Source organism: Acinetobacter sp. CIP 102529 (assembly GCF_000368325.1).
GTDB classification, from domain to species: Bacteria; Pseudomonadota; Gammaproteobacteria; order Pseudomonadales; family Moraxellaceae; genus Acinetobacter; species Acinetobacter parvus.
Window position 1 is genome coordinate 1,483,097 of the sequence record NZ_KB849355.1, and the last position, 92,189, is coordinate 1,575,285.

Annotated in this window: 83 protein-coding genes and 7 pseudogenes; 35 read left to right on the forward strand and 55 right to left on the reverse strand. The window is 42.2% G+C overall.

Annotation, left to right across the window (positions count from 1 at the left end):
- Positions 1 to 49: 49 nt before the first annotated feature.
- The 3 genes from F972_RS12475 to dxs form a co-directional block, all read right to left on the reverse strand.
- A complete protein-coding gene (locus F972_RS12475; protein ID WP_004769883.1) occupies positions 50 to 2,020 on the reverse strand; it encodes a DEAD/DEAH box helicase in 1,971 nt (656 codons plus the stop codon).
- Between the two features lie 453 nt (positions 2,021 to 2,473).
- Positions 2,474 to 3,304, reverse strand: a complete 831-nt coding sequence (locus tag F972_RS12480) for an inositol monophosphatase family protein (RefSeq protein WP_004678643.1) — start codon at positions 3,302 to 3,304, stop codon at positions 2,474 to 2,476.
- Between the two features lie 135 nt (positions 3,305 to 3,439).
- Complete coding sequence (dxs, locus tag F972_RS12485) at positions 3,440 to 5,335, reverse strand: 1-deoxy-D-xylulose-5-phosphate synthase (protein ID WP_004757071.1); 1,896 nt, start codon at positions 5,333 to 5,335, stop codon at positions 3,440 to 3,442.
- Positions 5,336 to 5,639: 304 nt separating this feature from the next.
- Between dxs and ribA the strand changes: the two genes are divergently transcribed.
- The 5 genes from ribA (at position 5,640) to aroE (ending at position 8,937) form a co-directional block, all read left to right on the forward strand.
- Positions 5,640 to 6,242, forward strand: a complete 603-nt coding sequence (gene ribA, locus F972_RS12490) for a GTP cyclohydrolase II (RefSeq protein WP_004769884.1) — start codon at positions 5,640 to 5,642, stop codon at positions 6,240 to 6,242.
- Positions 6,243 to 6,374: 132 nt separating this feature from the next.
- A complete protein-coding gene (gene hemF, locus F972_RS12495; RefSeq protein ID WP_004769885.1) occupies positions 6,375 to 7,316 on the forward strand; it encodes an oxygen-dependent coproporphyrinogen oxidase in 942 nt (313 codons plus the stop codon).
- 107 nt (positions 7,317 to 7,423) lie between these two features.
- Positions 7,424 to 7,675, forward strand: coding sequence for a DUF6364 family protein (locus F972_RS12500; RefSeq protein ID WP_004757067.1), 252 nt, complete (start codon positions 7,424 to 7,426; stop codon positions 7,673 to 7,675).
- Positions 7,672 to 8,085: a PIN domain-containing protein gene (locus tag F972_RS12505; RefSeq protein WP_004760606.1), complete on the forward strand. Its 414-nt coding sequence runs from the start codon at positions 7,672 to 7,674 to the stop codon at positions 8,083 to 8,085. Before F972_RS12500 ends, F972_RS12505 begins: the two co-directional genes overlap by 4 nt.
- 63 nt (positions 8,086 to 8,148) lie before the next feature.
- Positions 8,149 to 8,937, forward strand: a complete 789-nt coding sequence (aroE, locus tag F972_RS12510) for a shikimate dehydrogenase (RefSeq protein ID WP_004769886.1) — start codon at positions 8,149 to 8,151, stop codon at positions 8,935 to 8,937.
- Between the two features lie 213 nt (positions 8,938 to 9,150).
- Here the strand turns inward: aroE and F972_RS12515 are convergent.
- A pseudogene (locus F972_RS12515) lies at positions 9,151 to 9,523 on the reverse strand (hypothetical protein); the annotation flags it as partial.
- 239 nt (positions 9,524 to 9,762) lie between these two features.
- On the opposite strand from F972_RS12515, the gene F972_RS12520 reads away from it, so the two are divergent.
- Positions 9,763 to 11,586, forward strand: coding sequence for an acyl-CoA dehydrogenase C-terminal domain-containing protein (locus F972_RS12520; protein WP_004769888.1), 1,824 nt, complete (start codon positions 9,763 to 9,765; stop codon positions 11,584 to 11,586).
- Positions 11,587 to 11,639: 53 nt separating this feature from the next.
- Here F972_RS12520 and F972_RS12525 read toward each other — a convergent pair whose 3' ends face one another.
- Positions 11,640 to 12,284, reverse strand: coding sequence for a hypothetical protein (locus F972_RS12525; RefSeq protein WP_004683314.1), 645 nt, complete (start codon positions 12,282 to 12,284; stop codon positions 11,640 to 11,642).
- A 353-nt stretch (positions 12,285 to 12,637) separates the two neighbouring features.
- On the opposite strand from F972_RS12525, the gene F972_RS12530 reads away from it, so the two are divergent.
- A complete protein-coding gene (locus tag F972_RS12530) occupies positions 12,638 to 12,907 on the forward strand; it encodes a PspC domain-containing protein (RefSeq protein WP_004683315.1) in 270 nt (89 codons plus the stop codon).
- A gap of 80 nt (positions 12,908 to 12,987) precedes the next feature.
- Here the strand turns inward: F972_RS12530 and F972_RS12535 are convergent.
- The 4 genes and pseudogenes from F972_RS12535 to F972_RS12550 all read right to left on the reverse strand — a co-directional run bounded on the left by F972_RS12535 (position 12,988) and on the right by F972_RS12550 (position 16,724).
- A pseudogene (locus F972_RS12535) lies at positions 12,988 to 14,082 on the reverse strand (HPP family protein).
- Between the two features lie 111 nt (positions 14,083 to 14,193).
- A complete protein-coding gene (locus tag F972_RS12540) occupies positions 14,194 to 14,610 on the reverse strand; it encodes a lysozyme inhibitor LprI family protein (RefSeq protein ID WP_004683320.1) in 417 nt (138 codons plus the stop codon).
- 54 nt (positions 14,611 to 14,664) lie between these two features.
- Entirely contained in the window at positions 14,665 to 15,459 is a 795-nt protein-coding gene (locus F972_RS12545) for a TIGR03915 family putative DNA repair protein (RefSeq protein WP_004757057.1), read from the reverse strand.
- 2 nt (positions 15,460 to 15,461) lie between these two features.
- Complete coding sequence (locus F972_RS12550; protein WP_004757055.1) at positions 15,462 to 16,724, reverse strand: putative DNA modification/repair radical SAM protein; 1,263 nt, start codon at positions 16,722 to 16,724, stop codon at positions 15,462 to 15,464.
- Positions 16,725 to 17,025: 301 nt separating this feature from the next.
- Between F972_RS12550 and glyQ the strand changes: the two genes are divergently transcribed.
- The 7 genes from glyQ (at position 17,026) to F972_RS12585 (ending at position 23,287) form a co-directional block, all read left to right on the forward strand.
- Positions 17,026 to 18,015 carry a glycine--tRNA ligase subunit alpha gene (glyQ, locus tag F972_RS12555; protein WP_004641159.1) on the forward strand — a complete coding sequence of 330 codons (990 nt, stop codon included), beginning with the start codon at positions 17,026 to 17,028 and terminating at the stop codon, positions 18,013 to 18,015.
- A complete protein-coding gene (glyS, locus tag F972_RS12560; protein WP_004769890.1) occupies positions 18,015 to 20,129 on the forward strand; it encodes a glycine--tRNA ligase subunit beta in 2,115 nt (704 codons plus the stop codon). The genes glyQ and glyS overlap by 1 nt, the downstream gene beginning before the upstream one ends.
- 74 nt (positions 20,130 to 20,203) lie before the next feature.
- The gene (locus tag F972_RS12565) at positions 20,204 to 20,932 is read left to right on the forward strand and encodes a hypothetical protein (RefSeq protein WP_004757050.1); all 729 of its coding nucleotides are present in this window, start codon (positions 20,204 to 20,206) and stop codon (positions 20,930 to 20,932) included.
- The gene (locus F972_RS12570) at positions 20,925 to 21,515 is read left to right on the forward strand and encodes a hypothetical protein (protein ID WP_004757048.1); all 591 of its coding nucleotides are present in this window, start codon (positions 20,925 to 20,927) and stop codon (positions 21,513 to 21,515) included. The genes F972_RS12565 and F972_RS12570 overlap by 8 nt, the downstream gene beginning before the upstream one ends.
- Positions 21,516 to 21,653: 138 nt before the next feature.
- Positions 21,654 to 22,073, forward strand: a complete 420-nt coding sequence (locus F972_RS12575) for a hypothetical protein (RefSeq protein WP_004683335.1) — start codon at positions 21,654 to 21,656, stop codon at positions 22,071 to 22,073.
- A 36-nt stretch (positions 22,074 to 22,109) separates the two neighbouring features.
- Entirely contained in the window at positions 22,110 to 22,556 is a 447-nt protein-coding gene (locus F972_RS12580; RefSeq protein ID WP_004683337.1) for a hypothetical protein, read from the forward strand.
- A 155-nt stretch (positions 22,557 to 22,711) separates the two neighbouring features.
- The gene (locus F972_RS12585) at positions 22,712 to 23,287 is read left to right on the forward strand and encodes a hypothetical protein (RefSeq protein ID WP_004683338.1); all 576 of its coding nucleotides are present in this window, start codon (positions 22,712 to 22,714) and stop codon (positions 23,285 to 23,287) included.
- Between the two features lie 52 nt (positions 23,288 to 23,339).
- Here the strand turns inward: F972_RS12585 and F972_RS12590 are convergent, their stop codons facing one another.
- Positions 23,340 to 24,617, reverse strand: coding sequence for a hypothetical protein (locus F972_RS12590; protein WP_004683339.1), 1,278 nt, complete (start codon positions 24,615 to 24,617; stop codon positions 23,340 to 23,342).
- A gap of 121 nt (positions 24,618 to 24,738) precedes the next feature.
- Between F972_RS12590 and F972_RS12595 the strand changes: the two genes are divergently transcribed.
- Together F972_RS12595 and F972_RS12600 are read left to right on the forward strand one after the other, a co-directional pair.
- A complete protein-coding gene (locus F972_RS12595; RefSeq protein WP_004769893.1) occupies positions 24,739 to 25,524 on the forward strand; it encodes a class I SAM-dependent methyltransferase in 786 nt (261 codons plus the stop codon).
- Positions 25,525 to 25,536: 12 nt separating this feature from the next.
- Positions 25,537 to 26,106: a hypothetical protein gene (locus tag F972_RS12600; RefSeq protein ID WP_004683343.1), complete on the forward strand. Its 570-nt coding sequence runs from the start codon at positions 25,537 to 25,539 to the stop codon at positions 26,104 to 26,106.
- 57 nt (positions 26,107 to 26,163) lie between these two features.
- Here F972_RS12600 and F972_RS12605 read toward each other — a convergent pair whose 3' ends face one another.
- Positions 26,164 to 26,697 carry a hypothetical protein gene (locus F972_RS12605; protein WP_378251352.1) on the reverse strand — a complete coding sequence of 178 codons (534 nt, stop codon included), beginning with the start codon at positions 26,695 to 26,697 and terminating at the stop codon, positions 26,164 to 26,166.
- 194 nt (positions 26,698 to 26,891) lie between these two features.
- Here F972_RS12605 and F972_RS12610 point away from each other — a divergent pair, with 194 nt between their 5' ends.
- A complete protein-coding gene (locus tag F972_RS12610; RefSeq protein WP_004683347.1) occupies positions 26,892 to 27,533 on the forward strand; it encodes a class I SAM-dependent methyltransferase in 642 nt (213 codons plus the stop codon).
- Here F972_RS12610 and F972_RS12615 read toward each other — a convergent pair.
- Positions 27,530 to 27,997, reverse strand: coding sequence for a Holliday junction resolvase-like protein (locus F972_RS12615; protein WP_004678687.1), 468 nt, complete (start codon positions 27,995 to 27,997; stop codon positions 27,530 to 27,532). The two genes, F972_RS12610 and F972_RS12615, sit on opposite strands and share 4 nt — an antisense overlap.
- A gap of 99 nt (positions 27,998 to 28,096) precedes the next feature.
- On the opposite strand from F972_RS12615, the gene F972_RS12620 reads away from it, so the two are divergent.
- Entirely contained in the window at positions 28,097 to 28,741 is a 645-nt protein-coding gene (locus F972_RS12620; protein WP_004757042.1) for a ParA family protein, read from the forward strand.
- A gap of 75 nt (positions 28,742 to 28,816) precedes the next feature.
- Here the strand turns inward: F972_RS12620 and F972_RS12625 are convergent, their stop codons facing one another.
- Positions 28,817 to 29,221, reverse strand: a complete 405-nt coding sequence (locus F972_RS12625; protein WP_004757041.1) for a hypothetical protein — start codon at positions 29,219 to 29,221, stop codon at positions 28,817 to 28,819.
- A gap of 341 nt (positions 29,222 to 29,562) precedes the next feature.
- Between F972_RS12625 and F972_RS12635 the strand changes: the two genes are divergently transcribed.
- Both F972_RS12635 and sodC read left to right on the forward strand, forming a co-directional pair.
- Positions 29,563 to 30,657: an AI-2E family transporter gene (locus tag F972_RS12635; RefSeq protein ID WP_004683352.1), complete on the forward strand. Its 1,095-nt coding sequence runs from the start codon at positions 29,563 to 29,565 to the stop codon at positions 30,655 to 30,657.
- 105 nt (positions 30,658 to 30,762) lie between these two features.
- Entirely contained in the window at positions 30,763 to 31,344 is a 582-nt protein-coding gene (sodC, locus tag F972_RS12640; protein ID WP_004683354.1) for a superoxide dismutase family protein, read from the forward strand.
- 176 nt (positions 31,345 to 31,520) lie between these two features.
- On the opposite strand, the pseudogene F972_RS16590 reads toward sodC, so the two are convergent.
- Together F972_RS16590 and F972_RS12650 are read right to left on the reverse strand one after the other, a co-directional pair.
- Positions 31,521 to 31,631, reverse strand: a pseudogene (locus F972_RS16590) (multidrug transporter); the annotation flags it as partial.
- A 389-nt stretch (positions 31,632 to 32,020) separates the two neighbouring features.
- The gene (locus F972_RS12650) at positions 32,021 to 32,392 is read right to left on the reverse strand and encodes a hypothetical protein (protein WP_004683358.1); all 372 of its coding nucleotides are present in this window, start codon (positions 32,390 to 32,392) and stop codon (positions 32,021 to 32,023) included.
- Positions 32,393 to 32,572: 180 nt separating this feature from the next.
- Between F972_RS12650 and F972_RS12655 the strand changes: the two genes are divergently transcribed.
- From F972_RS12655 to F972_RS15540, 3 genes and pseudogenes are all read left to right on the forward strand, one after another.
- On the forward strand, positions 32,573 to 33,445 hold the full coding sequence (locus F972_RS12655; protein ID WP_004769895.1) for a DUF4349 domain-containing protein: 873 nt from the start codon (positions 32,573 to 32,575) through the stop codon (positions 33,443 to 33,445).
- Between the two features lie 105 nt (positions 33,446 to 33,550).
- Positions 33,551 to 33,763, forward strand: a pseudogene (locus F972_RS12660) (NAD(P)H-dependent oxidoreductase); the annotation flags it as partial.
- Positions 33,751 to 33,996 (forward strand): annotated as a pseudogene (locus F972_RS15540) (integrase core domain-containing protein); the annotation flags it as partial. The pseudogenes F972_RS12660 and F972_RS15540, both read left to right, overlap by 13 nt.
- 362 nt (positions 33,997 to 34,358) lie before the next feature.
- Here F972_RS15540 and F972_RS12665 read toward each other — a convergent pair.
- On the reverse strand, positions 34,359 to 35,768 hold the full coding sequence (locus F972_RS12665; RefSeq protein WP_004769896.1) for an FAD-binding oxidoreductase: 1,410 nt from the start codon (positions 35,766 to 35,768) through the stop codon (positions 34,359 to 34,361).
- Between the two features lie 354 nt (positions 35,769 to 36,122).
- On the opposite strand from F972_RS12665, the gene serA reads away from it, so the two are divergent.
- The 3 genes and pseudogenes from serA (at position 36,123) to F972_RS12680 (ending at position 38,998) form a co-directional block, all read left to right on the forward strand.
- Complete coding sequence (gene serA, locus F972_RS12670; RefSeq protein WP_004683364.1) at positions 36,123 to 37,355, forward strand: phosphoglycerate dehydrogenase; 1,233 nt, start codon at positions 36,123 to 36,125, stop codon at positions 37,353 to 37,355.
- Positions 37,356 to 37,400: 45 nt separating this feature from the next.
- Positions 37,401 to 38,138 (forward strand): annotated as a pseudogene (locus F972_RS12675) (EamA family transporter); the annotation flags it as partial.
- Entirely contained in the window at positions 38,135 to 38,998 is an 864-nt protein-coding gene (locus F972_RS12680; RefSeq protein ID WP_004683366.1) for an EamA family transporter, read from the forward strand. The pseudogene F972_RS12675 and the gene F972_RS12680, both read left to right, overlap by 4 nt.
- Before the next feature lie 26 nt (positions 38,999 to 39,024).
- Here F972_RS12680 and F972_RS12685 read toward each other — a convergent pair whose 3' ends face one another.
- Complete coding sequence (locus tag F972_RS12685; protein ID WP_004683367.1) at positions 39,025 to 39,477, reverse strand: hemerythrin domain-containing protein; 453 nt, start codon at positions 39,475 to 39,477, stop codon at positions 39,025 to 39,027.
- A gap of 197 nt (positions 39,478 to 39,674) precedes the next feature.
- Positions 39,675 to 40,568 (reverse strand): tRNA pseudouridine(55) synthase TruB, encoded by an 894-nt coding sequence (truB, locus tag F972_RS12690; RefSeq protein ID WP_004757032.1) that lies wholly within the window; start codon positions 40,566 to 40,568, stop codon positions 39,675 to 39,677.
- A 137-nt stretch (positions 40,569 to 40,705) separates the two neighbouring features.
- Between truB and F972_RS12695 the strand changes: the two genes are divergently transcribed.
- Complete coding sequence (locus tag F972_RS12695; protein ID WP_004769898.1) at positions 40,706 to 41,749, forward strand: lipase secretion chaperone; 1,044 nt, start codon at positions 40,706 to 40,708, stop codon at positions 41,747 to 41,749.
- A gap of 106 nt (positions 41,750 to 41,855) precedes the next feature.
- Positions 41,856 to 42,830 (forward strand): lipase family alpha/beta hydrolase, encoded by a 975-nt coding sequence (locus F972_RS12700; protein ID WP_004683372.1) that lies wholly within the window; start codon positions 41,856 to 41,858, stop codon positions 42,828 to 42,830.
- A gap of 58 nt (positions 42,831 to 42,888) precedes the next feature.
- Here the strand turns inward: F972_RS12700 and rplS are convergent, their stop codons facing one another.
- From rplS to ispH, 12 genes are all read right to left on the reverse strand, one after another.
- Complete coding sequence (gene rplS, locus F972_RS12705; protein WP_004660214.1) at positions 42,889 to 43,260, reverse strand: 50S ribosomal protein L19; 372 nt, start codon at positions 43,258 to 43,260, stop codon at positions 42,889 to 42,891.
- Positions 43,261 to 43,454: 194 nt separating this feature from the next.
- A complete protein-coding gene (gene trmD / locus F972_RS12710; protein ID WP_004678720.1) occupies positions 43,455 to 44,195 on the reverse strand; it encodes a tRNA (guanosine(37)-N1)-methyltransferase TrmD in 741 nt (246 codons plus the stop codon).
- 45 nt (positions 44,196 to 44,240) lie between these two features.
- Positions 44,241 to 44,789 carry a ribosome maturation factor RimM gene (gene rimM, locus F972_RS12715; protein ID WP_004757024.1) on the reverse strand — a complete coding sequence of 183 codons (549 nt, stop codon included), beginning with the start codon at positions 44,787 to 44,789 and terminating at the stop codon, positions 44,241 to 44,243.
- Positions 44,790 to 44,808: 19 nt separating this feature from the next.
- Positions 44,809 to 45,066, reverse strand: a complete 258-nt coding sequence (gene rpsP, locus F972_RS12720; RefSeq protein WP_004678724.1) for a 30S ribosomal protein S16 — start codon at positions 45,064 to 45,066, stop codon at positions 44,809 to 44,811.
- Positions 45,067 to 45,484: 418 nt separating this feature from the next.
- Entirely contained in the window at positions 45,485 to 45,985 is a 501-nt protein-coding gene (locus F972_RS12725; protein ID WP_004757023.1) for a type IV pilin protein, read from the reverse strand.
- A gap of 1 nt (position 45,986) precedes the next feature.
- Positions 45,987 to 46,547 carry a type IV pilin protein gene (locus F972_RS12730; protein ID WP_004757022.1) on the reverse strand — a complete coding sequence of 187 codons (561 nt, stop codon included), beginning with the start codon at positions 46,545 to 46,547 and terminating at the stop codon, positions 45,987 to 45,989.
- 15 nt (positions 46,548 to 46,562) lie between these two features.
- Positions 46,563 to 50,720, reverse strand: coding sequence for a pilus assembly protein (locus tag F972_RS12735; RefSeq protein ID WP_004757019.1), 4,158 nt, complete (start codon positions 50,718 to 50,720; stop codon positions 46,563 to 46,565).
- A gap of 18 nt (positions 50,721 to 50,738) precedes the next feature.
- Positions 50,739 to 51,563 carry a hypothetical protein gene (locus tag F972_RS12740; RefSeq protein ID WP_004769901.1) on the reverse strand — a complete coding sequence of 275 codons (825 nt, stop codon included), beginning with the start codon at positions 51,561 to 51,563 and terminating at the stop codon, positions 50,739 to 50,741.
- Positions 51,560 to 52,606 (reverse strand): PilW family protein, encoded by a 1,047-nt coding sequence (locus tag F972_RS12745; protein WP_004769904.1) that lies wholly within the window; start codon positions 52,604 to 52,606, stop codon positions 51,560 to 51,562. Before F972_RS12745 ends, F972_RS12740 begins: the two co-directional genes overlap by 4 nt.
- Positions 52,606 to 53,112 (reverse strand): type IV pilus modification protein PilV, encoded by a 507-nt coding sequence (gene pilV, locus F972_RS12750; RefSeq protein ID WP_228127129.1) that lies wholly within the window; start codon positions 53,110 to 53,112, stop codon positions 52,606 to 52,608. The genes F972_RS12745 and pilV overlap by 1 nt, the downstream gene beginning before the upstream one ends.
- Positions 53,112 to 53,576, reverse strand: a complete 465-nt coding sequence (locus F972_RS12755) for a GspH/FimT family pseudopilin (RefSeq protein WP_004757013.1) — start codon at positions 53,574 to 53,576, stop codon at positions 53,112 to 53,114. Before F972_RS12755 ends, pilV begins: the two co-directional genes overlap by 1 nt.
- A 140-nt stretch (positions 53,577 to 53,716) precedes the next feature.
- The gene (gene ispH / locus F972_RS12760; protein WP_004769907.1) at positions 53,717 to 54,667 is read right to left on the reverse strand and encodes a 4-hydroxy-3-methylbut-2-enyl diphosphate reductase; all 951 of its coding nucleotides are present in this window, start codon (positions 54,665 to 54,667) and stop codon (positions 53,717 to 53,719) included.
- A gap of 102 nt (positions 54,668 to 54,769) precedes the next feature.
- Here ispH and gmk point away from each other — a divergent pair, with 102 nt between their 5' ends.
- From gmk to bfr, 6 genes are all read left to right on the forward strand, one after another.
- Positions 54,770 to 55,393, forward strand: coding sequence for a guanylate kinase (gene gmk / locus F972_RS12765; protein WP_004683385.1), 624 nt, complete (start codon positions 54,770 to 54,772; stop codon positions 55,391 to 55,393).
- 86 nt (positions 55,394 to 55,479) lie between these two features.
- Positions 55,480 to 55,758, forward strand: coding sequence for a DNA-directed RNA polymerase subunit omega (rpoZ, locus tag F972_RS12770; protein ID WP_004678747.1), 279 nt, complete (start codon positions 55,480 to 55,482; stop codon positions 55,756 to 55,758).
- A 205-nt stretch (positions 55,759 to 55,963) separates the two neighbouring features.
- A complete protein-coding gene (locus tag F972_RS12775) occupies positions 55,964 to 58,072 on the forward strand; it encodes a RelA/SpoT family protein (RefSeq protein WP_004683387.1) in 2,109 nt (702 codons plus the stop codon).
- A gap of 163 nt (positions 58,073 to 58,235) precedes the next feature.
- Entirely contained in the window at positions 58,236 to 58,625 is a 390-nt protein-coding gene (locus F972_RS12780; protein ID WP_004678749.1) for a RidA family protein, read from the forward strand.
- Between the two features lie 172 nt (positions 58,626 to 58,797).
- Complete coding sequence (locus tag F972_RS12785) at positions 58,798 to 58,992, forward strand: bacterioferritin-associated ferredoxin (RefSeq protein WP_004678751.1); 195 nt, start codon at positions 58,798 to 58,800, stop codon at positions 58,990 to 58,992.
- 232 nt (positions 58,993 to 59,224) lie between these two features.
- Positions 59,225 to 59,689 carry a heteropolymeric bacterioferritin subunit Bfr gene (bfr, locus tag F972_RS12790; RefSeq protein ID WP_004757009.1) on the forward strand — a complete coding sequence of 155 codons (465 nt, stop codon included), beginning with the start codon at positions 59,225 to 59,227 and terminating at the stop codon, positions 59,687 to 59,689.
- Positions 59,690 to 59,759: 70 nt separating this feature from the next.
- Here bfr and F972_RS12795 read toward each other — a convergent pair whose 3' ends face one another.
- The 17 genes from F972_RS12795 to F972_RS12875 form a co-directional block, all read right to left on the reverse strand.
- Positions 59,760 to 61,400 (reverse strand): PglL family O-oligosaccharyltransferase, encoded by a 1,641-nt coding sequence (locus tag F972_RS12795; RefSeq protein ID WP_034428280.1) that lies wholly within the window; start codon positions 61,398 to 61,400, stop codon positions 59,760 to 59,762.
- A 77-nt stretch (positions 61,401 to 61,477) separates the two neighbouring features.
- Positions 61,478 to 62,212, reverse strand: coding sequence for a TfpX/TfpZ family type IV pilin accessory protein (gene tfpZ, locus F972_RS12800; protein WP_004769911.1), 735 nt, complete (start codon positions 62,210 to 62,212; stop codon positions 61,478 to 61,480).
- A 23-nt stretch (positions 62,213 to 62,235) separates the two neighbouring features.
- Positions 62,236 to 63,513: an O-antigen ligase family protein gene (locus F972_RS12805; RefSeq protein WP_004769912.1), complete on the reverse strand. Its 1,278-nt coding sequence runs from the start codon at positions 63,511 to 63,513 to the stop codon at positions 62,236 to 62,238.
- Positions 63,513 to 63,953, reverse strand: a complete 441-nt coding sequence (locus F972_RS12810) for a pilin (RefSeq protein ID WP_416201952.1) — start codon at positions 63,951 to 63,953, stop codon at positions 63,513 to 63,515. The genes F972_RS12805 and F972_RS12810 overlap by 1 nt, the downstream gene beginning before the upstream one ends.
- Positions 63,954 to 64,382: 429 nt before the next feature.
- Positions 64,383 to 64,943, reverse strand: coding sequence for a TPM domain-containing protein (locus F972_RS12815; protein WP_004769915.1), 561 nt, complete (start codon positions 64,941 to 64,943; stop codon positions 64,383 to 64,385).
- Complete coding sequence (locus tag F972_RS12820; protein ID WP_004769916.1) at positions 64,937 to 65,986, reverse strand: TPM domain-containing protein; 1,050 nt, start codon at positions 65,984 to 65,986, stop codon at positions 64,937 to 64,939. The genes F972_RS12815 and F972_RS12820 overlap by 7 nt, the downstream gene beginning before the upstream one ends.
- Positions 65,987 to 66,019: 33 nt before the next feature.
- Positions 66,020 to 66,610: a LemA family protein gene (locus F972_RS12825; RefSeq protein ID WP_004678771.1), complete on the reverse strand. Its 591-nt coding sequence runs from the start codon at positions 66,608 to 66,610 to the stop codon at positions 66,020 to 66,022.
- A 369-nt stretch (positions 66,611 to 66,979) separates the two neighbouring features.
- Positions 66,980 to 68,401 carry an FAD-dependent oxidoreductase gene (locus F972_RS12830; RefSeq protein ID WP_004678772.1) on the reverse strand — a complete coding sequence of 474 codons (1,422 nt, stop codon included), beginning with the start codon at positions 68,399 to 68,401 and terminating at the stop codon, positions 66,980 to 66,982.
- 71 nt (positions 68,402 to 68,472) lie between these two features.
- Complete coding sequence (gltB, locus tag F972_RS12835) at positions 68,473 to 72,951, reverse strand: glutamate synthase large subunit (RefSeq protein WP_171062627.1); 4,479 nt, start codon at positions 72,949 to 72,951, stop codon at positions 68,473 to 68,475.
- Between the two features lie 466 nt (positions 72,952 to 73,417).
- A complete protein-coding gene (locus F972_RS12840; RefSeq protein WP_004769918.1) occupies positions 73,418 to 74,296 on the reverse strand; it encodes a hypothetical protein in 879 nt (292 codons plus the stop codon).
- Between the two features lie 19 nt (positions 74,297 to 74,315).
- On the reverse strand, positions 74,316 to 75,398 hold the full coding sequence (gene aroB / locus F972_RS12845; protein ID WP_004769919.1) for a 3-dehydroquinate synthase: 1,083 nt from the start codon (positions 75,396 to 75,398) through the stop codon (positions 74,316 to 74,318).
- Positions 75,399 to 75,419: 21 nt separating this feature from the next.
- Complete coding sequence (gene aroK, locus F972_RS16350) at positions 75,420 to 75,980, reverse strand: shikimate kinase AroK (protein WP_004683407.1); 561 nt, start codon at positions 75,978 to 75,980, stop codon at positions 75,420 to 75,422.
- A gap of 19 nt (positions 75,981 to 75,999) precedes the next feature.
- Positions 76,000 to 78,126: a type IV pilus secretin PilQ gene (pilQ, locus tag F972_RS12855; protein ID WP_171062641.1), complete on the reverse strand. Its 2,127-nt coding sequence runs from the start codon at positions 78,124 to 78,126 to the stop codon at positions 76,000 to 76,002.
- Positions 78,127 to 78,186: 60 nt separating this feature from the next.
- Positions 78,187 to 78,714, reverse strand: a complete 528-nt coding sequence (locus F972_RS12860; RefSeq protein ID WP_004769921.1) for a pilus assembly protein PilP — start codon at positions 78,712 to 78,714, stop codon at positions 78,187 to 78,189.
- Positions 78,714 to 79,418, reverse strand: coding sequence for a type IV pilus inner membrane component PilO (locus tag F972_RS12865; RefSeq protein ID WP_004769922.1), 705 nt, complete (start codon positions 79,416 to 79,418; stop codon positions 78,714 to 78,716). The genes F972_RS12860 and F972_RS12865 overlap by 1 nt, the downstream gene beginning before the upstream one ends.
- Positions 79,415 to 80,038: a PilN domain-containing protein gene (locus F972_RS12870; RefSeq protein WP_004756989.1), complete on the reverse strand. Its 624-nt coding sequence runs from the start codon at positions 80,036 to 80,038 to the stop codon at positions 79,415 to 79,417. The genes F972_RS12865 and F972_RS12870 overlap by 4 nt, the downstream gene beginning before the upstream one ends.
- Positions 80,038 to 81,096: a pilus assembly protein PilM gene (locus F972_RS12875; protein ID WP_004769923.1), complete on the reverse strand. Its 1,059-nt coding sequence runs from the start codon at positions 81,094 to 81,096 to the stop codon at positions 80,038 to 80,040. Before F972_RS12875 ends, F972_RS12870 begins: the two co-directional genes overlap by 1 nt.
- Positions 81,097 to 81,258: 162 nt before the next feature.
- On the opposite strand from F972_RS12875, the gene ponA reads away from it, so the two are divergent.
- On the forward strand, positions 81,259 to 83,847 hold the full coding sequence (gene ponA, locus F972_RS12880) for a penicillin-binding protein PBP1a (RefSeq protein WP_081399048.1): 2,589 nt from the start codon (positions 81,259 to 81,261) through the stop codon (positions 83,845 to 83,847).
- 13 nt (positions 83,848 to 83,860) lie between these two features.
- Here the strand turns inward: ponA and F972_RS12885 are convergent, their stop codons facing one another.
- The 8 genes and pseudogenes from F972_RS12885 to F972_RS16595 form a co-directional block, all read right to left on the reverse strand.
- On the reverse strand, positions 83,861 to 84,679 hold the full coding sequence (locus F972_RS12885) for a putative RNA methyltransferase (protein ID WP_004756985.1): 819 nt from the start codon (positions 84,677 to 84,679) through the stop codon (positions 83,861 to 83,863).
- 59 nt (positions 84,680 to 84,738) lie between these two features.
- Positions 84,739 to 85,857 (reverse strand): phospho-N-acetylmuramoyl-pentapeptide-transferase, encoded by a 1,119-nt coding sequence (mraY, locus tag F972_RS12890; protein ID WP_004678787.1) that lies wholly within the window; start codon positions 85,855 to 85,857, stop codon positions 84,739 to 84,741.
- Positions 85,858 to 87,255, reverse strand: a complete 1,398-nt coding sequence (locus F972_RS12895) for a UDP-N-acetylmuramoyl-tripeptide--D-alanyl-D-alanine ligase (protein ID WP_004756983.1) — start codon at positions 87,253 to 87,255, stop codon at positions 85,858 to 85,860.
- Positions 87,256 to 87,277: 22 nt separating this feature from the next.
- Positions 87,278 to 88,777, reverse strand: a complete 1,500-nt coding sequence (locus F972_RS12900; RefSeq protein ID WP_004756981.1) for a UDP-N-acetylmuramoyl-L-alanyl-D-glutamate--2,6-diaminopimelate ligase — start codon at positions 88,775 to 88,777, stop codon at positions 87,278 to 87,280.
- Positions 88,778 to 88,780: 3 nt separating this feature from the next.
- Positions 88,781 to 90,613, reverse strand: coding sequence for a penicillin-binding protein PBP3 (gene ftsI, locus F972_RS12905; RefSeq protein ID WP_004756979.1), 1,833 nt, complete (start codon positions 90,611 to 90,613; stop codon positions 88,781 to 88,783).
- Between the two features lie 10 nt (positions 90,614 to 90,623).
- Entirely contained in the window at positions 90,624 to 90,962 is a 339-nt protein-coding gene (gene ftsL / locus F972_RS12910; RefSeq protein ID WP_004678792.1) for a cell division protein FtsL, read from the reverse strand.
- Positions 90,959 to 91,885: a 16S rRNA (cytosine(1402)-N(4))-methyltransferase RsmH gene (gene rsmH / locus F972_RS12915; RefSeq protein WP_004756977.1), complete on the reverse strand. Its 927-nt coding sequence runs from the start codon at positions 91,883 to 91,885 to the stop codon at positions 90,959 to 90,961. The genes ftsL and rsmH overlap by 4 nt, the downstream gene beginning before the upstream one ends.
- Before the next feature lie 226 nt (positions 91,886 to 92,111).
- A pseudogene (locus F972_RS16595) lies at positions 92,112 to 92,189 on the reverse strand (RNA-guided endonuclease TnpB family protein); the annotation flags it as partial.

Sequence of the window (92,189 nt, forward strand, 5' to 3'; positions counted from 1 at the left end):
AAAAAGCCAGTTTTACAACTGGCTTCTTCTTTTCATCGGTTTTTAACGATTAAAAATCGTTTTTGCGACGACGGTCACCACCGAAGCCACTTTCACGTGCTGGACGATCACCAAAATCACGCTTTGGACGGTCTTCACCACCGAAACTACGCTTTGGACGGTCTTCACCACCGAAACTACGTTTTGGGCGATCTTCACCACCGAAACTACGTTTTGGGCGATCTTCACCACCGAAACTACGTTTTGGACGGTCACTGAAACCACCCTCACGTTGTGGACGATCACCAAAATCGCGCTTTGGACGGTCGCCGAAGCCACCCTCGCGTTGTGGACGATCACCAAAATCACGTTTTGGACGGTCACCGAAACCACCCTCACGTTGTGGACGATCACCAAAATCACGTTTTGGACGGTCGCTAAAACCACCCTCACGGCGTGGTTTATAGTCTACGCGGTTGCCACGGTTGTCATCATTCGCGTCAAAACGTGGTTTATCGTTAAAACCACCCTCACGGCGTGGACGGTCAGAATTGAACTCGCGGCGTGGACGCTCTTCACCACCAAAGCTACGCTTTGGACGGTCTTCAAAACCGCCTTCACGGCGTGGGCGATCAGAATTAAACTCGCGACGTGGGCGGTCTTCACCAGCAAACGCTGGACGCTCACCACGAGGTTTGTCATCAAAGCTACGACGTGGACGATCATCACCGCCTTCACGACGCTTAAAGTTACTTTCACCTTCAAAACGACGACCACCACCAAAACCACCACGACCGCCGCCATCACGACCACCACGGCTACGACCACCGCCATCACGACCACCACCACCATCACGACCTGAACGTGCAGGAGGTGGAGATGGCTCTAAACCTTCGATTTCAGATACATTTAAACGTGCATCTAAATAATCTTCTAAAGCACGGATTTTGCCACGCTCACGGTAAGTTGCCAAAGTAACAGCTTGCCCGGTACGACCCGCACGACCTGTACGACCAATACGGTGTACATAGTCTTCATTTTTCATCGGTAAACCGAAGTTGATTACGTGTGAAATTGTTGGTACGTCTAAACCACGCGCTGCAACGTCAGTCGCCACCAGGATTTTTGCACGGCCTTCACGAATACTACGTAAACGACGGTTACGAACGGTTTGAGGCATTGCACCATGTAGCGCAACAACCGAGTGACCTGCTTCAGCCAATTCTTCAGCAAGCATATCTGTATCTTCTTGCGTGCTTGCGAATACAACAGCTTGATCTACTGATTCGTCAGATAACCAATGCGTAAGTAATTTTTTCTTGTGTTCGAAACCATCAGTCCAATGTAATGTTTGCGTTACATCAGTATTGGTGCTGTGACCAGTTTCGATTGCAATACGTTGTGGATCATTCATCATACGCTCAGCAAGACGAATAATACGATCTGCAAATGTTGCAGAGAACATCAATGTTTGTTTACGGTTTGCAGCTAATTCACCAATTGCTTCTAAGTCTTCAGAGAAACCTAGATCAAGCATACGGTCAGCTTCATCAACAATTAATGATTCAACTTTATCAAGTTTAATTTGACGACGGTTTACAAGGTCAAGTAAACGACCTGGAGTCGCGACAACAACCTGAGCGCCTTTAAGCTGTTGAATTTGCTTACCAAAAGGCATACCACCCATAATTACAGCAATACGAACACCTTTCATGTGACGTACAAATGCAATCGCATCTTGGCTAACTTGTTGAGCCAATTCACGTGTAGGAGAAATAACCAAAATAGTGGGTTGTGTTACGGCTTTCATACGGTCTTTAAACGAAACAAAAGCTTCTTCGCCAGCTAAAGCATTCAATGTAGGGAGTAAGAATGCAGCTGTTTTACCAGAACCAGTCTGGCTTGAAACTAATAAATCTTTACCTGCTAAAGCAGCGGGAATCGCTTGTTCTTGCACAGGAGTTGGTGTGGTAAAACCTAAACCTTCAAGCGCTTGTTGTAAGGTTTCGTGTAAAGAAAATTCGGCAAAAGTTTTGCTCATAGAGAGTTTCACCCTAATGGGTGCTCCATTTTAATAAATACAAAAAATAGACATCGGCAACAAGCGGCAAAGCGACTCAAGCTGAATATAAATACAATTCAGTGGCAATCCGAATAACGACGATGTGGACTAAACGCACGCTTGATTACTGCCTCAACCTGAAGAATCGCTAAGCGATTTGGGCGCAAGATGTGGTCCTCTCTATGGACAGCGAGCGCATAATATGAATAGAACTGAATGTTCAGGTAATGAACTGGAATTTAAGTGCGTGGGCGGATTATAGCAGAATAATTTTAAAAGTCACCTTTTTTAATAGGTTTTTCTATTGAATCACCTTTATTATTTGTATCTGAGCGATTACTAAAGAAATCATGACCAAGATAGCTCTTTAATTATTCTCAAGTCCTCATAAAAAACCCTCAAATATTGAGGGTCTTTTTAGTAATCTATAAATTATTTTGCAGCTTCGCCCCAAGCTGGAACAACCGCCTGCATCAACGGTTTTAACATCTTGAGTGAACAGGCAATCACCTGACCATTGTCAAATGAATCATTACCACCACGTGCATCAACGACTGCACCGCCCGCTTCCTTTACAATCAACTCACCCGCGGCAATATCCCACGGTTTTAAACCAAGTTCAAAGAAACCATCAAAACGACCTGCAGCGACATAAGCTAAATCTAAAGCAGCAGAGCCACCACGACGGATTTGCGCGCCTGATTTAGTTACAGCCAACAAAGAAGCGAAATGCTGTTCTGCATAAGATACGATTTCACCGTTGCGCTTCGCACGATAAGGATGACCTACCGCAAGGAAAGTATTTTCCAAGGAATCTTTTAGATTGACACGAATACGGCGCTGGTTCATGACTGCACCACGGCCACGGCTTGCAGAGAATAATTCATCACGCACTGGATCGTAGATCACACCGTGCTGAGTTACGCCTTTATGTTGTACAGCGATAGAAATACAGAAATGAGGAAAACCGTTGATAAAGTTTTGAGTACCATCTAAAGGATCAATCACCCAGCACCAATCTGCATCGTGACCTTTACCTTCTTGCATGCCAAACTCTTCACCAAGGAAGCTATGGTTTTTATAACTTTTACGAAGCGTATCAATTGTAAGTTGTTCGATATAACGGTCAACACGCGTTACTGGACCATCAATGCCTTTTTCTTCAACTTGTAAATCGAGTTTATGACGATTTTGATGTGCCTTTAAAAGCTCTTGACCAACTGTTTGAGCCGCACGCGCAGCCATAACCACCATAGGTTCCATTGAACACCCACTACAAATTTGAAGATTTTGACAAAGAATAATGCATAAAAGCCCCTATATTCTATCAAATATAAGGGCTTTTAGGTAAAAAATGTTTGCGAAAGATTATTTTGCAATTTACAAAGCGTTAAGGACCTATAACCGTGCTTGTTCTATTGAAAGTAAAATACCTTTGGCATCTAAGCCACAGTCAATGAGCATTTGCTGATGAGTTGCTTGATTTAAAAATGCATCTGGCAAACCTAGATTTAAAATTGGCTTAATGATTTTAGCGCATGCTAAAAATTCATTTACTGCACTTCCCGCACCAGCCATAACCGCATGTTCCTCTACAGTCACAAAAAATTTTGTGTCAGTAGCTAAGTCACGAAGCATCTGCTCATCTAATGGTTTTACAAACCGCATGTTGACCACACGCACACCAATTGCATGTTTATTCGCAAATTGTTGCGCTGCTTCGACTGAAGCTGCAACACGGCTACCAAAAGCAAGGATACTGATCTGCTGATCTGCGTCCTGATTAAATTGCGCAACGATTTCAGCTTTACCAATTTCTAAAGCAGTCATTTGTTGTTGAATTTCTACACCTGTACCGACACCACGTGGGTAACGAACTGCTGTTGGACCTTTATAATGATATGCAGTGTGTAGCATTTGACGACATTCATTTTCGTCTTTTGGCGCCATGATCACCATGTTAGGTACAGTACGCATATAGGCATAATCATATGCACCTGCATGGGTCGGACCATCTTCACCAACCAAACCAGCACGATCAATCCCAAAAGTGACATCCAGATTCTGTAACGCAACATCATGGATCAACTGGTCATAGCCACGCTGTAAAAAGGTCGAATAGATTGCTACAACAGGTTTTAAACCTTCACACGCCATACCCGCGGCTAAAGTCACTGCATGTTGTTCAGCAATCGCAACGTCAAAGAAACGTTCAGGGTATTGCTTTGCAAACTGAACCATCCCTGAACCTTCACACATCGCTGGAGTAATCGCCAGTAAACGATCATCTTGCGCTGCTTCATCACATAACCATTGTCCAAACACGTCTGAGTATTTAGGCGGTGATTTTTTTGCAGGAGCAGATGCTGTAGGTACAATTTTAGTAATAGCATGATAGGTAATCGGGTCTGCTTCAGCTGGCGCAAATCCTTTACCCTTTTTGGTATAAATATGCACTAAACGAGGGCCTTTACGTTTTTTTAGCGCATGGAAAACTTGTGTGAGTTGTTCAACATCATGCCCATCAAATGGCCCAAAATAATCAAAACCAATCGCTTTAAATAAGTTATCCGCTGCATCTGTTGCAGACTGATGTAACCTTGAGTTATAAGTCCACTTCGGATGTGGCTGAACATAGGCTTCACCCTGTTCATTGACATTGACCAACTGACCTGTTTCCCAAATCGCCGCCAAATGCTTGGCAAAGCCGCCTGTACTGCAGGAGATCGACATATCATTGTCATTCAGCACCACAATCAGGTCGGCATCATGGGCAACCGCATCATTCATGGCTTCAAAGGCCATACCTGCGGTCATTGCACCATCACCGACAATGGCAACCACATCGCATGGGTCTTTTTGGTAGCGACGTGCCAACGCCATACCAAGACCAGCAGAAATTGCTGTTGATGAATGGCCTACCCCAAAAGTATCAAACTCGGATTCTTCACGGGCAGGAAATGCAGCCAAACCATCTTTGGCACGGATCGTGGTAATTCTGTCACGGCGACCTGTCAACACCTTGTGTGGATAAGCCTGATGACCCACATCCCAAACCAGACGGTCCTGAGGTGTATTAAAACAATAATGCAACGCAACCGTTAATTCGATTACACCAAGATTTGCGCCAAAGTGGCCACCGCTTTGCCCTGCCGCATACAAAATATATTGACGCAACTCATCCGCCACTTGTGGGAGCAGGCCTTGTTCGAGCTGACGTAACTGTTGTGGATGATCAATTCCATCTAACAATGGCGTAACAGGACGTTGAGTTGGAATTTCGGTATACAACATAATGTGGCGAAGCCTTTTTAAGCCTGGCAAATCCGAAGCTGGGTTAAATGGGGGCAATCATACAATTAAATATGATCTACCTTCAATCAGCCACATGGGCAAATGATGTCGTGCTAAACATTCTCATGCCAGTCTCGGGGACTGGCTGGCAGATTATCCTGAATTATGTCACTGTTTATCAACCATTATTGTGTGCTTTGTATGAAAAAGAAAAACTTATGTGAAAAATCAGAAATTCCAATTCACGCAATCTTCACACATTCAGCTATACTTTGACTGTTTTTATTATCATAGTGAGCGTTCTGTGCCAATTGAATTTGTTGCAACATCAAGGCTACCAACCGCTTTTGGTGACTTCAATATTTCCGTGTTTCAAGACCCAGCAACGGGCGAAGAGCATGTGGCGCTTTCCAAAGGACTAGAAACTGCACCAAATCAGCCCGTACTCGTGCGTATCCATTCTGAATGTTTGACTGGTGATGCCTTTGCCTCATTGAAGTGCGACTGTGGACCTCAGTTACAAGCCACACAACGAATGATCAATGAAGCGGCTCAGGGTGTGATTTTATATTTGCGTCAGGAAGGTCGTGGGATTGGCTTGACCAATAAAATTCGTGCCTATGCCCTACAGGATCAGGGGCATGATACCGTTGATGCAAACTTATTGTTAAATCTACCTGCTGATGCGCGTCGTTATGATATGTGCAGCATTATGCTGGATCATCTGCAAGTGAAAGAAGTAAAATTGCTGACGAACAATCCACTCAAACTAAAAGCACTCACTGATCTTGGAATTAATGTGGTCGAGCGCGTTCCGCTCACTGTAGGTCGTAATCCATTCAATGAACATTATTTAAAGACCAAACGTGAGCGTATGGATCACCTATATAAAAAAGATGACTTCTGATTCATTTTTGCAAAATGTTTAAAAATAAGGCAATTAAGCGATTTTTATGGTAAAAGGCAAAAATCCCTTACTTTTTTTATGGATTTTATGTTTTGATATAAGCAATTCCTAGATCACTTTAAGAGGATCATCATGCAGCATCCAACTTCAGCTGATATTCACCGTGTTCGTGAGTTTTTACTCGACCTACAGACACGGATTTGTGCAGGATTAGAACAACAGGAACGTGCAGGCGGTGGAACCGCTGAGTTTATCATTGATGATTGGCAACGAACCGAAGGCGGTGGTGGTCGTTCCCGTGTTCTGCAAAATGGTGAAGTGATTGAAAAAGGTGGGGTCATGTTTTCCCACATTAATATCAGCAAGCTGCCTGCTTCCGCAACTGAACGCCATCCGCAGATTGCGGGCGCAAAGGCTCAGGCTTTGGGTGTGTCGCTGGTCATTCATCCAAAAAATCCAAATATTCCAACCTCCCATGCCAATGTCCGTTTATTTGTGGCTGAACCTGAGGGACAGGACCCAGTGTGGTGGTTTGGCGGTGGTTTTGACTTAACCCCGTTCTATCCAGATGATCAGGATATTTTAGACTGGCATCAAACTGCCTATGACTTATGTCAGCCATTTGGTGAAAATGTTTATGCCGAGCATAAACAATGGTGTGATGATTATTTCTATTTAAAACACCGTGATGAACAGCGTGGCGTGGGTGGTTTGTTCTTTGATGATCTCAATCAATGGGATTTTGAAACCTGTTTTCAATATATGCAGGCAGTTGGTAATGGTTATTTAGCAGCAATCCTGCCAATTTTTGAAAAGCATCGTGAGCAGCCATATACCGAAGCTCAGCGCGAGTTCCAGTTGTATCGTCGTGGTCGTTATGTTGAATACAATCTGGTTTATGATCGTGGCACCTTGTTTGGTTTACAAACAGGTGGACGAATTGAATCGATCTTGGTCAGTTTACCTAATCTTGCAGGCTGGTCGTATCGTCCTGAATGGGATGAAAACTCACCTGAAAAACGTCTCACTGATTATTATTTAAAACCAAGAGACTGGTTGGGTTTGCAAAAGTAAAATAGATCATCCCTGACATAAAGTCGGGGATTTTTTTGTAGCATAATTTGCATTCCAACCAAAATGACGTACAATTATTAAAAATAAGTACGCCAGTGGTGCAAATAATGAATACAAAGTTGACTTTAAGACTCAATGATGAATTGATAGAACATGCCAAGCAGTATGCCAAACTTCATCACACTTCTGTTTCTCAGTTAGTCGCAGAATATTTTTTACAACTTCAAAAAATACAACAGCAAGTTGAACATTCACCACTGCCTAGCATTACTCAACAACTCAGTGGAATTTTGAAAGAGCATGATGTAACAGATGTAAAAACAGAATATTACGATGCTTTAGAGAAAAAATATCAATGAAAGTACTATTTGATACCAATATTGTTTTGGATGTCCTATTAAAGCGTGAACCTTTTTATACATCGGCTAGCCAACTGATGAGCAAAGTTGAACAACAGGAAATAGAGGGATATTTATCTGCAACAACAATTACTACAGTATTTTACCTTTTGGCAAAATCATTGGATAAAAATGCAGCTCAACATTACCTAAAACTCATTTTACAACTCTTTCAAATTGCAGCAGTGAATCAAATAGTGATTGAACAAGCTGTTCTATCCAATTTTAGTGACTTTGAAGATGCGGTCTTATATCAGGCAGCAAAACAGGCACAATGTGAAATGATTATTACCCGAAATCTTAATGATTTTAAACTTGCGTCCATTCCTGTAATGACCGCAGAGCAGTTTTTAATTCATCATATGCAATAATCTTGCAGCAACATCCACATATTTATACACTCGTTCAATAGCTCTCTCATCTAAACATTTATCATGACCAAACAATTTGCTGTAATTGGAAATCCAATTGAACAATCCCGCTCACCAGAATTACATCATGCTTTTGCAGCCAAAACAGGTGTTGATTTAAACTATAAAAAAATTCTTGCCCCGCTGGATGGCTTTGAAAATACGGCAAAGGATTTTTTTGCGCAAGGCGGTGCTGGAATGAATGTGACTGTTCCCTTTAAAGAACAGGCATTTGCCTTATGTGATCAACTGACCGAACGCGCCAGAATTGCCAAAGCCGTGAATACCTTATGGATGCAGGATGGCAAACTTTTTGGCGATAATACCGATGGTCAGGGTTTAGTTGCAGCCATTCAGGCTTTGGGCTGGAATCTTGCCAACAGTCGCATTCTGATTTTAGGGGCTGGCGGTGCGACCCGTGGTGTGATCTATCCACTGATGCAGGCAGGTGCAAAACAGATTGTCATTGCCAATCGTACACTTGCTCGAGCTGAACAATTGGTCTCAGATTTAAAAGATGCTGTACCACAGGCAGAATTACAGGCGATAGGGCTGGATCAACTTTCTGGTGAGTTTGATGTTGTGATTAATGCAACGTCAGCCAGCTTAACAGGTGATACGTTACAACTGCCAGAAACCCTACTTTTCCATCATGCCTATGAAATGGCGTATGGCAAATCCTCCAGTTTTCTGGATCAGGCTCAAGCTCGTCAGGTTCCATCCACCGATGGCTTTGGCATGCTGGTTGGACAGGCAATTGAGGCCTTTTCAATCTGGAATGGATTAAAACCTGAACTTAAAGATTTTTTATAAGTGTTCAGTAAAATTCGGCAAAAAGAACCTGCCTATTGCGCAGGTTCTTTTTTTGGGGATTAAATTATTTGCTGCTCAGCATTTTCTGATAAACATCCTTAAAGACTTCATAATCAATAAACTCATTATGCTCAGCCTTTAAGTTCTTGATTGACTTCTCAGACAGCTGGTTTTTGCGTGCATCCACATAAACCTGTCCCAGAATATTGGCCTGACACGGGTAAACTTGTCCGCCTTGCTGCCGCCAAACTGATGTGGCTGTTGGGCAAGGGTTTCATATAAAGCCTGCTTCTGTGCGGTGTTCAGGTTGACTTTCTGGTCGCGCAGATATTGATCGACCTTTTGCTTTACATTGGCATCCAGAGCCGCCTTGTCATCTTTGCCTACGGTTTTATTTTGGTCCAGATCAACATGGACATTAAACTTTCCACGGTAGTCATAGCTGGGATATTCATACATCACATTGATGCTGTTAATGGCTTTCTGTTCAAGGTTTGCAGTAGCAGAATTGGTTTTAATGACATGCTGGGAACATGCAGAAAGACTAAACCCCAAATATACATAAAGTTAAATATTTTAAACGCATAGTTTTACCAAACCCCCTTATATCATTATATTTACAGCTGTAAATTTAATCATTTTTATATTTAAAATGAGTTTCAAACACCAGCGGAAAGTTGACTTTTTTACGCGCCTAACGCCTGATCAATTCGCTTTTCTGACATTTTTTTTCATAGTGTTTATCAATGTATTTTTATCACCATTGTGAATAATCAAAGTATCGAAACAGATAATCCAAAACGATTCAAATACAGGATTAAGATTATGCCAGCTTATAAAGCCCCGCTCCGTGATATTCGCTTCTTAATGAATGAAGTGTTTGATTATCCTGCACACTACCAAACTTTGGCAAGTGGCCAAAATGCAGATAAAGATACTGTTGACATGATTCTTGAAAGTGCGGCAGATTACTGCGAAAACGTACTTTCTCCAATCAATCAGTCTGGCGATGAAGAAGGTTGTACCTTTAACAACGGCGAAGTAACTACTCCTAAAGGCTTCAAAGAAGCGTATGACCAGTTCGTCATGGGTGGCTGGCAAGGTCTTTCCTACCCAGAAGAGTTTGGTGGTCAAGGCCTGCCAATGTCTTTAAACCTCGTCAAGTCTGAAATGATGGGTACTGCAAACTGGTCATTCACCATGTACCCAGGTTTAAGTACAGGTTGTATGAACACCATCATGCAATTCGGTACTGATGAGCAAAAAAATACCTATATGCCTAAACTGGTTGAAGGTACTTGGTCTGGCACAATGTGCTTAACTGAACCTCAATGTGGTACAGACTTGGGGCAGGTGAAAACCAAGGCAGAAGCTGCTGCTGATGGTACTTATAAAATCTCTGGTACTAAAATCTTCATCTCTGCAGGTGAACACGATTTAACAGACAATATCATTCATATCGTACTTGCGCGTCTTCCAGATGCACCTGCTGGTACCCGTGGTATCTCGTTATTCATCGTGCCTAAGCTCATCCCAACTGCTGACGGCGGTGTAGGTGAGCGTAATACCGTATCTTGTGGTTCAATCGAACACAAAATGGGTATCCGTGCATCAGCAACTGCGGTATTGAACTTTGATAACGCAACTGGTTACCTCATTGGTGAAATCAACAAAGGTTTGCATGCAATGTTTACTTTCATGAACACTGCACGTATTGGTACAGCGGTTCAAGGTATTGCACATGCTGAACTTTCTTTCCAAGGTGCGTTACCTTATGCGAAAGACCGTATGTCTATGCGCGCACTTTCTGGTAAAAAAGAGCCAGAGCGTGTTGCTGATGCAATCATTCACCACGCAGACGTTCGCCGCATGCTTTTAACTCAAAAAGCTGTAGCTGAAGGTGGTCGTGCAATGATTTATCATGCTGCCAAACTTGCAGATAAAATGGCTGATGCGCTGGCAAGTGGTGATCAGGCTGCTTATGAAGCTGCCGATGACAAACTTGGTTTCTATACTCCAATTCTTAAAGGTTTCTTGACTGAATTAGGTTTGGAAGCTGCAAACCATGGTATCCAAGTATACGGCGGTCATGGTTACATCAAAGAATGGGGCATGGAACAAATCGCACGTGATGCACGTATCTCAACATTGTATGAAGGTACAACGGGTGTCCAAGCACTTGACTTATTAGGTCGTAAAGTTCTTTTAAGCTCAAAAGGTAAAGTTGTTCGTGACTATACTGCTGAAATCCTGAAGTTCTGTGCAACTCACGCTCGTAACAAATACTTACGTCGCTTCGCTTGGGACTTAACGAAGCTTTGCGCTCAATGGAACACATTAACTGTTCGCATCATGCTTGCAGCACGTAAAGACCGTGACATCGTATCTTCTGCTTCTAATGATTTCTTGATGTTCTCTGGTTATGTGATGATGGCTTACTTCTGGGCTCAACAGGCAGTGGTTGCTTCTGAAAAACTGGAAGCAGGCAATGGTGCTGAAACTCCTGAATTCTATAAAGCAAAAATCAAGGTTGCTGAATTCTACTTTGACCGTTTGTTGCCACGTGCGCAAGGTCATGCAGAATCAATGGTTTCGACTTCTCGTACCTTGACTTCACTTGTACCAGAACACTTCAGCTTTGATTACTAATCTGCACTGACAAAAAAGAGCGCTCGATGCGCTCTTTTTTTATTCTCAATTTTTTATTCCGACTTTTCAAAAACATAGGCTTTCTTGGGAAATGGATATTCTTTAAAGAACTTGCGGTTGCGGCCCTGATCCCCATTCCAGATTTTATCCAGATCCATCACAAGATTCTGGTCCTGATTGATCTGGTAATATAAATTCACGTCAGCGGCAGCACAGCGCACCACAATCTCTTTTTCCACTGGCTCAACATGCCACTGCACCTGCTTACAGGTTTGCTCAATTTTGGCAACATTACGCGATAAATCTGAACCCAGACGACCGAAACTGGTATTGGTCCAGTAGACAGAGCCATCCTCCAGCAAGTTCATAATATATTCCGCTTCTTTCTCGTTATTGACACAACCCGCGAAAGCATCGGTACATGGAATACGCGCATGATAACGCCCCACATAGGCCAGTTCAGTTTCAGACAGTTTAGTCGGTGTATGCTTGTGTGTCACAGGACGAGGCAGGGTGGCCTGTCCAGCAACCTGGGTTAATGACATCCCCTGCTGCGGGTCTGATTCCATGATTTCATGACTCGGTTGCGTCTGGGCCTGTTGTTTAGCGGATTCAGGGTGATGGCTATCACAGGCGCTCAACCCAAAGCTCAAGAGAGCACCTACGCTAAACCACGATAAGAATAACCTGAACTGCATATCCATAAATCTCTAACATCGATATCGTGACCATTTCACCTCACCATTCCAATAAATAAACTTTTTGGAAAGATCAAAACGATTGAACCGTTTTGTTATATGCCTCCAAAAGTCCATTCGTGGAGTATTTTGATAAGAGCGAAATTTCGATTAACCCAAGCCATATGCTTTAAGTCGGTGCATTTTAGGCGATACTGTCGTTTTTTCCATCAGCCTTTTACACACCGTAACGATTCTCCCATCTGTTTAAACTTTAAAAAAACCAGTTCATCCCTATCTCATTATTAACAGCGATTTATCATGAATGAAGTCTCATTCCGTTGCTGTATCAAATATTTTTGGAGAAAAATTAAATGGCCAATTCTGGTTTATACCGCTCAAACCAACAAAGCATGATCGCTGGTGTAATGGGCGGTATTGCGGAACGTTTTGGTTGGAATGCGAATTTACTACGTTTAATCTTTGTGATTATTTCAATTATGAGCGCCGCTTTCCCAGGTATTTTGGTGTATTTAATCATGTGGTTAGTCATTCCAAAAAGACAGGCGAATCGGGTTGAGCATGTACAAGGCTATCATCCACCTGTTAAGACAGTTGATGAAGATCAACACATAAAACGCTAATCCCACTTTCCTCTGTTGGTCGCTACGGTTGATTTACCCCTAATACAACCGTAGCTTTTTTTTGCTCAAAATACTGAAGATTATTGTTTGATTTGCTGATGCAAGGCCGCAATCATATCAGCCCGACTAATAATTCCAATTAAACGTAGCTCTTCGACCACAGGAATATAATTAAAAGATTTTTCAACAAAATAAGGTACAAGATCTTGAATCGGTTGTAATGGATCAACTTTCACAACTCGACGACTCATGATCTGTTTCACATAATGTTGCCATGAATTTCGCGGATCAGTGGCACCCTTAAACCATTCCACCACCTCATATAAGGCCAGTGTTCCAACCAGTTTTTCCTCCGCATTGACGACAGGCAGACTCATGAGGTTGACTTCCTTGAACTTCTCTAAGGCCTGATGAATATCATCATCTTCATGTAGCTTGATGACATCCCGACTCATAATATCCTCACAGACAAAGTAACTATTCAGGCGTTCGCTTGCGTGTTCCTGTGCTTCTAAAATGATTTTCTCTAAATCGTATTGGCTGATATCCAATAGTTCAGTGTGTTGCTCTAAGGCATATTCGATATCTTTGGGTTGAATCGATACTTTTTGAGTAGGTGTTGGGTCTTTGGAACGCTCATTGACATGCGCGGTAATGGGATAATGCCGCCCAATTAAACGGTTAAAAAATACCGCAAATAGCAACAGTAAAATCGAGTTCAATAGCACGGGATACAGTACAAAATGAAATCCTAGACGATGGACTGCCTCACCACCCAAAACTGCGGTAATCGCCACTGCCCCACTCGGTGGATGCAAGGAGTCTGTAGTCATCATCATAAAAATAGCAAACCCAACCGCCACGCTAAATGCGCTGGTCAGATCAGGCAAATATTGAGTACAGGCCACCCCAATAATCCCTGCCAGCGTATTTCCAACAACCACATTCCAGGGTTATGCCAGTGGACTGTTGGGAACCGCGAATAGAAGCACTGACGATGCACCCATCGGTGCGATATACCATGCATTCATACCGCCCAATACATACCAACTAATTAAAGAGGATATTGCTAAACCACAAAGCGCGCCAAATCCAGAAAGTAAACGTTCTTTCAAAGGTAATATTTTGTAATTCGGTTTTAAGAAATTTAGCCAGTCTGATTGGGTAAAGCTCACAATGCACCTTGCTGGAATAGTGTTGTTTCATTGGTTGCAGCAGTATACGCCGACTCAGACTGAAGATGTATTTAAATTACAGTTTTAAATAATAACGAAAACTGATCAAGGTCAATTTAAATACTCCTCCAATTGCTCCAATCGCTCTGCATATTTTTGCATGGGACAAAACTCATACATCGGCGAACCGATATAAGCACCAGCATTACGGCACTCTTGATCGACAAAATTTTTCCAAAGCTGTTGTGATTTCATGATGTCCTGATAGCGTTCAGGCTGCTTGTATTCCTGACTCTGTTTTTTTATTTGATCCAATAACTGCACAATCTGCTTTGCATATACAGTTTTGGTTCTGGTGCTACAGATCTCCACCACAGCATTATTGATATTTCCCAGTTTTAGCTGTTGAATGGTGTCATCGATACATTGGCTATAAGGATCTATCGCTTTATCTTGCGTTTTGGCAAATACTAAAGTACTCAAACAAGCCATAATCAGTACCGCTGTTTTTAAGACTAATTTAGTCATGAATGTGCTCTTTTGTTATGTTGGTATTTTTAAAATAATAATCAAAAAAATGCCTTAAACATATTTTTCATTCAGATAACGCCAATAGCGTTTAGGTAAATATTGCACATGCAATTTCACATTCTGACGTTCTTTAATGTTGATACTATTAAAATAATCTTTCCAAAGCTGATCGTATAATTCTTCTTGTTCATCTAATTCTAATTGAAAGTTTTGACTGCCCCCATTTTCGATATTACGGTCAATCTGATTGGCTTCTAAAGAAACCTCGTGAATCTCTTTTAAATCATAATACAGACCATATTTGCGCTGTTCGTCATAAATCAACCAACGTTGATCTTGATAACGACGCTTAAAATGCGGCTGTATCAAAGGCAAGACATTAAAATCAGGTCGAACTAAACTTAAAAATAAACCATCTGTAGTTTTCTTAAACCGCACAAAAGCTTCCATACGATGCTTTTCGCGCCCGACCTTTTTCGTCCATTGCGAAATCGCTAAAACACTGGGATGAGAGTAATTTTTTTCGACTGAATGTTGATGCCGAAAAACATAGATACAGTAATTAAATAAATGCTGATAGGCATCCAAGGATTCAGATAAATAGGCAAAATAAAATTGTTTCAGAGATGAATGCGAAAGTTTCTGCTGTAAAGCTGACCAAACACGTGCTGCATGTTGCTCGTGATTTGGAATTTCAACTACAGTGGCAAATAAACCATGCTGTGCAACTTGGTTTAAACACAGTTGCACGTGAAACTCTTTGAATTGAAAAGCACGAAATACGCAGTTGAGTAAACCGACCATAGAGCCATCAAAGTAGTAATAAACCACCGCATCACTGAGCATGTTTAAAATCCTAAACTCAATTGCGGTGACAGTTGTTTAACGTATTTAGATGAACCCTGCGTTAATATTTGCTGACGAATATCAGTCGTAGAAAGTTCCTTTTGAAACCGTGGACTGTCTTCACAGCGAATAAAAAACTGGGCACGTGAATACGCCACACCGAGTTGCTTCAATAAATCAGTGTGTATCTTGCCAAAACGACGCGCTTGCACGATTTTCTTGGCTGACTTTACGCCGATGCCTGGTACACGAAGGATCATGCGATAGTCAGCACGATTTAAATCCACTGGAAACTGCTCGGGATGACGCAACGCCCAACTCAGTTTTGGGTCTACATCCAAATCTAAATGTGGGTGTTTTTCATTGACGATTTCATTGACTTCAAAACCATAAAAACGCATCAACCAATCACTTTGATAAAGCCGATTTTCCCTTAATAAAGGCGGCGCCGAACCGACCGCTGGTAAATAGTTATTTTCTGTGTTGATTGGAATATAACCTGAGAAATACACCCGTTTGAGTTTAAATTCCTTGTAATGTCGATCTGCCATCACAAGTACGTCTTGATCAGTTTCCTGATGTGCACCAACAACCATTTGAGTGGTCTGCCCTGCGGGTACATATTTTGGCACATGCTTGATAATCTGGCGTTCATCTTTGAGTTGAATCAGTCGATCTCGCACTAGCCCCAAGTCTTTTTGTACTTCTTGATGTGATTTTTCAGGCGCAAACGCTTTTAATCCGACCTCAGTTGGCATTTCTAAATTGATGCTCATACGGTCAGCATAAAGTCCTGCTTCATGAATCAGCTCAGGCGATGCTCCAGGAATAGTTTTGAGATGAATATAGCCATTAAAATTTTCTTCGAGACGTAGCTTTTTCACCACTTGAAGCATCCGTTCCATCGTATAGTCGGCGGATTTAAAAATACCTGAGCTAAGGAATAATCCCTCTATATAATTACGACGATAAAAATTAATGGTCAGATCAACCACCTCTTGTACCGTAAATGCAGCACGTTTCACATCATTAGAACGGCGCGACACACAATAAGCACAATCAAAAATACAGACATTACTGAACAAGATTTTCAGTAAAGAAACACAGCGTCCATCTTCGGTATAACTATGGCAAATCCCTGCCCGACTGGCATCACCTAGCCCCTTATCTTTATTTTTACGGTCACTACCACTAGAGGAACAGGACACATCATATTTAGCTGCATCGGCAAGAATTTGTAATTTTTCACGAATGCGATCAGACATAGCAAACACCTCAGTGACAAGATCATTTCAAAGCTAACATTTCATGATTTGAAAATTAAGATTGAAAAAGATGTTATGCGTCATGAGGTGACGTTTATGTGAATGATCTCCGATTTAGGACTTTGCCAACTGGGAAAATATGTCGACTATTGGGTACGTTTTGAATTCACTCGAAAATTAAACAAAAGCGTTTAAATAATTTATTATCAGAACTTGTTGCTGAAACGCTTGAATCCTTTGCACTGCACCCGAAAATCCTTATACTTAACCACAATTTTTGTTTGATTCCAGTGGATGCACCATGAGTCGTGCTATATCGCATATTGATACATTTCAGGGTTTAATTCTTGCCCTACAAAACTATTGGGCGGAGCAAGGCTGCGTCGTATTACAACCATATGATATGGAAATGGGTGCAGGGACATTCCACACTGCAACTTTCTTACGCGCATTAGGCCCAGAAACTTGGAACGCGGCTTATGTTCAACCTTCACGCCGTCCTAAAGACGGTCGTTATGGTGAAAACCCAAACCGCTTACAACACTATTACCAGTTCCAAGTAGTACTTAAGCCAAATCCAGACAATATCCAACAGCTTTATCTTGATTCGTTAAAAGCGATCGGCATCGATACACTGACTCACGATATTCGCTTCGTAGAAGACAACTGGGAATCTCCAACACTTGGCGCTTGGGGCTTAGGTTGGGAAGTTTGGCTCAATGGTATGGAAGTGACTCAGTTCACTTACTTCCAGCAAGTTGGTGGTGTTGAATGCTACCCTGTTACTGGTGAAATCACATACGGTTTAGAACGTCTTGCGATGTACCTTCAAGGTGTAGACTCAGTTTACGATCTTGTTTGGACCAAAGGTCAGTTCGGTACTGTGACTTATGGTGATGTATTCCATCAAAATGAAGTAGAACAATCGACCTATAACTTCGAATATGCGCCAGTCGATAAATTATTTGAATTATTCGATTTCTATGAAGCTGAAGCAGCTCGTTTAATGGAAGCTGAACTTCCACTTCCTGCTTATGAGCAAGTGATTAAAGCATCGCATAGCTTTAACTTATTAGATGCGCGTGGTGCGATTTCTGTAACTGAGCGTCAACGTTATATTTTACGTGTTCGTACCTTAGCGCGTTCAATCGCTCAAAGTTATGTGGCTGCGCGTGCGAAACTCGGTTTCCCAATGGCAGAACCACATTTACGTGATGAAGTATTAGCGCAGTTAAAAGCACAAGTTGAAGCAGAAGCAGCCCAAGCCGAAAAAGCCAAGGAGAATAAATAATGACGAAGCATACTGTTTTATTCGAACTTGGCTGTGAAGAACTTCCACCCAAAAGCTTAAAAACTTTACGTGATGCTTTAAAAGCTGAAACTGAAAAAGGCTTAAAAGATGCAGGCTTAAATTTCGCTGCAATCGAAGCCTATGCTGCACCACGTCGTTTAGCACTCAAAATTGTTGATATTGATGCTGCTCAAGCAGACACACAAAAACGCTTTGACGGCCCTGCTGTTCAAGCCGCTTATGATGCAGAAGGCAAACCAACTAAAGCACTTGAAGGCTTTATGCGTGGTCAAGGCATCACGGTTGATCAACTTTCGACGTTCCAAGCTGGTAAAGTTGAAAAAGTTTGCTTCTTGAAAGATGTGAAAGGTCAAAGCCTTGATGCTTTACTGCCACAAATTTTACAAACTGCATTGGATAACTTGCCAATCGCAAAACGTATGCGTTCAGCGGCAAGCCGTACTGAATTCGTACGTCCAGTAAAATGGGTCGTATTGTTGAAAGATGATCAAGTGGTTGAAGCAACCATTCAAGATCATAAAGCAGGTAACGTGACCTATGGTCATCGTTTCCATGCACCTGAAGCTGTAGTTTTGGCGCATGCAAATGACTACTTGGCAACTTTAGAACAAGCCTATGTGGTTGCGAATTTCGAAAAGCGCCAAGCAACGATTCAAGATCAAGTGAAAAAGTTAGCTGATGAAGTCAATGCAACTGCAATTGTCCCAGCAGACTTACTTGATGAAGTGACAAGTCTGGTTGAATGGCCAGTTGCTTTACGTGCGACTTTTGAAGAGCGTTATTTAGCTGTTCCACAAGAAGCCTTGATTACCACGATGCAGGACAACCAAAAGTATTTCTGTTTGATCAATGCCGAAGGTAAATTACAGCCTTACTTCATTACCATTTCAAATATTGAGTCAAAAGATCCGATTCAAATTATTGAAGGCAATGAGAAAGTTGTACGCCCTCGTTTGTCAGATGCAGAATTCTTCTTCCTACAAGATCAAAAGCAACCGCTTGCATCTCGTAAAGAAAAACTCGCAAATATGGTATTCCAAGCACAGCTGGGTACGCTTTGGAACAAATCAGAACGTATTGCGAAATTAGCAATTGCACTATCTCCAATTACGGGTGCAAATGCAGCCGATGCTGAAAAAGCAGCATTACTGGCTAAATGTGATTTGACCTCTGAACTTGTGGGTGAATTCCCAGAACTTCAAGGGATTGCAGGCACGTACTATGCTCGCCTTGAAGGTGAGAATCATGAAGTTGCTGAAGCTTTAGGTGAGCAGTATTTACCTAAGTTTGCTGGTGATGTATTACCGCAAACCAAGACGGGTACAACGATTGCGCTTGCAGATCGTTTAGATACGCTTGTTGGTATTTTCACAATTGGACAAGTTCCATCAGGTTCTAAAGATCCATTTGCTTTACGCCGTTCTGCAATCGGTATCTTACGTTTGATCATTGAAAATGAATTGGATTTCAACCTTAAAGATATCTTAGCTACTGCATATAAGTTAGTAATTGATGATATTAGTCGTGTATCAGGTCAAACGGTGATGACACAAATGACTTCTGATAACTCTACAATCCAGACAGTCCAAGATGTCATTGATTTCTTAGAAGGTCGTTACCGTGCTAAGTATGAAGACCAAGGCGTTGCGGTTGATGTGATTCAAGCGGTTCAAGCACTTGCACCAAAATCTCCTCTTGATTTTGATAAGCGTGTGACTGCGGTCAATCATTTCCGTACTTTACCAGAAGCGGCTGCATTGGCTGCGGCAAACAAACGTGTTGCCAATATTCTTGCAAAAGAAGCAACGCCTGAAGGGGCTGTGGTTGAAGCGAATCTGGTTGAAGCGGCTGAAAAAGCGCTTTATGCAGAACTTCAAGCATTGACACCAGTGGTTCAGCCTTTACTTGCTGCACGTAACTATACAGAAGCGTTGTCTAAGCTTGCTGCACTTCGTGCGCCAATCGATGCCTTCTTTGAAGGTGTAATGGTCATGGCAGATGATGCAGAGTTAAAAGCCAACCGTTTACGTTTATTGGCTCAGTTGCGTGATTTATTCACAGCGATTGCAGATGTAAGTGTATTGCAGGGTTAATCCTTTAGAACACTTGATCTTTTAAATAAACCCCGCTATATATTTAGTGGGGTTTGTTTATTGGTAAAAAATAGATGCACGCAAATTATAAAGCTTATGATTTTGAAAAAAGTCGTAACCGAATAGATGAAATTTTAAATTCATCTGATAATAACTATGAAGATAAAAAAGAAATTCCTAATCGTGATAATTTAACTTTCACAAATGGGTATTACATTTTTTGCTCTGCTATATTTATTGATATGAGAGGCTCTAAAGAGTTTTCAAAAAAACATACTCGTCCTGTTACTGCTAAAATATATAGAAGTTATATTTCTGAATTAGTTGCTGTTCTTAATAGTAATACAAGATTAAGAGAAATTTATATCGAAGGCGACTGTGTTTGGGGCATTTTTAATAGCCCTGATAAAAGTGATATTGATAGTATTTTCAGTACAGCAGCTCAAGCTGCATCTATCATTGATACTCTGAATGTTAAATTAAGAAAGAAAAAATATTCTGAAATAACAGTAGGTATCGCTTGTCATGTTGCAGACGTACTTATGATTAAAGCTGGATACAGTGGTAGTGGAATAAATGAAGTAACATGGATCGGAAAACTTGTTGGTGAAACAGCGGATCTATGTTCAAAAGCAAATAGATGGAACTCCCAAAGAACTCTTTACAGTAAAACCTTTTATGACAATCTAACTGATAAAACGAAAAAGGAAATTTATTGGTTAAGTTGGAATTCTACATATGCATGCTATGAAGGTGATACTGTTGATGAAACAATGAGCGCATGGGTACAACAAAATGGATAAATCCACATTTTTGCAATCTGCTATTCAAGATACACAACAGAATATTCGCGCTATAGATTTCAAAATTGGAGCATTACTTGCAGGATGTATTGTTCCTTTCCCTCAAATTAGAACAATTTATGAGTTTTTAAACTCTAATGGTCTATGGTGGCAACAAGGATTAGCTTGGCTTATCTTTGCAATTTGGCTCATTGCTGTTTTAATCTTATTAGCAGCTCTTTCAGCAATAGATAATCCCTGTAAACATATAAATGATGGCTATGCTCAGAAAGGTACATATTATGGGGGTGGAACTTTCAAATTTAATTTGATTAATGGTTTCTTTCGTACTGATATTCGCACTCAACAGACAGTTACTAATTATTCCAATGAATTAGATGACCCAAATTTCCCATTTACAAAAGAGCTTGCATTTGAACACCTTAAGCTAATTTACATCCGCGATTTGAAAATTTTTCGGTTAAAATTTGCTGTAGGGCTCATAGCATGCTTAATTGTGATAGGTTCAATATCTTTCCTGTTCGCACCAGATACAAAAAAAGTAGAAGTCCAAAAAACTACTAATATATCTAAGGTTAAATAATTTAATCCAATATAGAGTTTTCTGTAGTGACCTGAATTTTCCATGTATCAATTTCACATCACCTACATTCTTTTCTTGAACTTGGCGATAAGCTATAAAACTTGAATTGCAACATTATTGCCAAAAGGATAAAAGATGATGAAAAAAGTACCTTCACTGTGTTTAGTGACTGCACTGATCGCATCGTCTTCTCTCTGGGCAGCCGAAACAAATATAACTACAGCAAATACAAACACTGCAACGGCTGAAAAAACACTCCCTTATGGTGATAACCCTAGCCTCGGTCGTGTATTGCTGTATAAAACAGGCAAAGGCCTACAAAATCTTGGCGACTCAATTCAGGGTGCATCTGAAAACACCTCTCAGAAAATGAGCGAAAAGTGGAAAAGTACCAAGGAATACACTGCTGAACAATCCGTCATTGTTCAGGAACAGACTGAAAAAGCCAAACAATATACTGCTAAAAAATGGCAAGACACCAAAGATGCTGTAGTGGGTACAAATGATGGCAATGTGCCCATTGAACGTGCTGAACTCAGCCAACCCTCATCAAATTAATACGATTTAACACGATTTACAGGAATGAATGAAACAATGACTATTACGCCTTTTAAAACCATTTTGCTTTCTTTCATCAGTAGTATTGGTTTCACTGCATGTTCTACATTATCCACCCAAACCAAGCCACCTTTGCAACAACTGCAACAGGTTCAGAACATTGATGCCCTACCCGATACCAAGACCAATGCCGCATCCTTAAATAAATATAAGGATCATTGCATGATCCAGTTTACAGGTTATTTTGATGGTGGTCAGAGCACGGAATCATGGGAATTTAAAGGCAATCAGTTGAATCGGGCTTTTTCTGAAACCTTTCAATATGTGCCGAATCGTTTATTCAATGCAACCACTGAAAAACCTGTATTAGATCAGAAAACGCGAAAAACCACAGTGTTTGATATTCAGAAACCTGAGGTAAAACAGAACTTTGAGAAGTTAAAAAGCCACTTTAACCAAACTGCTTTAGAACAGTGTGGCTAAGTTTGGCATCTCCACAATTTCTCTCCAGAGTGTTTTTAAGCTGTAATCTGGTTGTAAAGTTTTGCTGAAATCCATACATTTCGGCTTTTTTACTGGCTATGATGCAGTTGCGTTGATGAAGTACCCCAAACGGTACATCGCTTAAGGAAATCGCAATGAAGAAAATGATCAAAACAGCTATCTTGACAACAAGTATTCTCGCTTCTGCCTCTATTTTTGCACAAAACGTCGGGGTAAATGCCAATGGCTCAGCTCAGGTCAATGTACAGTCTGGTGGCTTGATTAGCGGCGTTGCAGGTGCAGTCAAAAATACCGCCCAAGGCGTAGGTCACGCAGCTCATCATGTCGGTCATGCCGCTGTAAACACAGGTGTGCAAGCAACCCACAAAACGGTGGCTACAGCAAGTAATGTGGGTTCACAGGTGGTGGATAAAACCGCGAAAGTGGTTAAAAATGGTAAGGATTATGCGGTAGAGAAAGCTGCTGATGGTAAGGAGTTTGCTGCTGAAAAAAGAGCGGAAGCAAAAAAACGTCATCAGCAACATCAGGCTGAGCAAAAATCGATTGGCCTGAATACCCAAGCAGGGGTTAATGTTGGAAACTCATCCATTCAAGCACAAACAGGCTTGAATGCAGATAAGAAACAGGCTCAGGCAGGTGCAAATGTTGGCGTGAAAGTCTTGGGCGTGAATGCCAATGTCGGTACCAATGCCAAAGTGGGTGCAAACTAGTCTTTTCAATTCAATCTAAAAAGCTCTCTGCGATTGTAGAGGGCTTTTTTACTTACGATTCAGCAAGATGTAGGTGAGTTTGCTCATCCACATGATTTTCAATAAAATGTCCCTGCCCATGATCATCACAACTCAAGGTTAAGTTTTTATAACTGAGTTGATAAAATTCAGGATAACGTTTAAAAATCAATAAAGACTGATCCAAAGCCAAAGCTTCACCGACTTTCACTAACTTATGAATCCCACGATCATTCATCGTCAAAACATAAGATTCTGCATTTAACTCAAGTTCAACAACGGCATTCGCACTGGCTTTCAATGGCAATAGATATTGTTGATTCGCCTGAATTGCTTCAGCATTATAAGCCTCTAGCTTTAAACTGACTAAATTAAAAACCAACAATGTATTTTGAATCGTGCGAATGGTTGGCACTGAGCTGTCCATCTGTTGGATAAAATGCGGATGAATACCTAACTTCCGTAAATTTTGCTCAGTACCCTGTTGTAGATTAAATAACTGTTGAACCAATTTTTGCTTAAGAACAACATCAAAATAACGCTCATCTAATTCAAAATCGTTATTTTGCAAGATTCGCAATAAAGCCTGATGATGTTTGGTCAATAATGCATCTAATACATAGCGATAGTAGAACTTGCTTTGCTTTTTGACTTCCCTCACCCGTTTATAGAAATAGGTGATGTCAAAAGGCTGCTCAACAAAATCATTGAGTAATTGCGAACTTGCCAAAACCGAGAGTGCTTCATGCCCTGTAAAAGGCAAGTGAATCACATGCATATGTGGTAATAAGGGCTGTATTTTTAAGAAATGTTCTTTATCTTCTGCATAGTATGGATCATAGACAATGATGTATTCACGAGATGAATCCACTTCATCCGTCTGAATCTGCATATCCTGATGCAATGCGGCATCAAAAAATTCGGCATAACGACGATCATGAACCACATCAGGGTCTATCGAATATTGTGGTACAAAAGCAACGATTTTATGCATATTCAATAAATTAGAATATTTAATCGCGGCATAGCCCCCCATTGATCCACCGTAACCAACAATCTGCTCAAACTGTTCTAAAATCGGCTGAATCTGTCGCTGCATCTCAAGCATGCTGCTTTTAGGAAACCAAGATTTCTGTTTTGGCATAATGCCAATCACATTGTATTGATATTTGAATAATGATTTTTCAGCATTAATCGACATGCCTTTGGCACGGCTAATCAGATCACCAAAAGAAATCACCAAAGTGTCACTTGAACCTGTTAAAAAAATAACGCGAATATGTTCATCTTCAAATACTATTTGCTTATCCATGCTCACACTAAAAAGTTGATCCTAGGCGGGTATCAAAAACGCATCAAATGAGGACTTTGCCAATTCATTATTGCGGAGTATCTTATTTTATAGAGATAAGACAGATTAAAAAGCGCAAAAAATGACACAATCCCTACATCCATCTGCGGCAAAAGGCTTCGGTTCAGGTGCTGAACTGTATCAGCAGGTCCGTCCCAGTTACCCGCAAGAAATAGCGATTTGGCTACAAGATCGCCTCCAGATAGGTGAAAGTTCCACTGTTATTGACCTCGGTTCTGGGACTGGCAAATTCTTACCTTACCTCATTCAAACTCAGGCAAAAGTGATCGCGGTGGAGCCCGTGGCAGAAATGCTTCAACAGCTTCAACAGGCCCATCCAACAGTTGAATGTGTACAGGCTTTCAGTGACCAACTGCCTTTGCAAAATGAATCGGTTGATGCCATGGTTTGTGCCCAGTCTTTCCATTGGTTCTCAAACATTGAAACACTGACTGAAATGCATCGTGTATTAAAACCATCAGGACATCTAGGACTGGTCTGGAATCAACGCGATATTCAGGTAGATTGGGTCAGGGCATTGGCGGATGAAATTGCCCCATTTGAGGCGGACACCCCACGTTACCATAGTGAAAAATGGAAACAGGTGTTTGAAAATCAGGAATTATTTAGGTTTATTGGGTTAGATACATTTCAGTTGCTGCATCGGGGAACAGTCGAACAAGTGGTCAGCAAACGCCTGCTGTCCACCAGTTTTATTGCGGCAATGTCAGCACAGCATCAACAAAGACTTAAAACAAGGTTTGAACAAATTGTATTTGATTTTACAGGCCTAAGCACACAAGATCAGATAGATTTTCCTTACACTACTTTTGCGTATCATTTTCAGAAAACATCAAATTCATTATAGATCGAGTTGACCATGCCAAACATCAAAACAATATTTGCAATAAGCTGTGTACTCAGCACCGCCCTACTGCTCAGTGCCTGTAACAAGGACCAACCACCTGCCCCAAATAATGAAAAGCAAGGCAGTTCAGTCAACAATTCAATTGGCGAACTGAACCAGACACCCATCAAGCAATTCCCTGCCACGCCTGATGATGGACATGACATTGCCATTCTGGAAGATTATGACCAGCGTTTTACCGCAATGAGTGACAGTATGGAAATCGAGTTGGCGAAAATGAAAGAGGCCAATACGCTGACACCAGAATTTGAACAGCAGCGCCAGAAAGATAATATCCACTCTGCATTGACGATGCTAAAAGAGCTGGAATTAAAAACCGAGCAAGGTCGCTATATTCAGGGTTTGTTGTCGGATTACTGGCAGAATCAGGCCAAAGCTCTGGAACAAAGCACTTTATCTGGTTCAGCCACACCCGACACAGGCAAACAGGTGGATCAGTTAAACCAGTACCTGCATGCACAAAGTCAGTTGCATCACTGGAAAAGCACTCAAACTGCTGACTCAAAAATGCAAACCGAATAAAAACTATAAAGATGTAGAGGAGCATTTAGCCCCTCTACATCTTAAGAAAGATCCAATTTAAATCTTCTGCTTCTCAATCCACTGGATAGAGTTCACGCGGAATAGTTCGCAGGCGCCATCCCCTGTATCTGTGGGGGTCAATGACGACTTCCACACCAGCTCCTTGTCCCGCACCTCAACCAGCTCACCTTTGAGCTGCACCAAATCACCGCGCTTTACCTGTTTAATCTGCTGGGCAATCTTGGGAGTGGCGGGAATAATATGCATATTCGACACCATCTGCATGGCTTGATTTGCAGGAACAGGTAGCTTATCTATTTTCCAATTCAAATAGCGGTCATATTGATTTACTGAGATTTTACGTGCGATCTCGGGCTTGGCAAACAAACCCCAACTCACCGCATAGTCAATTGGCGAGAATTTTGCCTGTTCATCATCCTGATAAAGCTTTGAACCGAGGATACGAAAATTACCATAAAAAGGCTGCAACACAGAGATGGACTGGTCTTTTAAAATAGGCGATAAACCATTGGCAATATTATATTCCGCACCACGGGTAGATGCATGTGCCTGTCCAATTGCAGCCACCATGCATAAACTGATCCATAGGCTTTTGTTCATGCTGAGCATCCTCAAAAATAACGCTTAAAACTTAGAAAATCACTTCTGTTCATAGTATGCTTAGAGCATGCAAGAAAGTGCTTTTTTTGGTAACAGTCAAACGCACTCTGTCATATTTTTGTGACGACTCCACTCCCTTTTTTTAAATCAATGAATGGAACTCTATGATTTATCAATTTTATCAACGTCGGGTTTTCCCGCACCTGCTCAATCAGGTCATGCAAACCGCCAGCCTGATGGATAAACGCCGTGAACTGCTGCTGCCGATTGAGGGCGAAGTGCTTGAGATTGGTTTTGGAACAGGTTTAAACATTCCATTTTATGGCAATGTCGATGTACTGTACGCGCTTGAACCGAATCCAGACATTTACCATCTGGCGATTGAACGGGTTCAACATGCACCCTTCCATGTCAGGCATGTGCAGTCCCATGCAGAGAAACTACCTTTTGCCGACCAGTCTCTGGATCATATCGTTTGCACATGGACACTATGCAGTATTGCCCGACTGGATCAGGCACTGGCAGAAATTTATCGGGTGCTGAAACCAACAGGAACTTTGCATCTGGTTGAGCACGTCAAGCATCCCAACTCGGTCAAGATGCAGTCTTTACAGACCTTGCTGACCCCAATTCAGAAATGTATTGGCGATGGCTGCCACCTGAATCGGGACATTGAACGCAGCCTGCAACAAGCAAAATTCAAGTTTATTGAAAAGCAATATTTTGATGCCGAGGGCATTCCAAGCATTGCACAAAAGATGCTGATGGCACGGGTACAAAAACTCAATTTTGAGATTACGGATTAATCATTAAAATCAATACGCAGGGTTTCAAAGCGCACCCGTCCCTCACGTATCGCTTGGGCAATGGCCTGCTGTCCCTTGCTCAGGCGGGCACTGCCACTTTTAATATCCAGCAGGATCACTTCAATGTCTTCGGCATCACCATCGCCATCACGGAAGTCGGTATAGCCATCAAACACCACATAATCCACGGGGTCACCCAGAAACTTGGCATCACTGGGAAGATACTGGAACTCAGGCAAAATGGGGGCAAACTGCTCGGCCATTTTACCCTTTAATACCGCGCGGCTGGTGTTGACACTGCGCTTCTGCGCGTCAACCAGTGCCTGTTTATGTGCCAATTCAAGTTCAGCAATATATTGTTCATATTCCGCCTGAATACGTCCATTGCGTGTGCTGGATAATATAATGGTGGTGATCACCACACCAATACATCCGCCTATCAGCATTGCCAACCAAACCGACATAAAATTTCCCTCTGTTCTGAGCCTAAATTGTAACCTACCACGCTGAAAAAGATGCTAAGGTAGAATGGAATATAAGAGGCTCGTTAAAACGCAAATTTCATGAAAACCATATTAATTGCAAATCAGAAAGGCGGTTGTGGCAAGACCATGACGGCGATTACCCTTGCTGCCGCATTATCACAAAAAGGCTATAAAGTTGCGCTAGCCGATGCGGATAACCAGAAATCCGCCTTACAATGGCTCAAGCAGCGTCCTAAAACGGCGACCGAAATTCAGAGTCTGGACTGGCGACATGAGAAATCGATTGGTGAGGCACCCAAGAATCTGGACTACCTGATTATTGATGCGCCTGGTGCCCTTTCAGGGGAACATGCGGAACAACTGGTTAGTGAAGCACATGCGATTGTCACGCCATTACAGCCGTCGTTTTTCGACATTGACAGTACTCGTCGCTTCCTTAAGCATTTACAAGACATTAAACGGATTCGTAAGGGCAAAGTTCAGATTCTGCTGATTGCCAATCGGGTCAAGCCAAACAGCGCCAGCTCCAAGGATATTCAGGAGTTCTTCAGCAAGATTGAGCAGCAGCCTGTGGCATGGATTTCCGAACGGAGTGCCTATGGAACATTGGCGATGCAGGGACTCAGTATTTTTGATAAGCCACAGAAGAACTTTGTCACTATCCAGAGTCAGTGGCAGCCTGTTTTAAATCAGTTGGTGGATGATCCAAGTCAATGGTTTTAAACCACCTTGTTCCATCACGCCAGGATGGAACAAGGTATAAACCATTTATGCAACTGCACCGACTAAAACCTATCTTTATTTAGGTTCAATAAAAGGTGCGGGATTTGGACTAGGTTGATCTGTGTCATCACCCTTATCTTTCAGGTTATGCCTCATTTCATCACGATCCAGGTTTTCCATAGCTTTACGGATGTTTTCGTTACCGTGACTGCCATCATTTGACTCGATTGCCTGTTCACGTTCCGCACCTTGCTGCTGTACTGCATTTTCAGGATTTTTAGAAATATCTTGCTTTTCTATAGCCTGCTGTAATTGATCACTGTCCGTCAGACCTTCCACTTGCTGATAACTGAGCTTATCACCGTTCAAAAGAGCAGCCACTGCACTTTCGGCTTGTGTACCATTGCTGCTATTCTGTTGTGAATGATGGTCCTGACCTGTTTTTGGAGAGGTATTGTCCTGATTATTTGAATGTGTCATCGAACTGCTCCTTAAATTCACTTTATGCATGTATGATGAATTCAATATAACAATACGCTTTGTAAGTCTTTACCAACTCCTGTATTAAAATCGATAGTAAATGTTGCTATGGTAAGTTGCTGTATTGCAGCCTTAAAACTTTGGTAAATGCAGAGATATACATATTGCCGATCATGGACCACTCCATTGAAAATAATCGTCTGGCTGAAACATACCATCAACTTTATCCTCCTCATTTCATCCAGATATTTAAACGTGAAATTACCGAATGAAAATTTTACTGGACCCATTTTTCAGTTAATATGATTTTATCCAACTTTTATCTTTAGAGACGGACGCTTGTGCAACAATACGCTCCCACATTACAACGTGTTTTATTGTTTGGACTGTTCTTTGTCTTAATCTATTTGGGATTCAGTATTCTCAAATATTTTATTGTGCCTGTACTTTGGGCAGCAATTATTGCCTACATGACCTGGCCTGTGTATTTATGGGTACAGCGCCGTTTCTTTGGGGAAAATCGCCCCACCCTCAATGCCACCATCATGATCAGTCTGGTCATTCTGGTGATTGGGGTTCCGTTTATTTGCGCCATCTTCATGCTGCAACTGGAAGGGCGTAACCTCTATTTTAATTTACAGAGACAACTGTTTTCAGGACATATCCAGATTCCTGACTTCATTAAAAACTTGCCTGTGGTGGGCAAGGATATTAGCCGTACCGTGAACGAACTGAGTAATGACCCAAACAGCATTACCAAGAATATTGCGGAATGGATTCAGGGTCATTTGAGTTATGGGCGTTTTGTTCTCAGTGAGATTAGCCGCAACCTGGTCAAATTGACGTTTGCCATCATGACCCTATTCTTCTTCTATCGGGATGGGCAGATGATTCTGGCACAGGTCAGCCGTGCCATGGAAATGGTGATTGGCCCACGCGTACACCACTATCTTGACACCATTTCAGAAACAACCCGTGCAGTGGTATATGGCGTAGGCCTTACTGCGGTTGCACAGGCCCTTTTGGCAGGTCTCAGTTATTTTGTTGCGGGTATACCGAACCCAATGCTGCTGACGATGGTCACCTTTATTTTAGCCCTGATTCCATTTGGCACCCCTGTTTCATATCTGGGTGTGGGACTGTGGCTATTTGCGCAGGGACAGACTGTTGAAGCGATTGGTGTGATTGTATGGGGTTTGCTGATCGTCAGCAGTTCTGACAACGTGATTCGCCCACTGGTGATTTCAGGCGCAACCCAGATTCCATTCCTGTTGATCATGTTCGGTGTACTGGGTGGAATCGCAAGCTTTGGTCTGGTTGGCCTGTTTATCGGTCCAGTCATTCTGGCAATCCTGTTGGCGATTTGGCGTGAATGGCTGCATGAGAATGTGGAAGAACCCGTTGCCACACTTGAGACTCCATCTGAAACCAAGTAAGTTGATTTAACCTTTTTGTTATCAAATAATTAAAGAAGCTTGCGAGTTCCCCCAAACTTTGCTTGAATTTAATTGATAAAGATAATCAATTAAGGATGCCTCGCAATGACTTCAATAATTCAAAAGTTTTCCCTCCTGGGTTGCCTCGGCCTAAGTATCGCCGCCTGTTCATCGGTTAATCTGGATAACAACGCAGATAAAATCCAGACACAGCCTACATCATCAGACCAAAAACAGCTGATCACGGTTCATCAAGTGGATGCCAATGGTGTGGGTGCCTCCATTGGCACCGTGTCTTTCCAGCAAACACCGAAAGGCCTGCTCATCACCCCTGCACTTGGAAAGCTTTCCCCAGGTGAGCATGGTTTCCATATCCATGAAAATGCCTCATGCGAAGCTGTTAAGAAAGACGGTAAAATGGGAGCCGCCCTCGCTGCGGGTGGACATCTCAATCCAGAGAAAGTTGCCCATCACGGTACACCACTGGATGGACATCTAGGTGACCTACCTGCCCTAACCGTGAATGACAAGGGTTTTGCAACAACGCCTGTGCTTGCGCCACGCCTGAAACTTGCCGATATTCAGGGGCGGGCAATCATGATTCACGCAGGTGGCGATAACTATTCAGATTCACCTAAGCCTTTGGGTGGTGGCGGAGATCGGGTTGCCTGTGGTGTGATTAAGTAAGGATATTTAAATACTGTGGGTATTCTAAAAGATATCCACAGTTGTGTTGATATTTTAAACAGGAGTTTAATGGCTGGGATCATCTCCCAGCTTTTTATTAATGAATCCCCTCAGCTTGACGTTCCAGCATAATCTGTTTCAGTACCGCCCGTGGCTGGGTAAACCAGATGCCAATCAACCACCAGAAACAGTGTTCCTAGCAGCATAATTAGCAAACCCATCAAGATGGTTTTACCCAAGGGAAAGCGGTCAATGACCTTGATCAGGATAATGTTGCCCGCGATTATACGGTTTAACGTCATGTTCTGATGATTTGTTGTCATGTTCTATTCACAAAAATAACCAACTCGGGTTCGTTCCATTTCCCATAAACGGAAATGGAATCATCACCACAAGACTTTATGGTTGAAATTTAAATTTTGATGTCATGCTGTGAGAAAGCATGTGATAAATGTGAAAACAGCGTATTCACTGGGCGTATATAAGAAAAATGATTTATTTACTTGAGGCTGGTAAATTTTTTTACCTTTTGGCCAAATTGCCAAACGCAACTTTAGCATTTTTTCAAAATGGCCGCAATTTGTACAATCCCAATGATTGTTTAGATATGTGAATAACCGAAAAGTTATCCACAGTTTTGTCTATCTTTTAGGCTACACCACAGCTCACAGATCAATCATGGACAAAGCGCAAACTGGAATTTATCGGCATTGTCTCCCCTGGCACATTGATAACTTTGTTTCTTGTTCACGATCTTCCAGACCTCCTGATCACGTTTCAACTGGTATTGAGTTCGTACCGCAATCACTGAATCATCCTGCTGGACCTGTTCAACCGTCACCTGTGCATCGGTTGGATTCTCTGCACTGTTAAACTGCTGGTCTATTTTCAAGTTGGTTTCATCATGAAACAGGTTTGGCTGATCTAATAAAACCACATGCATTGCGGTACTTTTTTGCACCGCCGCCTGTTGCTGCGACTGTGCAATAGGTGGGTTACATGCTGCCAGCAACAGGCTGCATCCCAGCATCAACCAGATTTTATGCATTTTGTATCATTCCAATTTGCCCGATTCATTTATGCTACTATGCAAAACTTATTTGCCAAGCAATAAAATGTTATGGCTTGCAAAAGATTTGTTGTCATGATCAGATAATTGATAATGACATAAAGTATTAAAAAGACTGATTTTATAACATCAATATCACAATAGATTGGGCGTCATGATATGGCAGATTTAGTCAGAAATTTAACGATTATTTTACTCGTGGGCAGCACTTTGGCTGGCTGCTCCAAAAAAGAAGAAAGTGCGGCAAGCGATGCCGCGGTTGCCACAGAAAGCGCAGCCTTAGATAGCAAAGCAATTCACACCAACGCCACCAAAAACCCAGAACAACTGGTCAGTACCCAGCAAAGCGCCCTAGAGCAAAGCCGTCAACTGGTCAAAAGTGCTCAACTGCAATTTGAAGTGCAAGATGTGTTAAAAACCACATCAACCCTGGAACAACAGTTATTGCAATACAATGGCTACATCGAAGAAAAACAGGTCAATTATCAGGTCAGTGACAGTTCCCAGCGTAACCGTATTGATGGCAGTGTCGACATTTATGAAAAGATCACGCCAACCGTACAGCTCACCGTACGCCTCCCCAATGACCAAGTCACAACTTTTCTGAATAATCTTCTGCCGCTTATGCTGAACTTTAACAGCCAAAGCTATGAAGCAAAACGCTATGAATTAAAGCGACTCGAAGAAAAGCTCAATACCGCAAACCAAAGTAACAGCCCATCCAGTGCGGTCAACAACCAACTGCAACAATTGACCGATTTGGAAGTCAAAGACCGCCTGGCTTATAGCACCATTCGGCTTGAGTTCTATCAACAGCCGAAAGTCCGTAAACGCCATGATTTAAATATCCATCGCATCGCTACATTGGACAGTGATCCATTAATGACACGAATTGCAGAATCATTCAAAGTCGGTTTAGCTTATTTTAAAGAAACCCTACTCTGGCTGATTCAATTCTGGGCATTTTATCTGGTCATATTTGCCATTTGGATGATTCGTAAAGTGTATAAGGCAAGAAAGCACAGCAGCTAATTATTGATTTTTGATCAATAGTATTTTGCTAATTTACGCATTTTCACTCATGAATAGATTCCCTAAAATGCATTCAAGTTTTAGCAATCTATTTTTGAGTATCCCATGAGCAATATTCTAATTATTAACGGTGCCAAACAATTTGAACATTCCAATGGCGAATTGAATGACACCCTCACCCAGTTTTCTGAAAGCCATTTAACAACGCTGGGCCATACCGTACAGGTCACCCGTACCGACAGCGAATATGACATTCAGGCCGAAATTAAAAAATATTTATGGGCGGATGTGGTGATTTACCAAATGCCAGGCTGGTGGAAAAGTGGTGTGATCAGCATGGTATTGAGCATGTATTTACCCAACCAGGCCATCCACAGCAAAATGCATATGTTGAGCGATTTAATCGTAAAGTACGTTATGAATGTCTAAATCAATATTTATTTCGAGATCTGAGCGAGGTGCAGGACTATACAACTAACTGGCAGTACTTTTATAATCATGAACGACCTCATATGTCAGTAAATGGTTGTCCACCTATTTTTAAACAATAACAAGGGCTTTAGATTTTCTACCCATTAATTCAATTAAAAATGGGGGTATTACCCCTCTACTGATAATAATGAGCTTGTACTTTTTCCTGACTTTCAGTTAAAGCATGGCTATTCTTAATAGCAAGAATATTTAAAATAGAAAATATAGTCAAACTACTTTATTATCCATACAGGATTCGAAAAAAAATCGAAATAATTCATCGATTGAGTTGTATTAGTTCTATAATGATTTGACTATATGAGATATTTTCATTAAAAGTCGTTGTAATATTAAAGTTCGGTTACTTATTAAGTTCTAGGTATAACAAAAAAGCGCATCTTTCGATACGCTTTTAGCAGAAATTCTTTTATCTAATCAAGCATTAGAGATCAAATAATTTCCCAGGATTCATAATCCCATTCGGGTCAAATGCCAATTTCAATGCTTTCATATATTCAATTTCTTCAGGTGAACGTGAATATTCTAAATATGGTTTCTTGGTCATTCCGACACCATGTTCGGCAGAAATAGAACCATCATATTTTTTCACGGTCTCAAATACATATTTATTCACCACCTGACACTTGGCAAAGAATTCATCTTTGGTCAGATTTTCAGGTTTTAAAATATTTAAGTGCAGGTTACCGTCACCAATATGACCAAACCAGCAGATTTCAAAGTCTGGATAATTATCCGCAACGATCGCATCAATCTCTTTGATAAAGGCAGGGACATGCGTAGTCAACACTGAAATATCATTCTTATAAGGAATATACGGCGCAATCGATTCCGAAATATCTTCACGTAAACGCCATAGGCTCTGTGCTTGTTCTAAGCTTTGGCTCATTACACCATCAATCACCCAACCTTGTTCCATACAATGCTCAAAAATCTGCATTGCTTTGTCCATAATCGGTTCATATGGCGCTTCAAATTCGAGTAATACATAGAATGGGCAAGTTGTTTCAAATGGACGCTGTACATGACCACGATCCAAGACTTTTTGCATTGCCACTTCACCAAAAAACTCGAATGCAGTTAAGTCGATTTCTTTTTGGAAAGCATGTAATACAGGCATTACCGCTTCAAAGTCAGGCGTACCCAATACCATGACTTGTAAGTTTTGTGGCTTACGCTCAAGTTTAATCTCAGCCTCAGTCACCAAACCTAATGTGCCTTCACCACCGATAAATAAATGCTGCAACGCATAACCCGTCGCATTTTTAATCATGCCTTTGTTTAAACGTAAAATATCGCCTTTACCCGTCACAACCGTTAAGCCAAGCACCCAGTTACGTGTCATACCGTATTTGATGACTTTAATACCGCCTGCATTAGTTCCGATATTTCCACCAATTTGACTAGAACCTGTAGATGCAAAATCAACTGGGTAATACATGCCTTGTTGTTCGGCATAGTTTTGCAATTGTTCAGTCACAACACCCGCTTGAACGCGAACCATACGATCTGCTGGCAAAAATTCCAAGATTTGATTCATCTTGTCAAAGCTGATCACGATCTCGCCATTGGTTGCCACCGCACCTGCTGAAAGTCCTGTACGACCACCTGATGGCGTAATTGCAACATTGAACTGGTTGGCAAGTTTCACAATCGCCTGAACCTGCTCCGTGCTTGATGGAAAAACGATGACTGATGGGTTCGGGTCAAAATGTTTAGTATGGTCCCGCCCCCAGTTTTGCAGACTATCGGCATCGGTTTTAATACGGTTTTCACCCACAATTGCCGTTATTTGGGTCAATAACTCAGGTGTTAAATCAACTGAAGCATTCATCGTTTACGGGCCTAGCAAGAAATAAATATCGGATTTCTGGGTAGCAACCTCATGTTTTTAAAAACATTCACAAGATTACAGCAACATCCAGAATATAGAAACGCCACAGGACGGCACAACCCCTGTCTTGTTGAGGTTTGACCATCAATTACTGCATTTTACATTGAAGCAGGCAAGGGATAAAGCTCAGGATCACGATACCATCACAACAAAATGTGTATCAGCCATAAAATTCCTGTAAAGCTGAAAAATTATCAGCAATTCTGCTGTGGTAATTTTAAAGCAAATATCTATAACTGCACGCTCTATGCTATGATACGGCACCTAAATTTTGGCCTTTGTAGCGGAGCCGTAATGAGCCAACATCTTTCTCTACCTAAAGACAAAATCCGTTTTCTTTTATTGGAAGGTGTGCATCAAAATGCCATCGATACCTTAAATGCAGCGGGTTATACCAACATCGACTACCACAAAACTGCACTTGAAGGCGAAGCTTTGAAAGAAGCGGTCAAGGACGCTCACTTTATTGGTATTCGTTCGCGTACTCAATTGACTGAAGAAATCTTTGAAGCAGCAAATAAATTGATTGCGGTGGGTTGTTTCTGTATTGGGACCAATCAGGTTGACTTAAAAGCGGCAATGTCGCGTGGTATTCCTGTGTTCAACGCACCGTATTCAAACACGCGTTCAGTAGCGGAACTGGTTCTTGCTGAAGCCATTTTATTACTGCGCCGTGTACCTGAAAAATCAAAAGATACACATGCAGGTGGCTGGAACAAGTCTGCGGTCGGTTCGTTTGAAACACGCGGTAAGACTTTAGGTATCGTTGGTTACGGTTCAATTGGTTCACAACTTTCTGTATTGGCAGAAAGTCTGGGTATGAAAGTCATCTATTTTGATGCCGTGACCAAGTTACCGTTGGGTAATGCACGCCAAGTGGGTTCTTTAGATGAGCTTTTGGCAACTGCTGATGTGGTTTCCCTACACGTTCCAGATGTGCCATCTACACGTAACTTCTTCAAGAAAGAACAGTTTGCACAGATGAAAGAGGGTTCGATCTTCATCAATGCGGCACGTGGCACCTGTGTCATCATCGAAGATTTGGCTGATGCGATTAAATCAGGCCACATTGCGGGTGCGGCGGTTGACGTGTTCCCGAAAGAGCCTAAAGCAAACGGCGAAGAATTTGTTTCACCACTTCGTGGCTTAGACAATGTGATTTTAACCCCTCACGTAGGTGGTTCGACCATGGAAGCACAGGCGAACATCGGTCTGGAAGTTGCTGAGAAATTTGTGGCTTACTCAGATAAGGGTATGACGCTATCTGCGGTGAACTTCCCAGAAATCGCATTGCCATTGACTGAAGGCCAACATCGTTTACTGCACATTCACAAAAATATTCCAGGTGTATTGTCCAAAATCAACACCCTGTTTGCTGAACAAGGCATCAACATCTCAGGTCAGTCTTTAATGACCAAAGGTGACATTGGTTACCTCGTGATGGATGTAGATGCATCTGCTTCTCAGGAAGCACTTGATACCTTAAGCCAAGTTGAAGGTACGATCCGCGTACGTGTATTGTTCTAATCAGGACAATTCAGGAAAGGCCACAGTTTAAGCTGTGGCTTTTTTATGGGCGCAATGATTTTGGCTGTCATCTTTAAAATCTGGAAGATCAATTTCAGCAATATACGCTGGAAAGCAATCCTCAGCTACGGCATGGCCCTCGCGGGGATGAATGCCTTGTTTTATTTATCGCTAGAGCGTTTACCTTTGGGCTTAGCGGTTGCCTTTGAGTTTATCAGCCCTTTAAGTGTTGCACTATTTCATGCACGACAGCGCTATGATTTTATCTGGGTGGGCTGTGCCATTCTAGGCTTGATATTGCTATTTCCCTTACAACAGGCCCAGCAGGGTCTCGACCTAATCGGTGTATTGTTTGCGGTCTGTGCAGGTGCATGCTGGGCATTTTATATCATTGCAGGGCAAAAGCCCTCTGGCATTTCTGGCAATCATACCGTTTGTTTGGGGATGAGTATTGGCATGTTATGCTTGCTGCCTTTCGCGGCTTTCTCTGGTGCAGTCGGGCATGTGTTTGAACTGCCAAATTTATATTATTTTATTGGACTGGCAATTTTAGCCAGTGCCCTACCATTTTCATTAGAGATGATCGCGCTGCGCAATTTAACACCTCTTAGCTTTGGAACCCTAATGAGTCTGGAGCCTGCTGTGGCAGCTTTGTCTGGATTTATTTTTCTGGGTGAAACATTACTGTGGAATCAATGGCTGGCCTTGATGACCATTATCATTGCATCCATTGGCTGCACCGTGACCACCCAGCATGCCCGTCAGCAAAAAGAGGCCCTATGAAAAATCTCCAATTGCTTGCCGTGCTGTACATGGTTTTATCCATGGTGGCCTACCAGATCAGTGCCTCATTTGCCAAACAGTTGATTGCAACCCTTGATCCATTGACCGTCACGATTTTAAGGCTCTGTTTCGCCACGGTTCTGGTTACGATCATGTTCCGTTCATGGAGGATTTTATCCAGACTTAAACAGCTCAAATGGCGAGACTTGTTACTTTACAGTGCGTCTTTAGGTTGTATGAACATCCTGTTCTACAGTTCTTTAGGAAAATTGCCACAGGGAATTGCTGTGGGGCTGGAATTTATTGGACCCTTGGGTCTGGCCCTGCTTTCAATTAAACAGCGTAGCGATTATATCTGGGTGGCTTTTGCGATTTTAGGCATTGCCCTGATGGTGCCGTGGCATGATGCCAATGCCCAAAACTTTTCCTATCTCGGCGCGGCATGCGCACTCGGGGCTGGTTTCTTTTGGGCCCTGTACATCTATTTCGGGCACCGTGTGGTTCAGCAAAATATTGGCATGCATGCGCTGACCATTGCCATTGGCCTATCCGCCCTCACTTTACTGCCTTTTGGTTTGTGGAATAATGCACCCGCTTTGCTGGATACCCAATACTGGGGCAAGGCACTGGTCATTGCCCTATTGGCAACCGCCATTCCCTATGCGCTGGATTTGATGGCACTGAAACAACTCAGCAAATTGAGTTATGGCACCCTGTCGAGTTTGTCACCTGCTTTGGCTGCGCTCGCAGGCTTGGTGATATTACATGAGCAAATCAGTCTGCTCCAGTGGGTTGCATTGTTGTGTATTATTGTGGCGTCTATCGGGGTGACGTTTCGTCGAAAAAGCCCCACCCCATAGACTTGAATCTAAATACTCACTCATTTTTATTTCGGTTTTTCGGCCTTTTTATATTTCCGATATTCTGCCAGATACTTCTTGCCCAAAGTTTCTTTTTCTTTGTCTGCTAGAATTTTACCCGCTTGTTGGAAAAATTTATGCTCTTCTTCTTGCAAATGATGATGCACGGTTTCACTGAGTTGTTTGGCAATCCCCAACCAACTTGGACTACTCATTTCAGTCTCTTCCAGTTTCTCGACCAATTCATCCATTTCATGATGCTCTGCTAAAGCATGACGTGTGATATCCAGACCAACATCATCAAACATTAAAGGAATATAAAGAAAACGATCTTCTGCAACTGAGTGGGCATAGAGTTCATTTTTAAGATCTTCAAATAATTGTTTTCTTTCTTCACTCATGCCACTGGTTTTGATTAATTTTTCGGAAAGATCACGTTGACGCTCATGACTTTCTCTTAGTGCTTCAAAAATATTCATCCATCACCTCTGTTGTTATTGTTTATTGTTGGCTAGCTGAACAGCAAGATGCGTTGAGATCACATCCTACTGTTTGACTTGACTCGCCTTTCATACTAGAAAGTGTCTATTTTTTAAACAATTTCGATTTGCGTATCTTTGTGTATAAGAATGTTATCTTTCACCTCAACTTATACTGCTAAATGCTGCATGTTTTATTATAGGTTCAACAGGCGTTTTGGTACAAGGCGTTTTTTATCGGTGATTTCCGCCAGCCCTAGACAGCGTTCGCCATCAAATACCAGCACCTCAGCCGCCGCCTCATGCTCAATATTGCTTTCCTGACCGTTGCAGAAATACTTTTCACGGCCCTCGGGTAACTGTACTTTGGGAAAATGCTCAACAGGTGCATAAACAGGTAGTAATAATGCATCACGCTGTTCCAGAGTCAGGCTTTCCAGATATTCAATGCTATAGTCTGGATTAATCTCAAAATGCCCTGTTTGAGTACGATGTAATTTTGTTAAATGTCCACCGCAGCCCAAAGCTTCCCCAATATCCTCTCCCAAAACACGGATATAGGTTCCCTTGGAACAGGTCACGTCCAAAGTCAAACTGTCTTCAGTAAAATCGATCAGACTTAATTCATAAATCGTGACTGGACGTGCTGCACGTTCAATTTCAATCCCCTGACGTGCTAACTCATACAACGGTCTTCCATCGCGCTTTAACGCCGAATACATCGGCGGAACTTGCTGAATATCGCCACGAAATTGCTGCAACACCGCTTCAATTCGTTCAGCTGTTAAAGCAGGAACTTCACGCTGTAACAATATTTCCCCTTCCACATCTCCAGTGGTGGTGGTTTGCCCTAGCTTCACCGTGGTTTGATAACGCTTGGTTGAATCCAGCAAATAATGTGAAAACTTGGTCGCCTCACCCAGACAGATCGGTAACAGGCCTGTTGCAAGCGGGTCCAGGGCTCCTGTATGTCCTGCCTTTTGCGCATTAAAAAGACGGCGGACTTTTTGAAGTGCGCAATTGGAACTTAAACCTAAGGGCTTATTTAATAAAAAAACACCACTCAGATGGCGATAAGAACTTTTTTTCATAAATGAAAAGTCAAACTATAAAGCGGTATCTTATCAAAACTATTCATCGGATTTTTAAAAATTACGTGCTTAAAAAAGCAACAAATATGATAAATTTATTTTCGTTTTTGAAATTTAAAGCAAATGGATTATGCTGAATGAATAAAATTAGAAAAAAAATATTCTTATTATGTAGCTTCTTGATCATTTCAGTTTCAATGCTGAGTGTTGTGTACTGGTTATACCCTCAAGATCAGCAGCCACAGCTCGAATCAACTGGTCAATCCAGCAACACCTTTAATTCAGCAGACCATTCAGATAATTCAGGCCCAGCACAGGCACGTGACGCAGCTTTTAACAGCACAAGCCAAATGGATACTGAAATCAACTGCAAACTACAGTTTAATGCATCGCAAAAATTAGTCGTGAATGAGCTGACCCGAGACTGCTTTGAATATTTCATTTCCCAATATGGCGAACGAAATATTGATGAAATCCGCCAGAGTTTCCAGCGCTATGTTGCCCAAGGTTTTCAGGCATCAGAGCAGCAGCAGATTCAGGAATTATGGTCACGTTATTTGAGCTATCGGGAACAACTGAGCAAATTGCAGATGAATCAGCCTGCTCAGGAAAGTTATGGCTATTTTCAGGCAATCTTCGATGCAATGCATGACCTAAAGCAGCGTTTCTTTTCTCAAGTTGAAATTGAGGGCCTGTTTGGTACAGAGGACATTTACCAGCAATACACGCTTGACCGTATGCGCATTTTAGAAAATAAAAACCTGGATGCTGTCAACAAGGCCAAGCAGCTACAACAGCGCTTTGACCAACTTCCCCAGGATTGGCAGGAAAACCTCAAGGATTTATCCAAACTGGAAGATTTACGTTCCTTAACTGAACAGATCAAGGCCAGAAATGGTTCAGCACAGGAATTGCGGGATATGCGGGTCAACCTGGTTGGCGAAGCTGCCACCCAACGTCTGGAACAACTGGACCAGCAACGCTCAGACTGGAAACAACGCGTACAGTCCTATCTGGATGAGCGCAAGACCATTGTGGACAGCAATATGAGTGCATCGGCCAAAGATCAGGCCATTCAACAGCTCAAACAGCAACAGTTCCAGTCCGCACAGGAACAGCAACGTCTACAAACATTTGAAACGGTCTATGACCAAGGAGGCCCCTTACCCTTTAGCAACTAGCAACACCCAATACAAGACATTGAAATAATGCGATTTAGCACGGATGCAATGTCAGTTCGCAAGAACATGAAGCCCCATATGAAAAACAAAAATTGAGAGTAATATCATGCAAAAACTTATTCGCTATCTTGCCGTATCCATTATGGCAATCAGTGCATCAGCCAGCTACGCTTCCAACGCCACCCAGGTCAAGGAAAGCTTTGTGCTCTCCAGCTATGCCAAAACCAAGTATCCCATTGTTTTTGTACATGGGGTGGCAGGTTTTTCACGCGTTGGAAGTGACCCACTAGGCGTTGATTATTGGCATCAAATCCTACCTGACCTTGCTCGTAATGGTGCAAATGTCTGGGCGACACGACTTTCACCTTTTAACTCAAATGAAATTCGTGGTGAACAGCTAGTACAGCAGGTTGAGGAAATCCTTGCCATTACGGGACAGCAAAAGGTCAACCTGATTGGTCACAGTCAGGGCGGCCCAACCATTCGCTATGTTGCAGGCGTCATGCCAAGTAAAGTGGCGTCACTCACCAGTGTCAGTGGCACCCATAAAGGCTCGCCTGTCGCCAGCCTGATCACGAAAGTAGATGGCACGGGATTAGGTACTGCTGGCGGGGCTATTGTCAACTTTTTCTCTGGTGCAATCACTTGGGCACAAGGACTTGATGCTAAAAGCTATCCACATAACGCGATGGCGGCAGGACGCAGCATCTCGGTTGAGGGCTCAACGGCATTTAACACTCGATTCCCAATGGGTGTACCAACCACAGCCTGTGGTGAGGGCACTTATCAGGATAAAGGCATTTATATGTATTCATTCTCTGGCACACAGGCGCTGACCAACATCCTTGATCCACTTGATCCCTTGTTTGCAGGAACGAGCCTGATTGTTGACATCAAGGGTGACAATGATGGTATGGTCAGCCGTTGCAGTGCCAAGTTTGGTAAGACGGTGCGGGACAACCTACCTTGGAACCATGCTGATGAAGTCAATCAGGTGCTGGGCTTGAAATCAATTTTCGCACCTAACCCAGTGGATATTTACCGTCAACATGCCAACCGCCTGAAATTGCAGGGACTATAGAGCAGACATAAAAAAATGCGCCAAAGGCGCATTTTTTTGCTTTACAACAAAGTTAAAATTAACCTTGTTTACGCGCTGGTAACTTTTCACGAATACGTGCAGCTTTACCAGACAACTCGCGTAGGTAGTAAAGTTTAGCACGACGAACGTCACCACGACGTTTCACTTCGATTTTAGCAACGATTGGAGAGTGAGTTTGGAAAACACGCTCAACACCAACACCGCTAGAAATTTTACGAACTGTGAAAGCAGAGTTCAAACCACGATTTTTCTTCGCGATTACAACACCTTCAAATGCTTGAAGACGCTCACGGTCACCCTCTTTTACTTTTACTTGAACGATAACAGTGTCACCAGGAGCAAAAGCAGGGATATCAGTTTTTAACTGTGCATTTTCAACAGCTTGAACTAAAGGATGTTTACCACTCATTGTGGAATCTCCAATATGTGCGGGAGAGAAGAGGTCTCTTACACCGCTGGGAATAGAGGCTAAGGCGCATATCTCCCGTTTAACTTTCCCTTTAAAACAGAATGTCTTAAAGAGCCTATTTTTAACTTAAACCAGGTTTAAGTAGAACTCGAAGCGAAGCTTCTCGTCTGGTGCAAGGATCAACCGATATAGGTTTAATCCTGCGAATTTTGTAGCCATTTTTTTTGCTGCTTGCTCAACTCGAATTTTTCCACCAACTCTGGTCGACGGTCCAAAGTACGCTGATAGCGTTGCAAAAAACGCCATTTTTCGATATTGGCATGATGTCCTGATTTAAGTACCTCAGGCACATCTAAACCTTCAAAATGGTCAGGTTTTGTATATTGCGGACAGTCTAATAAACCATCCACAAAAGAATCTTGGATCGCAGATTGCTCGTCAGACATGACATTTGGCAATCGACGAATAATACTATCAAGCAATACCATTGCTGGCAGTTCACCACCCGATAAAACGTAATCCCCAATTGACCATTCTTGATCAACATAATGCTGGATTAAACGTTCATCGACCCCTTCATAACGCCCACACAATACAATCAAACCATCGTAATCAACGAATTGCTGTACTGCCTGTTCATTTAGGGTTTTGCCTTGCGGTGACATATACACCACTGGGGCATGAACACAGCCTGCTTGTGTTGCAAGTTGTTTAGCATGGATAATTGCTTTTGCCAAAGGCTCTGCCATCATCACCATACCAGGACCACCACCGAAAGGACGCTCGTCCACCCGTTTGTAGTTGCCCTCTGCAAAATCTCGCGGATTAATACAAGTGACTTGTACAATCTGTTTTTTTGCGGCTCGACCGCTAATCCCGTACGCTGTAATCGCTTCAAACATTTCAGGAAACAATGTGATGACTGCAAAAAACACCGCAGACTCCTTAATTTTCCTGCTGCGCTACCATCCTCTAAAGAGTTAGTAATCTACGCCCCAATTGACGTAAATGCGACCAGCTTCAAGATCAACACGCTGTACCACATCTTTATGCCACGGAATCATTCGCTCTTCGGCATCAATACTGTCAGCAGTCGCCTTGACCACCATGACATCATTGGCACCTGTTTCAAAAAGCTCAAAGATTTGACCGAGGTTGACTTCCTGTTCATCATCACCAAGACCCAATACCATTAGGCCTTTTAAATCTGACCAGTAATACTCATCCACATCTGCTTTTGGAAGCTGTGATTTGGCAATCCAGATATTGGCAGCGACTAAATTTTCTGCACCCGTGCGATCATTCACGCCTTTTAATGCAACAACTAAGCCTTTGCCATGTGGTTTCCAACGTTTTACATCTATGGTTTGCCAACCTGCCTTGGTCTCAATGTACCAAGGGAGGTAGTCAAATATATTACTCATGGGTTCAGTATTGGAGTAAACCCAGAGCCACCCATTCAGTCCATAAGCTGAACGTAACTGTCCAATCTGAATACGATCTTCGGGTACACTCTGCGTTGGTGTCATGGGCTATCTACTACAATACTTATGCAGTAGTCGCAGCTTTTTTAGCTTGAGCAGCTAAAGAAGCAACACGCTCAGAAGGTTGAGCACCTTGTGAAATCCAGTGTGCAAAACGGTCAGCATCTAAACGAACTTTTTCCGCTTGACCTTGTGCAGTTGGGTTAAAGAAACCAATACGTTCGATGAAACGACCATCACGTGCATTGCGGCTATCAGTTACAACGATTTGATAGAATGGACGTTTTTTTGCACCACCGCGCGCTAAACGAATAACAACCATGAGAACAACCTTATAATTTTTACGGATTATCCCTGCGCCGACCATCGGCAACACTTCAAACCCCTTTGATAGAGGGCAGTATTTTACGTTATTTTTGTTTTGATTGAAAGTAAATAATCTGTTTATCTACAGGTTTGAATTTAATCTTGATGCGATCTGCACCTACCAGTCTTCCGAGTTTCTACCACAACCATTGACGGTAATACTGGCTGCTGTCTTGGTTTTGCATTTAAAGCATGTGCTGGTTAATAATGCAGAATAATTTCGGGGGTTTTCACTCACTGCTTTCAATGAGCAGGTTTATGAATTCACAATGAGGGTAAGTGTAAAGTAAGCATCCGCTGGAAACCTGAACCAAATTGAAAAATAGGTATGGGGTTCAGCGGACGCTTACGAAAAACTCAATATCTCAGATGATCTACCTATCTTCCCAAGATGAGCATGTATCTGGCGGGATAATTTCTCCCCCTCCTCCTAAACGACTCATGAAATTAGGACTATCATTATTTTTATACCAGCATTGCTGTCCCGTATGTGTTAGAGTCACTGCTCCCAAACCTGTCTGTCCACCTGTTGGGGTAGCCACCAAACGCCATGTTGTTCCGTTTTCAGCCCCACTCCCCAAAGTTGCACCAACATTATCAGTTAAAGTAATGGTGTAGGTCTGGCTCCCAGAATTTGGAAAGTTCGCATTTCCACCAATCACCGTCATACTTGCATCTTTAAAACTACGGTTAACGAGTTTATAACTGGCAAGTTTATGCGAAAGCTCCATCAGATAAGATTGAACTTCAATCCGCTTGGCTCGTTTGGTATAGTTTTGGTAGCTGGGATAAGCAATAGCAGCAATAATCGCAATAATGGCAATCACGATCATCAGCTCAATTAGTGTAAATCCCTGTTTGATTTTGCTCATCATTTTACCAATCCTTTGAGTCATTACCACAATCATCACTGGTTGATGTTAATATAGGTGTAGAACTACTTGAATCGTAAGGTTTCATACACTTTAGCCCTAACGAATTAAGTAAAAGTGAATCAGACTTCTTTAGAATCAAACTTTTACTTTGGTTCGGTACAGCAATAATTTTCCAGCCTTGTCCCAATGCAGAATCCTCCAGCGACTGAGTTTGCGGATTAGCCTTGAGTGTATCACTTGGGGCATAGGTATAATTAATATCCATTACCCTGATTTGATAATCATATTCAGTACTACTACTTCCATAAGGGAGGTTCACGATCCCTTTCTGCCCACTTCCTGTATTTTGATGTTCAGGAATATACCCCGCATAAGTCAATTGTTTACTACGGTAATTTTCCAACCGTTCAGAAATTTTTAACATTTCTGCCTGAGCCTGAGCTTTTCGTGTTTTTACAATAAAATATTGATAGCTTGGGATGGCAATCGCTGCAAAAATTGCAACGATTACCAATGTCACCATCAACTCCAGCAAGGTAAAGCCTTTGGAGGATTTTAACATTTATTAAATACCTCCTTAACGTTCATACCATCGGGTTGGTTTGATTTTACGGGCTTGTGAATAGCTATACAAATTCTGATTAGTCAATGATGTTTTATTATCAGGACAATGCCCCACACAAGCCTCCTGATTAGCAGCGACAGCTCCTACCAACCCCGAAGTACGAGAATTTTCTGTGGTTAACCCCATAATTGGACCTAAAATACCCTGATAATCCTGTTTAACATAGGCTGCACAGTCTGCATACGGTGCACAAATACGATGCGTGGTTGACAGTCCCTGCACACCTCCACCACAACCACTTGCAACTCCATTTAAACTTGCTTGAGAATCGTACACATTGACATATAGATCATTAGAAACCAATTGAGACTCTTCAAACGATTTTGAATATTTTTGTGTACTATTATCTCCCACAGAACTTAAATCAAATTTCCAGCCACGTTTTGCCCCTGATGGTCCCATTTCAGCAACAGCCTTGTCATCGCTAATACTTCCATTCGTTCCCCAACTACTAATCGTAGTGCTGGTTTTACCCAATATACCACGAGCCAGAATATTATTGCTGGTGGCGACTGCTTTAAAGTTAGCGTCTGCATAAGTTGTGCTTTCAATTCCTTTTACTGCAGCATCATAGTCCAGAATTCCATAGACCTTGTTATGCGTATTACTTGCTTCCAGTGGGAAGCTACGATTACCCGAACCTGCGCTAACCAATACAAAACGATTAGTACCATCCCCAAATATTGCTGTCGTTAAACGATCATAAAAACGTGGTACAAATAGATTACTTCCTGAACCCTCTCTCAGGTCGGCAATCCGTTTCACACGCACACCAACATTGACATTGGTTGCGGTCGAGGTTTGGGCGGCATTGTTTAAATCTACACGGAACATTTGCCCACCAAGGTCAGCAAAATAGATCATGTCGGCTAAACCATCTGCATCATAATCACGTACTACAGGCTGCCCAACAACACTGTACAGCATCTCTGACGATGTGATTTTTTTATAGCTATCTGCTACGCCTGTTGTATCTGAACTTGCCATCCATAACAATGTACCATTACTCGCATCAACAATATAAATTGCATTGCCCTGCGTTGCAGTTGTCGGTTCAGTAAATGTTGCATTGTTTCTTTCATAAACAGCAGCATCATAACCTCCACCAAAGATCAGAACACGTTTACGTACCCCTTTCACACGAATATCCGCAAGTGTTGGCTTAGACCAAATCTGTCCCATACGAGAGAAACCTGTCGTACTTGGGGTAATACGGAACAATAAGGATGGACTGGTTGGCGTTTTGATATTTAAACCATACAATGCTGCACCCCCCATACGTAAACCACCATAAATATTGATTTTAGTTGCTTCGTATTTGGTCGTTGATGCTGTACCCGATGTTGTGGTTTTTACTTTAAAGGTATTGTCTGCTGTCCATGGCGCATCTACGCCATAAGACATTGTGCCAGTGGTTTTAAATTCCCAGTTTGCCAGCGTCTTACCACTATCATTATCGAGAGTTTCTTTAGGTACAAAGACTGATTGCTCTTCACCGTTGCTGGCATCCACCACATGCAATCCGCCCTCCATTGAACCATACACCACATATTCTTTACGGCTACCAACCCCATTACCATCACTATTAAGGGTAGCAGACTGCGTCACCACCAATGGTGTAGAGTGAATCACTCCACCCAAATAACGGTAAGGACTCGTTGGCGTGGTTGCCAAACCATTTACATCTGATGTTGTTAAGGTCGTACCTGCGCTCGCTTGATATCCCAAATAATTGAGCAAGTTATAACGTTGCGCCACAGTTATATTGGTAGTATTTGATAATGCGGCTGGATCTGTACCTGAATAGTCCGTTGCCAGATTGGCTTTTGTCACTTTTTTAAGTGTTGTACCATCTATGGTAAACACGTTACGAATACTGTCTGATTTACTTGGTTCATTCTCTATATTTAATGTAGAGGGTACAGGAATTTTATTCCATGCCCCACCACTCTTGACTGAGGAGTGATCATCTGTGATTGCGGCAATTGACCATAAGTCTTTAGCGCTACTATTAATCACCTGTTGATTATTGGTGGTGGTATAAATAGCATTATTACCACTGTCTTTTAATGTTCCTCCTAGCACTTTATATTTTTTCAAGTTACCAGCCCATGTCATTACATTAGTTGCCTCTTGAGGCAAAATCATGGGGAAAAAACCTGTACTCATCATCCTGGTTTGATCCAGTGGATCACGCGGTACAGAAATTGAACCTAAACTGGAAGGAGGAAAGGTTACTTTTACATTGTTTACAAAGTTAATAATACTATTTTTAATATCATCTGAGTTTTCAGCATAATAGAAGCCACCATCGCCATAATCCTTACTTCCCCACAGACAGGCATTTTTTGCATCATCATTTGGTGCACTGGCACAATTGTAAGTTCCATCTGCATTTTTGGTTAAACCTGCAAAAGATGCTCCAAACCCTACTACCGCCGTTTTAATATTCATATCAGCAGGATTTTTTTGCGTATTAGAACTGTCCGTACGGTTACGCAGCTTTTTGGCAAATTCACCGATATATTCCCACCCCCCTGTTTCACCTGCAAACAAATCTGATTTTAATGTTGGTGAAACTAACCCACCTGTAGGCTTGGCAGCAAATTTATAAGTCGCATTGTCGCTCAAAGACCTATTAATAATGGTTTGTGCCATCGTATCTTTAGTCGAGTTCGGTGCACCATCAGTCAAGAAATAAATCCCATTTCCATCACAACTATTGGTTGAACCACCTGCAATATAGTTATTTCCATTCTTTGTTTCACTCTCTGAATATGCAAAACCACCTACGAGATTCTCATTGCTGCCATCTAGTGAAAAAGGATTGGTACGATATGATACCAGTCCATTAATACTATCTGGATAAGGCCAGACCGTTCCAACTACTGGCTCAATGTCTAATGGTTCACTCGGCACCTTTACCCAACCATCGAACCGCCAGCCGACTGGAAGTTTTTTATAAGCATCCCATAATGATACCATCCCACCGCCAACAGCAGTTTTAAAGTCATTATAAGAAACTTTGCACCATCCAGCATTCGCACCGCTCTCTTGAGTACATGAACCATTATAAGGCTTTAATACTAGAGTACCTGTAACTGTCTTATTAGTATTATCCCATTCAGGCCAGTTACTCGGACACTGCTTTACGGTTGCACCCAAAGCAGTTGTCGTACCACCACCTGCAGTGGCACAAAGCAAATAAACTTGCTCTGATCCTTTTTGTTTAAGCATATAACCATCATAGATATAACTTATTTTTGTCGCTGTAGTGGCCGCACCTCCTGTATTCGTTCCCATCATATAAGCAGCAGCTTCTGCATAGGCATGAGCTGTTGGTGTACCACTGGCTGCTTTCGTAATATTAGGGTAAGCTTGACTAGAAATCTTTAAGTTAGCATTCGCAGTACCATCTTCATTTGTGGTGGTATCAATAGATTTAATTGCAGCCAGTGCTCGGGCAATTTTTATGCGTTGGGCATTATCTAAAGCTGCATTTGCGACTACAATTCGCCCTGAGTGTCCATCGACCAACTTGGTAGGTACACTACCAATAGTTAGTTCTGTTTTGGAGGAAAATTGCCCCAACCCCATCACGACAGTATCTAACAGGCCTGCTTTAGATGTGTCTGCCAACAAAGGAAGAATTGCATCTTTTAAACGTGACAAACGATCGTATTGGGTTACGCCTCCACTCGTACATCCACGTACATAATATGGAATGGTTGTTCCGCCAATAGTGACACTTTTATAAATAGAAGTCTTGTTATAAGTTGGACTGGCTGGATTAGTGTCTCTTAAATTATATGCCCATTCCTTAAAATTCACTGCTGTTGAATCTTTATAGTCATTCTTATATTCCTTGACATCCACTCGTTCACAAAGCGGTGTTGTTACATCTCCTGGGCTTCCATATTGGTTGGTGCTGGGCAGCACTAAAGAACTAATCCCCATACTTCCTGAAGTATCCAGCATCAGTAAAATTGAGGTTTTCCCTGTGGTATTACCCTTATAAAGGCTTAAATCACTGGCGAAAGTCGCAGTACTGGTTGGCAAAAGTCCAACTGGGAGCATTGCCATCATTATTACAAGAGGTTTTAATTTCATTTTATTCTCCCATTCCTTTTAGCTATTGCTCTTACTATCAGACAAACGCACCACATACTCTGCCGTTTGCGTATTGATAGGCACACCCAACTTATTTAAACACTCATGTAGAGTCTCAACTTTCATCTGTGCAGGTGAAGCACTACTATCCGCCCTATTTTTAAGCAGTGAATCATCCATCATACGTCCTTTTAAACAGGTATTCATATCATCCACCGAAGCCGAAGCAAGCGCTGGAGTAAATGATGTTACTGTGACCCGAACACGCTTGGTTTCAATATTTGCTGCATCCTTTAAATCATTGCCTTTTGTAGCCAGATCGAAACGTCCCATTTCAACTGCTGGGTCGTCAGGATTCACCACAGCAACTTGTGTCACCAATGCCTTACGACTAATGGAGAACATCGTGGCAGGGTTACACACTGCATCATAATTTCCCGACTCTGCCGTACTTTTTGCATCTGTTGTGGTTGCTGAATTACGTTCGATAATACGAAATTCACGCAAATCAAAAAATAAGTTATTTTTTAAAGCATTATCAGAACCTACCTCAGTTGGTTTAAAACAAAACTGGAGTTCCAAACCCTGATTACCATCCAGAAAAACCTGACCAACTGGCGTACCACCTAAATTAGTTGCTTCATTGTCATTAAAGTTCTTTTCTAATCGTGCTAAAGCAACATCAGAGGTTTGCATCAATAAAGTTTGTACTTGTGCACTAGTCGCCATTTTTAAATTAAAAATACTATGGCGTATGGCATACACACCACCAATACTAATCAGCACCAATAAAATCAGCACTACAATAAGGGTTGAACCTTGTTGATAGGAATTTTTTTTCATGGAATGGTGTCTCCTAAACCACCATTACGTAATGCAACGGTTGTCGTGTATACATGGCGCATATATTTATCGTTCGGTGCAGTTAGCGTTTTATCCAGAATCTTATAAGTCCCAACAGTACCATTTGGAACTGTTTCATTAGAGCGAGTCAGTAATCCAAGATTAATGCCTGTAATGGCAGGACGATGCGCTGGGGTCGCAGTGGTATTATCACTATCAACAGCTAAAGCCAAGTAGTCATTTATTCCAATGGTTGCCGTAGTAATTGTAGGAGGCGTTGTTGTTATATTATTATTACGTACAATGAGTTGAACACGCATATACTCTACATTCCGTGCAATCATTTCTCCTCCCGAACCATAATCAGCATTGAGCGTTTCTGGATCTGCAATTGTCGTGGTATTCGAGCCTACAGTATGGGTCTGGTTAACTGGCTCTCCTTGTGCAGTAAATAAAGCATCTGAACAATATAAATCTGCTTCATTACTGCTACTTCTTTTTTTAATATAGTAGCGTTCCACTACATACCAACCACGGGTCAAAGCCGTTAAACTACGCACTGGACCTTTAACATTCCGCCCTGTACAGGTCACCATATTTTCAGGAGCCTGATAAATAATTACCAACTGGTCACTTTTAGGGTATGTACTGACAGCACTGTCGTTATAGGCATTTTTAGAGATATAGTTATCCCCTGTTATATTAGAACCATCCGCTTTCTTTAAACCTTTTAAATTACCATCTGGCGTTGCTGGAGGTGTACCTGCTCCCGTTGTGGTTTGGGCACTCAACACAATACCACCATAACGTGTCTCGTCATTCATTGCCCCTGCATTGCCATGATTGGCTAAACGGATATTTTTAGTCACTGCATTTAAACCAAAAACCCCACTGTCCTGCACAGAAGCTGCTGCGGTCTGAATTCGATAATTGACCTGCCCACTCACCAAGAGTTGAATGGCTACAGCAACCAGAATTAAGCCCAATGTTAGGGAAATCATTAACTCAATGAGGGTAAAACCAGTCTGGTGTAATTTATTCATCAATATGCCTCCAGCACTAAACAGTGTGAATCAGGCGCATATTTACCATCTGTACTATTTAAACAACGATCGCTAACAGTACCTGCTCCAATGGTTGCTGTGGTTGAATCCCATGCGGCAATCAAACAAAGTCGGGTTTGGGCACTAGAGGTATTGGCACAATCTGCCACACCTAAACTTATACCCTTAGTATCTGCAAACTGCTTTTGGGCATACAAATCAGCCAAAGCCTGGTTGTCACTATTACAATTTTTCGCTGCAACACATGTAGGTACGGTAGTGGGAACCGCTGCTTTATAATTCCCCGTGGTATTGATACGAATTTTTTCTGCCAAACCATTTAAAATGACCAAAGCATCAGAACGATTTAAGGCTTCATCTGTCGCTGCGGTCGCTCTTACCTGTAACGCAACAAAACCTAAAATTGCAATCGATAGAATGACCATTGCAACTAGCACCTCCATCATCCCCACACCTTTTTGGGCGTTATACATCATTTTTTTCATTAACACGCCCCACCCTCTGTTACTGTAATGACACCTGGCCCATCTACATTAATTGCAAAAGATTTATTGTTACCACATAAGGTAATGGTTTTATTTGTAGTAATCCCCTGCGGATTAAACAAGAAATTATTATCACTTCCTGATTTTATAGAAACGAGACTATCAATTTTTGGAAGTAATACACTGTCCGTTTTCTGCTTATCTGAAAGTGAACTGTATCCTGTAATATTTGCACCACAACTGTCTTTAGTAATGGTACTCGGACAAATGACTGTGGGACTACGTGTTAGAATCGCTCGGCTGCGTCCTTGTTGAATACCTGTTTTCATTTCCATTACAGATAGTTTAAGTTTCTGATTGATTTGCATTGTACGAAAAGAAGGAGCAGCCATCATTGCAATAATCGCAAAAACAGCAATCGTCACCATCAACTCAATTAAGGTGAATCCCCGATTTTTCCCCATCGCTTACACCCAACTCTTTTAAAATTCCTTACTCTATATTAAATTGTATTTTTACAGAACCAATACAAAGCAGATAAGCACCCAAAAAAAACAGATGGAGTGTCATCCATCCGTTTTGAGTTCACATTTTTCTATACAAATTAGGCCTGAATCACTTGTATCCGTAACTCTTTTGGCAAACTAAATGTAATATTTTCTTCACGACCATCCAACTCTTGCGGAGGGGTCGCACCCCAATCCTGTAACCGCTGAATGACCTGCTTGATGAGAATCTCAGGTGCAGATGCGCCAGCTGTCACACCAATTTTACTGTCTGGCTTAAACCAATCTTTTTCTAGTTCATCTGCATTATCGACCAAATAAGCTGATTTACCCATACGCTCAGCCAGTTCACGCAAACGATTTGAATTGGATGAGTTTGGCGAACCCACGACCAATACGACATCACATTTCTCCGCCAAGTCACGTACCGCGTCCTGACGATTCTGTGTTGCATAACAGATATCATCTTTACGTGGTCCCTGAATCTTTGGAAACTTGGTTCTTAGGGCATCAATTACTTTGGCTGTATCATCAATCGAGAGTGTGGTTTGAGTGACAAATGCAACTTTATGAGGATGCTCAACGACCAAAGCTTCAACATCCTGTTCATCTTCAACCAGATAAATCTTTCCACCACCAGATTTATCATATTGCCCCATTGTGCCTTCAACCTCAGGATGCCCCTCATGCCCGATCAGAATGGCTTCGGTGCCCTCACGCGCGTACTTGGTTACTTCAATATGAACCTTGGTGACAAGTGGGCAGGTTGCATCAAACACTTTTAAGCCACGGCGATCCGCCTCCTGCTGTACAGACTTGGAAACACCATGTGCACTAAAGATGACAATGGAATCATCAGGAACCTGATCAAGCTCATCTACAAAAACAGCACCTCTTTGACGTAAATCATCCACCACAAACTTGTTGTGCACCACTTCATGTCGTACATAAATCGGTGGGTCAAAACATTCCAATGCACGATTGACGATCGCTATAGCACGGTCAACACCAGCACAAAAACCTCGTGGATTGGCGAGTACAATTTCCATAACATCCCCTCTCATCATCTGAATATTTACGCCAAACTATTTCGTTTCATGGCACGCTACACTACAATAGCCAAGATATTTTATCATATCAGGAAAAATATCATGTCGGGTCTATTGTTTGTCGTTTCTGCGGCATCAGGAACAGGCAAAACATCTCTCGTTAAAGCCCTACTCGATCGAGTCAGCAACTTGCATGTTTCTGTCTCACACACCACACGAAGCCAACGTCCTGGTGAGCTTGACGGTGTTCACTATCATTTTACTGATACTGAAACATTTTTGGCCCAAGTTGAACAGGGCGGTTTTATTGAGTATGCAGAAGTATTCGGAAATTATTATGGTACGTCTCAGGCTAAGGTAAAAGAACAATTACAACAAGGCCACGATGTATTACTCGAAATTGACTGGCAGGGTGCTGAACAGGTACGTCGGCTTTTCCCTGAATCAAAACAAATTTTTATCCTCCCTCCAACCCAGTACGATTTAAGACAACGTCTTTCCAACCGTGGTACAGACTCAGTGGATGTGATTGAACATCGTCTAAGCTGTGCAGTGGAAGATATGCGTCATTTTGCCAATTTTGACTACGTGATTATCAATGACGATTTTAACAAGGCCGTTCATGATTTGGAGGCGATCATCACTGCCAACCGCTTGGTCACCACACAGCAAAGCGCCCGCCACCAACAACTCATCGCAAACTTGATTACGCTTAATCGCGACTGACTTTAATCGGGAATGGCTTGAGTCTTGCATAAAAGCCTTTTATACTACTCAGTCTTTTAAATTGTGATGTTCAGACGAGACAACTTATGGCACGTGTAACCGTTGAAGATTGTTTAGACCATGTAGATAACCGCTTCGAGTTGGTACTGGTGGCGAGTAAACGTGCACGTCAATTGGCACGTCAAGGTATTGAACCAACTGTAGAATGGGATAATGACAAACCAACCGTGGTTGCATTACGTGAAATCGCAGTGGGTCATGTCACTAAAGAGATTCTAAAACAACGCGACCAAGACTATCAGACTTCAAACCTTGACATGGTATTGTCTACAAATTCATTAAATTTAGAAGGCTTCACTTTCTAAAACGAATTTGCTTTGCATAAAGCCCACTGTGAATACACTGGGCTTTTTTGTTTTGAAAAAAACTGCTTTATATATTGATAAAAGCAATATGCTTCATTGGAAAAATCTACGAGTTTTTATAATGAACAAATTGACAAGTTTCACAATATGCTTTTCATTAGAGACTAGTGTCATTTTATTCTAATTCATATCAAAAAGGTGTTTTATGCCAGGCGAAGAGGTCAGCCAAGCCAAGCAACAACTCAAGGTCATTATTGAAGCCTATCTTAAGGATAGTGATGTTCAACACGTGCTTGCTGCCTGTGATTTTGCCGATTTAGCGCATAGTGGCATCACCCGTAAAAGTGGAGAACCCTACGTTCTGCATCCGATTGCCGTCAGCTGTATTCTGGCACATATGCGTCTTGATGCGGATACGCTCATGGCAGCCTTGTTACATGATGTGATTGAAGACACGGAATTCTCCAAAGAAGAAATTGGCCAGAAGTTTGGGACTGTGGTTGCGGAACTAGTTGATGGTGTAACCAAGCTCAGCCATTCCAGTGACAAGGAATATAACAAGGCAGCCTCTTTTCGAAAAATTCTGCAAGCCACCTTACAGGACCCACGTGTCATTATTATTAAACTCGCCGATCGTTATCATAATATGACCACATTGGGTGCGTTGCGCCCAGACAAGCGCGCACGCATTGCACAGGAAACCTTTGATATTTTTGTACCAATGGCTCGCCTTGTCGGTATGAATGAAATGGCGGACAATCTGGAACATCTGTGTTATCAGAATCTTGATCTGGACATGTTTAATGATGTGCAAACCGCATTGCTGGAAACCAAGCCTAAACGCTGTGAATATCAGGCGGTATGGGAACAGAAACTGACTGACCTATTAAAAATCCATGACATCAAGGGTCGTATTAAAAAGAAAAATAACAATATTGAGCTGTTACGCCACTTTGTAAAAAATGAGATTGACCTAAATGAACTTAGTCATAGCCATGCCTTTGAAATTATTTTACAAAGTATTGCGGACTGTGACCGTCTGGTGGAGGCGCTAAAAGACAACTTTCAGGTTCTACAATATGAAGACCATATTCGCCGCCCTTTACCTGGTGGCAACCAGTCTTTAATGATCAAACTGAAAGGTGAAAAAACCACCCTTTCATTGACCATCCAGACTGAACTGATGCGTAAAGCAGCTCGCTTTGGCTTGGTACTGGGGGAAAATGCACCTCAGGCCTGCCGTTCAGCCATTCAGGCTTCTATGCAAAATCTCAATACCTTAATTGATAGTGACTGTGCCAAAACCACATTTAGCGATTTGCTGGATTATCTGCATCAGGAAAAAATCTGGGTTTACACACCACATGGGCAATTGCATGAACTACCTCAAGGTGCGACTGTGGTGGACTTTGCCTATTCTGCTAGCCTGTTTCTGGGTAACCATGCGGTAGGTGCTAAGGTTGATGGTGAAATTCGCCCCCTCTCCACTCCCCTGCATAGTGGTCAGGTTATCGAAATTATTACCGATGTACTGGCAACCCCAAACCCTGACTGGCTGAGTTTTATTAACACCCAGAAAGCACGTCGTGCCTTGCAAAACATGCTAAGAGAACAGGATATTGACGAACAGCGTCTGGTTGGTCAACAGGCGCTCAATCGTGCTTTAAAACTGTTTCACCGCTCAATTGATGACCTTTCCCAAACTGACTGGATTAATGTTCTAGAATGGCGACATTTGAGCAGTAAAGACACCCTATTTGAACAAATTGCGGTGGGTGACCTATTGCCCCAACTCGTCGCAAACCATCTATTTTCACAGGATTACCATTCACAGCATCATGAAGCATCTGACCGCTTGATCCTGGGTACAGAAGGGGTTGATGTCAAATATGCACACTGTTGCAATCCCGTGTTGGGTGACCCGATTCAGGGACATTTATCTCGACGTGGCTTGATTGTGCATCGATCGCGCTGTCGTAATTTACTGCATGAACAACAACTGCATCCAGAAAATATCATGCCGCTGCATTGGCAGTCTGAAGAAGTGGATGATGTACGTTTCAGTGCCTATCTCTGCATCCATATGATCATGAATGATGAACAGATTTCAGAGTTGATCTACCAATGCCGTAAAGCCAAAATCGGGGTGGAAACAGTCGATTCCCATGATCAAAAAACCTACGTGAATATTGTGGTCAGCAACCGTAAACAGATTGCTCAAATCATTCGTGATCTACGCATGCATTTTGGCTTTCCACGTATTGAACGCCTAAATATGCCTATTGTGCAGGCTGACGTTGCCAAAGTCGGCTAAAGTATTTCCAGGCAAACATATACTAGAGAAATATTGAAGCTGATTTGCCAAAATAAAAATTTAAAAACAATAACGACTACACAGTATTCAGCAGTTTCGCACCTATACTTTTGTGTTAAAGTCACAGGGTTGCAAGATAGAAAAAATGACATAGGAGAGCTTAATGCCACGTCAAGTTATTCATACTGAACACGCCCCTGCTGCTATTGGAACATATTCTCAGGCAATTCTGGTTGGCAATACGCTCTACCTTTCAGGACAGATTGGTTTAGACCCGTACAGTATGGAACTTGTAGAAGGGATTGAAGCCCAGATTCGCCGAGTATTTGACAACCTTAAAGCGGTCTGTGCTGCTGCGGGCGGAAGTCTGGCAGACATTGCCAAACTGAATATTTTCCTGACAGATCTTTCCCACTTTCAACTTGTAAACCAGATCATGGGTGAATATTTTGCTCAACCCTATCCAGCTCGTGCAGCATTGGGTGTCGCAAGCCTACCTAAAGGTGCACTAGTCGAAATGGATGGTATTGTTATTATTCCAACACAGAATTAAATGCTATATTTATCAAATAGATAAAATAAAGAAAAAATACCACCGATCAGGTGGTATTTTTTTATTCAAATTCCCAATGATAATAATCCCACTTCCAGAATGAAATTCATTGACAAACAATAATAATTATCAATAATAACAATTATCGCATTTGTATTTGTGGATCACTCCCATGTATGTCTGTTTATGCCGTGGAATCACAGACCAAGATATCAAGGACGCCGTTGCAAATGGCGCTGAAAGCTATCGTGAAATTCGTGATTTACTCGACTTAGGCACCTGCTGTGGCCGCTGTGCTCCAGAAGCTCGCGCCATCATCAGTGATGAGCTTGCTGAAATTGCCGCACGTATTTCTGTTGCTGCATAAGCTCTTTTTTTAACTATATTTAAGCTATTATTTTACGGCTCCACCGCTTCCTGTAGAACTTTAACGGTTCTTCATCGAAGCGGTTTTTTTATAAAAATCATAATAATATCAGGACGTTTTTGATTGTGATTTTCATTTGCTGTTCTATAAAGCACTCGCCAGATCATTATTTGTTGATTAAAATCATATAAATTGCCTCAATAAAGGCATGGGTGTTTTTGGAGTAAGGGCAATGAAAGGCAATCGTGAAGTTATTAATCAACTGAATCAGGTGCTTTATCACCATTTAACTGCAATCAATCAATATTTTTTACATTCCCGCATGTTTAATGATTGGGGAATCTCACAATTGGGTTCAGCCGAATATAAAGAGTCCATTCGCCAAATGAAGCATGCGGACAAGATTATTGAACGTATCTTATTTTTAGAGGGATTACCGAATCTACAACACCTCGGCAAGCTCTATATCGGCCAGCATACCGAAGAAGTTCTGAATTGTGACATTCGCAAGGTTAAGGAAAATATAGCCGCAATTAAACAGGCGGTTGCGCTTGCAGAAGCTCAACAGGACTATGTGACCCGTGACTTGGTACAGGAAATTCTAGAAAAAGAAGAAGAATATTGGGATTGGCTCGATACCCAACTCGACCTCATTAAAAATGTTGGCATTGAAAACTATATCCAAAGCCAGATTTAAACAGTCAGTTTCAGGCTGAAGCCGAAATAATCTTTGCTTTCAGCCTAAAACTAAACTTAGGTAGAGGCTGTTATTTTAAACGATGATTTAATTCAACAATATCAGCCAACCTTATATTCTCTCCATACAATTGTTGCAATATAAAAAGTTGCTGCTCTGCTTCAGCCATTTTCTGGTTGTAAACCAATAACTGGGCATATTTTTTCAGGTTATAAGGTGTTGCCTTGTTCTTAACCATATCACTCCACTGCATTAAATCCTGATCCGACATAGACACGGTTGGTTTTAGTGCAATCCAAACCAGACGTTGCTGGAATTGGCTAAGTAATAAAATACGTGAACTCCCCATAATTTCTGCTCTAGGTTGCTGTCCCTTGAATAGCAATTGGCTGTTTTCCTGATAAACTTTATAGTCCCTCCAGATCATGAATAGCAAAACCAGCGAAATCACCCAGCAAACGCGAATCACATTTATATGAAGCGTGATCCCTTTTAGGTTAGGCGTTTGAGCCTGAATCAATCCCAACAGAAAGCCCATAGGTAATAAGAAATAGGCATAACGCTGTGGAAATTCAAGCATTGCATGGATCAGGATGGCACTCACCATCAGCATCGCGATAATTGAAATAGTGTCTTTGGTATTTTTATTGAGCCAAAGCAACCATACTGCCATATAGGCAATAATCAAAAGTCCCAGTGGAATGCCATTCCAAATTAAGATGTCCAGTAACACATTGTGCCCACTGGTGACCCATTCATGTGACGGATGCAGAGGGAAAATCGTCATCTGCGCTACACTGGTTTGATTCCAGCCATATCCCCACCACGGCTGTTCTTTTAATGCCAAAAGCATTTGAGTCCAGATTTCGAAACGTAAATAGCCCGAACTTGCTCGCTCCACAATGCTATCAGCTTTAATGACCGCCGTTCCTGTAGAGCTTTCAATTGCATGGGTAAAGGCAGGAATCCCCCAAGCTGCTATTGCAAAAAACCCAATGCACCATAACGACAGCTTGAGAACATTTAAACGTGGAGTTTGCTTAAACTGTTTGTAAATCCAATAGATGAAAATAAATAAACATACTACCCATGATGTTCGGGATTGACTCAATGCAATTGCAAACAGGATGACTAAACTTGCAGAAGCAAGCAACCATACAGAGGCCTTTTGTTTTTCATATAAATATAAAGCCCCCATTAACCCCATGACTAAAAAAGTCGCCATATTGTTAGGCTGACCAAAATTGGCATAGGGACGATTGCCTTTAAGCTGCATAATGCCATATAAACTTGATTCAAGCCCTAACCATTGCACCATCGCCATCAGGCTAGTCACACTCGCGATAATAAGTAATAGCCAACAGGTCCTTTGCATCAACTGTTCACGAGCACTTGGTTGTAATGATAGATTATACCCCATCACCACCATGAACCAGAAACCCAATAGATATACTGTACTCAATAAGGCAACACTAAAATCAAATACTAAACCAAAGCTCCACTGCAATAATGGAACAATAACAACTGGCAATATATAAAGTTGCAGCTTGGGAATTTGAATATTTCGATTGAGAAAGAGTGTAAGTAATGCTAGTGCAGCAGCGAAAGTCGCCAACTCGCTGGAAAATGTCACCCAGGGATAGGTGTGGAATGGCGATAGCCAGGCAAAGCTGAGCAGCAGCGCTGCAAGTAATAGACACAAAATTTGCATAACTAAACATAAAAAAGAGCTTCGCTGCATTATACATTGAAGCTCAATTAAACTGGTTTTATAGCGTGATATTTCTGTTAATTCCAAGGTCTCAAATCAACAATCTTTACAACTTCACCGTTTTCTTTATTGATGAGTACAGTCATATCCACAGCGTTGGCTTTCAATGGTACAAATGCTGTAGCAGTAGGATATTTTGCTAAAACTTTCTCAACTTGATCCGAATCATTAAAGTTTTTTAATAACTCCAAATCTTGAGCACGCTGCTGAATCAACGATTTCACTTCGGATAATTCGACATAGCGTTCAGGTCGTTGTGCGAGCGATATACCACCCATGACTTCAGCAAATAGATCATTATTTCGTTGGTTGACGTTATCTGAAACTTTTACAGCAACATATTGAGGCTGTAACCATGATGGATTTTGAAATTGAGGCAGTGCTTGATCAGCTTTATCATTGATCAAATCATTATTGCGAACCAACTCAAAACGATCCACCACATAGCTGACCCATACAGGACGACCTTGCGCAATACTGTACATGCCAAAACTCAGCGCAGAGAGTTGTAATAGAATCACTACCGCTAAATCAAACTTTAAAGATTTCTTGCCTTCCTTATACACTAGAAAGCCAAGCACAGGTCCAATAATGACATCGATCGCTAGTAGCATCAAAAAAATATGCGTCACCCCGACGGCAGTGGCTAGCGGTGCTGGATACCAAATAAAAAACACTAGTCCAACCACAACAAGAGCAAGCAGACAAGAAAGTACTAAATGGCTGAGGAAAAACTTTAAACGTTTGGACATTCAAATCTCACGACATTGATATTTTAAAATAGTTGATAACCATACTCCCAAAATCGGGGTGGTGTTGATGGTAAACTTTCAGATAAGGCAGATGTATAAAAAAACAAATAAATAAAAGCCAGAGCAATTAAAATATAGGCTATATACCCAAAAACTTGAGAAACTCTTGAAGCTTCATATGTTGATGGGTGAAAAGAAGCCGCACGCTGAAATTCAGGATTTTTAAGTAAAAAGACGAATAACCATAAAAGTGCAACTTGTGTAACAGGATAAATATGTATACCTGAAAAAGATAAGTCGATACTTACTGCTATAAAAGCTGAAATTACAAAATAATTTTCCTTAAGATTCCATTTTATTCTTTTTAAAATATTCCAAATGACTAAAATAAGAAAACCAAATCCTATTAAGCCTGTTTCTGTTAAAACTTGAATAAATAAATTGTGTGGATGTGCTGAAATCACACCTGAGTACTGATCTAATTGATAAAACCCGCATCCAAAGATTGGATTTTGTGACCAGCATTGAAAAGCACTTACCCAAAGCTCATAGCGTCCACTCGTTGATTCTCTAACAATTGACCTTACACTAGAAGTAGAATGACTTGAAAAAAATAAAATAGAAAAATATGTGAGCCATGTAGCAGCATAAGTGAATAATAATTTAAATCGTACAGCACGGTTAAACATACATACGCATGCAATAAAAACACTATACGCTAAAGCTGTTGAACGACCACCATCTAAAAGAATAGATAAAAATGCCAAAAATAAAAAAATTAAATAGATATTATTAAATTTTTCTTGTTTTAAGTAAAACCAAATTGCAAAAATAGATAACACTAAAAAATAGCTATTATAGACTCGGATGTTCCATGGCATAGGATACCAATTTTGATAAACTCCACTTAGCATAAACTCTGTAATAGCAATAGGTAGCATCAAAAAAATAGAAAAACTTAACCAGATTACAAGTTTGGATAAAAACTCATTGTAATTTAAATTTAAAAAAGCCTTATAAAGCAAATAAAACAAAATAAGCTCATAAAAAATATAAGAATAATTTGACCAAAATAAAAAACCTAACAAGGTAAAAATAAGAAAACAAAACTCATATTTAGAAAAGTAGCTTTTTTTTTGAATTAAACTATAAAATCCTAAACCAATTAACAGAAAAACTTCTAAAGTTCTTAATTCATTATAAAAATTAAAACCATTTATTGAGACACCTAAGATAAATAAAAAAAAATAAAGAGCTACGAGTAGCTCTTTATTTTTTAAATGTTTAATCAAATTAGACATTAGGTTCCGCGGCAGTTAGCTGGTAAAAATTTTTCTGGTGTAGGTTTAGTTCCAGCAGAAGAACAAGTCCATGAAACTCCTTTTGCCGTATCACCAGTTGCATTTAATTGGAATGTAGTTCCATTAGCATCTGAATTGATATTCTTTAATTCAACTGCAACTACTGCGTGAGTAGGATCAGTTCGAGTATAAGTAACGCCAGCAACGTAATCACCAGCTGGTGTTTTATTTATCCCTGCAGCGTCTGCATCAGAAGGCATTACACCTTGAGATGTAAAAAACTCTGAAACACTAGTTTTCGCAGATGCTAAAGCACCAACAGCTTCGGTGACTTTTGCACGCGCTGTATAGTCAGTATAAGCAGGAATCGCAATTGCAGCCAAGATACCAATGATCGCTACAACGATCATGAGTTCGATTAAGGTAAAACCCTTTTGCATTGTGTTCATAACATTTCTCCAATGTATAAATTTTTATAAGCCTTTCGAGCTACTTTGTATTTAGCATGTTCTATGCCAATCCTTAGCTTAGCCAATTTTAACGCAAAAAAACAGAGACTTAAACAATTTTTCGATTGCTCACATATAAATCAATATTGACATACAAGGAAATAAATTGACAAAAAATGTCATCTTTCGCTTTTTATCTTTAACGTAGTAGAGGTTCAACCTTGATTATTTTCTACTTGTTTTAAAAATGAGCGAAATAAATCACATAAAAAAGCTTAAAAAAGTCCAAAATTTTTATTAGCCGTTTATCGGAATAAGAAATATGGTTATTGGATACAACTTACCACATACAGATCAGTATGTTTATAATCTACTCCGAAAATAAAAATAATAATAAAATCAATTTATTAGAGTTTAAATTTATTTCAATATAATAGGTTCATTAGGCAATTCATTTTCATCATACAAATCATTTTTTACATAGTATTGATCCAATACTTGACCAATTTCATTCACGCCACCAATCACAGCTCGCAAATATTCTTTTTGAGCCAAGGTAACAGCGATATTTTGGCAAATTGTATTCCACGTCTCAGTTTGAGTCGCATTTTTTAAACCGCGGTCAATCACAATCTCAACTTTGCGCTCGCATAGATTTAAGTATAGCAATACACCACTATTTAGTTCAGTATCCCATACCCCTAATTCGGCAAATAGCTGCTGAGCACGTAATCTGGTATTTTGATGATAAGCCTGTGAACAAGGAATATGTCCCTCTATCACTACCTGAATTTCACCGACATGACCTTTTTCAGCCTGTTGCACAGCGTTGGCGATCTGCATTCTATCTTGCTTATTGAAATAACGATGCGTGGAAGATATATAAAGGAAGTGTTTAAACCAGCGTTTTAAACTTGGTTGAACATGCTCATCCAGTTTAGGCTGGGTAATAATCTGTGTTGTATCTGTCTTTGTTACCATGAGCCTGATGCTCCTCCACCGCCAAAACTGCCGCCACCGCCACTATAACCACCGCCGCTGCCGCCACCAAAGCCTCCTCTACCGCCCCCTCGTCCACCACCCGACAAAAAGGCCTGAAAAATAAGCTGGGCCAATGAAGTAATCAATAGAAAGAAAATTCCCACACCAAGTAATAGACTCATCACCAGACCAGCACCATTAACCAGTCCCGCAACCATTGCTGCCACAGCCGCAGTAGATGCACTTAATCGTTTACCCACAATGAACGATCCTATGACACCCATAATTAAAATAAATAGCGCCATCGTAAGCGTATTATCTTTGGCTTGTTGTGCTTGAATTGCCTGCTCATGTCGCTCTTTGAGCTCTTGAGCAGATTGTTGAGCGATCTCTGGATCAAGATTAACGATACGGCTAATTTCATCCAACCCAGCTGAAATTCCTTGAGCATACTGACCTTGTTTAAAATAAGGTGTAATTTGATCACGAATAATGCGGCTGAGTACTACATCAGGTAATACACCCTCCAAGCCATAACCTGTCAATATCTGGATTTTACGATCGTTGATCGCAATCGCCATTAACAAACCATTATCACGTTTAGCAGAACCTAATTGCCATTTTTCACCTGTACGCAAAGCAAAATCAAAAATCGCTTCCTGACCTGTGGTGGGTACAATAATGACACCAATTTGAGCTTTACCTTGTTGATAAAGGGCTAGAATTTTTTGATTGAGTTGCTGGATTTCAGCCTCGTTCAATATCTTAGCTTGATCAATCACAGGTTGGTTTAAAGTGGGTAAACCACGTATAGATTCCCCATCCGCCATATCATTGGCAACTGTAGCTAGTACGGGAGGCTGTTCTGTGGTTGTCGATGACTTATTTTGTTGCTGCTGTTGCTGAATCATTTTTCCAGCAACCACTAGATCACCTTGATCTGTTGCAGTGGCGGTCTCAGCCCAGGTTGTATGTTGAAAACAAAGCATTGCAAAAATGATGGTTAAAACATATTTTAATTTTTGCTTTAACTTGATCAACATACGCCCCTCCTAAGCCGAAAACAATTTCAATGATTAATTAAATGAAACTGTTGGCGCCTGTTGTGCAGATGAGTCTGCCTTAAAGTTTTCCTTGGTTTTCATCCCAATCACTTTTGCTGTCATTGCTTGTGGGAACTGACGCACATATGAATTGTAATCTTGCACTGTGGTAATATAACGGTTACGAGCAACCGCGATTCGATTTTCTGTACCTTCCAATTGTGCTTGTAAATCACGGAATTGTTCATTGGCTTTTAAATCTGGATAATTTTCAGAAACAGCAATTAAACGAGATAATGCACTTGTCAATTGACTTTGTGCTTGTTGATATTTTTCAAATAGCGCTGGGTCTTCTAAAACTTCTTTATCTACTTTTAAACCCGCAACATTCGAACGAGCTTGCGTCACCTCTGTGAGGACTTGCTCTTCATGTTTGGCATAGCCTTTCACTACATTGACAAGATTAGGCACCAGGTCAGCACGGCGTTGATACTGGTTTTGTACTTCAGACCAGGAAGCATTGACCGCCTCATCTTTCACCTGCAAGGTGTTATAGCCACAGCCTGTGAACAATAAGGTGCTTGCCAATACAGTTGCGAGCGCAGTTTGTTTGATCACTTTCATAAAAATTTATCCTCAGGTTTTTCTTTATATTTTTCAATAATTCATTGTAATGTGATTTTTTGTTCGCTGTGTAACATTTATTTGTTGAAATCTTTATATCATTGCATAGAATCATCGGAGAACTGTAACCGTCGTACGGTAATCCCCAATGCCTTGAGGCGATTTAAATAATTTTCTCTGAATTTGCATTTGCAAGAGCCATTTTCATTGCCTGCACAATTTCCTGATTGGTCTTTGAAAATCACGCTGAAAAATGATCAGGGACAGGGCGGAAAGCTTAGAAGATTTGCTAAAACTACCAAAAAGATAAGCTAAAAAAAATAAAGCCTGCTTAAGCAGGCTTTATCGCAATCAAACTAAAAAGATGAATTAGACACCTAAGTAATCTAAAATACCTTCTGCTGCTTGGCGACCTTCCCAAATTGCAGTCACAACCAGATCAGAACCACGCACCATATCTCCACCTGCGAAGATTTTTGGATTAGATGTCTGGAATTTAAATTCTTGCTGTTCTGCCGCAACCACACGACCTGAACCATCTAAACTTACATTGGCTGAACCAAACCAATCCGCAGGGCTTGGACGGAAACCGAAAGCAAGCAATACTGCATCAGCTGGTAAAACCTCTTCAGAACCAGGAATTGGCTCAGGGCTACGACGACCACGGCTATCAGGCTCACCCATTTGTGTAGTGACAACCTTAACACCAGTCACCTTACCATTTTCACCAACAACCTCAATTGGTTGACGGTTGAACAGGAATTTCACGCCCTCTTCATAGGCATTTTTCACTTCGCGCGCAGAACCCGGCATGTTGCTTTCGTCACGACGGTAAGCACAGGTCACATCATGTGCACCTTGGCGTAATGAAGTACGGTTACAGTCCATTGCAGTGTCACCACCACCCAGAACAATCACCTTTTTGCCATCTACACTGATGTATTCACTTGGATCTTTTTCCCAGCCTTGGCAACGATTTACATTCGCAATTAAGAAATCTAATGCATCGTAAACACCATCAAGATCTTCACCAGGGAAACCACCTTTCATGTAGGTATAAGTTCCCATCCCCATAAATACAGCATCGTATTCAGCAAGGAGTTGTTCAATCGTGACATCAACACCAATTTCAGTATTTAAGCGGAATTCGATACCCATCCCCGTGAAGATTTCACGACGACGTTTCATTACATCTTTTTCCATTTTAAATTCTGGAATACCAAATGTAAGTAAACCACCAATTTCAGGGCGTTTATCAAATACAACTGGTTTCACACCGCCACGGGCAAGAATATCAGCACAGCCTAAACCTGCTGGACCCGCACCAATGATGGCAACTTTTTTATTGGTCCATTTAACGCCAGACATATCTGGGCGCCAGCCTAAAGCAAAGGCAGTATCGTTGATATATTTTTCAGCATTACCAATCGTGACTGCACCAAAGCCGTCATTTAAAGTACAAGCACCTTCGCATAAACGGTCTTGTGGACATACACGACCACATACTTCTGGCAAGGTATTGGTTTGATGGCAAAGTTCGGCCGCTTGGAAAATTTGACCTTCTGCAATCAGCTTTAACCAGTTTGGAATGTAGTTATGTACTGGGCATTTCCATTCACAATACGGGTTACCACACCCTAAACAGCGGTGAGCCTGGTTTGCAGCCACTTCCGCTGTAAAAGGTTTATAAATTTCCACAAACTCTGCTTTGCGGACAGTAATATCTTTTTTCTCTGGATCTTGACGTGGTACATCCAGAAATTGAAAGTCATTATTGAGGCGTTCTGCCATGTCTCTCTCCGTGGGTAGGCGCAGCGATGTCTCTCATCTCTGCACCTGCCTATGTCTTTGCAGTCGTGGAATTATTGTGGATCAGCTTGGGTTGTTTTCAAAAGCGTTTGCAAATTAGCAGCTTTTGGTTTTACAAGCCAGAACTTACGACTATAGAAGTCGAACTCATTACGGATTTTGTATGCCCAAGCACTTCCTGTCTCTTGAATATGTTCATCAAGAATACGGAGGAGGTTTTCTTTATGATCTTCCATCGCCTCAGTCGAGATACGATTTAAGTCAATCAACTCATGGTTATAGTAGTCAACAAAGTCGTTATCAAGGTCAAGGACATAAGCGAAACCGCCTGTCATACCCGCACCAAAGTTATGACCAACTTTACCTAACACAGTGACCACACCACCTGTCATATATTCACAGCAGTGATCGCCAGCACCTTCAATGACTGCAAAAGCACCTGAGTTACGAACAGCGAAACGCTCACCCGCAGTACCCGCAGCAAATAACTTACCGCCAGTCGCACCATACAAACAAGTGTTACCGATGATTGCAGTATTTTGCGTTTGGAACGGCGAACCTTTTGGTGGGAAGATCGACACACGACCACCCGCCATACCTTTACCCACGTAATCGTTTGCATCACCTTCAAGTTTGATATGCAGACCACCAGCATTCCAAACACCAAGTGACTGACCCGCTGTACCAACAAGATTCATCACCACTGGGCTGTTTTCCATACCCAAGTTGCCATAACGACGAGCGATCTCACCTGAAATACGTGCGCCAATTGAACGGTCACAGTTACCAACAGTGAAATTAAATGAACCGCCTGTACCTGCTTCAATAGCTGGTAGCATTTCAGCAACCATTTTCTCAGCCAATACACCTTTATCAAATGGCGCATTACCTTGAACTTGGCAATACTGAGCTTTACCTTCAGCAGATGGATGTGAAGTCAATAAAGCACTAAGATCAAGATGCGCATGCTTTTCAGTTTCTCCTGGTAAAACTTCAAGCAAATCAACGCGACCAATCAAATCTTTGAGTGATGCAACACCTAGAGCAGCTAACCATTCACGTGTTTCTTCTGCAATAAATTTGAAGAAGTTAATCAACATTTCTGGTTCGCCAATATAGTGTTCTTGACGTAAATGATCTTGCTGAGTTGCAACACCAGTTGCACAGTTATTCAAGTGGCAAATACGAAGATATTTACAACCTAATGCGATCATTGGTGTAGAACCGAAACCAAAGCTTTCAGCACCTAAAATTGCTGCTTTGATTACATCCAGACCTGTTTTTAAACCACCATCAGTTTGTACACGCACCTTACCACGCAAATCATTTACACGAAGTGCTTGATGCGCTTCACTTAAACCTAATTCCCAAGGCGAACCTGCATGGTGAATTGATGAAAGTGGAGATGCCGCTGTACCACCGTCATAACCAGAAATGGTAATGAAGTCAGCATAAGCTTTTGCAACACCTGCAGCAATGGTTCCAACACCTGGCTCAGATACCAATTTTACCGATACCATTGCTTGAGGGTTGACTTGCTTCAAGTCAAAGATCAACTGAGACAAATCTTCAATTGAGTAAATATCGTGGTGTGGCGGTGGTGAAATCAAAGTCACACCTGGTACCGAGTAACGTAAACGTGCAATTAAGCCATTCACTTTACCACCTGGTAACTGACCACCCTCACCTGGTTTTGCACCTTGTGCCACTTTAATCTGCAAAACTTCAGCAGAAGTTAAGTACGCTGGTGTTACACCAAAACGGCCTGATGCAATCTGTTTGATTTTCGAGTTACGAATCGTGCCGTAACGCGCTGGGTCTTCACCGCCCTCACCTGAGTTCGAACGACCACCAATTGTATTCATTGCAATTGCAATTGCTTCGTGTGCTTCTGGAGATAATGCACCCAAAGACATACCAGCAGAGTCGAAACGCGGAAGGATATCTTCAATGCTTTCAACTTGATCAAGCGCAATTGAATTTGTCGTTTTTAATTTGAATAAGTCACGAATCGTAGCCACAGGACGGTTATTCACCAACTCTGCATATTCTTTAAAGTCTTGGTATTGACCTGAGCGAACAGCCTTGTGAAGTGAGTTAATCACGTCAGGGTTGAAAGCATGGTACTCTTTACCAAATACAAATTTAAGTAAACCACCTTGATCAATCGGCTTACGGTTCTGCCAAGCAGTTGTTGCCAATTTTTTCTGATCGTTTTCTAAATCTGCAAATGTTGCACCTTGAATACGGCTTGGTACACCAAGGAAACACTTATCAACAACTTCAGAAGATAAACCTACCGCTTCGAATAATTGACCACCGCGATAAGAAGCAACTGTCGAAATACCCATTTTAGAAAGTACTTTCAATAAGCCTTTCTCAATGCCTTTACGGAAATTCGCTTGTGCATGGATTGGGTCACCCAATAACTCACCTTTGGCAACCAAGTCATTGATCACGTCATAAGCTAAATACGGGTAAATTGCTGTCGCACCAAAGCCAAGTAATACTGCAAATTGGTGCGGATCACGGGCAAAACCTGTTTCAACCAAAATGTTCGCATCAGTACGCAAACCCGTTTTAATCAAATGATGATGTACCGCACCTGTTGCCAATGCAGAGTTTGCAGGCAAGAAACCTTCACGGAAGTTTTTATCCGTTAATACGATTAAGGTTTTGCCATCACGAACCGCTTGCGCAGTTTCTTCACAAATACGGGCAATCGCTGCTTGTAAGCCTTCAGCTTCAGCATAGTTCAGGTCAATATCAACAACGCCATAGCCTTCGCGCTCTTTTTCAACATCGCGAAGCTGCTGCATTTTTGAATTAGACAATACAGGGCTGGAAATAATGATGCGGTCGGCATGCTCTGGACCTTGTTCAAATACGTTTTGCTCACGACCTAAGCAAGTTTCCAATGACATCACAATCGATTCACGTAATGGATCGATTGGCGGGTTGGTGACCTGAGCAAACTGCTGACGGAAATAGTCAGAAACATGGCGCACTTGACGAGACAATACTGCCATTGGGGTATCATCACCCATCGAACCAACAGCTTCTTGACCACTTTCTGCGATAGGACGTAACAGTTGATCGCGCTCTTCAAATGTTACCATAAACATTTTTTGTGCTGCTTTTAACTTATCCCCTGTAAGGCCTTGATCCACAAGTTGTTCTTCAAGCTGTGGATTGGCCTGTAAGCGAATCGCATGATCACGCAACCATTCACGGTATGGACGCATGTTCTTAAGATGATTGCTGACATCTTTGGTATCTAGCACTTTGCCAGTCAATGTATCAACCACTAGGATTTGACCAGGACCAACACGACCTTTAGACACCACATCTTCTGGCTCATAACCCCACACGCCGATTTCAGATGCAAGCGTAATGTAGTCATTTTTAGTGATGACCCAACGCGCTGGACGCAAGCCATTACGGTCTAGCATACAGATGGCATGACGACCATCCTGAATCACCAAACCTGCTGGACCATCCCAAGCTTCCATGTGCTTAGAGTTGAATTCATAGAATGCACGTAGATCAGCATCTAAAGTTTCAACATTCTGCCATGCTGGTGGAACCAACATACGTAGCGCACGGAATAAGTCCATTCCGCCACCCACAAGAATTTCAAGCATGTTGTCTAGGCTTGATGAATCCGAACCAGTACGGTTTACGATCGAATTAAGCTCAGTTAAACCTGGCAATAATGGGTTTTCAAATTTAGGCGTACGTGCCAAAGCCCAGTTACGGTTTGCTGTAATGGTATTAATTTCACCATTATGGGCAAGGTAACGGAATGGTTGTGCCAATGGCCAGCGTGGCAAAGTATTGGTCGAGAAACGCTGATGGAATACCACGATATGTGATTTTAAGCGCTCATCAGCCAAGTCGGTATAGAAGTCGGCAATCGCTGCTGGCATCATCAAGCCTTTATAGCTGATGACTGTGGTCGCCAAAGTGGTGACATAGAACAAAGGATCATTTTGTAATTGTTGTTCAGCACGGCGGCGTGCCAGGAAAAGTTTACGGTTAAACTCAACCTCAGTTAAGCCCATTGGGCAATTCACAAGAATTTGTTCAAATGCAGGCAATGATTGCAGAGCAATCTCACCGAGAGCATCATTATTTGTGGGTACAACACGCCATGCCGTAACCGTTAAACCTTCCGCTGCAATTTCTTTATTTAAAATATTCTTTGCATTTTGAGCTAAAGCAGGGTCAATATTTAAAAATACAGTACCCGCAGCAAAAATCTCAGTAAGATTAGCACCTAACTTCTGAGCTTCGTCACGAAAGAACTGTTTCGGCATAGCCAATAGCAATCCGCACCCATCTCCCGTTTTACCATCTGCGGCAATACCACCACGGTGCGTCATGCAACTTAAACTGTGAATCGCGGTTTCGACCAGATGATGGCTTGATTCACCCTTCATATGGGCAATCAGACCAAAACCACAGTTATCCTTAAACTCATCAGGCTGATATAGACCTTGAGCGGGAGCTACAGTATTAGGCGATGGCATGTGCATAGCGTACCCTTCTTTCAACATGGCTCTTTCGAGCAACAAACAATCAATTCATTTTCTGCGATATTGTCGATTAACTCATTTAAAGTTCAATGCTTCGCAAAAAAACATTTTCACTGGCGGATTTGCAAATATACGTCTTTCTTATGCAAGAATCAGCGTATTTCACTATATAAAGTGTTTTCAGTTATTACACTTTAACAAATACTTGTAAAGTATAAAAAACTTTCTATTTCACTCAATTAATGAATCTTTTCGCACAAAAAAGGGTAATGAGTAGACAAATTAGCATCATAAGAAAGCAAAAAATATGCCAAAAAAATAAAAATTTACTAAATCATTAAAAAAATTAAAATAACTTTAAATTATAGAAACTAAGCCCTAAACACCAAGAAATGAAATTGCACCAAAAAAAATCACAGTGCCATAAAAAGAATCAATATTGTTTCATATTGGTGCAAAATTAGTTGAATGGATCACTGACCTCTCTTCTCTCGGAATCTGAATTTTCTTTTAATTTTTCAGAACTGGAAGTAGGTTGAGCTGCAGACTGACTCTGTTTTACATTTACAACATTGCCCTGCGCATCACGTTGTGTCACTGTCGTTTTCACGGTTGTCGTTGGGTCGCTTAATGTCCGCCCCCCCCCAGCCAACACTGTTTTTTGTGATGTGTTGGCACCAATCAGCAGAGTTTCATCAACTTCTGGAAGAGCCACAGGTTTTAGTTGAATCGCATATAATTGGTTTGCAGCAGATTTTAACTCATCAGAACCCAAATCATTTACAAAATCGGCGTAGGCCGATAACTGCTGTGCTTTGGGTTGAATGGATTCGGGTAAAACCAGATTCAACTGTGAAAACTGGCGGTTTGCTTCTTCTGAATTTGAGAAGACCCCATAAGCCAAAACATACTGCTCAGCCTGGTCCTGCCCACTCAAACGAAAATAAATGAATTTTTTCCGATCAGGACGACTTAAAAGAAAATTCTTCACAATCGCCTCATCTGAACTACGGAAAATTTCCATGGTCCATTGACGCTGATTTTCCTTGATAAACTTTGTGCCACGAAATTCAGGCGCATGCTCATTAGACACCACCACCCGTGTGGTTAAGTCCAATGGTTTTACCTCATCAGAAAAGGCTCCCAAATGGGCGGTCGCAGCAACTTTCTCTGGCTGAATCTGCACCTGCGCTTCAGTTTTAGCTGGCTGCTCAACCTCTACCAACGCTTTATTATCTGTAATCGCCCAAAAAACCAATGCGGCAATTAAACAAGCCAGCGCAAAAACCAGCCAACTGTACTGTTGAATATTTTGCCAGATTGATCGTGACACAGCCATGCTTTTCCCAAATGTTTAATTATGCAGATTGATTCGCAAGAATGGATTGCTTCATGAGCTCAATATCAAAGTCCTTGGTGATGACAGCCTGCCCCAATTTCTTAAGTAAAACCAGGCGCAACTGACCATTTAAGACTTTTTTATCATGTGACATATAAGCCAGAAAATCTTCTAATGGAATTTTCGGACATGATATCGGTAAATTGGCACGTTGAATGATTTTTTTTGTACGCTGCACATCTTCAGCTGAAATCCAGCCCAGGCGATGGGACAAATCTGCCGCCATCACCATACCTGTTGCAACGGCCTCACCATGCAACCAGGTTCCATAGCCTAGATAGGACTCAATCGCATGACCAAAGGTATGACCCAGATTTAATAGTGCCCGCTCACCCTGTTCTTTTTCATCATTGGCGACAATCCTGGCTTTATGGGCGCATGAACGATATACCGCCTCCGCCAGCAGGTTGGCATCACGTCCTACCAATGCATCCATGTTCTGCTCCAACCAGACCAGAAAATCCACATCACCCAGCAAGGCATATTTAATCACCTCAGCTAAACCTGCAGACAGTTCACGGTCAGGCAAAGTATCCAATTGGGCCATATCTGCCAATACGACTTGAGGCTGTTGAAAAGCGCCCAGCATATTCTTGCCAAGTGGATGATTAATTCCAGTCTTACCGCCTACGCTTGAATCCACCTGGGACAACAAGGTGGTCGGTACCTGAACGAAATTTACCCCACGCTGAAAACAGGCCGATGCAAAACCCGCCATATCTCCAATCACACCACCACCCAAAGCCAATACGGTGCAATCTCGGTTAAAGCCAGCTTCAAGCAATCCATCAAAAATCAGGTTTAGATGCTGAATATCTTTATATTGCTCACCATCAGGCAATATACATTGTGCAACCTGTTTATCCAGAGCACTCAATGCGTCCACATAATGCTGCATATATAGAGGGGCTACTGTTGTATTTGAAACCAGCATCACTTGTCGACCATGCAGATAAGGTTTAAGTAATTTTTCAGGATCTAAATGACTGCCAATAAAAATCGGATAACGACGCTCACCTAATTCAACATATAATGTTTGCATATAATTAAACCACTAAAAGAATCACTTGACGGAACGCGATAAAATAATTTGGAGAATCCGTTGTGCTAAATCACGTGCAGCACCCTGATTTGTCTCAATAATATGGTGTGCAACTTCACGATATAAAGGATCACGTGCAGTCAATAACTCTCGTAGTTTTTGTTCTGGATTTTCGACTTGTAATAATGGACGGTTTTTATCACGATAGGTTCGCTGTAGCTGAAGTTCTACAGGTGTATAAAGATAGACAACAATACCACGTTGTTTAAGGAACTCTCGATTCGCAGATTGAGTAACCGCTCCACCACCCGTGGCCAAAACCAGTGCGGAGCGCGTAGTGAGTTCATTTAACACATTGGTTTCACGTAGCCGAAATCCAGCTTCACCTTCTTTCTCAAAAATCCAGGGAATGGTCGCACCAGTTTTCCGCTCAATTTCATGATCACTGTCAAGAAAGTCTCGCCCTAATAACTCGGCTAAATGTCGGCCAACTGTTGTTTTTCCCGCCCCCATTGGCCCCACCAAATAAATATTTGGCAGGGTTTCAAACGCTTTGCTTGGCAACGCGCCACCTATATTCATTGCAACTATTGAAAATATATTAATGATTTCTGGTCAAGGTGTCATTAACAATTCTCGGGGTTACAAAAATAAGTAGTTCACGTTTATTTTCAGTTTTCGAATCACGACGGAATAATTTACCCACATATGGTAAATCCCCAAGGAAAGGTACTTTGGTTTGTTTGTTTACATTTTCTTCTTCAAAAATACCACCCAATACCACCGTTTCACCATTATTAACCAAGACATTAGTATTCACCATGTTTTTATTAAAATAGAATTGTCCTTGAGGGGTTACACCAGCAATACTATCTTTCTTAATATCAAGATTCATTTGAACCTTTCCATCTGGTGTAATACTCGGCGTTACATCTAAACTTAATACCACATCTTTAAATTCGATTTTCGGCGTAGCATTTGCCCCAGTACCCGTTGAGGATGAAAAAGGAACTTGAGAACCTGACTCAATTTTTGCAGTTTGTTTATCCGCAGTCATAACTTTAGGCGTTGAAATCACTTCGCCATAACCATCTGCCTGTACAGCTGAAAGCTCTAAATCCAACATAAAGTCAGACAAGCTAATTAAGCCAAATGCAATACGACTGGCACCTGCACTGGTCACACCTAAATCGACATTCAGGTTTTTTGGGTGTTCTATGGTATATTTTCCATCATCATCAGGTTCTCTCAAATTCCACAAGGTTGTATCACTACCACCTACCAATAAATTCCTATTATTGGTAATACCCTGAGAAAGCACGCCCCACTTCACCCCCATCTCTTTGGTAAAGTCGGTACTTGCACTGACAATACGTGCCTCAATCATCACTTGCTTAACCGACACGTCCAATAAATCAACCATTTTACGAATTTGATCAATTTTTTGTGACGTGTCATTAATAATCAGTGTATTCGTGCGAGGGTCAGTAGAAATCGTACCACGAGGACTCAATAAACTCCCAACACTATCTCCCAATGGATCAGCATTATTATTCGAACCTGAAGAGCTGTTACCTGAGCCACTATTTTTACCCTGAGTGATTAATTTCTCAATATCAGCAGCTTTTGCATAACTAAGCTGAATATACTCTGTCTGCAATGGTGCCAGTTTAACGCTCTGTGCAATCGCTTTGGCTTCTTCTTCTTCTGCCTTAATTAACTCAGAAACAGGTGCAATCCAGATCACATTTCCATTACGACGTTTATCCAAATTTTTAGTTTTCAGTACGATATCTAAAGCTTGGTCCCAAGGTACATCTTTTAAACGCAGAGTAATATTACCTTGTACAGTATCAGCCGCTACCATATTGATACCAGTAAAGTCTGCAAGGAGCTGCAATACACGGCGTACTTCGATATCCTGAAAATCTAAAGAAATCTTATTACCTGTATAGATTTGTGATTTTGCTTTTGCTGGAGATTTATCCTCTGGACGTTTTAAACTAATCGTTAATTTATTTTCTGCTTGGTAAGCCATATACTCATAACTGCCTGCAGACTGAATGGTAATAACACCATTACCTTTATCATTATAAGCATCCACACTGGCAACAGGGGTAGCAAAGTCATTGGTATTTAAACGTCGCGCCAAGTGAGCTGGAATTTTATTGCCCATTGTACGCACAACAATTTTACTGCCTTGTTGCTGCACATCAACAGGGGTATTACCTCCCAAAAGGTCAATGACAACCAAGCCCTCGCCATCCTTGCCTCGTTGAAATCCAATATTAGATACGCCTTGTTGAGGCTGACGTGCTACCGCAGGCGTATTCGTTGCCGATGGTCGAACTGAATTAATTTTGAGGACAAAAGTATTCCCTTCTATACGTGTAGTAAAAGCACCCGCATCTTTTAAATTCACAATCACACGGGAACGTTGATCATCCGCAGCAACCTCAATGGAACTTGCCTCGCTGGTTGAAACTGGTATCGAGGTCTGTTTTAAACTTTGTTGTGCCTTATCAAAATCCAGGATCAAACGGGAAGGTTGCTCAAGCTGATAGGCCTGTGGCTGAGGCGGCAAACCATTAAACATGACACGAATTTCTGTACCCTGATCGGCCAAATTCATTGGCACAATATTGGTCATACTCACTTGTGCTGATGCAACCTGCATGATTGCAATAGCAACAGCACCCATAGAAAACTGACGGAATGCATGATTCATGGTCTTCGCTTCCCCAAATAAAGAATCTTTAAACTGTTTTTTCATTGTTATTCCCTTAATCTACTGTGCTGGTCCAATTAAAACGAGTGTTCTAGGCCTTTCCACATAACCCTCTCGCCCATCTGGCACAATCTCCACCAAATCAATCTGAGTTGGACTAATTCTAATAATACGTCCCTGATTCATACCCAGATAACTACCTACCTGAACACGCTCAATCTGTCCATCAGGCGTTTGGATTAAGGCAATTGTATTATTGGATTTACCGCGCATACTGCCTTTCATATTCAGCGATTCCAAAGCATAACTCTCTAATGGCTGTGGCTGACGATTAAAATTAGGATAAACACGCTTACCTGCCATAATCTTAAGTTCAGCAGCCAGAGAACTTGGCATAAACGGGCTTTTTAACTGATGTGCCGCATAGTTGAATAATGGTACAGGTATAAATATAGGTGCTGGTTCAATCGGTAAAGGTGGCTGATTGCGAATTTCTGCCATCTGTTGATTGACTGCATCAATACGGGAATCACATCCGATCAATCCCACACTAACAAGCAAACCAAGAAAAATTTTATAATTATTCATTAAGGTTGCCCTCCTTGTGCAGTTGGAGTACTGTCATCAGCACCTATATAACGATAGGTTTTTGCTTTTATAGTATAGTTAACAACAGGAATATCAGACTTTTTCTGAGTATCTTCTTTGGCCTCAACCGTAAAATCATGCAGGGTCACAATACGTGGCAGGGCGGCAATACCTGTCGCAAATGCACCAAAAGCATGATAATCCCCCGTAGCTTCAATACTAATGGGCTGCTCAATGAAAAACTCTTGCTTAACTTCATTTTCCAGACGAATATTTTTAAATTTCAAGCCAGAGTTCACACCAGTCAAGTTGATGTCTTCAACTAGACTTGGAATTTCAGTCTCTTTAGGTAACTGTTCCAATTGCTGATTAAAGTTTGCTTCCATTTCCTGTAATTGTGTTTGATATTGTTGCAGATTACGTAATTTTGAGTCTTTTTCCTTAAATTCATTTAATAGACTTTGTTCTTTTGCCTGTGCATTTGCAATGGCTTCTAACTGTGACTTAATGACCACAAAATAACCAAGTGCCAGTACAGCCAAGAAGATAAAAATCCAGCAAGTAATCTTAACAGATAGAGGCCAACTGCCGTAATTATTCATATCCAGCGTATTAAACTGCTGGAAGAACTGATCTACGGTCATCTTCTTTTTCTTTATAGCCACCGTATCTTGATTTAAATCATCTGACTTCTCTAAGTTCATTGCGCCACTCCTGATGCTGCTGGATCAACCTCAGCAGTTGTACCGATCTCACCCAAATCCACAGTGACGACAAAACTTCCATAGTTCTCTTCAACCCGCGGAACCAGAGAGCTAACCGCCTTATCCTTTTTCTCTTCTGCCGCGAGGAATGAATTCATAAAGGCATTACGGTACCAAGGGGAAGCTTCGAGATTACGCAGCAACTCGGCCACTGTATTCGGGCTTTCAGCTTTACCCTCAATGGTAAACTTATCACCTGTACGGGTAAATTTAGTAAGATACATGGTTGGCGGTGTCACACGTACCAGTTCATCAACCAGACGCACGGTAATTGGACGTTGCCCCTGTAACCCCTGAATCAATTTCATACGCTCGATAATCGCATTACGGCGCTCTTGCAGACCGTCTAGTGATTTTAACTGGGCATCCAGATTTTGGTTGGTACTGACAATCAATTGGTTGGCCTGTTCCTGATCATCCAGCTTCTGATCAAAATACACCCAACCAGAAAAGACTGATGCAACCCCTAATGCAGCAACCCCAACACAAAATGCAACAAATTTTTTCTTTCGTTGTTCTCTTAGCTCATCACGCCAAGGGAGTAGGTTAATCTTTGCCATTAATCAAAACTCCTCAATGCTAGACCACATGCCACCATTAATGAGGAAGCATCATTTTCAATTTTTTTAATGTCAATCTGGGGAGAAAAGCCCATTTGTAAAAACGGGTTGGCAATCGTGACGCGATAACCTAGTTTTTGTTGTAGTAATTTTGCCAGACCTGGGATATTCGCATTCCCGCCAGCAAGCAAAATATGATCAATTTCATTGAATTGAGAAGAAGAGAAAAAGAATTGAAGTGAACGAGCGGCCTGTTGAACTACTGCATCAAGGAATGGTTCCAGTACTTCAGTGTCATAGTCATCTGGCAATGTTCTTTCTTTTTTCGCACGGCCTGCCTCTTCGAAAGACAAACCATAACGGCTCTGAACATCCTGAGTTAATTGTCGACCACCAAACACTTGTTCACGAGTATAAATAATCTTGCCTTTCTGCATAACAGACAAGGTCGTCATGGTATGACCAATATCCAAGATACCAACGGTATTTGCGCCCATTGGCAATGTATCGGCAAATACGCTAAAGGCACGTTCCATAGCATAGCTTTCAACATCGGCCACTTTCGCAACCAAACCAGCAAGCTCTAAAACTTCAACACGGTTATCCACGTTTTCAGTTCGTGTTGCCACCAAAAGCACATTAACTCGGTTAGGGTTTGCCAGACGGTCGGGCAGAACCTCAAAATCAAGGCTGACTTCATCTAAAGGGAACGGAATATATTGCTCAGCGTCCATACGGATTTGAACTTCGCGCTCCTCATCCGACATATCAGCATCCATTTCAATGATTTTATGAATCACCATTGAGGTAGGTACCGCAATTGCCACATGAGTAGTGTGAGGGTTCGCAAGGTTAACGACTCTTTCAAGTGCGTCAGCCACTGCTTCTGGATTGAGAATGCTTTTTTCCACCACACTATTTTCAGGCAGTGGCATCACGGCATAACTTTCAACCCAATATCTACCGTTCTTTACAGAGAGCTCTAATAACTTAACAGTTGTCGAACTAATATCGACCCCTACTAACCCCTTACTTGGTTTACGATATAACCTGAGCACAGTTCTTTCCTATTTATTTTTTTATCCCCAAAAGTACAACTCACTAATCTGTTTTGGTCTTTAATTGATACGGATACAATATCTCATCTAACAATCCGTATGTCTAAAGGATATACTGACCACAATTAGTTTGCCATTCGCTCTTATTAAAACTTACTTATTATGAAAAAGCTATCCAGTTCTGGTATTGTTCGGCCATTTTTTTTGATCCTTATTATTATCTTAGTCTCACTTCCAATGGGATTTTATGGCATGTATCTCTATCTAGCACCCTCATTGCCAGATATGAGTTCATTAAAAAAGGCACCTTTATTAAAACCATTGCAAGTCTATACGGCGGATAACAAGCTCATTGCTGAGTATGGTGGCAAACTCTCCATTCCCGTAAAGTATGAGGAAATTCCTACTACCTTTATCCATGCTTTTCTGGCTGCTGAGGATTCCTCTTTTTTTGAACACAACGGTATTAGCTTCAAGGGCTTGGGGCGAGCCTTAACTGAATCCGTGACAGGTTCGGATGTGCAAACAGGCGGTTCAACCATTACCATGCAGGTGGCAAAAAACTATTATTTAAGTCCTGAAAGAACTCTTAAACGCAAACTGACTGAAGTTTTTCTTGCTCGCAAAATAGAGCAAAACCTGACCAAGCAGGAAATCTTAAGTTCTTATGTTAATAAAATCTTTTTAGGCAAAAATGCTTACGGCATCGCGGCGGCGGCAAGAATCTATTACAACAAAAATATTAATGAATTAACTACAGCACAAATGGCAATGATTGCGGGCTTGCCAAAAGCACCTTCCAAATACAATCCTGTGGTCAACCCAGAACGTGCGCTTGAGCGGAGAAACTGGATTCTTGGTCGCATGCTGCAATTGGGTTATATCAATCAAGCCCAATACCAGAAAGCTGTTGCCGAACCGATTAACCTCAACATGATTGACCGTTCCGTAAGCAACGTCTTTCCTTATGTGGGGGAAATGGTACGGGCCGAGCTGGTTGAGCATTTTGGTGAACAGGCAATTGATTCTGGCTATAAGGTCTATACCACCATTGACAGTAATCGCCAGCGTTATGCAGAGGAAGCTGTTCAGGAGGGTCTGGAAGCATATGACCGCCGTCATGGCTGGCGTGGTCCTGAAGCGCATGATAAACCACTCAGCCAGTTTATGGCCTATGCCAATACTTATCCAGCAGAGGTGGTGAAGGTCAATAATCATTCCTTTGATGCGCTCATGCAGGATGGCTCCACAGTGACAGTAAATTGGTCAGGCATGTCATGGGTGAGACCCTATCGCAATGCCAACAGCGTAGGTGGTGCGCCGTCAAATGCCTCTCAAATTGTAAAAGTAAAAGATATCATTCGCCTGCGTCCAAATGAGGACAAGAGTGTCTGGTCTTTGGTTCAGGTGCCTAAAGTTCAGGGACAGTTGATTGCGCTCAATCCAAATGACGGGGCAATTGAAGCAGTGGTCGGTGGTTATAACTTCTATCAGTCCAAGTTTAACCGTGCCATACAGGGCTGGAGACAACCTGGTTCAACCATTAAGCCTTTCATTTATGCACTTGCAATAGAACGCGGCATGACCCCGTACACTATGGTAAATGATAGCCCAATCACCATTGGCAAGTGGTCCCCTAAAAACTCCGATGGACGCTATCTGGGGATGATCCCCCTGCGCCGTGCGCTCTATTTATCACGAAATACCGTATCAGTACGATTATTGCAGAATGTGGGTATTGAGCGTGCACGCCAGCTATTTATGGATTTTGGTCTGGAAGAGGAACAGATTCCGCGCAACTACACCATTGCACTGGGAACTCCACAGGTATTGCCTGTGCAAATGGCGACAGGTTATGCCACCTTTGCCAATGGTGGCTATCGAATCCAGCCTCATTTCATCAAGCGAATTGAGGATGCATCGGGCAAGGTGATTTACGAGACCAAGCCTGAATATGCATGCATTCCATGTATTAATGATCCGAATGCCTATAATGAGCCACAACCCGAAGAAGCTGAAAAACAGCAAAATGGTGACGTTAAGGAAATCACCAATCAAACTCTGGATGATGCAACTGCTGCTTCTGAAACACAAATTACAGCTACAGACCCTGATAAAACAAGCAAAACCAACAGTGATTATCGTCAGGCACAACGTATTTTAAAATCAAGCTCAGCCTATGACATGGCCAATATCTTACGTGACGTGATTCAGCATGGTACAGGTCGTGCCGCACTCAAAATTGGTCGTAATGATCTGGGTGGCAAGACAGGAACCACCAATGATGCCAAAGATGCCTGGTTCGCTGGATTTAATGGAAAACTGGTTGCAATTGCCTGGGTTGGATTTGACCAGCCACGGACTCTGGGCCGCCGTGAATATGGTGGTGTCGCAGCCTTGCCAATCTGGACCAACTTTATGGCGAACTCACTAAAAGATACGCCATCTGCCTGGGTACGTCTGGATAGGGAGGCAAAAGAGCCTATTTCTCGCGATAAACTACAGCTCCAGCAAAATGAGAATCAAAAGGAATATCGTACATCTCCGCCTTTGGCTCGTCCATTGTACCGTCCAGCACCACCACCGCCTGATCGCTCAGCACAAAATGACTTCTCTGACTTACCCGATTCAGCCTCAGGTGAGGAGCAAATCATGCTGCCAACCCGAAAGCAACCACCAGCAATGAATACAACTCCACAGAATCCCCCTCCAAGGGATCAAATTGAAAATCTCATTAATGAGATTCAGTAAAACAAACAGGTCATCAAGTGGATGACCTGTTTCTTTTCTGGAAAACATAAATTTGAAATTCGGCTGTCACTGCAAAATATTGTTGCTGCTCAATCGCCTTTCGCCGCTCAGGATTGGCTTTATACGCATAAGGTGTCATGGCGATCAAATTCTTTAATGCATATTGGTCCAATGTCAGGTGTGCTTCAACAAGCTGTTCCTGCTTCAATTCAAATTCAGCATTCAGTTGCTCAACAAATTTCTGCGGCTCATGCAGTTTGACCTGTTCAAATAATGCCTCACGCAATTCATAAAGATGTCTTGGTGCAGGTGTGGCAATGATTAGATAACCCTCATCTTTCAATACCCTTGTAATTTCCTGTTGAGGAATGGGACTAAATAGGCTGGTACAGACATCAACCGAATGATCCTGCACAGGCAATATTGCCCCTGTACCCACCACCCAGACTATTTTTGAATTGAGTTTTGCTGCCCTTTGCACTGCGTTTTTGGCAATATCAACACCAACACAGTGTTTTGTCCAAGGCTGCATGGCATTGGTATAGTAGCCCTCACCACAACCAATATCCAGAATGGTATCTGGCTTGAATTGTTGCAGTAACTCCACCATCACCTGCTGTAATGGCTGATAAAACCCCACCTGCAAAAATTCTCGGCGCGCCAGTACCGACTCTGGCGTATCCCCAGGTGTTTTACTGTGTTTATGCTGTACCACATGCAGGTTGACATAGCCCTGTTTGGCCACATCATAATGATGCCCTTTTTCACACTGCCAAGAATTTGCGGCCAAATTCAATGCTTGGCGACAAACAGGACACATCAATACACTCATCTATTTTCTCCAAACATAAAAAAAGCTGGTATTCACCAGCTTCTCTCTTGAATCATGGCTTAACGTAATTTTAAGGTCATTAATCCCAACACAACCAGGAAAATGGTAATAATCCAGAAACGGATCACCACCTGGGTTTCTTTCCAGCCCTGTTTTTCATAATGGTGATGCAAAGGCGCCATGAGGAATACACGCTTGTTACGCATCCGCAATGAACCAATTTGCAGGAACACCGAAACTGCTTCCATCACAAAAACACCGCCCATAATCGCAAATACGATTTCCTGACGAACCATCACCGCAATCGTTCCCAGCATTGCACCGAGTGCCAATGCCCCCACATCACCCATAAATACCTGTGCAGGATGTGCATTGTACCAAAGGAATGCCAGACCAGCACCCACCATAGCAGAACAGATCACCACCAGTTCCGATGTATATTTTACATAAGGAATATGCAGATAGTTGGCAAAACGGATGTCACCTGACAGATAGGCAAACACACCCAGACCTGCCGCAACCATGACAATTGGCATAATCGCCAGACCATCCAGACCATCGGTGAGATTCACCGCATTGGATGCTCCATTAATCACCAAATAAGTAAAGCCAATAAATGCCAACCCTAATGGAACAGCCGAAAGTGGGATGGAAAGGTTTTTAAAGAAAGGGATCAACAAGTCCAGCATATTCGCAGTATAAACAGGATTATCCTGTTGTTTGGCAATCATATATAGGGCAATACCTGCACCGAGCGAAGCAACTGAAGTCCAAAAGAACTTTTTACGTGCAGGTAAGCCCGCATTGTCTTTATAACGAACTTTAATCCAGTCATCTGCCCAGCCAACCGCACCAAATACCACCATCACACCAAGAACAATCCAGACATAAGGATTGGATAAATCTGCCCAAAGCAGTGTACTAATGCCAATTGAGAGCAGGATCAAAATTCCCCCCATAGTTGGCGTACCCATTTTCTTGGCATGGTTTTCAGGTGCGAAGGAACTTACTGCCTGACCATATTTTAATGCCTGCAATTTACGAATCATCACTGGGCCTAATACCAGCCCAATTGTTAAGGCTGTCAGTAAGCTCAATAAAGAGCGCAATGTTAAATAACGAACAACTTGAAAGGAACTGTTATAGTCCGCCAATTGCTCAAATAACCATAACAACATTTAAATTTTCTCCATCAAATCCGCCATCAACGTTTCCATATGGGTATAGCGCGACCCCTTGAACAGGAAACTGATCGGCTGGTGTTGATGTGTTTGAACTAAATTAACTAAAAATGCTAAAGCCTCTGCCTGTGTTGCACATGCACATAACTTTTCTGAATGCGCCGAACCCTGCTGGGCTGCCGTGGCAAACTCACCCACAACAACCAAATGGTCGAGTGGCAACGCTGACAGATCACGACCCAGATCATGATGCTCCTGCCAACTGCTGTCACCCAATTCGCCAATATCTCCCATCACCATGACTTTTAAGCCCTGCTGCTGCAACAACACCTGTGCTGCGGCACGCATTGAAGTTGGATTGGCATTATAGGTGTCATCAATAAATAAACAATGTTGCTGCTGAATGAAATTCAGACGGCCTTTCGCTCCCTGCGCCCGCTCCAAACCTAGGACAATATCATCCAGTTCGATACCAATCGCCAAGGCAAAAGCCGTTGCCGCCGCTGCATTCTGCACATTATGCGCCCCTGCAAATGGCAGGCTCACCGCTCGGCTACCTTGCGGGGTATGCAGGTTAAATTGTGCCGACTGTGGGTTAAGCTGAATTTCGCTTGCATACACATCACCGCCCTCGCCAAAACTCAGAATGGAGTGATTGCCTGCATTTTGGCGAATGGTGGCCGTGAAATCATCATGTGCAGGGACAACTGCGGTACCGTTCGGCAAGATATGTGTGTAGATTTCTGACTTGGCACGGCAAATTCCATCACGTCCACCAAACTCACCCAAATGTGCTGTTCCAATATTCAGAATCCCAGCCACATGCGGTTGTACCAAATTTGAGGTGTAATCAATCTCACCCTGATGACTGGCTCCCAACTCCATCACTGCATACTGATGTTCTGGACGCAGTTCCAGCAACATCATCGGCACACCTAAATCATTATTCAGGTTACCCCGCGTAATCAGGGTGGGTGCCAAACGAGACAGGATACTGCCCAGCATTTCCTTGGTGGTGGTTTTGCCACTACTGCCTGTGAGGGCAATCACCTTGAGCTGTGGATTCTGCTGACGGCGATAGGCGCCAAGCTGCCCCAAGGCCACACGGGTATCTTTTACAATCAGTTGGGCAATATCCGCATCAACTGGTCGCTCGACAATGGCGATCTGGCAACCCTGTGTCGCCACTTGCTTTACAAAGTCATGCGCATCAAAACGCTCACCCTTTAATGCAAGGAAAGCATCACCCTCTTCCGCATGACGTGAGTCAGTCAAAATTCGCTTAATTTCCCCTTGAGGAATCTTATGCTGATGCCATTCACCCTGAGTTGCCTGTTGAAGTTGCTCTGCGGTCCAGGGAGTAAGTGGAACGGTACTGGTGGTTGAGGTATGCATGGTTTTTATTTACCTTTTGACCCTATTGTGCAGGATAAGCCGAATCTACAGAATGTGACTGTGCAGCAAGCGCTGACTGTACTTCCACCACATCATCAAACCAGTGACGAACCCCATCAATTTCCTGATAGTTTTCATGCCCCTTGCCTGCAATCACCACAATATCTCCTGCCTGTGCATGTGCCACCGCAAATTTAATCGCTTCACGACGGTCATGGATTTCATGCACAATATGATCAGCAAAATCAATTCCCTGCTTCATATCTGTAAAAATCTGTTCAGGATTTTCAGTACGTGGATTATCAGACGTTAAAATCACAGGATTGGCATGATCCAGTGCGGCCTGAGTCATGAGGGGTCGCTTTCCTCGATCTCTGTCTCCACCACAACCAAAAACAGCCCAAAGTTGACCTGTGACGTGGCGTTTCAAAGTGGTCAACACTTGAATCAAAGCATCAGGTGTATGCGCATAATCCACCACAAATAAACGTTCATGGTCTTGGATCACCTGCATACGACCAGGTGCGCCTTTTACTTCGGGTACAAATTTCACTAAGTCAGCAAGATCAAAACCTGCATATTCTGCTGCAATTAGGCTCGCCAATAGGTTTTCAACATTAAAATGCCCAAGGAGTGGACTTTGAACTGTATAACGACCCGCTGGGCTAATAAGCGTAAAACTTGCCCCACTCAAACGGTATTGCAAATCGGCGATATGATAATCGGCATTTGTCTGGGTCAGGGAATAAGTCAAAATTTTTGGCTGGGATGGATTGGCTTTGGCTGCATCCAGCATGAGACTGGAATGGGTATCATCCAGATTAATGATGACGGCTTTTAAGCTTGTAAACCTGAACAGTAAGGCCTTTGCCGCAGCATAGGCTTCAAGTGTGCCATGATAATCCAGATGGTCACGGCTTAAATTACTATAAACCGCAATTTCAATCTCACAGCCATTCAAACGGCCTTGCTCCAGACCATGTGAACTGGCCTCAAGTGCAACAAAACTGGCACCCTGTTTGGCATAGTCATGCAATGCGTTCTGCAACTGTAAGGCGTCCAAAGTGGTATGTGTTGATGGCGTAAGGTTTGGAAGAATGCCATTGCCTGTTGTTCCCATCACTGCACAGCCTTGCCCCTGTGAGCTAATCAGTTCAGCAATCAGGCGTGAAATGGTGGTTTTACCATTGGTTCCTGTGACTGCAATTCCACGCAGCGCTGTTACAGGATCGACTACCTGTAAATATTGCTTCTGCCATTCACCCATTAAATAACGGACTTCGGGACAAACCCATTCATTTGCAAGACCTAGATCTGTTTCACTTATCACCGCCAATGCACCCGCATTCAAGGCATTCTCAGCAAATAGACGTGTTTTTTCAGGTTGGCTATAACTGTTTAAGGCAATAAAGATTTGCCCCGCTTCAAGCTTACGGCTATCCAGACAGAAGCCTTTAAACGGTTGTGTATACCAAGCCGCATCTATGCTGATTTGATGTATCTGTTGAAAACTAATCGACATAATTTACCTACGGATTGGGTTTTGTGGGGTATCGAGTGGCTTATCCAGTGGAACATTGAGCAGACGTAAAGACTCCTGCATTATTCGTGCAAACACAGGCGCGGCAACCAGACCTCCGTAGTAACGGCCTTGCGGATTTTCCACCACCACAATCATGGCCAAACGTGGATCACTAATCGGTGCAACCCCTGCAAATAAAGCACGATACTCATTATTGGAGTAGCCTTTACGGTCAGCACGCAACTTGTGTGCCGTACCTGTTTTACCCCCCACACGGTAGCCAGGAATATTGGCCTGGGTCGCTGTTCCGCCTGGCATGGTAACCTGTTCCAGCATCATCAACACTTGATCGGCAATTTTAGGATCAAGCACCTGTTTACCCTTAGGTGGCTGATCCAGTTTATGCAGACTTAATGGTACTTCCACCCCATGATTTGCCAACACGGCATAACCTTGCGCCAACTGCAAAATTGTTGCATTTAAACCATAGCCATAAGCCATAGTCCCCAATTGTGATAGATTCAACTTATCACCTGAGTACAGCAGACCTGCACTTTCCCCTGGAAATTTAACATCTGAACGATGCCCAAAACCGACCCGACGGAAGAACGAGGGTATGGCATCTTTAGGCAAGGACAAGGCGAGTTTGGCTGACCCCACATTCGAAGATTTGACGATAATGCCTGTCAGGGTCAATGCACCATAGTTATGGGTATCGCGAATTGTATGTGAACCCAAACGCATCGAACCTGGTGAGGTGTTGACAATGCTGTTCGGCGTGTATTTGCCACTTTCTAATGCCGCCGCAACGGTAAACGGCTTCATGGTTGAACCTGGCTCAAACATATCAATGGCGCCACGGTTACGCATCGCGTCCTTATTGGAAAGCCCATTTTTATCATTCGGGTTATAGGACGGCCAACTGGTCATTGCCAAGATTTCACCTGTTTTCACATCCACCGCTATCGCGGTTGCTGAACGTGCATTATTCGCCACCCCAGCGGCTGTCAGTTCACGGTACATAATGTACTGCAAACGTGAATCTATACTCAGGGTAATGTTCTCGCCCGATTCAACTTCCTTAATGACTTCTGAAACTTTTAAACGGTTGCCTTTTTTATCCCGAATAATTTTTTGTTCGCCATCCAGTCCTGCCAGTTGCTTGTTCAACTGCATTTCCAGTCCCTCAATCCCTGTTCCCTCACTATTGGTCAGGCCAATAATCTGGGCATTGGGCTGGGGTTGCGGATAGTAGCGTTTATAACTTTTTTCCGCGTAGACACCTTGAAAGTTACGCTTAACAATTAAGTCAGCCTGTTGCGGTGGAATTTCTTTTTGCAGTACTAGATAACGTGACCGTGGACGATCATTCATCTGCTTTTTCAGGCTTTGACGATCGATACCCACTGCGTCTGCCAACTCATCCAGATTCAGGTTTTTATCAGGCAATTGACGTTTTAATTTACGACTGGTGGGATCTTTTTTAAGTTCAGCCATCGTTTCATCATAAAGCTGTTTGGCTTCCCAATAATCCCTTGGGTCGATGACAATCTTCATAATCGGGGTGCTGATCGCCAGTGGCACACCATGACGGTCGCTGATCACTCCACGCATTGCTTCTAAACGTTCAGTCCGCAGAATATTGGCATTGGCCTTGTTCTGCAAGAAATCCTTATTGACCACCTGTACATAAAAAGCGCGCGCCACAATCACCACAAAGCACAGCAGCACGGTTCCCCAAAGCAAGTAAAATCGCCAAATATCCAGCGCAAGGGTGGGTCTTTCCGAAATGGACTGCTGTTTTTTTCGTATTGGTTTGCTTCGCTTATCTGCCATACAGCATGCCTTATTTGTCTTGCTTTGAAGTCATAGGTAAAGAAATCACAACCGTTTGTGCCGCAGGCGGTGAAAACATGCGCAGTTGCGTGACCGCACGGGAACCAATCTGTGCCGTGGCACCAAAGGTTTGTTGCTCAATCAGCAAACGGCCCCACTCTGCGTTTAAATCATCCTTTTCACGCATGTAGGCACTTAAGTCACGATAATCATGGCGATACTCAAATACCTGAAACACCACCATCATTGCACTGACAAACACCAGTGCAACAAGTACAGCGTAAACAACAACCTTTTTTAGTCCCTTGCTGCCGCTTGATAAAATATCATCATTATTGTTGTTATTCATTGTTTGCCTTTCTGCTCTAAACGCTCCGCCACGCGCAGCCATGCGCTCCGCGAACGGGGATTTGCCTTGATTTCCGCTTCACTGGCGCGAACACGTGAAACTTTCTTTAAACGTCGGGTATCCACCTGTGCCTGTGGCATGCCCCAGCCTGAATCTTCAGCCAGACTCGATTCTTTTTGAATAAACTGCTTGATTAAACGGTCTTCCAGAGAGTGGAAGCTGATCACCGCTAACTGCCCTGTTGCCTTGAGCAATTCTACCGCCTGCGGCAGGAATTTCTCAATATCATCCAGTTCCTTGTTAATGGCAATACGAATGGCCTGAAAGCTACGGGTTGCGGGATGCTTATGCTTTTCCCATTTTGGATGTGCGGTTTTGACAATTTCAGCAAGCTGCGCGGTGGTGGTGATTTCACCCGCCTGCTTAATCGCCCTGGCGATACGGCGACTGTAACGCTCCTCACCATATTGATAGATAATATTGGCCAGTTTTTCTTCTTCGATTTCAAGCAACCATTGTGCTGCGGTCAAACCCTGCGAATTATCCATCCGCATATCCAGTGGCCCATCCTGCATAAAGCTAAAGCCACGCTCTGCCTGATCCAGCTGCGGCGATGACACGCCCAAATCCGCCATAATACCATCGACTTCAGTAATGCCGATTCTGGCAAGCTCAGCCTGAATATCGGCAAAACTGGCATGGATGATCCTGAAACGGGAATCTTCCTGTTCCAGTTGTGCCGCAACCTCAAGCGCCTGGGGATCTTTGTCAAATGCGTAAACACGCGCATTCTGATCCAGCTTTGAAAGTAACAGTCGGGTATGTCCGCCACGACCAAAGGTGGCATCGACATAAATGCCTGTGTCGCGACCTGCCAATACGCCATCAACGGTTTCATGAAGTAAGACAGAAATATGCGACATAAGAAATAGATCAATAGCTAAAAATGTAACTGCACATTATTACCTTGTTTTATGCCAGTACCAAACGACTTTTTGTAGAGAATTCTTAAATTTCTATAGATAAAACCGTTTTCTTCATCTTTTTTGCAAAAAAAGCAAATACATGCTGTGTATTTGCTTTTCACGTTTATTGACGCAGCTTTTGTTCTGAGTGTTTATTGCTTCTCTGATTGACATCCTCCCCGACCTAAAGGACGGGGATTCCTACTGCTAGACGCTCATGTCCGAGCGCAAGAATATTCAGTGCGGAATTTACATCCCGATC

Coding starts and splice junctions, on each gene's coding strand:
- F972_RS12475 (WP_004769883.1), bottom strand. CDS start 2,020: ATGAGCAAAACTTTTGCCGAATTTTCTTTACACGAAACCTTACAACAA.
- F972_RS12480 (WP_004678643.1), bottom strand. CDS start 3,304: ATGGAACCTATGGTGGTTATGGCTGCGCGTGCGGCTCAAACAGTTGGT.
- dxs (WP_004757071.1), bottom strand. CDS start 5,335: ATGTTGTATACCGAAATTCCAACTCAACGTCCTGTTACGCCATTGTTA.
- hemF (WP_004769885.1), top strand. CDS start 6,375: ATGCAGCATCCAACTTCAGCTGATATTCACCGTGTTCGTGAGTTTTTA.
- F972_RS12500 (WP_004757067.1), top strand. CDS start 7,424: ATGAATACAAAGTTGACTTTAAGACTCAATGATGAATTGATAGAACAT.
- F972_RS12505 (WP_004760606.1), top strand. CDS start 7,672: ATGAAAGTACTATTTGATACCAATATTGTTTTGGATGTCCTATTAAAG.
- aroE (WP_004769886.1), top strand. CDS start 8,149: ATGACCAAACAATTTGCTGTAATTGGAAATCCAATTGAACAATCCCGC.
- F972_RS12520 (WP_004769888.1), top strand. CDS start 9,763: ATGCCAGCTTATAAAGCCCCGCTCCGTGATATTCGCTTCTTAATGAAT.
- F972_RS12525 (WP_004683314.1), bottom strand. CDS start 12,284: ATGCAGTTCAGGTTATTCTTATCGTGGTTTAGCGTAGGTGCTCTCTTG.
- F972_RS12530 (WP_004683315.1), top strand. CDS start 12,638: ATGGCCAATTCTGGTTTATACCGCTCAAACCAACAAAGCATGATCGCT.
- F972_RS12540 (WP_004683320.1), bottom strand. CDS start 14,610: ATGACTAAATTAGTCTTAAAAACAGCGGTACTGATTATGGCTTGTTTG.
- F972_RS12545 (WP_004757057.1), bottom strand. CDS start 15,459: ATGCTCAGTGATGCGGTGGTTTATTACTACTTTGATGGCTCTATGGTC.
- F972_RS12550 (WP_004757055.1), bottom strand. CDS start 16,724: ATGTCTGATCGCATTCGTGAAAAATTACAAATTCTTGCCGATGCAGCT.
- glyQ (WP_004641159.1), top strand. CDS start 17,026: ATGAGTCGTGCTATATCGCATATTGATACATTTCAGGGTTTAATTCTT.
- glyS (WP_004769890.1), top strand. CDS start 18,015: ATGACGAAGCATACTGTTTTATTCGAACTTGGCTGTGAAGAACTTCCA.
- F972_RS12565 (WP_004757050.1), top strand. CDS start 20,204: ATGCACGCAAATTATAAAGCTTATGATTTTGAAAAAAGTCGTAACCGA.
- F972_RS12570 (WP_004757048.1), top strand. CDS start 20,925: ATGGATAAATCCACATTTTTGCAATCTGCTATTCAAGATACACAACAG.
- F972_RS12575 (WP_004683335.1), top strand. CDS start 21,654: ATGAAAAAAGTACCTTCACTGTGTTTAGTGACTGCACTGATCGCATCG.
- F972_RS12580 (WP_004683337.1), top strand. CDS start 22,110: ATGACTATTACGCCTTTTAAAACCATTTTGCTTTCTTTCATCAGTAGT.
- F972_RS12585 (WP_004683338.1), top strand. CDS start 22,712: ATGAAGAAAATGATCAAAACAGCTATCTTGACAACAAGTATTCTCGCT.
- F972_RS12590 (WP_004683339.1), bottom strand. CDS start 24,617: ATGGATAAGCAAATAGTATTTGAAGATGAACATATTCGCGTTATTTTT.
- F972_RS12595 (WP_004769893.1), top strand. CDS start 24,739: ATGACACAATCCCTACATCCATCTGCGGCAAAAGGCTTCGGTTCAGGT.
- F972_RS12600 (WP_004683343.1), top strand. CDS start 25,537: ATGCCAAACATCAAAACAATATTTGCAATAAGCTGTGTACTCAGCACC.
- F972_RS12605 (WP_378251352.1), bottom strand. CDS start 26,697: ATGGTGGCTGCAATTGGACAGGCACATGCATCTACCCGTGGTGCGGAA.
- F972_RS12610 (WP_004683347.1), top strand. CDS start 26,892: ATGATTTATCAATTTTATCAACGTCGGGTTTTCCCGCACCTGCTCAAT.
- F972_RS12615 (WP_004678687.1), bottom strand. CDS start 27,997: ATGTCGGTTTGGTTGGCAATGCTGATAGGCGGATGTATTGGTGTGGTG.
- F972_RS12620 (WP_004757042.1), top strand. CDS start 28,097: ATGAAAACCATATTAATTGCAAATCAGAAAGGCGGTTGTGGCAAGACC.
- F972_RS12625 (WP_004757041.1), bottom strand. CDS start 29,221: ATGACACATTCAAATAATCAGGACAATACCTCTCCAAAAACAGGTCAG.
- sodC (WP_004683354.1), top strand. CDS start 30,763: ATGACTTCAATAATTCAAAAGTTTTCCCTCCTGGGTTGCCTCGGCCTA.
- F972_RS12650 (WP_004683358.1), bottom strand. CDS start 32,392: ATGCATAAAATCTGGTTGATGCTGGGATGCAGCCTGTTGCTGGCAGCA.
- F972_RS12655 (WP_004769895.1), top strand. CDS start 32,573: ATGGCAGATTTAGTCAGAAATTTAACGATTATTTTACTCGTGGGCAGC.
- F972_RS12665 (WP_004769896.1), bottom strand. CDS start 35,768: ATGAATGCTTCAGTTGATTTAACACCTGAGTTATTGACCCAAATAACG.
- serA (WP_004683364.1), top strand. CDS start 36,123: ATGAGCCAACATCTTTCTCTACCTAAAGACAAAATCCGTTTTCTTTTA.
- F972_RS12680 (WP_004683366.1), top strand. CDS start 38,135: ATGAAAAATCTCCAATTGCTTGCCGTGCTGTACATGGTTTTATCCATG.
- F972_RS12685 (WP_004683367.1), bottom strand. CDS start 39,477: ATGAATATTTTTGAAGCACTAAGAGAAAGTCATGAGCGTCAACGTGAT.
- truB (WP_004757032.1), bottom strand. CDS start 40,568: ATGAAAAAAAGTTCTTATCGCCATCTGAGTGGTGTTTTTTTATTAAAT.
- F972_RS12695 (WP_004769898.1), top strand. CDS start 40,706: ATGAATAAAATTAGAAAAAAAATATTCTTATTATGTAGCTTCTTGATC.
- F972_RS12700 (WP_004683372.1), top strand. CDS start 41,856: ATGCAAAAACTTATTCGCTATCTTGCCGTATCCATTATGGCAATCAGT.
- rplS (WP_004660214.1), bottom strand. CDS start 43,260: ATGAGTGGTAAACATCCTTTAGTTCAAGCTGTTGAAAATGCACAGTTA.
- rimM (WP_004757024.1), bottom strand. CDS start 44,789: ATGACACCAACGCAGAGTGTACCCGAAGATCGTATTCAGATTGGACAG.
- rpsP (WP_004678724.1), bottom strand. CDS start 45,066: ATGGTTGTTATTCGTTTAGCGCGCGGTGGTGCAAAAAAACGTCCATTC.
- F972_RS12725 (WP_004757023.1), bottom strand. CDS start 45,985: ATGATGAGCAAAATCAAACAGGGATTTACACTAATTGAGCTGATGATC.
- F972_RS12730 (WP_004757022.1), bottom strand. CDS start 46,547: ATGTTAAAATCCTCCAAAGGCTTTACCTTGCTGGAGTTGATGGTGACA.
- F972_RS12735 (WP_004757019.1), bottom strand. CDS start 50,720: ATGAAATTAAAACCTCTTGTAATAATGATGGCAATGCTCCCAGTTGGA.
- F972_RS12740 (WP_004769901.1), bottom strand. CDS start 51,563: ATGAAAAAAAATTCCTATCAACAAGGTTCAACCCTTATTGTAGTGCTG.
- F972_RS12745 (WP_004769904.1), bottom strand. CDS start 52,606: ATGAATAAATTACACCAGACTGGTTTTACCCTCATTGAGTTAATGATT.
- pilV (WP_228127129.1), bottom strand. CDS start 53,112: ATGAAAAAAATGATGTATAACGCCCAAAAAGGTGTGGGGATGATGGAG.
- F972_RS12755 (WP_004757013.1), bottom strand. CDS start 53,576: ATGGGGAAAAATCGGGGATTCACCTTAATTGAGTTGATGGTGACGATT.
- ispH (WP_004769907.1), bottom strand. CDS start 54,667: ATGGAAATTGTACTCGCCAATCCACGAGGTTTTTGTGCTGGTGTTGAC.
- gmk (WP_004683385.1), top strand. CDS start 54,770: ATGTCGGGTCTATTGTTTGTCGTTTCTGCGGCATCAGGAACAGGCAAA.
- rpoZ (WP_004678747.1), top strand. CDS start 55,480: ATGGCACGTGTAACCGTTGAAGATTGTTTAGACCATGTAGATAACCGC.
- F972_RS12775 (WP_004683387.1), top strand. CDS start 55,964: ATGCCAGGCGAAGAGGTCAGCCAAGCCAAGCAACAACTCAAGGTCATT.
- F972_RS12780 (WP_004678749.1), top strand. CDS start 58,236: ATGCCACGTCAAGTTATTCATACTGAACACGCCCCTGCTGCTATTGGA.
- F972_RS12785 (WP_004678751.1), top strand. CDS start 58,798: ATGTATGTCTGTTTATGCCGTGGAATCACAGACCAAGATATCAAGGAC.
- bfr (WP_004757009.1), top strand. CDS start 59,225: ATGAAAGGCAATCGTGAAGTTATTAATCAACTGAATCAGGTGCTTTAT.
- F972_RS12795 (WP_034428280.1), bottom strand. CDS start 61,400: ATGCAAATTTTGTGTCTATTACTTGCAGCGCTGCTGCTCAGCTTTGCC.
- tfpZ (WP_004769911.1), bottom strand. CDS start 62,212: ATGTCCAAACGTTTAAAGTTTTTCCTCAGCCATTTAGTACTTTCTTGT.
- F972_RS12805 (WP_004769912.1), bottom strand. CDS start 63,513: ATGTCTAATTTGATTAAACATTTAAAAAATAAAGAGCTACTCGTAGCT.
- F972_RS12810 (WP_416201952.1), bottom strand. CDS start 63,953: ATGCAAAAGGGTTTTACCTTAATCGAACTCATGATCGTTGTAGCGATC.
- F972_RS12815 (WP_004769915.1), bottom strand. CDS start 64,943: ATGGTAACAAAGACAGATACAACACAGATTATTACCCAGCCTAAACTG.
- F972_RS12820 (WP_004769916.1), bottom strand. CDS start 65,986: ATGTTGATCAAGTTAAAGCAAAAATTAAAATATGTTTTAACCATCATT.
- F972_RS12825 (WP_004678771.1), bottom strand. CDS start 66,610: ATGAAAGTGATCAAACAAACTGCGCTCGCAACTGTATTGGCAAGCACC.
- F972_RS12830 (WP_004678772.1), bottom strand. CDS start 68,401: ATGGCAGAACGCCTCAATAATGACTTTCAATTTCTGGATGTACCACGT.
- gltB (WP_171062627.1), bottom strand. CDS start 72,951: ATGCCATCGCCTAATACTGTAGCTCCCGCTCAAGGTCTATATCAGCCT.
- F972_RS12840 (WP_004769918.1), bottom strand. CDS start 74,296: ATGGCTGTGTCACGATCAATCTGGCAAAATATTCAACAGTACAGTTGG.
- aroB (WP_004769919.1), bottom strand. CDS start 75,398: ATGCAAACATTATATGTTGAATTAGGTGAGCGTCGTTATCCGATTTTT.
- aroK (WP_004683407.1), bottom strand. CDS start 75,980: ATGAATATAGGTGGCGCGTTGCCAAGCAAAGCGTTTGAAACCCTGCCA.
- pilQ (WP_171062641.1), bottom strand. CDS start 78,126: ATGAATCATGCATTCCGTCAGTTTTCTATGGGTGCTGTTGCTATTGCA.
- F972_RS12860 (WP_004769921.1), bottom strand. CDS start 78,714: ATGAATAATTATAAAATTTTTCTTGGTTTGCTTGTTAGTGTGGGATTG.
- F972_RS12865 (WP_004769922.1), bottom strand. CDS start 79,418: ATGAACTTAGAGAAGTCAGATGATTTAAATCAAGATACGGTGGCTATA.
- F972_RS12870 (WP_004756989.1), bottom strand. CDS start 80,038: ATGGCAAAGATTAACCTACTCCCTTGGCGTGATGAGCTAAGAGAACAA.
- ponA (WP_081399048.1), top strand. CDS start 81,259: ATGAAAAAGCTATCCAGTTCTGGTATTGTTCGGCCATTTTTTTTGATC.
- F972_RS12885 (WP_004756985.1), bottom strand. CDS start 84,679: ATGAGTGTATTGATGTGTCCTGTTTGTCGCCAAGCATTGAATTTGGCC.
- mraY (WP_004678787.1), bottom strand. CDS start 85,857: ATGTTGTTATGGTTATTTGAGCAATTGGCGGACTATAACAGTTCCTTT.
- F972_RS12895 (WP_004756983.1), bottom strand. CDS start 87,255: ATGCATACCTCAACCACCAGTACCGTTCCACTTACTCCCTGGACCGCA.
- F972_RS12900 (WP_004756981.1), bottom strand. CDS start 88,777: ATGTCGATTAGTTTTCAACAGATACATCAAATCAGCATAGATGCGGCT.
- ftsI (WP_004756979.1), bottom strand. CDS start 90,613: ATGGCAGATAAGCGAAGCAAACCAATACGAAAAAAACAGCAGTCCATT.
- ftsL (WP_004678792.1), bottom strand. CDS start 90,962: ATGAATAACAACAATAATGATGATATTTTATCAAGCGGCAGCAAGGGA.
- rsmH (WP_004756977.1), bottom strand. CDS start 91,885: ATGTCGCATATTTCTGTCTTACTTCATGAAACCGTTGATGGCGTATTG.